This is a genomic window from Salibacterium sp. K-3 (genome assembly GCF_054052005.1).
This window is the reverse complement of the sequence record NZ_JBSVZE010000001.1, coordinates 286,117-401,459: the sequence shown is the minus strand read 5'-3', so window position 1 is coordinate 401,459 and position 115,343 is coordinate 286,117. Positions and strand designations below refer to the sequence as shown.

General features: G+C 42.7%; 88 protein-coding genes (2 of these 88 only partly in view). 14 read left to right on the top strand and 74 right to left on the bottom strand.

Annotated features, from left to right (window positions below):
• The 3 genes in view from ACW9JV_RS01895 to ACW9JV_RS01885 are tightly spaced (at most 57 nt apart) and all read right to left on the bottom strand, a layout consistent with a single transcriptional unit that may run on beyond the window.
• A protein-coding gene (locus tag ACW9JV_RS01895; protein ID WP_457330803.1) for a zinc metalloprotease HtpX crosses the window boundary here: on the bottom strand, positions 1-840 show its 5' portion. The gene continues 15 nt to the left of window position 1, outside the view; 840 of the gene's 855 nt are visible here — the first part of the coding sequence; its start codon is at positions 838-840; its stop codon lies off the left edge, out of view.
• 57 nt (positions 841-897) lie between these two features.
• Entirely contained in the window at positions 898-1,641 is a 744-nt protein-coding gene (locus tag ACW9JV_RS01890; RefSeq protein ID WP_457330801.1) for a zinc ribbon domain-containing protein, read from the bottom strand.
• Positions 1,638-3,071 (bottom strand): zinc ribbon domain-containing protein, encoded by a 1,434-nt coding sequence (locus tag ACW9JV_RS01885; RefSeq protein ID WP_457330799.1) that lies wholly within the window; start codon positions 3,069-3,071, stop codon positions 1,638-1,640. Before ACW9JV_RS01885 ends, ACW9JV_RS01890 begins: the two co-directional genes overlap by 4 nt.
• Positions 3,072-3,460: 389 nt before the next feature.
• On the opposite strand from ACW9JV_RS01885, the gene ACW9JV_RS01880 reads away from it, so the two are divergent.
• The 4 genes from ACW9JV_RS01880 to wecB are packed head-to-tail and all read left to right on the top strand — an operon-like array spanning position 3,461 to position 7,555.
• Complete coding sequence (locus tag ACW9JV_RS01880; RefSeq protein ID WP_457330797.1) at positions 3,461-4,225, top strand: hypothetical protein; 765 nt, start codon at positions 3,461-3,463, stop codon at positions 4,223-4,225.
• Positions 4,222-5,457 (top strand): glycosyltransferase family 2 protein, encoded by a 1,236-nt coding sequence (locus tag ACW9JV_RS01875; RefSeq protein ID WP_457330795.1) that lies wholly within the window; start codon positions 4,222-4,224, stop codon positions 5,455-5,457. Before ACW9JV_RS01880 ends, ACW9JV_RS01875 begins: the two co-directional genes overlap by 4 nt.
• Positions 5,454-6,446, top strand: coding sequence for a hypothetical protein (locus ACW9JV_RS01870; protein WP_457330793.1), 993 nt, complete (start codon positions 5,454-5,456; stop codon positions 6,444-6,446). The genes ACW9JV_RS01875 and ACW9JV_RS01870 overlap by 4 nt, the downstream gene beginning before the upstream one ends.
• A complete protein-coding gene (gene wecB, locus ACW9JV_RS01865; protein ID WP_457330791.1) occupies positions 6,443-7,555 on the top strand; it encodes a non-hydrolyzing UDP-N-acetylglucosamine 2-epimerase in 1,113 nt (370 codons plus the stop codon). The genes ACW9JV_RS01870 and wecB overlap by 4 nt, the downstream gene beginning before the upstream one ends.
• Before the next feature lie 222 nt (positions 7,556-7,777).
• On the opposite strand, the gene ACW9JV_RS01860 is transcribed toward wecB, so the two are convergent.
• The 8 genes from ACW9JV_RS01860 to ACW9JV_RS01825 all read right to left on the bottom strand — a co-directional run bounded on the left by ACW9JV_RS01860 (position 7,778) and on the right by ACW9JV_RS01825 (position 18,294).
• On the bottom strand, positions 7,778-8,638 hold the full coding sequence (locus ACW9JV_RS01860; protein WP_457330789.1) for a metallophosphoesterase: 861 nt from the start codon (positions 8,636-8,638) through the stop codon (positions 7,778-7,780).
• A 334-nt stretch (positions 8,639-8,972) separates the two neighbouring features.
• Positions 8,973-10,628 carry a DUF2334 domain-containing protein gene (locus ACW9JV_RS01855; protein WP_457330788.1) on the bottom strand — a complete coding sequence of 552 codons (1,656 nt, stop codon included), beginning with the start codon at positions 10,626-10,628 and terminating at the stop codon, positions 8,973-8,975.
• A gap of 223 nt (positions 10,629-10,851) precedes the next feature.
• Complete coding sequence (locus tag ACW9JV_RS01850) at positions 10,852-12,867, bottom strand: CAP domain-containing protein (RefSeq protein WP_457330786.1); 2,016 nt, start codon at positions 12,865-12,867, stop codon at positions 10,852-10,854.
• Between the two features lie 307 nt (positions 12,868-13,174).
• Positions 13,175-14,389, bottom strand: a complete 1,215-nt coding sequence (locus ACW9JV_RS01845) for an S-layer homology domain-containing protein (RefSeq protein ID WP_457330784.1) — start codon at positions 14,387-14,389, stop codon at positions 13,175-13,177.
• Positions 14,390-14,590: 201 nt separating this feature from the next.
• Positions 14,591-15,703, bottom strand: a complete 1,113-nt coding sequence (locus tag ACW9JV_RS01840; protein ID WP_457330782.1) for a S1C family serine protease — start codon at positions 15,701-15,703, stop codon at positions 14,591-14,593.
• A gap of 10 nt (positions 15,704-15,713) precedes the next feature.
• Positions 15,714-16,862 (bottom strand): zinc-ribbon domain-containing protein, encoded by a 1,149-nt coding sequence (locus ACW9JV_RS01835; RefSeq protein WP_457330780.1) that lies wholly within the window; start codon positions 16,860-16,862, stop codon positions 15,714-15,716.
• 441 nt (positions 16,863-17,303) lie between these two features.
• Positions 17,304-17,750, bottom strand: coding sequence for a helix-turn-helix domain-containing protein (locus ACW9JV_RS01830; protein WP_457330778.1), 447 nt, complete (start codon positions 17,748-17,750; stop codon positions 17,304-17,306).
• Positions 17,751-17,754: 4 nt separating this feature from the next.
• Positions 17,755-18,294, bottom strand: a complete 540-nt coding sequence (locus ACW9JV_RS01825; RefSeq protein ID WP_457330776.1) for a DUF6932 family protein — start codon at positions 18,292-18,294, stop codon at positions 17,755-17,757.
• 204 nt (positions 18,295-18,498) lie between these two features.
• On the opposite strand from ACW9JV_RS01825, the gene ACW9JV_RS01820 reads away from it, so the two are divergent.
• Positions 18,499-20,709, top strand: coding sequence for a YcdB/YcdC domain-containing protein (locus ACW9JV_RS01820; RefSeq protein ID WP_457330774.1), 2,211 nt, complete (start codon positions 18,499-18,501; stop codon positions 20,707-20,709).
• Positions 20,710-21,382: 673 nt separating this feature from the next.
• Here ACW9JV_RS01820 and ACW9JV_RS01815 read toward each other — a convergent pair.
• Together ACW9JV_RS01815 and ACW9JV_RS01810 are read right to left on the bottom strand one after the other, a co-directional pair.
• Positions 21,383-27,571: a SpaA isopeptide-forming pilin-related protein gene (locus ACW9JV_RS01815; protein WP_457330772.1), complete on the bottom strand. Its 6,189-nt coding sequence runs from the start codon at positions 27,569-27,571 to the stop codon at positions 21,383-21,385.
• 259 nt (positions 27,572-27,830) lie between these two features.
• Positions 27,831-28,985, bottom strand: coding sequence for a helix-turn-helix domain-containing protein (locus tag ACW9JV_RS01810; RefSeq protein WP_457330770.1), 1,155 nt, complete (start codon positions 28,983-28,985; stop codon positions 27,831-27,833).
• Positions 28,986-29,272: 287 nt separating this feature from the next.
• Between ACW9JV_RS01810 and ACW9JV_RS01805 the strand changes: the two genes are divergently transcribed.
• The gene (locus ACW9JV_RS01805; protein WP_457334527.1) at positions 29,273-30,334 is read left to right on the top strand and encodes a response regulator; all 1,062 of its coding nucleotides are present in this window, start codon (positions 29,273-29,275) and stop codon (positions 30,332-30,334) included.
• Positions 30,335-30,352: 18 nt separating this feature from the next.
• Here ACW9JV_RS01805 and ACW9JV_RS01800 read toward each other — a convergent pair whose 3' ends face one another.
• The 18 genes from ACW9JV_RS01800 to ACW9JV_RS01715 form a co-directional block, all read right to left on the bottom strand.
• The gene (locus ACW9JV_RS01800; RefSeq protein ID WP_457330768.1) at positions 30,353-33,400 is read right to left on the bottom strand and encodes an ATP-binding protein; all 3,048 of its coding nucleotides are present in this window, start codon (positions 33,398-33,400) and stop codon (positions 30,353-30,355) included.
• Positions 33,401-33,599: 199 nt separating this feature from the next.
• Entirely contained in the window at positions 33,600-33,818 is a 219-nt protein-coding gene (locus tag ACW9JV_RS01795) for a hypothetical protein (protein ID WP_457330766.1), read from the bottom strand.
• A 207-nt stretch (positions 33,819-34,025) separates the two neighbouring features.
• Entirely contained in the window at positions 34,026-37,352 is a 3,327-nt protein-coding gene (locus ACW9JV_RS01790; protein ID WP_457330764.1) for an S-layer homology domain-containing protein, read from the bottom strand.
• Between the two features lie 289 nt (positions 37,353-37,641).
• Positions 37,642-38,799: a helix-turn-helix domain-containing protein gene (locus ACW9JV_RS01785; RefSeq protein WP_457330762.1), complete on the bottom strand. Its 1,158-nt coding sequence runs from the start codon at positions 38,797-38,799 to the stop codon at positions 37,642-37,644.
• Between the two features lie 534 nt (positions 38,800-39,333).
• Positions 39,334-39,750: a hypothetical protein gene (locus tag ACW9JV_RS01780; RefSeq protein WP_457330760.1), complete on the bottom strand. Its 417-nt coding sequence runs from the start codon at positions 39,748-39,750 to the stop codon at positions 39,334-39,336.
• A complete protein-coding gene (locus ACW9JV_RS01775; protein WP_457330758.1) occupies positions 39,699-39,890 on the bottom strand; it encodes a hypothetical protein in 192 nt (63 codons plus the stop codon). Before ACW9JV_RS01775 ends, ACW9JV_RS01780 begins: the two co-directional genes overlap by 52 nt.
• Entirely contained in the window at positions 39,833-40,291 is a 459-nt protein-coding gene (locus tag ACW9JV_RS01770; RefSeq protein WP_457330756.1) for a PRD domain-containing protein, read from the bottom strand. Before ACW9JV_RS01770 ends, ACW9JV_RS01775 begins: the two co-directional genes overlap by 58 nt.
• A gap of 686 nt (positions 40,292-40,977) precedes the next feature.
• On the bottom strand, positions 40,978-42,948 hold the full coding sequence (locus ACW9JV_RS01765; RefSeq protein ID WP_457330754.1) for a TRAP transporter permease: 1,971 nt from the start codon (positions 42,946-42,948) through the stop codon (positions 40,978-40,980).
• Positions 42,948-43,442, bottom strand: a complete 495-nt coding sequence (locus ACW9JV_RS01760; protein ID WP_457330752.1) for a DUF1850 domain-containing protein — start codon at positions 43,440-43,442, stop codon at positions 42,948-42,950. The genes ACW9JV_RS01765 and ACW9JV_RS01760 overlap by 1 nt, the downstream gene beginning before the upstream one ends.
• Positions 43,414-44,403 (bottom strand): TAXI family TRAP transporter solute-binding subunit, encoded by a 990-nt coding sequence (locus tag ACW9JV_RS01755; protein WP_457330750.1) that lies wholly within the window; start codon positions 44,401-44,403, stop codon positions 43,414-43,416. The genes ACW9JV_RS01760 and ACW9JV_RS01755 overlap by 29 nt, the downstream gene beginning before the upstream one ends.
• Positions 44,404-44,564: 161 nt before the next feature.
• Entirely contained in the window at positions 44,565-45,920 is a 1,356-nt protein-coding gene (locus ACW9JV_RS01750) for a sigma-54-dependent transcriptional regulator (RefSeq protein ID WP_457330748.1), read from the bottom strand.
• Between the two features lie 6 nt (positions 45,921-45,926).
• The gene (locus tag ACW9JV_RS01745) at positions 45,927-47,933 is read right to left on the bottom strand and encodes a transporter substrate-binding domain-containing protein (RefSeq protein WP_457330746.1); all 2,007 of its coding nucleotides are present in this window, start codon (positions 47,931-47,933) and stop codon (positions 45,927-45,929) included.
• Positions 47,934-48,619: 686 nt separating this feature from the next.
• The gene (locus tag ACW9JV_RS01740; RefSeq protein WP_457330744.1) at positions 48,620-48,742 is read right to left on the bottom strand and encodes a hypothetical protein; all 123 of its coding nucleotides are present in this window, start codon (positions 48,740-48,742) and stop codon (positions 48,620-48,622) included.
• Between the two features lie 128 nt (positions 48,743-48,870).
• The gene (locus tag ACW9JV_RS01735; protein ID WP_457330742.1) at positions 48,871-49,311 is read right to left on the bottom strand and encodes a LamG domain-containing protein; all 441 of its coding nucleotides are present in this window, start codon (positions 49,309-49,311) and stop codon (positions 48,871-48,873) included.
• Positions 49,312-49,521: 210 nt separating this feature from the next.
• Positions 49,522-50,265 carry an IclR family transcriptional regulator gene (locus ACW9JV_RS01730; RefSeq protein ID WP_457330740.1) on the bottom strand — a complete coding sequence of 248 codons (744 nt, stop codon included), beginning with the start codon at positions 50,263-50,265 and terminating at the stop codon, positions 49,522-49,524.
• Between the two features lie 83 nt (positions 50,266-50,348).
• On the bottom strand, positions 50,349-52,244 hold the full coding sequence (locus tag ACW9JV_RS01725) for a TRAP transporter permease (protein WP_457330738.1): 1,896 nt from the start codon (positions 52,242-52,244) through the stop codon (positions 50,349-50,351).
• 35 nt (positions 52,245-52,279) lie between these two features.
• Positions 52,280-53,311: a TAXI family TRAP transporter solute-binding subunit gene (locus tag ACW9JV_RS01720; RefSeq protein ID WP_457330736.1), complete on the bottom strand. Its 1,032-nt coding sequence runs from the start codon at positions 53,309-53,311 to the stop codon at positions 52,280-52,282.
• A 78-nt stretch (positions 53,312-53,389) separates the two neighbouring features.
• On the bottom strand, positions 53,390-55,000 hold the full coding sequence (locus tag ACW9JV_RS01715) for an FAD-binding protein (RefSeq protein ID WP_457330734.1): 1,611 nt from the start codon (positions 54,998-55,000) through the stop codon (positions 53,390-53,392).
• A gap of 325 nt (positions 55,001-55,325) precedes the next feature.
• On the opposite strand from ACW9JV_RS01715, the gene ACW9JV_RS01710 reads away from it, so the two are divergent.
• From ACW9JV_RS01710 to ACW9JV_RS01690, 5 genes are all read left to right on the top strand, one after another.
• A complete protein-coding gene (locus ACW9JV_RS01710; RefSeq protein WP_457330732.1) occupies positions 55,326-56,540 on the top strand; it encodes an FAD-dependent monooxygenase in 1,215 nt (404 codons plus the stop codon).
• Entirely contained in the window at positions 56,521-57,465 is a 945-nt protein-coding gene (locus ACW9JV_RS01705; protein WP_457330730.1) for a fumarylacetoacetate hydrolase family protein, read from the top strand. The genes ACW9JV_RS01710 and ACW9JV_RS01705 overlap by 20 nt, the downstream gene beginning before the upstream one ends.
• Positions 57,462-57,965 carry a DinB family protein gene (locus ACW9JV_RS01700; protein ID WP_457330728.1) on the top strand — a complete coding sequence of 168 codons (504 nt, stop codon included), beginning with the start codon at positions 57,462-57,464 and terminating at the stop codon, positions 57,963-57,965. Before ACW9JV_RS01705 ends, ACW9JV_RS01700 begins: the two co-directional genes overlap by 4 nt.
• Positions 57,966-57,977: 12 nt before the next feature.
• Positions 57,978-59,078, top strand: a complete 1,101-nt coding sequence (locus tag ACW9JV_RS01695; protein WP_457330726.1) for a cupin domain-containing protein — start codon at positions 57,978-57,980, stop codon at positions 59,076-59,078.
• Between the two features lie 104 nt (positions 59,079-59,182).
• Complete coding sequence (locus ACW9JV_RS01690; protein WP_457330724.1) at positions 59,183-59,932, top strand: IclR family transcriptional regulator; 750 nt, start codon at positions 59,183-59,185, stop codon at positions 59,930-59,932.
• 754 nt (positions 59,933-60,686) lie between these two features.
• On the opposite strand, the gene ACW9JV_RS01685 is transcribed toward ACW9JV_RS01690, so the two are convergent.
• From ACW9JV_RS01685 to ACW9JV_RS01640, 10 genes are all read right to left on the bottom strand, one after another.
• Positions 60,687-60,839 carry a putative holin-like toxin gene (locus tag ACW9JV_RS01685; RefSeq protein ID WP_457330722.1) on the bottom strand — a complete coding sequence of 51 codons (153 nt, stop codon included), beginning with the start codon at positions 60,837-60,839 and terminating at the stop codon, positions 60,687-60,689.
• 326 nt (positions 60,840-61,165) lie between these two features.
• Entirely contained in the window at positions 61,166-61,582 is a 417-nt protein-coding gene (locus ACW9JV_RS01680; protein WP_457330720.1) for a hypothetical protein, read from the bottom strand.
• Positions 61,583-62,124: 542 nt separating this feature from the next.
• The gene (locus ACW9JV_RS01675; RefSeq protein WP_457330718.1) at positions 62,125-62,961 is read right to left on the bottom strand and encodes a GNAT family N-acetyltransferase; all 837 of its coding nucleotides are present in this window, start codon (positions 62,959-62,961) and stop codon (positions 62,125-62,127) included.
• 48 nt (positions 62,962-63,009) lie between these two features.
• Positions 63,010-63,309, bottom strand: a complete 300-nt coding sequence (locus ACW9JV_RS01670; protein ID WP_457330716.1) for a hypothetical protein — start codon at positions 63,307-63,309, stop codon at positions 63,010-63,012.
• 631 nt (positions 63,310-63,940) lie between these two features.
• The gene (locus ACW9JV_RS01665; RefSeq protein WP_457330714.1) at positions 63,941-64,411 is read right to left on the bottom strand and encodes a hypothetical protein; all 471 of its coding nucleotides are present in this window, start codon (positions 64,409-64,411) and stop codon (positions 63,941-63,943) included.
• Between the two features lie 578 nt (positions 64,412-64,989).
• Positions 64,990-65,457, bottom strand: a complete 468-nt coding sequence (locus ACW9JV_RS01660; protein WP_457330712.1) for a hypothetical protein — start codon at positions 65,455-65,457, stop codon at positions 64,990-64,992.
• 630 nt (positions 65,458-66,087) lie between these two features.
• A complete protein-coding gene (locus ACW9JV_RS01655) occupies positions 66,088-66,300 on the bottom strand; it encodes a hypothetical protein (protein WP_457330710.1) in 213 nt (70 codons plus the stop codon).
• A gap of 284 nt (positions 66,301-66,584) precedes the next feature.
• Positions 66,585-66,866 (bottom strand): NHLP leader peptide family RiPP precursor, encoded by a 282-nt coding sequence (locus ACW9JV_RS01650; protein ID WP_457330708.1) that lies wholly within the window; start codon positions 66,864-66,866, stop codon positions 66,585-66,587.
• Positions 66,867-66,894: 28 nt separating this feature from the next.
• Positions 66,895-68,547 (bottom strand): polyprenyl synthetase family protein, encoded by a 1,653-nt coding sequence (locus tag ACW9JV_RS01645; protein WP_457330706.1) that lies wholly within the window; start codon positions 68,545-68,547, stop codon positions 66,895-66,897.
• Positions 68,548-68,615: 68 nt separating this feature from the next.
• Complete coding sequence (locus ACW9JV_RS01640; RefSeq protein ID WP_457330704.1) at positions 68,616-68,897, bottom strand: NHLP leader peptide family RiPP precursor; 282 nt, start codon at positions 68,895-68,897, stop codon at positions 68,616-68,618.
• A 548-nt stretch (positions 68,898-69,445) separates the two neighbouring features.
• Between ACW9JV_RS01640 and ACW9JV_RS01635 the strand changes: the two genes are divergently transcribed.
• From ACW9JV_RS01635 to ACW9JV_RS01625, 3 genes are all read left to right on the top strand, one after another.
• The gene (locus ACW9JV_RS01635) at positions 69,446-69,727 is read left to right on the top strand and encodes a Nif11-like leader peptide family RiPP precursor (protein WP_457330702.1); all 282 of its coding nucleotides are present in this window, start codon (positions 69,446-69,448) and stop codon (positions 69,725-69,727) included.
• A 112-nt stretch (positions 69,728-69,839) separates the two neighbouring features.
• Positions 69,840-70,193, top strand: coding sequence for a Nif11-like leader peptide family RiPP precursor (locus ACW9JV_RS01630; protein ID WP_457330700.1), 354 nt, complete (start codon positions 69,840-69,842; stop codon positions 70,191-70,193).
• A gap of 100 nt (positions 70,194-70,293) precedes the next feature.
• On the top strand, positions 70,294-70,551 hold the full coding sequence (locus ACW9JV_RS01625) for a hypothetical protein (RefSeq protein ID WP_457330698.1): 258 nt from the start codon (positions 70,294-70,296) through the stop codon (positions 70,549-70,551).
• Between the two features lie 349 nt (positions 70,552-70,900).
• Here ACW9JV_RS01625 and ACW9JV_RS01620 read toward each other — a convergent pair whose 3' ends face one another.
• From ACW9JV_RS01620 to ACW9JV_RS01460, 33 genes are all read right to left on the bottom strand, one after another.
• Positions 70,901-72,259 carry a dicarboxylate/amino acid:cation symporter gene (locus ACW9JV_RS01620; protein ID WP_457330696.1) on the bottom strand — a complete coding sequence of 453 codons (1,359 nt, stop codon included), beginning with the start codon at positions 72,257-72,259 and terminating at the stop codon, positions 70,901-70,903.
• Positions 72,252-73,217, bottom strand: coding sequence for an ABC transporter substrate-binding protein (locus ACW9JV_RS01615; RefSeq protein WP_457330694.1), 966 nt, complete (start codon positions 73,215-73,217; stop codon positions 72,252-72,254). Before ACW9JV_RS01615 ends, ACW9JV_RS01620 begins: the two co-directional genes overlap by 8 nt.
• A 28-nt stretch (positions 73,218-73,245) precedes the next feature.
• Positions 73,246-76,113, bottom strand: a complete 2,868-nt coding sequence (locus ACW9JV_RS01610; protein WP_457330692.1) for an NHLP bacteriocin export ABC transporter permease/ATPase subunit — start codon at positions 76,111-76,113, stop codon at positions 73,246-73,248.
• A gap of 38 nt (positions 76,114-76,151) precedes the next feature.
• Positions 76,152-78,335, bottom strand: coding sequence for an NHLP family bacteriocin export ABC transporter peptidase/permease/ATPase subunit (locus tag ACW9JV_RS01605; protein WP_457330690.1), 2,184 nt, complete (start codon positions 78,333-78,335; stop codon positions 76,152-76,154).
• Positions 78,336-78,359: 24 nt separating this feature from the next.
• Complete coding sequence (locus tag ACW9JV_RS01600) at positions 78,360-79,334, bottom strand: NHLP bacteriocin system secretion protein (RefSeq protein ID WP_457330688.1); 975 nt, start codon at positions 79,332-79,334, stop codon at positions 78,360-78,362.
• Positions 79,335-79,362: 28 nt separating this feature from the next.
• Positions 79,363-80,532 (bottom strand): ABC transporter substrate-binding protein, encoded by a 1,170-nt coding sequence (locus tag ACW9JV_RS01595; RefSeq protein ID WP_457330686.1) that lies wholly within the window; start codon positions 80,530-80,532, stop codon positions 79,363-79,365.
• A gap of 243 nt (positions 80,533-80,775) precedes the next feature.
• A complete protein-coding gene (locus tag ACW9JV_RS01590; protein WP_457330684.1) occupies positions 80,776-81,087 on the bottom strand; it encodes a Nif11-like leader peptide family natural product precursor in 312 nt (103 codons plus the stop codon).
• A gap of 117 nt (positions 81,088-81,204) precedes the next feature.
• Positions 81,205-84,402 carry a type 2 lanthipeptide synthetase LanM gene (gene lanM / locus ACW9JV_RS01585; RefSeq protein WP_457330682.1) on the bottom strand — a complete coding sequence of 1,066 codons (3,198 nt, stop codon included), beginning with the start codon at positions 84,400-84,402 and terminating at the stop codon, positions 81,205-81,207.
• Between the two features lie 29 nt (positions 84,403-84,431).
• Positions 84,432-85,190 (bottom strand): response regulator transcription factor, encoded by a 759-nt coding sequence (locus ACW9JV_RS01580; RefSeq protein WP_457330680.1) that lies wholly within the window; start codon positions 85,188-85,190, stop codon positions 84,432-84,434.
• Between the two features lie 91 nt (positions 85,191-85,281).
• Positions 85,282-86,361, bottom strand: a complete 1,080-nt coding sequence (locus tag ACW9JV_RS01575; protein ID WP_457330678.1) for a TAXI family TRAP transporter solute-binding subunit — start codon at positions 86,359-86,361, stop codon at positions 85,282-85,284.
• A 282-nt stretch (positions 86,362-86,643) separates the two neighbouring features.
• Positions 86,644-86,793, bottom strand: a complete 150-nt coding sequence (locus tag ACW9JV_RS01570) for a hypothetical protein (protein ID WP_457330676.1) — start codon at positions 86,791-86,793, stop codon at positions 86,644-86,646.
• 180 nt (positions 86,794-86,973) lie between these two features.
• A complete protein-coding gene (locus ACW9JV_RS01565) occupies positions 86,974-89,226 on the bottom strand; it encodes a hypothetical protein (RefSeq protein ID WP_457330674.1) in 2,253 nt (750 codons plus the stop codon).
• A 397-nt stretch (positions 89,227-89,623) separates the two neighbouring features.
• Positions 89,624-89,974 carry a hypothetical protein gene (locus ACW9JV_RS01560; RefSeq protein ID WP_457330672.1) on the bottom strand — a complete coding sequence of 117 codons (351 nt, stop codon included), beginning with the start codon at positions 89,972-89,974 and terminating at the stop codon, positions 89,624-89,626.
• Positions 89,975-90,249: 275 nt separating this feature from the next.
• A complete protein-coding gene (locus ACW9JV_RS01555; protein WP_457330670.1) occupies positions 90,250-90,981 on the bottom strand; it encodes a metallophosphoesterase in 732 nt (243 codons plus the stop codon).
• Positions 90,938-91,327, bottom strand: a complete 390-nt coding sequence (locus tag ACW9JV_RS01550; RefSeq protein ID WP_457330668.1) for a metallophosphoesterase family protein — start codon at positions 91,325-91,327, stop codon at positions 90,938-90,940. Before ACW9JV_RS01550 ends, ACW9JV_RS01555 begins: the two co-directional genes overlap by 44 nt.
• Positions 91,328-91,329: 2 nt before the next feature.
• On the bottom strand, positions 91,330-92,715 hold the full coding sequence (locus tag ACW9JV_RS01545) for a fibronectin type III domain-containing protein (RefSeq protein ID WP_457330666.1): 1,386 nt from the start codon (positions 92,713-92,715) through the stop codon (positions 91,330-91,332).
• On the bottom strand, positions 92,609-93,019 hold the full coding sequence (locus tag ACW9JV_RS01540) for a hypothetical protein (protein ID WP_457330664.1): 411 nt from the start codon (positions 93,017-93,019) through the stop codon (positions 92,609-92,611). The genes ACW9JV_RS01545 and ACW9JV_RS01540 overlap by 107 nt, the downstream gene beginning before the upstream one ends.
• Positions 93,020-93,102: 83 nt before the next feature.
• Entirely contained in the window at positions 93,103-93,636 is a 534-nt protein-coding gene (locus tag ACW9JV_RS01535) for a hypothetical protein (protein ID WP_457330662.1), read from the bottom strand.
• 873 nt (positions 93,637-94,509) lie between these two features.
• Positions 94,510-95,658 carry a DegT/DnrJ/EryC1/StrS family aminotransferase gene (locus tag ACW9JV_RS01530; RefSeq protein ID WP_457330660.1) on the bottom strand — a complete coding sequence of 383 codons (1,149 nt, stop codon included), beginning with the start codon at positions 95,656-95,658 and terminating at the stop codon, positions 94,510-94,512.
• A gap of 2 nt (positions 95,659-95,660) precedes the next feature.
• Entirely contained in the window at positions 95,661-96,701 is a 1,041-nt protein-coding gene (locus tag ACW9JV_RS01525) for an NAD-dependent epimerase (RefSeq protein WP_457330658.1), read from the bottom strand.
• Between the two features lie 27 nt (positions 96,702-96,728).
• Positions 96,729-97,337 (bottom strand): sugar transferase, encoded by a 609-nt coding sequence (locus ACW9JV_RS01520; protein ID WP_457330656.1) that lies wholly within the window; start codon positions 97,335-97,337, stop codon positions 96,729-96,731.
• On the bottom strand, positions 97,327-98,196 hold the full coding sequence (locus ACW9JV_RS01515; RefSeq protein ID WP_457330654.1) for a sulfotransferase family protein: 870 nt from the start codon (positions 98,194-98,196) through the stop codon (positions 97,327-97,329). Before ACW9JV_RS01515 ends, ACW9JV_RS01520 begins: the two co-directional genes overlap by 11 nt.
• Positions 98,193-99,338, bottom strand: coding sequence for a glycosyltransferase family 4 protein (locus tag ACW9JV_RS01510; protein ID WP_457330652.1), 1,146 nt, complete (start codon positions 99,336-99,338; stop codon positions 98,193-98,195). Before ACW9JV_RS01510 ends, ACW9JV_RS01515 begins: the two co-directional genes overlap by 4 nt.
• 137 nt (positions 99,339-99,475) lie before the next feature.
• On the bottom strand, positions 99,476-100,489 hold the full coding sequence (gene galE / locus ACW9JV_RS01505) for a UDP-glucose 4-epimerase GalE (RefSeq protein WP_457330650.1): 1,014 nt from the start codon (positions 100,487-100,489) through the stop codon (positions 99,476-99,478).
• 40 nt (positions 100,490-100,529) lie between these two features.
• Positions 100,530-101,744, bottom strand: coding sequence for an oligosaccharide flippase family protein (locus tag ACW9JV_RS01500; protein ID WP_457330648.1), 1,215 nt, complete (start codon positions 101,742-101,744; stop codon positions 100,530-100,532).
• A gap of 185 nt (positions 101,745-101,929) precedes the next feature.
• Complete coding sequence (locus ACW9JV_RS01495) at positions 101,930-103,072, bottom strand: glycosyltransferase (RefSeq protein ID WP_457330646.1); 1,143 nt, start codon at positions 103,070-103,072, stop codon at positions 101,930-101,932.
• Positions 103,069-103,920, bottom strand: coding sequence for a putative capsular polysaccharide synthesis family protein (locus ACW9JV_RS01490; protein WP_457330644.1), 852 nt, complete (start codon positions 103,918-103,920; stop codon positions 103,069-103,071). Before ACW9JV_RS01490 ends, ACW9JV_RS01495 begins: the two co-directional genes overlap by 4 nt.
• Positions 103,921-104,229: 309 nt before the next feature.
• On the bottom strand, positions 104,230-105,480 hold the full coding sequence (locus tag ACW9JV_RS01485) for a hypothetical protein (protein WP_457330642.1): 1,251 nt from the start codon (positions 105,478-105,480) through the stop codon (positions 104,230-104,232).
• A 110-nt stretch (positions 105,481-105,590) separates the two neighbouring features.
• Positions 105,591-107,396, bottom strand: coding sequence for a polysaccharide biosynthesis protein (locus ACW9JV_RS01480; RefSeq protein WP_457330640.1), 1,806 nt, complete (start codon positions 107,394-107,396; stop codon positions 105,591-105,593).
• A gap of 12 nt (positions 107,397-107,408) precedes the next feature.
• Positions 107,409-108,281 carry a Wzz/FepE/Etk N-terminal domain-containing protein gene (locus ACW9JV_RS01475; protein ID WP_457330638.1) on the bottom strand — a complete coding sequence of 291 codons (873 nt, stop codon included), beginning with the start codon at positions 108,279-108,281 and terminating at the stop codon, positions 107,409-107,411.
• Positions 108,282-108,366: 85 nt separating this feature from the next.
• Complete coding sequence (locus ACW9JV_RS01470) at positions 108,367-110,109, bottom strand: tetratricopeptide repeat protein (protein WP_457330636.1); 1,743 nt, start codon at positions 110,107-110,109, stop codon at positions 108,367-108,369.
• Between the two features lie 1,004 nt (positions 110,110-111,113).
• A complete protein-coding gene (locus ACW9JV_RS01465; RefSeq protein ID WP_457330634.1) occupies positions 111,114-112,085 on the bottom strand; it encodes an arabinan endo-1,5-alpha-L-arabinosidase in 972 nt (323 codons plus the stop codon).
• A gap of 912 nt (positions 112,086-112,997) precedes the next feature.
• Positions 112,998-115,343, bottom strand: the 3' portion of a protein-coding gene (locus ACW9JV_RS01460; protein WP_457330632.1) for an S-layer homology domain-containing protein. The gene runs 1,740 nt beyond the window's last position; only the last 2,346 of its 4,086 coding nucleotides appear in the window; the start codon falls outside the window, past its right edge; it ends in the stop codon at positions 112,998-113,000.

Here is a 115,343-nt window from a genome sequence, read left to right as displayed (position 1 = left end):
CTGCAATACCTGGAGCTTTCCAATTCTTTCATCCGGGTCGGGGTGGGAAGCAGCGAGATTTGCCCATAATCCCTTCCCGGTACTTTCATTACCCTCCTGTAAAGCGTCCAGTGTTGTAATTAAACTTTCATTATAACCACATCTGCTGGCGAACTCATCAGCCAGGTATTCATTCCGCCGGCTGGCATGCATGACCAGCATAATGCCCAGCTTCGTCCATACCCACATTAATCCAACGAGAACTAAATCAATGAATATCGTCATAACAACAGTGGATAGGCTTCGACTCATAACGCCTGCTGCAATTCCTATTGCTGTGAACACAATGCGGTAAAAGATGAACAACACGCTCACAATTAAATTCCCAACAGCAATAATCAGGATAAGATCCGTATCTTTACGCGATAAATGTCCGAATTCATGAGCGAGTATGGCCTTAATCTGATCATCTGAATAATCCAGCATTCCTTTTGTCAGACAGACCGTTTTACGCCCTGTGGCAAATGCATTCGGTTCCGGATCCTTGCTAATAAATAATTTTATGTCTTCAGGCAGACCGGGATCTATGGCTTTCGCTTTTTGATATATTTCCTCAAATAAAGGATGGAGACGATCCATATGCTCTCTGCGTTTCAACGGTTTGCAGCCCTGCTGTTTGCGAAGAATCCATTCCCCCATTGGAGAAAGAGCTATGGTTAGTGAAAGCAGATATATAAAGAGGCCGCCGAAAAAACTTTGAAATAGCAGAGTTACCAACAACGTGTTCAAAATCAGATAAATAAAAATGCCTGCATTATTTCTGGCAGTTACGTTCTTTGCGAAATCAACGATATACGTCATTTATTCCACTCCCTGTCTGAATGAAATGGTGCAAACAAAGATAAAACATTCTTCCCTTTAAAAGAACATATTCATTCCGTTCATTTGACTCAGCATTTCCCGGATAATGCTTTCTGCGATGAAATAAGAGACAGCCCCCATAATGCAGAAAGTCCCCAGGGACGCATAGAAAGGATCCAATCCGCGTTCGCTTTTATTCTGGTGATAATAGTTGGTAACCACTGCTGTTCCTGCAGTGCTTAAACTAATCATTAAAAGAATAACGGAAAGAGAAATCACGTTTATCAAAGCTAATAATAAAGATGCAGTTATTAATACAGCGCTGACCGTCATCAAACTTCCGTAAATAGCAATGAGCTTCTGAAAAGAGGTGTTGGAGTGCATTAATTTCAGACCACCAAACATTACACTTAATAGAATCGCAAATAGAATCAAAAGGACAAAAACAGGCTGAAGCACGCCGCCTCCAAAAGATAACTGCACCATTCCCATTGATATTTTACTGATATACGTAAAGGTCGTAAGCGGCAGCAGTAAAATAAATAACAAAAGGGAGACAAGGCCGGATATCCAGTCGCCAGCGGTTACACGACTAGACATATGGATTGGAGCCTGAAGGCTGTTTTTTACAAAACTTATATATTCTTTCCCGAACGATGCTGTAGTATTGCTCCCTCCTACGGCTTCTGCTGCAGCAGCTGTCTCCTCCTGTGCATCCTCTGCCACATACCCTTTTGAACCACAATGAATACAAAAGGCTGCACCTTCTTCCCACGCTTTTCCACATGATGAGCATGTCATACTTCTTCCTCCTCTTCGTATTCAACTGGATTATCCATTGTATTAAAAAAACTGTTTTCTTTCGTAAACTCATCAATTTCCCAGGTATCCGATTCTTCATCATAAACGTAGTACATAGTATAATAATCTGTTTCACTGGAATCGTACTCATTATCATGCCGTTCATAGGTTCTTTCATACTTCATTTCAAAATTTCCAGCCAGGGCGGCTTCTCCTTTATCATTTTCTATATAACGATAGGTTTGGTCATAAGAGAACGAATCTATATCGATACTTTTTACGGTAATGGAATCATTGAAGTCTTCTTTCATATCGCTGATTGCTGCATCAGAAAGGTGCTCCATGTTTTCCATGCTTTCTTCCGCGGCCGCTTTTTCAAAAGCAGGAATGACATCGTAAGCCTGACCCGCAAGCTCTTTTTTTGTGGTTGCATCTATTGGTTCCAGCGTTACCTCCGTCCTTCGTTCCTCCATCGGAACCGGATCGGATTCCATTTTCCCCCACGGGAATTCCGCCTCCATCGATGCAGTGTTGGAACCATCCAATGACACAGGGAAAATTTCCTTCTCCAGAGATTCATCAGTTTCTACAGGGTCTCCATTCACTTTCAAGACGGGTGATACTGATTCTGTCTCCTTCCAAATGTCTTCGGATGTAATGATTGTTTCTCCGCCTTCCAGAACGACATCCTGACTTAATGTCCTTTCTTCTCTATTCATGGTAGACAGTTTTTCCACTTTTTCGAGATTGGCGTATTTTCCTTCATATACTGCGGATACCTCAAAGTTCCCGGGCGGGACAGGTCCATATTCTATATTTTCCGTTTCTCCCTTTATAATGCCGGCAGATTCACCATCTACCAACAGCTCTGCGCCTTCCATATTCGTAGAGATCTCTATGTAATAAGAGGGCATCTGCACTTTATAATTATCAAACCAGGTCCCTTCCTCCTTCATTAAGGAAAACAGGGAGCCATCTGCTTCCATTACAGCCGCTGCTGCCTGGTCTTCTTTCTGAAAATCAGACGCTTCCGATTCCAGTGAGGATATGATCTCTTTGCTTGCAGAGGGGCGTTCTTCCAGATAGGCCAGAATGGACTCGATATCTTCTGTTTTCACCTCCATTTGCTCATCCTCGGCAATAACCATTTCCGTAAGTCTTTCCGCATTCTGCTCCTCCAATGCCTCTTCAAAAGCAGAAACAGTTCTCTCCGGACTGGAAAGCATATGTCCCAGTTGAATGAAAACAACGACGATGATCAATACCCCTGCCGCTGATATGATACTAAGCTGGTACACCTTGGACAGTTCTTTCCACTTTTCTTTCAGTGATTTCTTCTCAAGGGTCTTAGTAGAGAACGGCGTACCACAGGATGGGCAAAACGCCGCTTCCTGTTTAGCCTCCGTTCCACACGACGGACAATACTTCATGCTTTCTCTCCTCCACATAAAATGAGTAAGATATTTGTACTATTTATCTGTTAAATATCTACTATAATTATATCGGAGGTCTTACTTGTTTTTTTACATCTTAGTCCTTTATTAATAGAAAATATTAAAAATTCCATGATTTACATACAAAAGGAGAAACAGAAGTTGTCGAAGCGTGGGGAACCAATATTAGAAATATCGTCTGGAGATATGCTTCCTCCTAAAAAACGGACTGGGTTATTGATTAATGGTAAAATAACACAACTTAAACAAAAGTACTGTTAAAATTCATATTTATACCATTTTTTGGGGTGACAAGTGTTTGCATCACTCGTATACTGAGTAATTGTTAGTAAAAAGTTTAGGTATAAAGAAATGAGGAAGACAATATGAATAAAAATTTTATGATGGGACTGTTAATTCTTTTTATCATTGGAATCGGCTGGGTCATGCACCAGGCGGACCTTCCTTTTAAACGGTTCCTTTATTTTAATACGTTTGTTGTCATTACAGCCATGAGCCTGGTCCGGCGCCGGCTCGTTTACTTTTTGGCTGTTACGCTCGTGCTGGGATTTGGCTTATTTTTGATTGTGCATGCGTTTTTGTCAGCGCAGACGTCCCGATATGATCAAATCGATTACATTTATGTGCACCTTCTGTTTTCGTGCATCATCATTTTTACATGGATTCTGTTCAGTTACAGCAAGTCGATAGGCGATACCAATGAAAAACTTCGTGAACAGATTCAAAAACTCCAGCGCTATACCGAAAATACTAATATACTAACGATCCCTGAATTTCAGGAACAGGCTCGGTGGGTACTTACTTCCGTACGCAGAAACCAGACAGAAGCATGGCTCATTGAACTACAGGTAAGCGGCCTGGGCCGGGATGTTCAGCAGAACCTGCAGGAAACAATGGAATCCATTGCATTGGAAGCTATCAGAAGCCGCTTTGACTTAGTAACGTCCTCCCGGAATCATATTTATATTTTGCTGAAAGATACACACAAAAAAGGGGCGGAAATTGTACTGGAACGTATCAAACAACATTCCCGAAACAGACTGAACCTGGTTGAGCATCCATTCTCCGCATCTATGTCTATCATTGAAAACGAGGCATTCCTTGAAAAGATAGGAGAGGAACAGTTATGACCGCGTTACTCTACTTATCCACTTTGATGTTCTGGCTCCTGCTCTTGTATTATTCTGTCGTCACCATTGCAGGAGTCAAACAGCGGGCGGATTTGAGCGCCGCACCTCCGCTTTCTTCGTACCCAAGCGTCGCTGTACTGATACCGGCTTTTAATGAAGAAGTCGTCATTGCAGATACACTTCGCGCCATGCAGCGGCTTCATTATCCGGGAGAACTCAACATTTATGTGCTCGATGATCAGTCAACGGACGACACCGCAGAAGTGGTACGCCGGTTCACCCGCGTGTTTTCGTCTATTCATCACATTACAGTACCTGCTGGTAACTATAAAGGTAAATCAAGAGTGTTAAACTACGGGCTGCATATTTCCAATTCTGATTACTTTGTTGTGTTCGATGCAGATAACGAACCAGAACCGGATGCCGTCCGTAAACTCGTGGAACAGGCGGAACAGACGGAGAAGGCAGCCGGAGCGGTCGGCTACGTCAAAACGAAAAACATGTACAATAACTGGCTCACCCGGATGATCGGTCTGGAATTCCAGGTATTCCAGCTTCTCATGCAAAGCGGCCGGTGGACATTGTTTAAACTGGGCTCGCTTGCCGGTACCAACATGCTGTTGAAACGTTCGGTGCTGGAGGAAGTTGGAGGATATGATGAGCAGGCCCTTGCCGAAGATGCCGAGCTGACGGTCCGGATTTCCTCATCCGGCTATATGCTTCCGGTCGTGCCCGGATCACGTACGTGGGAGCAGGAGCCCGAGCAGCTGCGTGCATTTATTAAACAAAGAACCCGCTGGCTCACCGGAAATATTTATATCATGGAAAAATCATTTCACGAGCTCACTCACTGGAAAGGCAGGACCTTCTTCCTGTCCATACAGCATGTTCTTACGTATTTAATATTTATCCTGCTGCTTTTGTTTTCCGACATTTTCTTTGTCATGGGGCTGGCCGGCTTCCCGCTTCCTGAGTTCGCAGCTCCTCTGCTTTTAATCTGGTTCATCAGTTACGTCGTATATATTTCACACTTTTTCAGCGCCATTGTCATGGATGAAAATGTTTCGCTGAAAAACGTCGGATATATACTTATTATGTACTTTACGTATGCACAGATTTTCCTTATTCTTTTGACAAGAAGTCTATTTGTTTATCTTTGGGGTCGTATCCGAAACAAAACGATCGCCTGGGACAAAACACAGCGTTATAAAAGCAAAGGGGAGGAGACATGACGAAAAAAAAAGTAACGTTGTGGATTGTGCTGCTTTTTATCACGGCGGCGGGGCTGATCTATGCACTGAAGGATTCAGAAAAGGCAGTTGAAACCGTGGAAAAACACTACACCAATGAGTACGGAATGATTCATGCCTACCCGGATGACCCCGCATCCTCTTATCTTTCAGAAAGTGCCGGTCTCTATATGCAGTATCTCAATCAGACCAGAAACGAAAAAGCTTTCGCCGAGCAGGCTGAGCTTGTATCACAGTATTTTGTCACACAGGACACCGAACAGCAGCACATCAAATGGCGTCTGGAGAACACCACCGTCAACGCCCTCATCGATGATGTCCGTATCATAGACGCCATGGAAACCGCCGCTTCATTATATGAAAAGCCGGAATACCGGGAACTTGCCGATCAATGGACGGATGTGCTGGCAAGTACCCAGCAGCAAAATGGGATTTATGTAGACTACTACGATTGGAAGTGGGATGATGCAGCTTCCCGGATTACACTCAGCTACATCACTCCTGAACTGACTTCCGTCCTTCCCGATACCAGGAAAACGGAACATATACTGACAAATCTGGACCGCTCCGGCGTTTTCTTCCCGAAATATTATGATACCGGCACGAAGTCGTATCACAGGCAGGGTGAAGTCAACATGATCGATCAACTGCTAATTGCCCTGAACCGTCTGCATGCCGGCACCTCTTCTCCTGCCTTCCATGAATGGATCATGGAGGAATGGCAGCAGAACCGCCTGTACGGAAGGTATGACCGGGATACTCTGGAGCCCGCTGTTGAATACGAGGCACTCGCCGTGTACGCATTGTTTGTCATGTACCTGCAGGAATCGAACTCACCGGGTAAAGTGCAGGAAGTGGAAGAAAGAATGCAGGAGCTGAAAAACGAAAGGAAGCCGGACAACCTCCATTTTTTTGATTATATATATGATAAACTGGCCGTCCATTATGAAAAAGAAAGGAAACCGCAATGAATCGTAAAATAAAAGTAATGACTGTTTTTGGTACCAGACCGGAAGCCATTAAAATGGCGCCGGTTGTGCAGGAATTGGAGAGTCATGCCGATTCCTTTGAGACGGTGGTTGCTGTTACAGCCCAACACCGTGAAATGCTGGATCAGGTATTGACTATTTTTGACATTCATCCGGACGTTGACCTGAATATGATGACAGCCGGACAAACACTTTCTCAAATCACAAGCAGAGTCATGGAGGGAATGGACCGTATTTTCAAGGAAACAGAACCGGATATTGTGCTCGTTCACGGTGATACCACCACGTCCATGGCCGCTTCTCTCACCGCTTTCTACAACCATATCCAGGTCGGCCATGTTGAAGCAGGGCTGCGCACAGGCAATAAATATTCTCCTTTCCCGGAGGAAATGAACCGGCAGCTCACCGGAGTGATGGCAGATTTCCACTTTGCCCCTACAGAAATGTCCAGAAATAATCTTCTGCGTGAAAATAAACGTCCGGAACACATTACTGTTACCGGCAATACCGCCATCGATGCTTTACATACAACAGTCGACAGCACGTACGCAAGCTCTGTTCTGAATGAACTAACGGACAAAAGAATCATTCTGATGACAACCCACCGCCGGGAAAACCTGGGAGAGAACATGCACCGCATTTTTCAAGCGGTCCGCCGGCTCGTCGACACACACCCTGATATTCATGTTCTTTTCCCTGTTCACCTGAATCCCGCCATTCAGCAGTTATCAAACGACCTTCTTGGTGATGTGGACCGGATCAGTTTAATTGAACCACTCGACGTCATCGACTTTCACAATTTCGCCGCCCGCGCCCACCTCATTTTGACAGACTCCGGCGGTGTGCAGGAGGAAGCCCCTTCCCTCGGTGTTCCCGTTCTTGTATTACGTGATACCACAGAACGGCCGGAAGGTGTCGAGGCCGGGACCTTAAAGCTCACCGGCACCAGGGAAGAAGATATTTTCGAAAGTGCGCATCAACTGCTGACGGACCAGCATCTGTATGAAAGAATGGCGGCTGCCGCGAATCCATATGGAGACGGCACAGCCTCTCGGCGGATTGCCGAAGAGATTAAGAGATATATGACCTAATATCATAAAAAAGGAGCCTCGGTTTATTACTAATGGGTTCACTTGTGAGGTGCAAAACAGATAATAACAGTAAGAATCACAAACATTTCAGCAATATTATTCGCATGAAATCCACAATTAAAACAAAGAAAAAAGCTTGTACTCTCCAAGCTTTTTTGTCGTTTATTATTTAATTTTGCTTGTCCCATAATCACAACCCGTTAATTGAATAATAACTAAACCTTATTTACTTTTTATTGTAATTTCAACTAGTTCTGGTCTGTTATTTATTCTAAGAGGGATTGGATTGTTCCCTAATCCTCTACTCACAACCATTGTGGAGTTTTCTTTATAAAACAAACCACCATCATACTCTGGAAAAAACCCCTCTGTTGAAACAGTACCTCCAATAAAAGGTAAATGTACCATTCCACCGTGAGTGTCACCAGAAAAGACAACATCTGCTCCCCAATCAGAAAAATTTTCAAAATAAAAAGGTCTGTGCGAGAGTAAGATATTTACTTCGTCTTTATTTGTTTCCCCTAATCGTTCTTCAATTTGAATTTCTCCTGACAAGTGCTCTTTTAATCCGTACAAATTAATTTTTGCACCTTGTCGTGTGATTGTTGTTCGTTCGTCATTTAGGACTGTAACACCAAGATTACTTAATTTTTCTTCGTAATCTTCTTTTGTACCCTCTTTTTGATACTTATTTCTATCCTCGTAATATAAACCTTCTTCATGTTCACCAGTAACATAATATATCGGATAGCCTTTATGTATGTTTTCGAGTAGGTTAATTAAAACATCACCGTTATTTGGTACATCTCTCGCGTTAGTTAACATATCACCTGTTATTACAATCATATCAGGTTTTATTTTGTTGATTTTTTTTGCCAATCTTTGGTTACCATCTCCGAATTCCTTATTGTGCAAATCAGATAACTGTACAATCTTATATCCATCAAATTCTTCTGGTAAATCATCTAAATGAACTTTTTCATTTGTGACAGAAATCCAATTAAGTTGCAAAAAGTAATAAACCAAGGAAAAAATTAAAATTCCTAAAGAAAATGTGATTATTTTTCTACGTTTTTTAGCCATTCTTTCCTCCCGTTGTTGTTAAACTCACTGCTCGTTAGGTGAACAACAAAATTAATATTTCTATTCAACTATTTTACCATTAATCTGAAAATCCTTGAAAAATCACCCAATTCTTTTTGGGTGATTTCATTTAAAGTAAATAATGTATTTCATTGTAAACGAACGGTCTGTTACCCCTGGATGTTGAGCGGGCATGAGTTTTTTACCGTGAAATTTAGTTTGGTCGCAGAAATTGTAAAATGTCCGTTAGAAAGTTAAAGCGTATTGAGCGTATCCAGGATTAAAGTCCGCATAAATATAACTTTTCCCATCCTGAAGTGAACCCGTTAGTTTATTACCGGGGCTCTTTCCGTCGTTTATGCCTTCTTTTCCTTATAAAGATTGCCGCAGCAATGAATAATACGAGAACCGGTACTGTTCCGTATCGAAGCGCGCTGTTTCGGACTAGTTTTTGTTCATACTGACCGGTTACGACTGGCTTGTCGACTTCTATCTTTCCGTTTTTCGAGGTGATCCTGATATCACCTGCGCGAACCGTGTTTTGGCGGTCTTTCAAGTTCAACCAGGCTGCTCCCTCCACGGCTTCAAGGTTCTGCACGATTTTCTTCAAACCTTCAAGACCCAGATACGGATGATAGAAAGCAGACAAATAGGATTTTGTAAGAGTAGACCTCTGTCCTATTTCTTCTTTCATACGCTCAAAGGAAGCCTGCTCCCCTTTCTCGATATATCCCAGTGTTTCTGGATAAACTGTCATTCCATGGAGAAAAGATGGCTGAGATTCATAAGTCGGGGCGTCCTGGCTCTGCCACGTGTTATCTGTTAACTGGAGCTGTCCCACATAGGAACTGAAATGATGGGACACCATCTCATATCCCTGCTGCGACATGGCATAGTGAGGGGCTTCAAACGCCAATGGATATAAGTTGTGGGCAGTCAGCTCCCGGATACCGCTGGTTATAGCGTCTTTTATATACTGCCGTTCAAAGGCCGTCCCATCTTCCTTATACGTGCGGTACGCTTTCTCTGATTCAAAGTCCCTCCGTACCTTTCCTTTTTCCGAAGCGGGCTGGAAAATCGGTCTGTCATGCTTAACATCCCAAAACTCAAAACCTTCTCCAGTCTCTGAATGTCTGTACTGATGCTTATACCCATGCAGAACGATACTTGCCCCGTTATCCTGCATGTATTGCAGGGTTTCAACCAATTGGGGCGAGTCCGTTAAATGAATGGTCTCCCCTTCTTCATTGGTGTACACCGGAATAAGCGCCACTAAATAAGGAATGTTCTTTTCCGCCAGATATTCCGCCTGTTTTCGGAGGACTTCCGGGTCTGAGAGCGGGTCAATGTCTTCCAGTCTCAAGTATTTCATTACATTTTCATGCTGGTCGTCAAAAAACGACGTCAACGACTCACTGACCACCTGTTCTAAAGGCGGGGAAACTGTTTCTCCCGAAAAGTAGTAACGATCCCCGGAGTGCACCGCGACCGGCGATTCCCCGCTCTCCGCCGTGACGGATGCCTTCCCATTCGTTTGGACTTCGTAAACAATCCGTTCTTCCGGCAGAGAGAGGGTTGTCCCCGTCCCGCTTACAGACACACGTTGAATCAATTTCTTCCCCTGCCATTGCAGGAAAGAAAACTGTTTCGTCAATTGATCTGCATTGTGTCCTGCCGCATAGATCTTTCCCTGATAGTTATTCAAAATATGTATCGTTCTTTGAGGCAGCTGCTTTTGAACGCCGCCGTAGTAGACAAGATGACTGTAGGAATCCACCTCTTTTTTCCGCAGATTTTCGTCCGTTGTCCACGTTATATCAGAGCTGAACTGACCAATCAGCGCATCGAGCATTCTCACTTCTTTCATTTGTTCCTGACTGCTGGATGAATACACGAGCAGCACTTCCGGCTCATCACCTTTTTCAGCAGAGACAGGAGATGTTCCAAGAAGAAGCCATACGCTTACCATAAGAACCATCCACTTATACATGTTCCTATCTCCTTTTCCTATTATTGAAATATCTTACTATAAATCAATATTTTTCAGCAATACAAACGAAGCGGCTGCCGCTCCGCTTGCTTCGACTGCCGCATCAGTGATTTATTCCCCCATGACAATCACTTTTGTTGTGCAACGTACAAACACATACGTTTTTACTTGTATAAACAAACAACACCATCCTTCGCAAAGGATGATGTTTCAAATGGAAAGGTTATTCGGCTGGTACGTCAAACTTCATGTAAGCGGCACTATTCACCTTGTTTCCGTCTGACGATTCAACCTGGTCGGTCAGAACCAATGTGTGGCTGCCACTTTCATACGGCTGTGAACCTTGTACTTTTATAGCCTGGTTATTATTCGTTACGGTAACATCTACATGAATCGGCTCTTTTTCTTCATTGAAGATAAAGATGGTATCTTCATTTGCTGTTGAAGGGTCAATTCGGTTGGTCATATGGATGACGAATTCATAATCCGCAGGAACGTTATCTACAGCCTCGTATTGTTTATACCCATCGAAGGATTCAGGGTATTCTGCATCGGGAGCTTGCTGCTGTTCCTCATCTTCTTCGGCATTTTCATCGGTCCCCTCGTTATCCGTTCCTTGTTCTTCGTCACCGCCATCAGCATTGTTGTTTTCATCTTCCTGGTTATTGTTATGATCTCCATCGTTTTGCTGGTCCTGGTTATCTTCATGCTCTCCAGCATCCGTATTCTCGTTGCTTTCATCATCCGACGTGCTATCGTCTTCGGAGGGGTCTTTCCCTTCTACTTCGTCCTCATTGGAAGGCTCTTCTTGATCATCCACTTCGCCGGATTCATCGTTTTCTTCTTCCTGTTCTGTTTCTTCGGGATGTTCTTCATTTCCTTCCCTATCGTTATGGGATGAATGTAAGGTGGCATCCAATTCACCGGCTGGGTTTCGCTCCACATCGATTTCTATTTCATCTTCTCCAGCTAGAACGTCACTGGTAAGTGTACCGGTGTAGCTTCCCTGTTGTGGCGGAAGCGGTGTATATTGAGTAAGTAAACCATTTCGGAGATTATATCGATGAAAGGCCCTATTCCGATCTTCTTTCTGTACCCGAAAGCGGTAATCCTCAACATCCCCGAGGTTGGTATGGACATTGATACGGTTATTCTGTACGCCTACACTCTTAATCTCGGGTTCTTTCACCGTTTGGAAGGTCCATTCTTTCGTTGTCGTTGTTCCTTCCCCGACGAATGCTTCTTTTTCCTCTACAACCTCTACCGAGACAGTGTACGTGGTGTCCGGATCCAGGGGCTGCTTTGGGATGATAATAAGATGGTTCAACCTTCCTGTGGTGTTCTGCTCTTTTTCACTATCCACCATATACGTCTCTACTTCTGTTCCTTCTTCATCATAAAGCACAGCATCCTTCGTCACTAACCGCTCCACGCCATCCCAATTTTTTTGCACGGTAATGGGATATCCGACCGTTTCTGCTACATCATCAAAATGCTGCAGGGGATCCGGCCGTTCTTCACCGTCCCAAGCAAGAGGCACCCCTGTTTGACCGTCAAATGGATAGGTGACGGCGTCAAGGCCGTTCGTGGACAGTGTAGTCTCGGCACTTGATAGATGAGCCACCATGGAGCGGTATTTAGAGCCCTGGATAAGGTTTGTTCCAACGCCGATTTTATCAACGCGAGGATTCAACATGCCCATACGGTGATACGGTGCACTCATAAGTCGGTCAAAACCATGTTCCGCATCGATAATATCTGGAGCTATCACTTCTGTTCCGCTTAAACCGGTTACGTCTTCATGGCCGTAATACGCCATTCGGTCAGCCGGGGCTTTGCCGGTAAAGTAATTCGAGTTGGTATTGGCGTGTGTGTGACCTTCTGAAGCGGTAATATCCGTTTCATTGGTCCCTGCTTTTTCCGTCCACCAGTAGTTGGCCGTTGCTTGGGCGGACAACATTAATTCCTCGTTAAGATCCGCTTCCTCCCAACCATACGCATTCCTTATTTGATTCAACCGCTGCAGAAAGGTATCGGCCTGGTTGAGCTGCCAATCCATGTATGTTTCCCGGAATGGATGAACTTTTTCGGCCGACTGATCCTGCATGTTTTCAATGGCTTCAATCATGTTCTGATGTGCATCTGCCTGATTATTTTCAGCAGCTTCACTTTTAGCATCCTGGATAAGGCTCACGGTTCCCAGCAACATGGCCGCTGATAAGGTTTTTCCCCACTTCATTTGGTTCCCCTCTTTTCGTTTATCGTTTTAAAGTATAATGTAAAGAAATATAGATGTTTATCCTCCCCTAATATCGTTAAAAATTTGAAAATCTTAATCGATTTCGAGTGGTTTATCAGAAGAACCTTTGCCTTTCATCCGAGAGGTCAGCCATGTCGTTTTTCCCCCTGTTTCATCGCATATAGCCCAGCCTGCTCGGTGGTCGATCCCGTATCGGCAAAAGTGAGAGTATGCTGGCGCGGTATCCATAAATCATTATCTATATTAAAACTGATTTAAAAAGAAGGGGCAATGAAGTATCTCTTCATTACGCATCCCCTTCTTTCAGTTCACCTTTGCGAATCATTATTGCCGTTACCCCTTGCATACTTGTTTCTGTAATATTGATAAGGTATTGACTAGATTCTTGGTAATAATCAACTGCATTACTTTTTGTGAAATTATCTGTTATTTCGTGAGCCTCTGTAATGATCTCTAAATAATGTTTTTCAGTTACAGCTGGAATCGCCGCATGTGCTGCTTTAGCCACTATGGGGAAGCCTTCATGGTTTCGATTATCAGCATAGACTATCTTCGCAGTCTTTTGAGTTTGGGCTCCATAACTCGCTGTTATATTCATGTTTTTGTCCGAGTGCTGTAGCATGACGTATTCCGGCATTTTATCCATTGTTGCTGAAAACTTCGTGTCAGCCGCTATGGATTGAAAATCATTATAAAGGGTTTCAATGTCCCGCACATGATTACTATCTAATCCTTCGCCTGTAGAAGCATAATCTGTACCACGTACATTCACTCGTTGAGGTTTATCATTTTCATTAGAGCCATCCGAACCATTGTCCTTGTCCCCTTGATCCTCTTCGTCCTCCTTCTCAGATGGTGGCTCTTCCAATCCTTCCAAATCGGCATATCCTTTCTCCGCCATTCGATACATGAACGTGACCAACTGTGCTCTTGTTAACGAATCATCCGCTCCAAAGCCGTCTATGGTTTGGTTGCCGTTCCTTCCCGTCGAAAGGTCAAGGTCGTATAGGTGTTGAATTGCTTCAGTTTCAGACAAATCTTCTCCGATATAAGCGCTGATAATCCGGGCTATATCACCACGTCTAGCAGGCTGATTACGTTCCCGGTCTGATGCTTGTCCAACGATCGGAAAGTTATACTCTTCCAAGTAATGATAATGCACATCTGACCAGTGTCCTTCGGATGTTGATTCGTCTAACTGTTCACCGGCAAATCGGGTGAGTATTGCCATGAATTGAGCTTGTGTTGCCTTGTCACTGGGACGGAAGGTGTCATCATCGTACCCGAAAATCAACCCTTGGCCTACAGCCCAGTTGATCTCTTTAAACGCCCAGTATTCCTCGCCAATATCCACAAAAGGCTTATTTTCGGAAACATCAACACTGCTTGCGTCTGCTGTTTCCACCATCTGTTCCTGAGAAGAAGCGGCGGTCATAACAGACAGCCCGCTGACCGTTAATGCACCGGCTAACATTAACCTTGTCTTTTTGTACGGCTTCATTTTGTCACAAACCTTTCTTTTTGCTTATACATCTTGATACGTTTTTGCCAGAAGATAATCGTCTAACGTTTTTGAATACGGAAAAAACGTTAATAATACTTTCAGCCATTCATTTTCCCGTTCCTTATCAAGATTTTTAAACACTTGTTTACGTGAAAACAGGGTATCAACCCAACCCCCTTCCCCGACTACAAGGGAAGATTATTCCACTAACTCCCACTGCTTATCCATTATCGTGTACCCGCCATTCTCTGCCGCTACCGTATAGGTCGCCTGATACCACAGGGTTTCTTCTGTATCCTCTTCGGCAAGGGCAAACATAACCTTTACGTTATCTCCTACGACGGTTGTTTTGACATCCTGAATTTCGACAAATCCTAAGTCGGCATTACGTTCCCGGAATTCCTGCAGACTTTCCTCCTGCCTCCAGCTTTCACTGAGGAGACTGTAAGCCGTTTGATAGTCCCCGACATTCAAGCTGTCAAAATAGTGTCCTACCACGTAGATCGCTTCTTCTTGATTGATGGTTTCTTCTGATGGAGCTGCCGGTTCGGCATCTGTTCCCTGCTGCTGTTTCGGAGAGGCGGACCACTGCTCAAGCATAGGCAGTACATCATTGATTGGTATGGAAAACCCGATATCCCCCTCGGTCATTCCGGCAGAATTAATCCCGGCGACCTTACCGCTGTTTCTTTCCACAAGCGGTCCTCCGCTGCTTCCCCCGGCAATGGGCGCGGAAATCTGATAGACGTTGTCATACGTGTATGGGTCAATTTCGAAGTCCCGGTTCACACCGCTGATAATGCCGGTGGTTACCGTGTTTTCGAGGCCTCTCGGACTTCCGACAGCCATAACCTCTTCTCCGACTTCCAAATACCCTTCTTCCACCATCGGCAAGGGCTCCATATCTGTCAGCCCATTCACCCGGACAAGGGCTACGTCGACGTTATTACTTTTTCCAATCACCTGCCCCGTGCGTACTTCGGCGTCGGAAAAACGGACATCCACCGAACTTACCCCTTCTACCACATGGGCATTCGTAACGATATCGCCCTGATTATTATAAAGAAAACCGCTTCCCTGCCCGTACGCTGTTTCAATCATAACGACACGTTTCTGTGTTTCATGAATAATCTCCTGTTCATCCGGCGTTTCTTCAGCTTCTCCGGATGCAGAGGATGATGCAGCGAGCACTGATTCAGCAGAGAGATCTTCTGTTACGCTGTTTTTCATATACAGAAACCCGGCGAGCGTCCCACCGGCGATCAATAGACATACAGTGAGCGACAGGATAAGGTGCGCAGAGCGCGACATATAGACCACCTCACTTCACATACCAGCTGGCATCTGTGACTTCAACGTTCACCGAATCATACGGACCGATATAAAAATCCGTGAACTGCCCGGAACGACCTGGTTCTATATCGTACGGCGAGGCCGTAAGAACCACATCTCCAATATGTTGGCTATTTTCATAGACAGCGAGTTCCACGTTCACATTGGATACGACAGCCGTACCGTTATTCTTCACTTCCCCGTCCAGGTGCAGGTCCCCCTGTTCATCCACGGAAGCTTCCGCCTGCACAACTTCGACCGCATCCGTCTGATTCTTTTGATCTTCGGCGGCCGTTTCGATCAGCTGCTTTTCTTTTTCCTTTTGAGCCGCTTTTTCCACTGCCAGCTGTTCCTGTTCTATTTTAGTCTGCAGCCCTGCCAGTTTTTCATTTTCCGGTATGTAGTTCAGCCCGGCTTCCACTTTCTCCCGGGCTGCACTCAAATTCCCCTGTGTCAGCAGATCGGAAGCGTTGTCAAATGCAATATTCTCAATTTTCGTATGGATCTCGCCGGCAAGCGATGCCGCGCTTTCATTTTCAATGTTTTCAAGTGTAGACAACTTTCCGCCAAGCTCATGAACCGACTCCAATTCTTTGATCTCTTGTTTGGTCTGCTCAAGTACCAGCATCGTTTCCGTTTCCTGCAATGTGCCTGATACCATATCGGAAAATGATTCCGGAAGCTGCTCCGCCTTTTCCTCTAGTGTATTCATCGCCTGTTCCGCCTCTGAAAATTCCAGAGCTTCGATCTGCTTTACGACTCCTGATTGTTCTTCTATCCAGGCAGCTGCTGTTTCCAGCTCTTCCTTATCCTTCTGAAACGCCGTTTCTTCCGGCCTGACAGCAAGCATGTGCTCATTTGCTGACATGGCTTCTTCCAGATTCCCCTCTTTCACCGCTGCCAGCATCTCTTCCTGCTGGCGCAGTACGTCCTGATTCACCGATGTTTCCTTCTCATAGGCCAACATTAAAAAAGCACTGCCACCCAGCAGAAAAATGAATGGCAGCATCCAGCAGAACACTTTCCATTTCCGTGATGCAGCCGCTGCACGACGGCTGTTGGAACCAAGCGCTGATCCGCACTCCCCGCAGTATTTACTTCCTTTCCTGTTCTGTGCACCACACGAGGTACAATACATCCATCTCCCCCCTGTCACCACAACACCTTTCGTTTATATAAGTATATCGTACCATGAAATAAGTTTTGGAAATAGAGGGAGAAGAAAAATGATACAAGAGGCACTCTGCTGTTCTAAAACATCCGCAGCAGTTATTCGTCACAAACCAGGGGTGGATTTCCTTCCCTGGTTTGTGACGAACATGCCCCAATTCCAAGAGGCTAACAAGGATATTCTTCGGTATTGGCTTTTAACCAACCAGCAATATCCGCTAAAGGTCTTTTTCATTATCATGAAATGTATCTTTGTTCTCAAGTAATGTACCGCCATTTATCGATCCTTCAAGTTTTCAAATACATCATGGTGATCTTCGAATGTTTCAGAAAGCATATCGAGCATCTCCGGGTCCACTTCCTTTTCCCCCTTTCGCTTTTTGTTCACGTAACGGTTACACTCCGCCGGCTACATTTTGATAGCCCCATAACCTTGATCAGCATAGACTTCTGTTTTTGATACCATGTTCATCGTTTCCATAACATGTTGAAGCCTTTCTAATGTTGCCCCGTAGTATTCGTTGCGTTCGTCTCTGGATACCTGGGACGGGGATACTCCTAAATGATCCGCTAATTCCTGTTGGCTCCATCCCAGGTAAACACGATACGCAATCAGTATTTTCCCTAACTCATTGAGATTGATAATTGAGTCAAATTCGCCCCTTTTCATCCGTTCATAGAAGGCAACTTCTTCTTTAAGTTGTTCATGAAAAGAAAAAGACGGCTGCATTGCTTTATCCATCTGTTCTTCAGTCAAGCCCATCTGCTTTAACGTTTCCCTTTGTTTCTCAATGAACGATTGATCTTCTTCTAATTTGGTCAATGCTTTTTTATAAGCTGTCTCTGTTTTAATCACATTATCACCCCTTTTTTATTACTTTAACAATGCCTTTTGGCAGGAAAGAATCACGCGTTTTTCGAAAAGCTGCCGGAAATTGCTGGTCATTGCCAAATTCGTCTTTAATCTCCGTCGGTTGATTAAAATGGGGGTACAATTCCACCCGATAATGGTGCCACATAGGAAGCTGTTTCTTGGTGTAACCACGATAAGGCTTGCGGCTGCTGTTGTCCCATGTCCAAATTTTATAAGGATCCAAAGCATTTAGTTTCCTTTCTAAATCACCAGTAGCCAAGTCAATTACATTACATTCAAAGTAACCATCAATATCATTGGGGTGAGCTTTCTGTTCCACAAAAGATCCATCAATATAAATATTGCTTATGCCGACTTGCCAAAGCTGTGCAACCATAATCTCTAATTGATTGATTAATTTTGCTCTCCACTCTACATCCCAGTATTCCTCATTACTCGGACCTTTTACTAAAAGGGAATGTCTCAAATCTTCTATCGTACATTCGTGTTCTCCCTTGGGTAATAAACCATGTTCATTAAAAAACATGCCGCTATTCTCCTTCGTAGTGTATCCAATAATTTAACATTTATGAAAACATAACATTTTTGTTATTATATTATATCATGCATGGTATCCTCTGTAAGCTGAAATAGTTGTATCATCTACACCATTCGACAAAAATCGGCGCGTGACAGGTTATGGAAAACTTTGGTACGATGATTTTAGGTTTAATTTATGGGAGGGTTTTGAATGAATTCCAGAAAATTAGGGGTTATTTCATTGTCCGCAGCCTTGGCGGTCAGTGCTTATGCTTCCGGCGTTTCTGCCGAAGAAGCGGGCGCCGGTCAAGAAAAGGCTGCGGATGAGCAGATGGTGGAGATAAGTTCTGCCGACGTCGAATTCACGAAGGAAGATTTGATCCAACGTTTCAATGAATTGTTTCCTTCCAGATTTGATTCGCTTGAGAACAGCGATTTCCGCATGAGCCATCTTCGCGGACCTGGAAGTGAGGAGGACGTCCTGACCCATCACTTACGTTTTGATAAGGAAACCGCAGATGGTAAACGGGTTTACGGCAGTGTACGGTTTATCGGGGAAGAGCTGCAGCTGCAGAGTTTTAACTATCAGCCCGGCAATGTTCAGGATGCGCTGTATCCAGCCGAGGTGACACAAGAAGAAGCAGAGAGCGTGGCCCGGGAATTTGTGAATAATACCGCATCCGGGGAGTATACGTTAAGTGAACAACAGCGTCCAGCTATAGCTGTGGGCAATCAAACGCTGACGGAGCCTGTAGAATATCAATTTACTTTCCAGCGTATGAAAAATGGTATCCCGGTACAAAATCAGGCGGTTCACGCAGCAGTATTAGGAAACGGCGAGCTGTCCAGTTACAGCAATAGTACATACCAGCAGGAGTCTGCTTCCTATGAAGAAAAGGAAGATATCCTGGAGAAAGAAGAAGCAGAAGCATCCATCAAAGAGAACCTGGACCTGCGCCTGCAGTATGCGGTTCAGCATGATTATCAAACGAATGAGGAGAATGTCAGTCTGATGTATGTTCCTTCTCCTACGATCCAGGGAGTTCACGCAAAAAGCGGGGAATGGAGCGTGAACAACTCCTTTGTTTCCGAACTGCCGGAAGAGGAGCAGCTGAATCGTCTCCGCGAAGAACCTCTTGAAGAAGAGACAGAGCCTGTGTCGCGCGACGATGTGAAACAAATGGCCAAAGATTTAATAACCGTTTCAGATGACGCTGAATTAAATATCCAGTCGATCCAGGAGACAGAACGAAACGGCGTCGACGTATTTTCTCTCCATTATATGATACGGCGCGGTAACTCCGGCCACGGTACTAACTTTGTTGTGGAAAAAGAGACCGGTGATATTGTCGATTTCCGAAACGTTGATTACAGTGAGCGCTCGCCGGAGGAGAACTTAACAAAGGAAGAAGCGTTGGAAGCCGCAGTGGAAGCGGCAGAAACCTACGGCAGCTCCTTTATTCACGAGTTCGCGTATCCCGTTGACAATGGAATGTCAAACACTGGAAGAGAAGGAACGTACCGCTTTTCTTTTCCACAGGCGAAAAACGGCCTTCCTGTACAGGGCAACGCGTTGAACATCACGGTTTCCGCGGAAGATGGGGAACTCGTTTCATTCAACAATCGGGGCAATGGGGATATTACGAGCTGGCCGGACCCTGAAGATGCAGTGGATAAAGAGACAGCCTTGGAAGACTATAAGAATGAGCTGAATGCAGAGTTGTCCTATGCCTCCTATGCCGATCCGGGGGAAGCCGATACGTATCATCTCCTCTATCAGCCTTCGTATCAATCGAACGGTCTTTATTATGATGCGGCAGCCGGAGAATGGACGGAACCACAGCTCACTCAAAATGGATCGACCGAAGACGTCATCACGGATCACTGGGCAGCAGACCAAATCAATTATATGGTACAGTCCGGCATTCTCTCTGCCGATGAGGAAGAAGAGCTGAAGCCGAATGAAGCTGTGTCTAAAGGCACCGCCCTGGAAATGCTGATGAAGTCCATGGAAAACTTCTATCCGGCGAGTCCAAATGAAGAACAAACAGCAACATTTGAAAATATCCAGCCGGATCACCCTTCCTTCCAGGTGGTGGAGCAGGCCGTCGAGTCAGGTGTTATCGATGCGGAAAACAGCACCTTCCCCGTTGACGAAACCTTGACCCGCGAAGAGCTTGCCGTCTGGATTGTCCGGGTGCTGGAGCTGGAACAAGCCGCACAGCACAAGGACATTTATAACCTTCCATTTGAAGATGCGAACGAGATCTCGGAGGAATATGCCGGGCACGTCGCTCTTGCCCATGCCGAGGGTATCCTGCAGGGAAGCGATAATCAATTCAACCCTGACGATGACGTGACCCTGGCTCATTTAGCGGTCACCTGCTTCCGCCTCGCGGAGAAACAAGCGAATAACCAGTAATCAAAAAGCTGTCCCCGGAAAAGAAACCCCGGGGACAGCTTTTTAGATATAAGATTCATCCTATGTCACCAATAGAAATAATCATGAACACTTTACCCTCTATGGAAGGGTTATGGACTTTTTGCGCGGGGAACTGTCCATAACTTTTATGTTATAGGCAGTTTAATGCAGCGGAAGCGGAAAAGTATCCAATATATCTAAATACCAGACACCTTCCGGTCCAAGCCGACAGCAAGTGTCCAATAAACCAGGATACTGGACAACTTGGGAACTGATTTTGCTTATAAAAGCTCTCCCAAGACTTGCAATATTCGCCTTCTGTTCTTTCCTGTCTAATCGAGCAGGAGGGGATAACTAATCCCCTCCTCTCCCACCACCGAGCGTACGGACCCGTACTCGAGGGTTTCATTTAATTCCAACGATGGTGATGATTTCTGTTCCATAGACTCTTTAACCCTTGGCCGGCCCAGTAGTGGTCATCAAGGGGTTGATGTCGGATGGGGCTTGCCGCTATCCGCCAGTAGGCTTTCCAGGAATTAACCCATCCCAATTTACGAAGCATCCTCATCTTTGTCTTCCCTTTCTTCCATTCCTTCCACCGATTCTTCTTCTGAATAACAGAATAGGCCGCCTACGTTACAAACGTAACAGGCAGCCTATCCCTATTTTCCTTTTATGCTTTTTTCCTTCTGCGGATAAACAGTCCTGCGATCACAGCAATCACACCAAGGAAACCATAATTGAAGATTGCAGTAGACGTATCAGGCAGTGTCTGCCCTTCACCTTTGCTGTCTTCCACGCGTCCATCTGCACTTTCATCATTCCCGGAGTTGGATGGTGATTCTTCATCTTCCGGCCCGGATGATGCCTCATCCGATGATGCTGGTGTATTCACTGCGGTTACATTCACCGCTTCCTCTTGATTTTCTTTGATATCGAACATTACAGGACTGTCATCACGTTCATAACCTTCGGGAGCTTTCGTCTCGACAAATTCGTACGTACCAGGTTCCAGCTCATTCACAAAGATTTTGCCGGAGTCATTTGTGGTCAGCCCTTCCTCGATCGTCGTTCCGTCTGCGTTACGCAGGGTGAACTCCGCACCACTTAGCAGTTTATCGGCGTCGGTATCATCCACTTTCGTTAAGGCCACGGATCCTTCCGATGAAGGTGCAGGGCTTTCCTCTGTTTTTTCATTTTCCACGGTGACCTGTACGAGTCCGGTTTCTCCGGCTTCGATGGTAAAGGCAGCCGGTTCGGATGTCGGTTCATACCCGTCCGGGGCTTGGGTTTCAACAAACTGGTAGCTTGCCGGTTCCAGATCGGTGACCGTAATCGTTCCATCTTCCCCGGTGGTCAGTCCTTCCTGAACAAGCGTTCCGTCAGCCTCTTCAAGGGTGAAGACCGCTCCTTCCAACACCTCATCTGCGTTTCCGGCAGCTGTCTTCGTTAACTGAACCGCTCCAGGCTTGGCTTCGTTCTCCGCTGTCAGCGTAACCATTTCTTCCTGATTTTCTTCGATGGTGAAATCCATCGGATCTTCGTTTAACTGATAACCGTCCGGAGCCTGCTGCTCTACAAATTGATAGTCGCCTGGCTCAAGTCCGGACACCGTAATTTCTCCATTTTCATCCGTTGTGAGATTTTCTTCGACGATGTCACCATCTGCTTCTTCCAGATCAAATACCGCTCCCCGCAGGCGTTTTTCTTCATCACTGGAATCAACTTTAGTTAACGTCGCGGTGCCAGCCATTTGCTCATTTTCTATCGTAATGGTTGTTTCTTCATCCTCTTCAATGTCAAAAGACACCGGTTCTTCATCCAACAGATATCCATCAGGTGCTTCGGTTTCGACAAACTGATAGCTGCCAGGCTCCAGATCCGATACTTCGATCTCTCCCTCTTCATTGGAAGTCAGATCGTCTTCCACTACATCTCCGTCTGCTTCCTGCAGTTCAAACACAGCGCCTTCCAGTGCTTCTTCTGTATCATTGGCTGCTGTTTTTGTTAAGACTACAGAACCTTCTTCATCATTAGACGGAGATGATGGGGATGAATCAGGCAGAGGCTGGTTTTCAACCGTTACAACAACAGCTTCTTCCTGTCCTTCTTCAATTTCAAACGGTACAGCATCCATATTCCTCCAGTAGTCATATGGCGCCTCGGTTTCAACAAACTGATACTCTCCCGGAGCAAGATTATTCACCGCGAATCGGCCGTCTTCCCCTGTCGTCAGGCCTTCCTGGAGGGTTTCGCCGTCTGTTGTCTGCAATTCAAACACAGCACCTTCCAGAAGATTATCCGGGTTGTTCTCCTCCGTTTTTACGAGCTGTACAGATCCCGGATACAGCTTGTTCTCTGCCTGAACCGTTTCCTGCTTCACCGCATCTTCCGTTTTATACTGGTCAATCGTGAAAGGTACTGGTTCTTCCCTTGGTTGATAACTCTTCGGTGCTTCGGTTTCGACAAACTGATAATCTCCCGCATACAGGTTATCAACGACGATCTGACCATTTTCATCGGTCTCAAGATCTTCTCTTATTGTTTCACCATCAGTGGTTTCAAGATCAAACACCGCTCCCTGCAAGGCACGGTCCGGGTTGTCTTCATCCACTTTCGTTAATTGCACCGATCCCTGTATCAAGCTGTTCTCTATCGTTACCGTCAGGGTCTCTGCCTGGCTCTTCTCGATAGTGAAAGGTACCGGTTCTTCATCGAGTTGATAGTTTTCCGGTGCCTGCGTTTCAACGAACTGATAATCACCGGGACGGAGGTCGTTTACGGTTACCGTGCCGTTTTCATCCGTCGCCACATTTTCACGGACGGTGGTGCCGCCCTGAGTCTCTACGTTGAAAACAGCACCCTGCAGCGTTTTATCCGGATTGTCTTTATCTACTTTATTCAGATCCACAGATCCCGGGGTCAACTCATTTTCTGCCGTTATCTGCTTTGCTTCTTCCTGACCTCTTTCAATTTCAAAGGTGACCGGCTCATCCAACGGCTCGTAGTGCTCCGGGGCCTTTGTTTCTTCAAATTGGTAGCTTCCCGGGGCAAGGTCTTCCACGATAATCTGTCCATTTTCATTCGTCGTCCGGGTCACACCTTCTCCTACCGGGGTGCCGTCAGAGTGCTGAAGCACAAACTTCGCACCCTGGAGCACTTCCCCGGTGTCTGTGTCTGCCTTCGTTATGACGACAGAACCAGGAGCCAAATTATTATGGGCTGTGACGGTGGTGTGGTAGACATCACTTTCTGACGGACTTTTTTCTATGTCAAATGGTATTGGATTTGTATTCAGCTCATAATCATCGGGAGCCTCGGTTTCGACGAATTGATACCTTCCCGGAGCGAGATTATCAACGTTGATTTCACCATTCTCATCCGTGGTCAAGTTCTCTTCCATTACTTCCCAGGATCCATCAGATGTTTCTTCCTGAAGCTCAAACACAGCATCCGGAAGGGGAGTTGATTCCACCCCATCGAGTTTTTTAAGCGTCACCGACCCTGGAATCAATTCGTTTTCAACGGTAATCGATTCATGATCGGCATCTGCCTCTGTTGCACTTCGTTCAATGGTAAATGCTTCTGATTCCATGCCGTTTTGATAGTTTGCTGGAGCGTTGGTTTCCACAAATTTGTACGTGCCGGGCCGGAGATCATCCACTTGAATTTTGCCCTCTCCGTCGTCGCCGGTGGTCAGACCTTCTTCCACGACTTCCCCTGTGCTAGCATTCTGCAGTTCAAATACTGCTCCATCCAGAAGCTTGCTGTTATCTTCCTTTGCTGTTTTCGTCAATTCCACAGATCCCGGGATCAGTTCATTGGTAACGACTTTTGATTCTGGCGATTCATCCACCTCTACACTGATCGGATCTTCGATAGACTGATAGTCGGCCGGCGCCTGATCTTCCCGGAGCTGGTAATCTCCCAGAAGTAAATCTTCAAATACAATCTCTCCGTCAGCATTGGTCGTGCCGGATTGAATTTCAACACCGCTGCCTTGATCAATCAGTGTAAACTCCGCGTTTTCCAGCACTTCACCGGTTTTTGCATCTTGTTTCGTAACGGTCAGGTCTGCGAGTTCACCTGTTCCTGATCCCATTCCGGTAGTTCGTCGTACCTCAAAACTATCTTCAGACGCCCACGATTCTTCTGTGATATTGTTACCATCAAATGAAATGTCATTTCCTACAGGATCTCCTGGTGCTGCTTGAATGAATGATTGATACTCCACAATATATGGTTCATTGATTTGATTATTAAATGTCAGCTTAAATCCTGAATCGCTGCTGAAGTCCGTGGTATAAGCAGAGGAGTCCAATTCGTCTGCTTTTGTTACACTTCCGTCTTCCGATACATCCGTCTTATACACATGAACCGAATCTTCCAGCATCATCTGGTTGTCACTTGGTGTATCTTCAATGGAAGCTTTATCAATCTGGGACTGGGCAAAGTTCACATCCACTTGCCAGTTCACTATTTTCCCATCCTGCTCTCCGCTTTTATCTGTATAGCTGCCGCCGTGCGGGATCGATACTTCAGCGTCCAGATTAAATGATTCAGTACCGCCTTCATTCACCGAGGCTGTATTGTTGTACGAGTCTTCTACCAGGTCCAGCCCGTCCAGACTTGTTTGATAAGTGACCAGGTAGGATGTTGAAATATCACCGAAATCAATCTCAAAACCAGGGTTGCCGTTCCCATCTGTAATACCTGTATTTACGGTGTAATTGGCAGGATCCACTTCATCGCCCTGCACCACATCATCCGGATCTTCACCTGGTTCGATTTCATACACCGAAATGGAGCTTTCCACCAGCTGTTGGTTGCCCTGGATATAGTCCTCCACCACTACATCCGATAGGTCCTGCAGGTTGTAGTTGACTCCGACATTCCAGGTGATCTCTTTATCCACCGCGTTGTAGGAACCATTCTTAAATCCGTTCATTTGAGTGTAACTGTCCGGCTCAAACGTGGAAGTCGCCGATTTATTATATTCTTGTCCGGAGCTGTCTTCCCATGACATCGCTGCATCATTTTGAAAGTAGTCATTCGACCATGTCATATCAGCGTAATCAAACGATGTCGTATATGTGATGGAGTGCTCCGAATCAATAGGCTGTAAAAAGTTTATCGTAAAATTGTCTCCGCCTGTATTGACCACTTCATAATCGACACCTTTTACCAAGCCCGTGCTGCTTGTAAAGTTTCCTTCATCCAGCGTCAGTCCGCCGCTGGTGAATGTGTCGTCGATTTGGAGATTGTTCATCTCATACCCGTCACGATTCAGGGTGATGGTCCAATCCACTGTTTTGTTTTGATAATCCGCATTGCTGTTGCTTTTGTGCACAATACCCTGCCCGAAGTTCTGCTGGGCGGAAGCTTCCTCACCACCGGCGTAGACGTTGTTTACAACCGTGCCGTTGTCATTAAACACACGATCAACAGCCTCCGTTTGATAGGACAGCTTATACGCGCCATTTATTTCATTGTTAAATTGCAGCGTATACCCATGGCCGTCACTGTCATAGGTGACATTATATTGGGAGGGGTCCACCGTGCCGTTTTCTGAAGCATTCCCATTTTTATCTATGGTCATCTCCTGAACTTCAATATCTTCCACGATTTCAAAAGGATTAGCCGCACCGTCTACGAAGAAGTTATCTTCGATTACAGCTTCACTACTGGAAATCGTTCGTTGGTTATAGTTGTACATAGTTTCCCATTCGATAATCTGCGCGGCATTGTCATATGATGCCGTCCGCTTATCAAGCGGGTCTCCCCGCTCCACAGATATACTTGCTTCCGCGGATCCTTCCGTGCTGTCTCCTGATTTTAATGACGCATTATTTGTGAATTCAGTTTTGCTTTGGTCTGTCAGATTCGTTTCATAATCCACCTGGTACGCCTTATTGATTTCACTGCCGAAATCCACCGACAGCCCGGTTCCGCTTGTATCAACGGTATAATTCCCTTCCGGCACAGCAGATCCGGTGTCCACTGTTCCATCCATCTTCACATCCAGATAGTACACGTCGACCGAACCTTCGACGAATTCCATTCCTTCGTCCAGTGTGTCTTCAAATACGGGATCATTGATCGTCTCCAGAGTCTTGTTAAATTGAGCACTCCAGTCTGCATTTTGTGCATTATAATTTCGTTCCGGTGTTCCCGTTTTACTCATCCCGGGATCACCACCACTGAAATTTACAGGTATTTCTATAGAGTCTCCGCCTTCTATCGGCGTCACGGTGACTTTCATCCCCGACTCAATATCCGTTTCTTCACTGATTGTCGTTAAAACCTGAAGCTCCCCGCTGACGTTTGAATAATTCTCAATATAGTCCGTGAATTCAACCGTAGCCGCACCACTTTTATCAACAGAGAAATACCCTACCAGTTCACCGTTTCCATCCGTCATTTCAGAGCCTTCTACCGGATCGTACACGTCAAATTCTTCCGGAAGCGTGAAGTTGAATGTGGCACCTTCTTTATAACCATGCCCGTTTTCAAGAGCCCAGTCATAATTCAACTCCATGATCGTGTCTGTATCCACGCTGTCACCTGAATATGCAAGGTCCGCGTTATCCAGAATGTTCTCTGATATTTCACCCGAGGGATCATTGTTATAGACGCTCTCCGTAACCGTTTGATCCTGATAGACATCATTGGTCACTGTGTCGTCATTGTATACATCATTAGTCACTGTGTCGTTATCATTGTATACATCATCGGTTACAGACGTTTCATCCGTAGCGCCTGTATCTTCAGCCATAACAGAAGGGGTAACCCCCGCCCCGCTTCCTATTAACTGAAAAATTAAGATAAAAATAACAGCTGAGATATTAAATTTTCTTGCCAAATTGGTTCCTCCTTATGCTTGATACTCGTATTATTTCACTACCATTTTTGTTTAAGAAAAACAAAAATTAGGTATAGTACCAGAGACTTCTTTCATCGAACCCCCTGCTCTTTCGTGAAAGTGCACACATGACTTACTCATTGTCTTAATGATAAATTATCCTGTATGGTAAATTAGTTAAAAAAATGGAATAATAGAACAATAATATATATGTATCTATAATACATATATAAGCGCCGCAATAAAACTTCTTCCAATTTTAAGAGAGCGGAGGGCTTTGCCTGCGGTATTGAAACGGGGTCTGTCCGGTTACTCGTTTGAACACTTTTGTGAAATACGTCTGGTCGTTGAAAGACAGACAAGCAGCAATCTCGGATAGGGACATATCAGAATAAAGAATCAACCTTTTGGCTTCCTGAACCTTCTGGTCTAATATATAACGCTTCAAAGAAACCCCGTATTCCTGTTTGAACATCGTTGAAACATAGTTGGACGTAATACCCATGTAATCCGCTATCATCTGCACCTCAATCGTGTTGTAAATGTGGCTCTGAATAAAGTCACGGATTTGCCGGACAAAAGGGCTGAATGAGCTATTCCTTTCTTTTTGAACCAGCACATAAAAAGAATCCAGAATTTTGGCATTCAGGGTGTTCAATTCCTTGAGGTTTGAGGCTTCTTCTATTTCAAACAAAAAAGTATAACTCATCTTCATAACCCGGGGCACGGAGCCCCCTGATTCAATTAATGTCCTCGTCAATACCGCACAGATAATAATCAATTTATTCCTTAAATGTCTTTCTGGATTGCTGGACCCTAATTCCATATCTGCCTGGGTTTCAATTTCTCTCATTACTTCAAAGCTCCCGGGGTCTGCATGTCGGAAATAGTCCAAAAACTCTTTTTCGAGAAGGTAAGGGTAATGAATATAGTCTGCACCTGATTCATTCATTTCGTTGGTCACCCAATCCACGCCTTGCTCGTTCCCGGGATAGTAGTAAAAATAGTGCCGGACCATGCTGTTCAACAACGTTCTAACGTAATGATGTTCCGAAATAAATGGTTTGGGATTGCTCGAACCGGATTCTTTCGATTTGAACGTCACCAAACATTTTCCCGGCACCGAGTCTCCTCCTTGATAGGGCCCGACAACTATAAAACCCTGTAATGTAGGTATCCATAGGGAAAAATAAGTGGAATTCGTTTCCTCATCATAAAGATAACACTCCACCGATTCTGTATTACTGTACAGAAATAGGAAGGAAGATGCGCCTGCCTCTTCTGATTCCATCCAAAACTGCCGGGAAGTATATGTACAAAAATCTTTGGAATAAAAACCCACTGAAATGGCTGTCGCACCCTCAAGTATTCGATTCAGTTCTTCAATTTTGGATTGATTCGCACCGGATATCATTCATATATCACTCCTATCCTGCTATTGATTTCAAATATAATAGTTAGACGCAGCAAGAAATGAGTGTACTTAATCAGGAGCTGCTGATTAAGTTCTTATCGCTACAAGGCCACAATCCGACCCATTATAACAATAGCTTTATTTTCTTCGCCTATACATTGTATATAAGCAGGCTGAACAAATTCTGAACAAGAATAAAAGCCAAACCTATCAGAAAAGTCAAAAAAAAGTTATAATATTAGTGTCAACTCCACATTGGAGAAAGGGGGATATTGAACTTGAAAGTCATGCTGGTTGATGACGAACCTCATGTCCTTCATTATTTCGAGAAGCTGCTGGAAGAAAACAAGGAAGTGGAGGTAGTTGGAAAATATTTCAATCCGTATCAAGCTGTAGAGGAAGCGTTAAGACATCAACCTGAGGCTGCATTTCTCGATATAGAAATGCCTGAATTGCGGGGAATAGAACTTGCTGAGAAAATCCAGGACGCCTCTCCTGAAACACACATCGTTTTTGTAACAGCATACAACGAATATGCCGTAGACGCCTTTGAACTGAACGCTGTGGATTACGTGGTAAAACCAATCCAGCGGGAACGATTAAACAAAACCATCCACCGGCTTCAGCAGTTGGAGCCATACAAGGCTTCCGGCAAATCCGGCGGGTCTTTCGTCTGTTGTTTAAAATCCTTACAATTCAAAAGATCGGAAGTAGAACATCCAACTCCTGAAATAAATTGGAGAACATTAAAAGCCAAAGAATTATTTATGCTGTTGCTGCATCATAGACAGAAACCGATTCGAAAAGATGTGATCATAGAGACACTGTGGCCGGATAACGATATGGAAAAAGGGATGGCATTGCTTTATTCCACCGTTTACCAGGTTCGAAAGACCTTAAAAACAAGTGGAATAGATATTACAATTAAAAACCATGAAGAGAGTTACATACTTGATCTGAACGGCACAAAAGTGGATGTCGATGAATGGGAGAAAGGGGTGTCGGCATTACCTCCTATATCCGATAATACCCTTTGCGAATACCAGAAATACTTCGACATGTATCATGGAGATTATTTCGAAGAAACAGATTATATCTGGATGGAAGCAGAAAGAGAAAGATTACGAGCTCTATGGCTGAGTCTTGGGACAACAATTACGGATTTCTTAATCAGCAAAGGTGACTACACTTCTGCTATCACTATGTATCATACGATACAAAAACGCTACCCTTTTATGGAAGACGGTTATTACAAACTGATGCATTTATATGATGAAATTGGTGACAGGTACTCTTCAGAACAACAATACTTAAAACTCAAAGAAATGGCAGCCGGGGACTTGGAATAAGTCACTGACTGCCGTTTTTTATTTCAGTATTTGAAAAGTCACTGTCGTCCCTTTACCCGGAGTGCTTTCAATTTCCAATCCTTTACCGAAAAGTTTTTTTAGCCTTTGATTTGTGTTTGTTATGCCGACACTCTGCCGGCTCGAATTCCTGTCGAGCATTTGCTGCACAGTTTGGTCATCCATTCCCACGCCGTCATCCATAACAGATATTTCGTAATGGTTCTTACGTTCCACCGCTTTTATACAAATCGTACCCCCGCTCACTCTTTGCAGCACCCCATGTCTGACAGCATTTTCGGTGAGAGTCTGGATGGACAGCGGGGGAACATTGATGTTCAAATCATCTTCAATATCCCATTTATCTTGCAACCTTTCTCCAAACCTCTCTTTTTCAATATACAAATACGACCTTATCAATTTAAGTTCTTCATCGAGCGGAATGAGAGATTCCGTATTATGCACGTGAAAACTTCTTTGGAGATAGTTTCCAAACTCATGGAGCAGTTTAACCATTCTGTCGGTATCCACTTCACTTAAAGAGACAATGGTGTTTAGTGTATTAAATAAAAAATGTGGTTGTATTTGCGCCTGAAGCCAGGCAGCCTCCACACGCAATTGTTCTTTAATGGACTGTTTCAGCTTGATCAGCGCATCCACACGAGCTTTCAATTCTTTAGCGTCTACAGGTTTTGCGATATAGTCATTTGCACCTGCGTCAAATCCGGTATACACATCTTCCCTCTGGTTTCGCGCCGTAAGAAGCAAAATAGGCAACTCCGACATTTTAAACTGTCTGCGGATCCTTTTTGTCAGTTCATACCCTGACATGCGGGGCATCATCACGTCCGTAATGATTAAATCCCATTCTCCCGTATCAATCATTTCCAATGCTTCCCGTCCGCTTTTGGCCGCCGTGACATCGTAATCAGCCGTGAGCATCGTTTTTAATATTTTTAAGTTAACCGGATCATCTTCTACGGCTAAGATTTTTCCTTTGTTTTCTTTTTGGTCCTCTTCGTTTTCCTTGACGGGAGATAACGAGGGTTGGAGCGATTCCATGTCCTCTTCCGTCGTCACAGCGATTTCCTGACTGTCTCTTCTTTCATCTGGAACGTTCTCAGCCAGTGGAAGAGTGAACGTGAAAACAGAACCTTTTCCGACAGAGGAGCGTACAGCGAGGTCCCCCCCGTGCAATTCGACAAGTTGTTTACAAACTGTAAGTCCTAATCCAAGGCCGCCTTCCGCCGGATCAGCATCCACTTGTTCATAGGCCTGGAAGATGTATTTCTGTAAGTCGTCACTCATGCCAACACCTGTGTCTGTAATGGAAATGGCTGCTTTGCCATTGTGGTGGCCGGCCTCGATGACGATAGACCCTTTTTCTGTAAACTTCACCGCATTATGCAGAAGATTAAATATAATTTGTACCAGCCGATTCTCATCTGCCTCTACCATGGGAAAAGATTCCGGAATATTTACAGATAACTGAAGATCTTTTCCCGCCGTCATAAAACGAATCATGTCGATGACACCAACTGCTACGGGATGAAGGTTTATTTCTTCCTTATAAAGCTGGATTCTCTGCTCTTGCAGCCGGGTCACGTCCAGAAGATCATTCAGGGTATAGGCCATCCGTCTGCCAACATTAACAAGTAACTCCAGATTCTCTTTGCTCTTTTTTGTTAAAGGTTCTTTATCGTCCTCCAACATCGTCTGGGCAATATTGATTACCCCGTGAAGAGGATTGCGCAATTCATGAGAGGTGTTTGCCAGGAATTCATCTTTTTTCTTATCCGCTTGTTCCAGCTCTTCCACAAGCTCTACCACTTGCTGGTTCTGCCTGTAAAATCGCTTGAACCAAAAAACGGCAAAACCGAGGAACGCACAAAGGTAATCAAACGGATAAAACGGTATGTCTATCCCTGAAACTTCTTTAATAAGCCCCCACAAAATACCGGACGTCGTACCTATAACAACGACTGCAATAAAAATGGATTCATCTTTATAATGAAAGTAATCCTTCAAAGCTAACGGCACGACACCAATAAAGGATACAAAATAAAGAACAAAGAACAGGCTGTTCAGCTGTGTTAAATACTCAAGCGGGAGAATAAAAATAAGCAGCGTACAAAACCCGTATAACATCGTAAACCAGCGGAAGCGTTTGTGTCCCTGCGAATTTTTCAATAGGTTCCGCATAATCTGCACAAGGAAATATGCCGCTCCAAGGTAAATAAATTCTTGAAACTTAAATGACCATTCATAATTAAAAGGAAGCCACTCCATAAAACCACTGTTGTAGGTAAGCAGCTCATCTACAGCTGGAAACAGAAAGCCCACCGCAAAGAAAAGCATGATTTTCTTCCGCGAAATAAAAAGATAGATAAGCAGACTATAAATACTATGCAGGATCAGGATAACGACTAAGCTGATTAATAATACATGTTCAAAGTTTCTATCTTCCGAGACTTTCTCCGAAGCACCAATGGTCACCGGACTGCTCACTGCAACACCGCCCGGGGTGTCAAAATTGGAAACCTGCAGCATAATGTCGATTTCCTGTTTTTCAGCGGGAAACGTAACGGTGTAGGGATTTCCCCTTCCGCGGTGTTGATCTGCTTTTTTCGCTACCTGACCCGAGTGCTCTTTTAGATCCCCATTTACATACATAGCGGAAGCCGTATTCGTCGACGGAATACTTATAGAAAGTGATTGGCTCGAATCAGTGGTTTTATCAACGAGCACCTTTAAATAATAGGTTCCAAATGTAACAGAAGAATCCTCGTTTGCTTCCATTGATGTATGTTCGTTATGTATTTCTGAATCCAAAGGAAGCTCTTGAGGACTTTCTGTTAACATTCCAGGAAAAAATATCCACCCGCCATCAAAAGAGACAGGGGGATCATTCTCTAAATCACGTTCCCGTAGATCTAATACACCGCCTTTTGCTGCAGGTTGTTCAGAGGGGATATGATACATAAACCATGCTATACGAAGTCCTGTTAAAACGAGCATAATTACGATCAATATGATAATACTTTTTGATTTGCTTTTGGTTGATGTCAAGGCTCTCGAACTCCTTTAGACGGTCCGTTAAGCACTAGGGGAGAGGTGATATCCCTCAGCTGGAATGCAGGTATTACACATTACTCAAGAAAGAATGTCTGTTTTGAATAAGCATATCACAATCCCAAGTACACACCAAAAAATGATCTTTTCATACTGTTTTTAGTAAACTAAATTTTTAGCTGCGAGGAGGATAGTTTCAAAGATGCAGAATCCGCAGGTTGGCTGTAGTTAGTCTGAGGTTAAATGCGAGATAACCAATGCTTTGTTTTTCATATCTCTTTAACATCCCGAAGTCATTTAAAAAATTAAGCTGTTCAGCCCACTCTATGGTTGAACGTTGAATTTCTACAGCATATGAACGTATACCCGTTTCAAATACTTGTTCGATTTCAGGTATTTTTTTAACGTTCATCATCAACACATCTCCTTATTACGATAAATATGTTTTTATTTCCAATAAACAAATTATTGTAAGTCCATAGTTAAAAAAAGAACAGAGAGAGTCATCATTGAATCGACTCTCTCTGTCCTTTTTGGATTACACAACCCTTGACAGCCTTATCCTAAGAAACCATTAGAGTGCTTTTTTTGACATGGTGAGTACTCATTAAAATTCTTAGCTTTACATGTTGTTTCGAATTAAATCAATTAAATCTTGATCAAAGTTTATTTCTTTTGATTCACCTCTTTGAGTTTGCTCGCCATTAGTGAGTACCGGAGTTAGCTCTATATTTGTTCCAATTATATCGCTTGCACTGATAAGTGGAACGGTGTCTAGTATTCCAACAACACCTGTCAGGATACTAGTGAGTGGACCGTCATTAAATGTATAACTTGCGGTACCCTCTTTATAATTAATATCACCTTCAGCGCTGTCGTTTACAATAATTGGGTCAGGATTTAGAAAGCCTGGATTAAGCCCTAAGCCTTCTAGAACACTGTCACCAACAAGATCCATTACACCAAGCACTCCCCCACTAGTTTCCATTTCAATTTTCAATTCAACATCGGATCCAAGGGTGTTTTCGCCATTCGCCAAATCAATGCCTACTGTTCCTCCACCATTTATTAGATCAGTAATGAATTGCTCATTTATTTGCTTCTCTATCGCAGGTGCAGCAACTAAATTGGAAGGAATATTGAAGGCAGATGCCTCCGCGCTGATATCTCCATACGTTACAGTTGTGGTATAATCACCCGCAGTCACGTCACTGTATACGCTGGTTGTTGTACTGAAGCTGTCGTCGGCTGTAACAGTAGCTGTGGTTGCCAGACTTCCAACGCTGTTACCATTAGAACCGGTGAAGCTGATATCCACTTGTTCTTCGGCAGGAATGTTGTACGTACTACCGGTAACTGTTACTTCATCGTTGTCAAACGATGCAGTAACATCACTGATAGATGACTGCTGACCATCGTCTGACGCTCCATCAATGGTAACCGTTGTAATCTCTCCCGCTGGTGTATCACCTGACGCCGCTACGCGCACCTCATAGTCTCCCGCTGGCAGATCACTGATTTCAGTTTGACTTTCCGGTACCGCGGTCCATGTTCCAGCGTCGGCTGCTTTATATTCCTGCGTGTCGTTAACACCAGTGATCGTTCCATCTGCTGCTCCTTCAGCGCTTACCGCTGTCGTTTCTACACCACTTGGTGCTTCCGGAGCCGGTGTGTTGCCATCGTCGCCGGTGTTGAAGCTGGTACTGTTCTGCGCTTCCCCGTACACGTTCGACGTTACCGTCGCTGTGTAGTCTCCCGGCTCGAAACCGCTGATATCAATGTCTTCCGCACTGTAGGCATTGTCGTAAACGTCGGCTGTTACCGCGCTGCCTGCTTGATCTCCTGACGCGTTGGTGAAGACGATATCGACAGTTTCTCCGTCGGCCATGTTCGTCGTCGAACCGCTGACGCTGACCGCCTCATTGTTGTCACTTAGCTCTGCGCTGACCTCGCCGATCGTGTCATCCGTGTTCTCTTCAACGACCGTGTCCACGATATCCTGGACTTCCTCCTGCGTTAAGTCCTCACCGTTCTCCGGCTGCGCGTCGCTGACCGCGTCGTTCACTTCGTCCACGTTTTCTTCCGTGACACCGTCTACGTTGGCATCATCGTATGTGCCCTCGTCCGCGTTGCCGTTATTGATGGTTTCCAGGGCATCTTCCTGCAGGAAGTCATTCACTGCTTCTTGGATTTCCTCAACGGTCAATGCGTCTCCTGCCGGCTCGACACTGCTGACTGCTTCTTTTACATCAGCCAGATTATCTTCTGTGACACCTTCTGCACCGACCGTTTCATAATCGCTTACGTCACCATCGCCGTTTTGGATGGCTTCCAGGGAAGATTGAACAAGATCATCCACAATGTCCTGGATTTCCTCCTGCGTTAAGTCCTCACCGTTCTCCGGCTGCGCGTCGCTGACCGCGTCGTTCACTTCGTCCACGTTTTCTTCCGTGACACCGTCTACGTTGGCATCATCGTATGTGCCCTCGTCCGCGTTGCCGTTATTGATGGTTTCCAGGGCATCTTCCTGCAGGAAATCATTCACTGCTTCTTGGATTTCCTCAACGGTCAATGCGTCTCCTGCCGGCTCGACATTGCTGACTGCTTCTTTTACATCAGCCAGATTATCTTCTGTGACACCTTCTGCACCGACCGTTTCATAATCGCTTACGTCACCATCGCCGTTTTGGATGGCTTCCAGGGAAGATTGAACAAGATCATCCACGATATCTTGAATATCCTGTGGTGTCAGTGGATCTTCCGAATCGTCACTAGTGACGGCATCGTTCACTTCATCCACATTGTCTTCCGTGACGCCGTCCGTGCCAATTGTTTCATAATCCGTTACGTCACCATTACCATTGCGGATAGCTTCCAAGGAAGATTGAACAAGATCATCCACAATGTCCTGGATTTCCTCCTGCGTTAAGTCCTCACCGTTCTCCGGCTGCGCGTCGCTGACCGCGTCGTTCACTTCGTCCACGTTTTCTTCCGTGACACCGTCTATACCGGCTTCATCGTACGTACCCTCATCTGCGTTGCCGTTATTGATTTCTTCCAGAGCGGATGAATCGTTATCACTGCCGCCGGAGCCTCCGCTGTCATTGTTGTCATCATCGTCGTCATCACTGCCGCCGGAGCCTCCGCCGGAGCTTCCACCGTCATTATCACTTTCGTCTGAATTGTCGTCACTATCATCATCGCTGCCACCGGAATTTCCATCACTATCGTTGTCATCGGAGCTGTCGTCATTATCGTCGTCACTGTTGTCACCGGTGCTTCCATCTCCGCCGCCGATTTCCTCATCGTTCAAAGCACGGTCCAGAAATGTCGCGAATTGAGCGCGTGTGACCGTTTCTTTTGGACGGAACATATTATCTTCTGTCGAAGTAATACCGTAGTCCGCTAAAATTTGAATATTCTCCTGATGGCTTGCATTAGCTTCGTCTATGTCTGCTACTTCTGCGTCCGAGCCTGACATCTCCACGAGGTCAAACGCACGGACAAGAATGGTAGCCATCTGTTCACGTGTCAGGTCCATTCCTGCCGCGAACATCGTGCCGTCTTCGCGCCCCTGGAGAAATCCTGCATCCGTTACGGCTTCTGCATAAGGTGTGTGGTAACTTTCATTTATAAGGTCATCATAACTTGAAGCTGCATCTTCATTGACATTGAGGTCAAATGCTTTTACAAGAAGTTCTGCCACCTGACCGCGGTTTATGTCTTCCCCTGGAGCGAACGTTTCGTCTGGATACCCGTTGATAATCCCTTCATCCGTCAGGTTCTGGATAGCCTGCGAAGCCCAGTAATCATTGGATACATCACTGAAAGATTCAGCTGCATCCGCCTGCTGTACATCGGCAGGTACTGTTGCTGCGGCAGATGCTACAACTGCAGCAGATACAGATGATGCCAGAAATCTGCGGTACGACTTTGGTTGGTACGCCATATTGAATAATTCCTCCTCTAAGATATTGCATTCTACCTTAATTTTGATAAAATGCTTTTTTCATACACTAATTGTCCCTAAAAAACTACTCTATTCCTCAGCGATCGAAATCGAGTCATTGGAATACAGGAGAATGAATATGAAACTCACAAAATAGTTGGACAATTAGTGCTATGAATTTGATTACATTTTCAATTTAATAGTAAAATAAAGAAAAGTATGGTATTTTTGTTTTTTATAAGGAAAAATGTCATATTAAATGACATTTTCCATAGATAATTCGAAGAGTTTAGGAGTAAAGGGGGAATTGTTTTTGATATTGAAGAGGTGTGATTCCAGTGAACTTTTTAAAGACTTTGCTAAAATACGTTTGGTCATTAAAACATAACAACGTGGCAATATCTGATAAGGTTTTGTCCGTATAGGCTATTAAGCGTTTGGCCTCTTCCACTTTGCATTCCAGAATGTAGTGTTTCAGCGTGATACGGCATTCTTTCTTAAATTCCGTGGAAAGATACCCTCTTGATAGCTGCATATGTTCAACAACTGCCGCTACATCAAGCGGTTCTCTCAAGTTTCTGTGAACAAAATCACGAATCTCTTGAATATATGGACTGTACTGTTTTTTTCGTTCTCTTTCTACAAGGTAGTAAAAAGAATCAATGATTTTTCTGTGCAGATCATTCAGATCATGTATGGTTTCCGCCTTTTCAATAGAACGCATAAATCCATTGGAGATCGTCAATGCTTCGGAAGGTGTTACCCCGGATTCAATCAGGACTCTCGTGAATACGGTAGTGACAACCATCAGTTTATTTTTCAAGTGGCGCACTGGGTTTTCTGAACCGAACGTCAAGTCCATTTCTTTTTCGATTTCTTTTAACATATCAAAACTTTCAGGGGAGGACTGCTTGAAGTATTCAAGAAACTGCTGTTCCTTCTGATATGGATAGTATAGAGCGTCGGTATCACCGGGAACCATATCTTCTGTCATCCAATCCTTCTCATGTAGAGCACCCGGATAATAATAAAAATAATAGCGGAGAAAACTATGAGACATCATTTGAATGCTGTCGTGTTTTGTTATCGTCGTAATGCAGTGGACATAACTGTTTGGATTGTCACAAAGACACAGAGGAGATTTCTTCTGGATGACATCAGTCGTTTTATACGGACCTACCAGTAGAAAGCCCTGCAGGATAGATATCCAGGTTGAAAGATAATAACAATCATTTTCTACGTCATACAGCACGTTCTCTTCTGTTTCGACATGCTCATAGATAAAGTTAAAAATGAAGAAAGAGTCATCATTTTCTTTATTTTCTATATATGGAAAAGATACAACACTAAAATTTTCACAATAAAAACCAGCAGGAATGTCACTTATATCCGTTATTGTATTTACCAGTTCCCGTAATTTGGTTTCCACTTCTGTCGTCATCTTCATTGCTGCATCACTCCCAGCTGCATCTAGATTTTCAGTATAAAAACCAAACGTTTGCTGTATATGTCGTTCTATTCTATAATGTTTAGAAATTTTGTGTCTGCTAAATATGATAAAATCACCAAAAATAGAACAATAATTCCATCATGGTATTTTTAATACATTTAAGGAAATTCATTAGATGAAGTGGTTTATGAGGTATCCTGTTCAGACAGCGTGAGGTAACTTCGAATGTTACAAAAAAAAGCGTTTTGCTGTTAATCCCTGTCTCCCAGAAATACTATCCACACAGGACTAAAGAAAAGAAAAAAGAGGCTCCATCCCACTCCACGAGCACCGAAATCTCTTATCACCTTATTGTCTGCTGCCCCAGATCAATCTCTATTCACGCCGTTGATTATACCGATGATGACTGACTTATCGAGGTGTCCCGGGCTTTCGACGGGCATGACCTCACAAAAAAACGGGCCGCGACCGATTACACAAAGTAATCGATCCCGGCCCGCTTTATCCTCGTCTTCTTCAAGAAGTGTGCGGTTACGAATAGGAGATGGATCTCCCGGTCATTTCTTCATAATCTTTTTTCATGATTTCCCACGATGTTTGGATGTCTTCATTCAGCCCGAACAGGCCGCTCCGGCCTACAATGTAAATATCGGGACCTGCGGCATCAATTTTCTTAAATGATTTACGGTTTGATGAGCCGTCCATTTCAATGACGAAGTGATAATCATTTTCTTTGCGTAAGTGTCTTAAATCAACAATTTTTTCTAACGTACTGTCGATAAACCGCTGCCCCGCAAATCCTGGATCAATAGTCATGATCGTTATTTTGTCGACCATATCAATATAAGGATAAATAGCATCAATGGAAGTTTCAGGGTTTAACACGACACTTGCTTTTAAGCCGGCAGACCGTCCAACACTTCTGCATGCATGCAGATCCATTCGCATTTGATATCAATCAGCTGCTGCCCCCATTGGCTTGGATTGGTAACCATAAGATGGCCGAAAACCGGTAAGTCGCTTGTTTTTCTCACCTCTTCGATAAACCAGGGGGATAATGTAATATTAGGAACATAGTGACCGTCCATAATATCAATGTGATAGTCACGTTCACTACTATTCCTGCCACGCCTGCCCATGGATTGGACATGGATGGGAGCATTAATACACCGCCAAAGATGGTACCGTGGCATCCGCACCCAGTGACATCGTTACGGCTCGATTGATAAAGAAAATACACCTCAATGTCCGGAAGGGATTGATGTAAGTACCGTTCCATATGATGAACGGTCATTTCAGCGACTTCATTTAAATCCTCATCCTTCTTCATCATCTCTGTTTTTTCCTGATCAATCTGCTTCGAAAATGGGAAGTCCGGACTTTTTCTCGATCGGCTTAACAATATATACAAGTGAGAAAAAATATTGATGTTGTAAGGGTAAGGTATGGTGATATTCAGATTCTTTTCAATGTTTCGCAGCTGATCCAATATAAAATTACTTTCCTGTTTTCATGTTGTTTCCGAATCACGGCTTATAACCACGCTGCCTTTCTCTAATAAACTGTAAAAAGAAAAAAAAAGACCCCGTCGCTCGTGGGAACGAGCAACGAAGTCTCTTATCTCAAAGTATGATTATTATATCACAGTACCGTCTGTCGGAGCAGAACGATCGGCCGGTTTTTGAAAAAGTGTTCCATTTTATCAAGCAAAAAGTATTAACTCTAATCCAGCAGTTGCACAATAGGCAGATAAAGGTTTACGCCAGCGGTCTTTGTGTTATAATTTAAGTATCGATGTATGTGGATTCAGAAACCGCATAGAATAAAAAAGAGTCGCAGGTGCAGGTACATACACCTGCGGTCCTGTACAACAGCCGCTTTAAGAGCGGAGGACTTTGGGTACGTCCTTTAGAAATAGACCGCACACCTTCACAAAGGGCGGTCTATTTCTTTTGGGAACTTTTACGCCTTCGGGAGGTTTTGGTACAAACAATGAAATATTCATTCGTATCGTTTGAATATTAAGAATATTTCGGCTTTTTTACCTCTACACCTAAAATGAGTACTAATATACAAACGAGCCGGGACAGTGGCTGCCCGGCCCGTTTATGGCTACTATCGATTCGAACCGAAATGGACCATTCTGGGGTTGAGCTGAACACTGTGTATTTTTAATTAAATAGCTTTTACCGTGTTCACCCCGTGTTTCTTCGCAAGGAACCATTGGATTCCACATGCTAGAATCAGCAGGATTAGCGCAACTGCGTCATAGATCAAATTTGGCGTCATCATCAGAATAGCGCTTCCCGCAAAGAGAAGGCGTAAAATAACAGGAATTTTTGTCATCAAAAATCCTTCTGCTGCAACTCCGAGCATAACTACTCCAATAACAGCAGAAAGCGTGACTATCACACCTTCTCCAAGTGTGGTGTTTGTCAGTAGTAACGAATCGTTATAGACAAATAGATATGGAACGATAAAACCGGCAATAGCAAGTTTCATCGAAGTGAAGCCGGTTCGCATTTGATTCCCGCCGGAAATTCCCGCAGCAGCAAATGAAGCCAGGGCTACAGGAGGGGTAATATTAGCAAAAATCCCAAAGTAAAACACAAAAAGGTGAGCCACTAAAGCTTCAATCCCCAATTCCACTAAGGCGGGAGCCGCCATAGTTGACGTAATAATATAGGTAGGGATGCTTGGGAGACCCATTCCAAGTACAATACAGGCTACCATTGTAAACATTAGTGTGAGCAACAGGTTTTCGCCGCCAAGCGTTACAATTCCATTGGCCAAACTTATTCCGAAACCAGTTAAAGTAGCAATACCTACAATAATACCTACAGCGGCACAGGCAACTGCTACAGCTATAGCTGTCCGCGCTCCATTTTCCAGAGCCTCGTAAATATCTTTAAAGGACATACGTGTCGTCTTTCGAATCATAGAAACAAGCACGGTAACAAGAATAGTCAAAAAGGCGGAGAAAATAATAGTACGCCCGCTGAAAAACAGCATATACAATAAAAATAGTAATGGAATCATTAAATGTCCACGTTCTGCCATCACTTTTTTCACCGCTGGCAAATTATCTTTTGATATGCCTTGAAGACCCTCTTTAGACGCACGCAGATGAATTTGAGTAATGACTCCAAGATAAAAGAGCAGGGCTGGCAATAAAGCAGCTAATGTAATTTGGCTGTAAGGAATCCCTAAGATTTCAGCCATGATAAAAGCAGCAGCTCCCATAATCGGTGGTAGAATCTGCCCGCCCACCGAGGCTGAAGCTTCCACAGCTCCGGCAAAGTTTTTCTTATAGCCAATTTTCTTCATTAAAGGAATTGTAAAGGAACCTGTCGTAACGACATTGGCTACTGCCGCTCCATTAATACTTCCTAAAAATCCACTTGCTATAACAGAAACTTTAGCAGGGCCGCCTTTTGTCTGACCGGCCACTGCAAGGGCTAAATCGTTAAAAAACTGCCCCATGCCCGACTTTTGCAGGAAAGCTCCAAATAAAATGAAAAGGAAGATATAAGTGGCTGATACACCAATCGCTGTACTATAAACGCCTTCCGTCGTATGATACATAAAACCAACGATTTCATCCCAGCCGTATCCTCTATGTCGAAAAAGTCCACTCATCTCACGCCCAAACATTCCATAAAGCAAAAACAGAATAGCCAATAATGGCAACCCCCAGCCGGTGACACGCCGGGCCGCTTCCAAAACGAGCAGTACCAGGATGGCTCCAAAAATTAAATCCAGAGAATTCGGTATACCACCGCGGTCAATGATCCCCTCATATTCCATAAAAACATAAACAGTCGTACTCAGAGCCATCAGAGCAAACAAGGCATCATACCAGTGCAGCAGGTATCGTTTGGAATGCTTTAATGGTGGATAAAGCAAAAATACCAGAATAAGAATAACCGCAACATGCAAAGAACGGTGTTGCAAAGTTACTGGTGTGCCAAAGTATGATGTATATAAATGATATAGTGAAAGAAATACCGCTATCAGGGAGACCACCCATGCTAACCCTTTATTATCAAATACACGAAACCGCGATTCATTATCATACTTCTCAAGCACTTCTTTTTGTTGTTCCTCTGTATATTCTTCTGTTTCCCGTGATGAATGCAATCCCATCACCTCTTTTCTATTAGAATTTTAAGCGGTGCATGGTGGGGCAGGTCGCTGGTTTCCGCCACAACTTCTTGATTGACTTTCACTTCATACGCCGCCTTATGAGAATGAATCCAGTTTACCGAGTTATGACATTCCTCCATGTTTTTGGCAACAAAGGTCCCATCCTTTTGTTCTACATCTTCATATTTATGCTCAACTCCTGCACCGAAGGATTCAAACCGGGTCTCTTCTAACATGAAATCACAGGATTCCTCCACCCGGAATATATCAGTCCACGGAGTCTGTTCTACAGAATGAATCCAGGAAAGGGCTACTTCATCCCCTGTTTGTATTGGTATTTTTATAAAGGACTCCCCTTCCCTTTCATGCTGTATAACTAATTGCCTCTCTTCACTCTCACATGCAGCAACTATCCCCATCGCGGTCAAAATAATAATAAAAGCTAATATTATTATTTCCTTTTTATTATTCTTCCAAAGCATCCTGTTCCTCATAATACTGCTCAGCCCCTGGGTGAAGTGGTACTGGCATACCCTCCGTTACACTTTCTAAATCAATATCTTGTGCTGCATTGTGTGCATCTTGGATCGTGCCTATATTATTAAACATGGTTTCAGTTAATTCATAAACTTCCTCTTCACTTAAACTTTCATTGACCAGCATGACATTCATGATCGTTGCTGTTTGAATATCTTCGCCGGTTTCATACACATCCTTTTCAATGGTGCCTTCTCCGAAGAATGCATACTCTTCCTGCAGTTGACTAAGGGCCTCGCCTTCAATAGGTACAATCTTCACATCTTCCTGCGTCGACAAATCAATAACAGTAGAATTAGGGAGACCACTTGTAACAAAGGCTGCATCAATCATATTATTTTGCATCTGATCAATCGCTTCACTGTAGGAAAGAAAATCTTCATTTATATCGTCATAACTCATTCCATGAGCTTCCAACACCATCTGAGCATTCAACTCTACACCAGAATTCGGTGCTCCCACTCCTACATCCATGCCTTCCAGGTCTTCCATACTTTCAATACCGGAATCTTCTGTTGTTACTACCTGGACATAGTTTGGATATAGGGAAGCCATCCCACGTAATCCTTCTTTCGCCTCTTCGTCTTCAAACGCCCCTGTGCCTTCATAGGCCTGGGATACAGCATCAGACATTGTTATCGCTAATTCAGCCCGGTCTTCTTCCAATAGATTAATATTTTCAACCGAAGCTCCTGTCGACTGCACAGAAGAATCGGTATTAAGTTCACTTTCATAGAGGTTGGACAATGCTCCTCCTATTGGATAATACACACCCGATGTTCCTCCTGTGGCAACTGTCAAGAACATATCTTCCTCCACCGCGGACTCTCCGTTTCCTTCTGCACCTCCGCTTTCTTCGTTTCCGCAGGCTCCGAGTACCAATACAGAAGCCCCTAACATCGTTAATAATTTTTTCATAATAAAATCCCCCTTACAAAAATGTGTATCTCTTATCTATAGCAAATGCAAAAAATATGCCAACTTTTTAACCCTCATTTGACAACGTTCACTGTAAACGCATTCATTTTTGAAATGCAAATAAGCGGCAACTTTTGCCGGTAGGGAAAAAGTTGCCGCATCTATTCTGCTAAACGATACAATTTTATTTTATCCCGCAATCCGCGTTCACTTATACCCAGCGCTTCTGCCGTTTTTTTCCGATGGCCGTTAAATTCCGCCAGTGTTCGTTTAATGTGCTCTTTTTCCACTTTCTTCAAGCTTTCTCCTGCATTCCCGGAAACATTGACTTCCGTTTTTTCTCCATCTACCGCCGCAAGGGCACGGGGAAGATCGTCTGAATCAATGTATGCTCCTTCCGCAATAACCATGGAAGATTCAATAATATTACGTAATTCTCTAATATTTCCTGGAAAAGAATACATTTCTAAAAGTTGCTTGGCCTTCTTTGTCACCCCCTGAATGGAAGTATTTAACTCCTTATTCAGTACCTGAATGAAATAGCTTGCAAGTAATGGTATATCATCTTTTCGTTCTCGTAATGGAGGGAGGTGCAGTTCTATCACATTCAGTCGGAAGTACAAATCTTCCCGGAATCGTCCCCCTTCCACCTCTTTTTTTAGATCTTTATTTGTTGCTGCGATCACACGGACATTGAGACGAATAGTGCGGTTAGACCCTAATCGAACGATTTCTTTCGTCTGCAGTACTCGCAGTAGTTTAACCTGAACCTGCAGGGACATATCCCCTATTTCATCAAGAAATATTGTGCCTCCTTCCGCCTCTTCAAACTTCCCTTCTTTTGAGTGGTCCGCTCCCGTGAAAGCCCCCTTCTCATGGCCAAACAGTTCACTTTCAAGTAACTGTTCCGGGATCGCAGCACAGTTTACCACTTCAAAATGTTCACGCTGCCTGGCCCCGGAAAAATGAAGCGAACGTGCTACGAGTTCTTTACCTGTACCGCTTTCCCCTGTAATTAATACATTTGTATTGACCTGTTTTACCTTATCTATCATTTTAAACACGTGATGCATCGCTTCACTTCTTGCCAGAAACCCTTCCTGACTATATTTTTTTTCCAATTCATTCGATAAGTAATCAACCTGGCGATGAAGCTTCACATATTGAAAGGAACGTTCCAGTACAGACTGAAGTTCATCGATGTTTAACGGTTTGGTTAAATAAGAATAGGCTCCTTCCTGAAGGGCTTCCACAGAAGAAGGAATACTCCCGTATGCCGTTATCATGATAATAACAATATTTGCATCAAATGCTTTTATACGTTTTAACGCATCAATTCCGTTTTCTCGGCCGATTTTTAAATCCAGAAGACAAAGATCAATGTCATGTTCTTCTAAAATGTGGAATCCGTCTACAACGTTAGTTGCGCTCTTGACTTGATAATTATCTTCAAGAGCGAACTCAAGAGACTTACAAATGGAAGGCTCATCATCGATAATTAAAACAGAACCCTTCATCCACTATCACTCCAATTCTGTCTTTGGCTGGTATTCCGGGAAAATCAATTTGATACTGGTTCCTTTCTCAGGCTTACTCCACACTTCAAAAGTTCCCTGATTTTCCTCTACATGCTGTTTTGCTATGGCAAGCCCAAGTCCGGTTCCACCAGTTTTCGTCGTATAAAAAGGCTCAAATACCTGCCGCTGCACTTCTTCACTCATGCCCGGGCCGTTATCCTGAATCCCCATGCATATATTCCCATTCTGCCTGTCATTTCTCAATACTACTTGCTTTTCCATTTCTGATGGTTGATCCGCCAATGCATCCACTCCATTAATGATCAAATTGATCACTGCCTGCTTCAACTGTTGGCGATCTGCCAAAATCCAGAGTTCCTTTTCTAACTGGACTTTAATCGAAACACTTTTATTAGCTGCTGTCCGTTCAAATAACAACTGACAACTTTCAAGCAGTGCGGATGTATCAAGAATTTCCTGCTGCACAGGCCGCGACTTACTGTAATCCATTAAGCCTTCTATTAGCTGGTTAATCCGCTCCATTTCCTGCGGAACGAGAGTTGATATATTTGCCCGAAAAGATTCACTGTGAAACTTAACCGGTATCAGATCAGTGAATGTTTTGATAGAAGTCAACGGATTGCGGATCTCGTGCGCAATACCTGCGACCACACGGCTCAACGCTTGATTCTTTTCATTTTCAAAGGCTTGGTTCCGCACCTGGATTTCTTCACTGATATCCTCAAATGTGAACATTACTCCCACGATGTCTTGTTCAAAGCTATATAACGGATAGATGTAGGCTCGGAGACGAAGGCGGATGCCATCAAAACGAGTCCAGGTGCTTTCTTCACCTAGAAACTGTTCCCCATTGTGAAGCACCCGTTCCCATTTATCTTTCAAAAAATAATACAAAAACTCTTCTTTTTTATATATATGACCAACTATAGATTCTTCCGTATTCAGCATAAATGCTGCTTTAGGGTTAAATGAAGTTATCGCACCACCCCTTCCAATGGTAATCATTCCGCGCGGACTGGACTGAAGAACTTGTTTCTGGAATTCATTGCTGTTTTTGGTTGCCTCAATCTGCTTCTGTAACGAAAAGTTGGTTTCATTGAGACGTTTCGTTTGTCGATCTATTTCCTGCTGCAACCTTCGATTGATTCGCACAACAATGAAGGTTACAACTGCCGTAACGATGATTGCCGCACCTATAATCTGAACAGCGAACCATATATTCTGCTGCGACTCATCCTCTTCCGGAAACCATTTCTGAAAGATTTCCTGGTATGTTCCATCATTGTGAATATCCTGCATCCCATTATTTAATTGACGAAGCGTTTGATAATCTTCTGAAGAGGTTGCAAACGAAAACTCAATTGGCACAAGATAATTATCCACCAATGTGAAACGGTCCGCTTCACCGTATTGTTCCAATAGTTCCTGCGTTGAAGTCACTTCTCCTGCCAAGGCATCAGCGCGCCCCCTTATCATTAGTTCTAACGCTTGAACCAAGCTACTTGTTTCATTGAATTGAATACTTCGGATGTTCTGCAGAAAAACACGTTCTACGCTGTCTATTTTAACGGACACTGTATGATTGGAAAGATCAGCTACACTTTCTATCCCGGTGGATTCATCTGGGACAAATAAACCAGCGGAACTGGAATAATAGGGTTTGCTGAATTCCATCGTTTCCGCCCGCTGTTCCGAATAGCTGAGACCAATCAAGATATCCACCTCCCCTGATTTCAAGGCTGAAACTGCATTACGTTCTCTCATAGGAAGGTATGTAACCTGAAGTGGGGTTCTTGCTTCTATCTCCTCCAGGATTTCCACAGCGAACCCGGCTGCCTCTCCGTCTTCCTGATAATGAAAAGGCGGCAGCTCTGGATCATATGCCACAACTAATTCTCTTTCCTCTTCCGCTTCCACTTTCTGATCACTAAAGGCAGTCCATGAGTAAACTAAGGTGCCTATCAATATAATAATGATTATATAATTTCTCATCGAAACAGCCCCGCTTCATTATTAAGTAAGCATCAAGTAAGCCCCGTTCAACGCATCAAGGTGAAAAGGATCGTCAGAAACTGTACTCCGGTTAGAGTGTCATGACATCTATTTAAAAACTGGAATTGAACCGGCCACATCACATCTTCCGGCCAGTGCTGTTCTTCTCGAAAATCTTCATATTTTTCTACTTCTAATGCAGGTATCGTTTCTTCCATATGTTCTCGGTGTTATGGCTATTATGTTAAATCAACCAGTCAAACAAGGGATGGCAAAAGCATCTTTAGTATTAGGTATTGTTACAATAGGTTTAAAATTCTTTTTTGGCTCTTCATATTCGGTGTTGGCAGTGCCTAACCATAAAAAGTTGTTCCAAGCGTCGCACTTGTGACCTTTGTGAACAGTTTTTTTATAGGCTGGCTTGAGTACGACATTTAATTTGTATCACCTATGCAATTTTTTTACCATCAAATGCGCCGCATTTCACCACTTTCTGAAGGAGTTTACGAAGCATCGGAACGCGCCATGCGTCCGGAAGGCCGCGGACGTCATTGGTTTCCGGCTGTACCTCTATTGGTACCGGATGTATTTTCTCGTTGTAAATCCCCTTGAGCCATATTCTTCACTCCTTTATCCGTGATACGTAAACGTAATCACTATATCATATATTTAATAATATATTATTTTTAGCATACCAAAGCATCCAGATCATCTTCCGAGCGGACTTTGTAGCTGATGATTTCGAGCACCGGCAGGCTGATGACTGTATGATCCGATTTCACCATATCCGCTTTGCTCGGGTTGAGCATTACGCTGCCACTACCGGTTCAGCTGAATCCCATATCTTTATATGCTGATAACGATAATCGCAGTTATCTGACATCACGGTTTTTTTAAAAATGTTTCCTACTTTTTCATAGCAAACACATCCTCACCTTCATGCTTTTGACCCACCTCTGAACAACAAGGACGCTTTCTTCCACAAAGACAGATTATCTATACTGCCTTGATAGCCACTTCCAATTTGGAACATTCCTCTCGAAGGATCAGAATTTATATGATCGTTGTCGACTGTTCCTCCGTTATGAGAAACACCATCAACGTAAAAAGATACCTGATCACCATCTTTAACTACAGCGACATGAGTCCATTCATTTGGCTGTACGGTGCGTAAAGCTCCGTCTATACGCTGCCATCCACCTCCATTGGCTTTATTATATATTTTATCACGTAAAAGGGAAGGTTTTTGAGATCCAGGTAAATAAATCAAAGGCAGTTGAGGGCAGGGGCTTATTGTAAGACAGTCTGCCTGTTTCCGAGTCTTTAAAATCTCTATCAGGAACGGCAGGGGCATCATCTTCTTGTTTCTGTAATTCAAACGTATCGATCCGCTCGTTATCTGTCGAGTATATTTTTCCCTTAAATCATTTCCATCTATATCGATGGAAGTAAATACTTGTTTGTCTTCATCATATAGGACATCAACATGGACCGAAGGGTTGGCGATTAATATTTTTATTCCAACCCGTTTTATTATTAATACAATGTCAAAAGGTTATTTATCATGAACTTTTGGCACTGTTTGTTTTTATGAAAGAATATTTGATATTTCTTTAGCGGTTTTCCTCGTTTTTTCAATTAGTTCCAGAATTTCTTGTTCAGTGATTTGAAATGAAGGGAACAGAATACCAATGCTTAAAGTGAATGTTGTATTTACCGGAACAGCAATCCCTGAAACCCCGTAAAGAGTTTCATTAGCCATGTATAAATAACCGGTTTCATTAACTATATTAATTTTCTTTTTTAAGTCTTCCATTTCCTCGTACGAACGTTTAGTTTCTAAGCTCTTTAAGATAAGTTGCTGCTCTTTTTCAGGTAAAGCGCTTATCAATGTGCGACCAAGGATACCATAATCTGGTTCTCTGATTTTACCTATTTTCGAACTTATTTTAAGGCCTTCATCGTTTTCTCTTTTATCCAAATAAATTAGTTTATCTTCTTTTAAAGTGGCAAGTAAAATCGTATGGCCCGTTTTCTTAAATAAGTCGACTAAATGATCTGCTACTTCTCTTTGAATAGCGACTTCAGTTGAAGCAATGGAACCTAGTTCATAAAATTTTGTCGATAATCGGTATTTCCCAGTACTTTCATTGTATCTAAGATAATCCATTTCAAGCATAGTTTTTAATATACGGTAAAGTGTAGCTCTGGATAGACCTGTTTTTTCATTAAATTCATTGATAGAGAGTTCTGAATCTTCTAATGAATAACAATTAAGAACATGGAATGCTCTTTCAATACTTCGATTTGCTTTTACATTTAATTCTTTCATAGGACTCCCTTTAATTTTATAATTATATTTACTTCCTTTAAGAGTATAAAACTTTCTTGTAGAAAGTAACATCGATCAAAAGATCATCCATTTTTATAATCTATATTTACTGAATGGAGAATCTCTTGTTGTTTTGCTTTTTTTAACTGAAAAAATAATACCGGTAAAAAGAAGACTAAAGAAATCGTTGCTGTAATATAATCAGGTATCACAAGTAAGACAGCTGCTGTAAAAATTAGCAACCTTTCAATAAAGTTAGTTTTAACTACCAGCCACCCAGTTGTAGCAATGGATAGCAGTCCAACTCCAAATATAGCTGGTATGGCAGCAGTGAGTATTTCTCCGAAATTTCCTTCGCCAAGTAAATGTGAGTTATATACAAACATAAAAGGAATGATATATCCAGATAGGCCAAGCCGCCAAGCACTTATACTGGTTTTCATCGCTTTACTCGCAGCTATTCCTGAAGCAGTAAACGCTGATAGAGCTACAGGTGGAGTAATAAAGGAAAGAATCGCAAAATACAAAATAAACAAATGAGCTGCAATTAGAGGTACTCCCAGTTCTACTAAAGCTTTTGCTCCAAGAACTGCTGTAATAATATAAGCTGCTGTCGTTGGAAGACCCATACCAAGTATGAGACAGGCCAACATCATTAATAAAAGTGCTGGTATCAGCATACCACTTGCCAAATCAATAAGGCTTTGCGAGAAGCGTATACCCAGGCCTGTTGCTCCAAAAATCCCTATCATTATTCCTGCTGTTGCACATGCAGTACTTACAGGAATCAGCATTTGAGCACCTCTTTGTAATGAGTGAAAAATGCGATGGATTGGAAATTTTCCCTCTTTAACTATACTTTGTGTGATTAATATAATAAATGTGGAGGCAATTGTAAAAAGTGCTGAACGTGATGGACTCCATTCTAATCCGAGAATACATATGATCAACACAATTAATGGGACAAATAAGTAAAACCCATTTTTTAGTAATTCAATAGCGTTAGGCAATTCAGATTTATTTTTCTTTTCTAGCCCTGCTTTACGAGCCTCAAAATAAACACCAGTGGAAAGCGCCACATAAAATAACATAGCTGGAATTAAAGCAGCAAGTATAATTTCGGCATAGCTAAGCCCGGTCATATCAGCCATAACAAAAGCAACAGCTCCCATTACTGGAGGCATTATCTGCCCTCCGGTTGAAGATACTGCTTCTATTCCTCCAGCAATATAATTTGGATAACCCATTTTTTTCATTAATGGAATCGTGAATGTACCTGTCGTTGCTACATTACTTACTGAACTTCCTGAGATTGACCCCATTAATCCACTGGATAAAACAGCGGTTTGGGCAGGGCCGCCGCGAAAACGTCCTGCGGCAGCATAGGCAAGATTTATAAAAAATTTCCCAGCTCCAGTTTCTTCAAGAAGAACACCAAATAATATAAATAAAGCTACAAAAGTTGAGGCTACAGCTAATGGCGTACCAAAAATCCCCTCTGTTGTCCACACTAGCTGTTCAGAAAGTCTGGAAGGCGAGACACCAGTATGATAGAGAATACTAGGTAAATAGGGGCCTAGAAATGAATAACCAATTAATAAGGAGGCGATGATGACCATCGCCCAGCCTAGTACCAATTTAGTAGCTATTAAAATAAGAATTATCAAAGACCATGCCTGCCCCTCTTCAAAGGAAGTCGGTCCCATAGTCCCTCTGGACATTTGGGCGTCAGGAGTAAGACCAGGCAAAGTCATAATAGCTAATATTATAGTAGAAATCAAAAGAAAAATATTGAACCAACTCATTCTGGTACTTTTACTTTTAAATGAATACAGAAGAAAGACAAGCAGTAATATTAAGAACAAATGGATGCCACGTTGCATCATGGCAGTGAAGCTCCCCATAACGCCCGTGTACAAATGGAATATAGATAGGGCAATTGCTATTAAGAATGTAATACGTGTAACTATTCGAGACAACTGTACCGCCCCCCAAATATAACGGTGTTATTAATTTATTCTGCCTCAGGAGGAATTAATTCATTAGGAATCTCTACACCTTGCTCTTCATAATATTCTACTGCGCCGGAATGAAGTGGTACTGTCATACCATCAAGCGCTGTATCAAAACTAGTATCTGCTTCCACTGCAGCATGTGATTCAATCCAAGGTTCTTGATTATCCCAGAGAATTTCCAGCATTTCTTTGATCTGATTATTGTTTAATTGCCCGTCATTCATAGTCATGTAAATAATACGATTTATTGGTGTAGGTACTGCTTCATCTTGACCAGGATAAGTTTCTGCAGGGACGTTTGCCTTTGTGAAATAAGGGTTTTCTTCATAAAATTCTTCATTATCTACAGGAAGTAATTTTATTTCTTCTGCATTACTTAAATCCAACAAAGTAGAAGATTTTAATGGGTTGGTAATAATCATTGCATCCAAAGTTCCGTCTTGTAATCCTTCAGCCATTTCACCGTCACTTAAAAATTCTTCAGTGATATCATCATATGTGATTCCGTAGGTTCCTAATATTTTATTAGCTGTATTTTCTCCCCCACTTCCGGGTGCACCTACACCGATTCTACCTCCTTCTAATTCATCAATAGAATTTATACCACTATCGGCTCTTGTAATTGCCAAAGCCCACTGATTAATGCTTGCAAAAAGTGTTCGAAGATCTTCCACCTGATTTCCTTCGTATAGATCTTCTCCATTATAAGCATAATCCGCTAAATCAGTACTGCCAATACCAATTCCTTGTTCACCATCTACTAATTGTCTAATATTGTCTACAGATCCACCAGTCGAAATAGCAGACGCTGATAAATTATCCGAGTTATCTGTTATTACTTTTGCCATAGCTGTTCCCATCGGATATAAAGCTCCACCTGAACCTGCAGTGCCTATATTAAATTCTACTGATTGACTTTCTTGTGCAGAGCTATCATTTGAATTATCTTCACCAGATGAACCGCTTTCACTTTGGCAAGCACCTATTACAATTACTAACAATAACAATGTAAAAATGTGTTTTCTTAACATGCTTATTCTCCCCTTCAACAAACTATTTAATATTTGCATAGAGATAGAAACGTACTCTATCTCTAATACATCACTGAATTATATTTCTACCTGGAAGTCTAAATTAGAAATATCCTGTTTCAGACTTACATAAGAAGGTTTTCCTTCTTGTTTTTTAAAGGGATAATCATTTCGAATAAAGCTTCCTCTTGTTTCTTTCCTGTTTAAAGAAACCTGGATAAAGGCTGCGGCAAGTAAGCACAAATTCTTAGACTCGCTTACGGGTACTCTATGCTCGAGAGGTATGGAGTAAATATCAATAGAATTCACATATTTATATAAATCATTTATCTTCTCCAAAGCTTGAAGTAGTCGTTTTTCATCTTTCGTAATTAATATTTGATCCATCATACAGCGTGCACGTTGTTTAATTTCGGGTAGTACATTAGAGTCGAAAGAGATTATGTCATTTGGCTTTTCAGTCTCTTCTTTCCATTTTGCAGAATTGTTTTTTTGATATTTTGCTGCTGCTTTTCCTGCTCTGGAACCAAAAACAAGACCGTCCATAACTCCAGTTCCCATTAATCGTTCCGCTCCTTGAAAACCACCAGCTACTTCTCCAGCAGCAAATAACCATGGTATAGTCGTTCTTCCTTCATTATCAATCTGTACTCCCCCCAACATTTGATGACAGCCGATAGTCATTTCCGCATTTTCTTTTAATAAATCCAGTCCTCTGCTTTTTAATTTTTCATAGCTTTTTGGCATTTTTTTATAAATTTCTTCTTCTAAATGTTTTCCGTTCCAATATACTCCTTTATTTTCAGTGACTTTTCCCGCTAATATCTGTTCTTGTATCCACTGACAAGCTTGAGATATGAGTTTTCCTTGTAATTCAGCTGGTTTTAAATCCTTAGAATGATTTGAAAAATCAGGTTCAAATTTTTCTCCTTCTGAATTAAACAAGTAGCCCTTTGTAAATATAGAACTAACTATATAAAACCCATTAATTGGATGAACGAGCAGTGGTAAGAAATGCAAGAATTCAAGATTTGTAATTTTTGCTCCCATACTAAGTGCAAATCCAACACCATCCCCAGTTGAGCCGCTAGGATTAGTGCTTACAGAAAATAACTGACCAGTCCCCCCGGTAGCTAAGATAAGACTGGTGAAACCTATATTTAATTCAGTTGAAGTTCCTTTGCTCCGAAGCAATACATGTCCTAATTTATGACTATCTGTGGATTCAACATCATATAAGATGGCGTTTTCAATAATATTAACGCCATTTTTAATTGCTTCATTTTTCAATATGTTTAATAAATTTTCTCCAAAATGACCTATACCTTTTTTTAGGCGTGGAGCTCGGTGACTTGGATACGTTTGTGAATCGTTTTCCATTGGCACTCCAAGTGATTGAAGATATTGATATTCTTCTCTGGAGCTTTCAACAAACGTATTAACCAGCTCTTTATTATTTATTTCTTGCCCAAAGTTCAACAGATCCGAAATGAATAATTGATGATCATTTTTAGTTTCACTCACTGCTAGCACAGTGAGCTCAATTAGGTGATCAAGGTAAGCGGTTTCACTACCGACACCAATCTTTCCTTTTGTGATAAGTGTTACATTAGATTGTTCTTCGCTAGCTTTAATAGCAGATCTTAACCCACTAACTCCTCCACCTACTACTAAAACATCTATATTCATAGAAACAACCACCTCTTTTTGTTCATCTAATGAACATTAAATTCTATTAATGAACTTTATTGTGTGTAATCTTAATGAATAAACTTCAGTGGGTCAAGTTATTTTTAAGTTAAAAAGGTTTTGCATAGAAAAACAACAAATACTATTTTACAGACTTTTTCTAATAAATATATTTTATCTAAAGGGCAAAAACAATGACATAATTAATACTCCACATAAATCACTATTTAATAAAATGTTCACCATATATTGACTATTTATTGAAAGCGTTATAATATATTATGTATAAAAAGTTCCCTATATATATAAAGGAGGTTAACTTATAATGCAACAGGAAAAAGAACTTGTCATTGTTGGAGGAGGAATAGGCGGCCTGGCAACTGCTCTTGGTGCGGCGGAATCAGAAAGAACAGTTCAGGTATTGGAGCAGGCCTCGGAATTTGGAGAAATAGGTGCCGGGATTCAACTGGCACCTAATGCTATGGCAGTGCTTGATCGTTTTAAACTGCTCGATGAAATTGATAAGTACGCCGTTTATCCAAATCGACTGGTGGTGCGGGATGCGGTGACCGGAGAGGAGTTATCCGTACTGGATCTGGGAGAATCGTTTGTCCAACAGTACAACTATCCTTATATAGTTATGCACCGATCTGATCTGCACAAAGTGTTACTGGACGCATGTCGGGCAAATAACAACATTGAATTAACGACGAACGCACAAGTGCAGGAGATTGACATTTCAAAAGAACATGTGAAGGTAGTAGACCAGAATGATCATACCATCCTGTCGAATTACGTTATTGGGGCCGACGGGCTTTGGTCTACCACGAGACAATATGTTGAAGACGATGAAGCGGTGTGCGCGGAATATGTGGCGTACCGGGGAACGATTCCAGTAGCTGAAGTTGAAAATGAGGCCAATCTGGAAGACGTCATCATGTGGATCGGTCCGAATGTTCATTTAGTACAGTATCCAATAAGACGGAAGGAATTGTACAATCAGGTAGCTGTCTTCAAGAGTGACCACTACACCCCGCATTCTGACAACTGGGGAACAGCGGATGAACTCGAGGAACGGTTCGGATATTGCTGTGCAAAAGTAAAAAGGGGTATTGAGTTTATTAATAAAGAAAGACGCTGGCCAATGTTTGACCGTCTTCCAATTACTAATTGGCAGAACGGGCGATTGATGCTTCTCGGAGATGCTGCTCACCCGATGTTGCAATATATCGCGCAGGGTGCCTGCCAGGCCCTGGAAGATGCCCACTATTTTGCGGATATGCTTGCCGACCCCGAAAACACGACGATGGAAGAAGTGTTTGACGCTGTTCAGAAGGAGCGGCAGCCGCGTACCGCCAAAGTACAAGAGATTGCAAGATCATGGGGCGTGATTATACATGCGGAGGACGTCACCACACGAAACTTAAGAGATTACATCTTTAAGAATCGAAAAGCTGAAGACACAACGTATACAGACTGGTTATACAATTATTTTGTGAAAGAAAGCCGGGAGGGTCAGGATGAAACTAGTAACGTTTAAGGCACATGGAGAAACCAAAGCAGGGGTGATCGAAGAGTCCGTAGTGATTGATGTTCACAAGAGCTATAGGCAGCACCTGTTGGAAAAAGGAACCGTCAGAGCATTGGAACGGGCGCAGGCCTTGGCGCCAAATGACGTCAAAGGGATTCTGGAAGGTGGGGAAGATTCACATGAATGCCTTCGGGAAGCAGTTTCCTTTGCCAAAAAAAATCCTCATTCCGGAGGAGAACAATTAATCTATGAAAGATCTGAAGTATCACTTCAGGCTCCGCTGAGTAATCCACAGAAAATACTCTGTGTAGGCCTGAATTACCAGGATCACATTTTAGAAATGGGGCGGGATATGCCGGAATATCCTGTAACATTTGCTAAGTTTGCCAACACTATTATCGGACCGGAAGATAATATTCCGAAATATTCATTTTCAGAGAAATTGGACTATGAGGCGGAATTTGCGATTGTTATTGGAAAACAAGCGAAAAATGTAAGAGAAGCAGAAGCTCTGCAGTACGCAGGTGGGTACACGATTGCCAATGATATAACGTACCGGGATCTGCAGAAGAGAACCTTGCAGTGGCTGCAGGGCAAATCGGTGGACGGAACCGCACCCCTCGGTCCATGGATCGTAACACCGGATGAACTGAAAGATCCTGACAATCTTGAGATTTCCTTGACGGTCAATGGGGAAGAACGGCAGCATTCCAACACAGAGAATCTTGTCTTCGATGCGGCCAAACTGATTGCTTTTTATTCTGAATTATTGACGCTCGAACCCGGGGATATCATTTTATCCGGTACACCAGGAGGCGTAGGTGCCGCCGGAGATCCACAGACGTTTCTGCAGGAAGGCGATACCGTGGAGATCAGGGTTGATGGCATAGGATTACTTAAGAATACGGTACAAAACGCAGGAAAAGGACAGTGATAGTCTTGGCCTCGATAGAAGAATACAATAAAGACATTGCGGGGAAACTCCAGTATTTTATAAACATCGGAAAAGACGTGGAGGAGAAGACCGCGAGCTGGCGGCCTAGTGAAAACGAGTGGTCCGTCCAGGAAGTACTAGCCCACGTCGAAGAATTTCCTTTGTTTTTTACCGATGAACTAATCGGGATGGTAAAATACGGTCAGAAAGAGTGGGGTCGGGGGCTGGATCATTTCGGACGCTTGGCTGCGGTAGATAAGGCTAACACTCGTTCTCTACCGGAGATCGTAGAAGGTATACGACAGACACAGCATATCACAGCAGAACGTCTCCAATCGCTGAAGAATGAAGATCTGCAGAAGGTGGTTTCACACCGCAATCCAAAGTTTGGCGAGAAACCTATGGAATTTCTAGTGACCCACTTTTTAATCGAACATCTGGACACTCATCAGAATCAAGTGCAGCGGGTCCTGCGCCAATATGAACAAAATCATGCATAAAGGCGGGATATCATGGCAGGAGCTAATCCTTTTTTTGAAAGCGAGGAAGTAAAAGCATTCAATAATAAGATCCAGAAGGATGATCTGGGGCCTCTCTGGAACGCGATTCCGGAACTTGTGTCTCCAGAACCAAAACGAATAACGGAACCGTATTTGTGGAAATGGAAAACCGTCAAGGATCATTTGATGGAAGCGGCAGAAATTTTCACACCAGATCGCGGCGGCGAACGGCGGGCGATCTATTTTCAGAACCCGGGACTCAAAGATCGGGAACCGTGGGGGTGGGGCTCCACTACCCAGAATATGTACGCTGCGGTTCAGTTGATTCAGCCTGGTGAAACAGCACCATCCCACCGCCACACACAAAGTGCCCTTCGCTTTGTTATTTCCGGGACCGGTGCATTTTCAACGGTGCAGGGCGAAAAGATGTACATGGAGGAAGGCGATTTTGTAGTTACGCCGCAATGGCTGTGGCATGGCCATGGCCATGAAGGAAAAGAACCGATGATCTGGATGGATGTACTTGACATTCCGTTTATCTTCGCTACTGGTGGTTCCTTCTTCGAGGGTCATCCTGACGGTCTGGAAACCCCTTCTAGGCCAGATAACTATTCGGCGCAAAGGTATGAAGGCGGCCTCGTTCGACCGAAAGCGGATCGTACACCGTCCAAAGCTCCGGTAGGAACATACAAGTGGGAACATACAGAACGGGCCCTTGACGGTTTAAGCCGATTTGAAGAAGACCCGGCTGACGGGTATACCGTTGAATTTATCAACCCATCTAACGGGAAAACGGCCAATGCCAATATTGCGGCCTGGGTGCAGCGACTGCCGAAAGGATTTCACGGGCAGGCCCACCGTCATACTAACACGTCGATTCTCTATGTTCATGGAGGGTCCGGTTATACAGTTATTGAGGGGCAGAAATTTTCCTGGGAAACCGGTGATTTTCTGGCTATTCCAAGTTGGATGTGGCATGAACACGTAAATATAGGAGATACCAATGCTCATCTTTTTTCGGTTCATGATCTCCCCATTATGGAGACCTTCAACCTACAAAGAGAAGAAAAAGGTGCGGTCCAGGAGATTACGAATGAATTCGAACCGAAATAATACAGCCATCCCATGACATTTTGCGTCATGGGTTTTCTGTTTATCGCACTTTTACGCTGCAGCTATTATAATAGAAGAAAAAGAAGAGAAGGAAGGGATAGGGCATGGTGGAACAAACTTCAAAAAAAACGAATATGATTCAATCTCTTCAGGTCGGTACCTCGATTCTGCAGATACTCAGTGATTACAACCGTCCGATGAAATTCTCCGAAATCTTGGAAGCTTCGGGTATCACAAAAAGTAATCTCTATAAGTATGTAAACACCCTTCAGGAAGCTGGCCTGCTTTATAAAAACGAGCATACAAATAAATTTTATTTCGGCCCTGCATTGATCGAATTCGGTATGAAAGCTGTAAATACGGATAACATGATTGAGCAGATGACTCCGCTGCTGGAAGAGCTCCAGGAATATTACGGGGAAACAGTATTGCTAACCCGCTGGACGATGAAAGGACCGATGATCGTAAAAATTATTAACGGTGCTCATGTTTTGAACATTGGAGCGCAGATGGGCAGTGTACTACCTGTTTTTTCGGCTTCCGGAAAAGCGTATGCTGCTTTTTCAGATGGAGAAATAGGTCGATGGAAAGTGGAACAGTACAAAGATTTCACCACGGAAGAGAAAGAGCAGCTGGAAGAGGAACTCGAAACTGTGAAACAACAAACCTATTCGTTTGCCGAGGAAGCGCTGGCTCCGTCAACCGCTTCGCTGGCAGTACCGATTTTGGATTTCAACCATAACATTATTGCAACATTTACTGTTGTTGGTTTTTCAGAACGATTTAATCATGTACCGCTTGAAAGGATTCTTGAAAAGCGCCGGGCAGCATCAAAGCTGTATGGTGGTATCTGAGATGGAAAACGGGTGCCTGTAACATCGCGGTCCATAACAAGATTATTCGTGCTGCATATCCATCTCACCATAATACCGGTAGAATAAAACCGGCTGATATGGGGAAACACAGATTCTGTTAAGGGCTACTCGATTTCTGTATCCGATAAGAAAGAAACATGACTATTAAGCTTGGCGATCGTTTCTTCCATTTGTTCCGTGTACCGTCCTGTATCGGCGGCCTAAGAGGCCAACGGGACCTTCTTGTTTCCATTCCTTTCGGAGATCGTCAAAGGATTTCATTTTTCCTCCTGCCTCATCTTTCCTCCTGCCTCATCTCATAATAATAAGTTAGTGTTTCGAAATCTTTCTCTACCTTGAAGTGATTGTTCTGGCCAATATAGGAGTAAGCCAAACCGATTGCTTTCGGGGCTGCCTGTTCATCTATAGCCACGTATATTGTCCAAAAAGAAGTTAAAGATAAGAAAACGAAACCCGGCCCCACGAGAAAAGACTCGTTGGGCGGATAATAACTTTTTCGGGATCTCCAAGGCCTGAATGATTATCTGGATAAGCATCCTTTGATACACGTTTACGTTTGTGCTTCCTGTGGTATAATTGATGTAAACATGTATACTTTTTGGGAAGCAGCATAGAACTAAAAGGAACCGCAGGTGCTGGAACACCTACGGTCCTGCACAACAGCCGCTTTAAGAGCGGAGGGCTTTGGGTAAGTCCATTTAAAATAGACCGCACACCTTAGCCGAGGGGCGGTCTATTTCTTTTGCGACATGATCAACACGATTAATGTGCCAAACATCACCATTAACGATAATGTCTGATACATATCCATAGGCATCACCTCCCATCCGGGAGAATAGCCGACCGCCCATAGAAGCCTTCTGTTGTACAAGTTGTATTTTATCATAAACCCTCTCGTCTGCGGAGATTTTCTTTATATGCCCTACTAATAACAAAATCAGTTATGTAAATAAAGTATCTCGGAACGGATGCCCATTTTTCATATCATGTTCATTGTATCCATTACATGATCACGGATTTTCTCACGCTCAGCAAGAAACCATCACTGTTACTCATTCTGCCGCATCACAGAATGTCCCGGCAGTGATTTTTCTCTTTTTTCCCAGGTTGCATTTTAGGAGAAATAAAAGGAGAACTACTTTGTGTTTATTATTATAAATTTTTGCTAGATTTAAAAAAAAGAGCCCCATCTATAAAGATGAGGCTGTGACATTATTTAGATGTCAGCTCGATGAAGATTCCATATTCATAATTACCACTAATTGCACTACTGCTTATCCGAAGTACATTACCGGTGGCTTGGTCATCTTCAATGATGTAAGAATCCCCATTTGCTGTTACGGTGTAACCAAAATCTGATTGAAGAGCGTCCCCAAGATTCTGCCTGACTGTTTCTCGTGTGGACTCGTCAGACACTTCATAATCTCTTGTCAAATTTAACCCATCGATCACGCCATCTGTAAATGTAACAAAAATTTCAATGTCGGATTCCCTATAGGCTTTCAAATACCCTGCCCCTGACTCCATGGAATCAAAATCATCGGCGTCGAGCTGATCGATATTATCCGCATCATCTCCCGGGGTTAAATGATTGAGGACAAACTCCTGCGTCTCGGATATCGTTTCCACCGTTTCGCCATTCCCATCTTATACCTTCTTTAAGAACAGGCTTTCGATCGGGCCTTCACCATGCAGGCGGCTTTCACCGCACACAGCGATCCATCAGCAATTCTCTTTTTTTATTTCCCTATTTATACATCGATGATAAAGGACAGACGTTAAAATGAGGTAAAAAAAATAAATTTGTTTCCTTTTCCAAAAGAAATTATATCCATAATAAAAAAACTGCCTTCTTCACTTTTACAGTAAAAGTGACAGTACATGATATACTTATTAGATCATTCGGTGGTTAAAGAATTTCCATCTTTATCAACCAAATCACCGCCAGTGTAGATTACTGGTTCCGCATTATAACCGTATCCTGATATGGAATTTCCACTAATAGTAAAAGTATCATATAAACACGCATAATTTTTTAGAAGCAGTGTAAAATGAAAAAAGGCACCCTCCGTCTGCGAGGGTGTAACTGCTAATTGAGAGTTAATACGTTTGGAAGTTTCTATACGAAATTTCGACATAAACGAACAAATGTTGGACGGTGACAGGCACCTTTACAATTTCTTCACTGCGCGGTTCATCATGACTTTTTGTGTTACTTCTCCCAAAAATCCTCTGTCCACAATGGTTTCCAGTTTTTTATTTTTGTGTTCCACGTTTAATGTCAAAAACATAAGTCCCCTGTGCTGCATATCAGCAAGAACATATGAAAAGAACCAGTGGGAAATCGATAAATGCCGGTAGCTCGGTAATACAACATAACGGGCAATACTTGCTGTATGAGGATCCTGATTTTCCACGGATAACAGCCAGCCGATAACTTTGTTCTTCTTCAGTAACAGATAACTTGTCTGTTGGCACAGCGAGGAAAGGGGCGGACAGGGCTGCTGCCATTGTGCCGACAAGGAAGATACCTTTTCCACCAGTGTCCAAAAATTGCGAGATGTTAAATCACGGCAAGGCTGGATAAAAAGATCATCCACTTTTGACTCTATTAGGCGGTCTATGTTTTTCGTCTTGATCATAAACTGCGTCTGGCTTTTCCTAGTCGTCCATTCCATTCTGGAAGTCGTGCGCTCCATGAGGCCTTCATCCGGGTGAAAACTAATCAGATTCGCTGCCCCTCTCTTTCGCGAAAATTTCTCTACCACTTGGAGCATCGATTGCAACACTATTTCATCAGAATAAGAGGTAGATTCCACATGGACATAAAACAAAACCAGGTTTCTGTCTTTATGCTCGGCCGCCACGACACAAACCGGTTCGTGATGGGCGAATAAACCGTAAGCATGGATACGTTCCTCGCCAATCAGGCGGCGGATAGAATCAGGAAGAACAGAGACAAATGGAGATATCGTATGAGGTGTGATCTCTTGCCCTACTAATTTCATCATCATCCTCCAACAGAAAGAGACAAGGAATTTCCTTGTCTCTCCATTTTAAAATTTTGAATACGCTATGGTTGTTTCTGCAATGGTAGTATTTTGTAATTCATTCCCATGAAAAGTCAATTCAAAACCATCGCCACTATCCACATTGTCGGGAACCACAATATCAAATGTGAGCGTCCCATCTCCTTCGGTAGTACTTATCAAGTTATTGGTAGCATCACCGTCAATGAACTTATCATCGATTTGATATTTTTCATCAATTGAAGCTTCATCCGTGACAGAAATATCATACTTTATTTCCAGCCCCGAAACTAAATTACCCTGTAAATCCTTTGCCGTTACTGTCACTTCACTGGTTTTCCCTTCAGCCAATTCCGGTTCAATATCAACATCAAGTGCAACAATGTCTTCGCTATTCTCGCTTTCATCTTTCTCTATCTTTCCGACTTATAACGAGCATTCACCATGCAGGCGGCTTTCACCGCACACGGCGATCCATCAGCGATCGCTTATCTCTATTTATTTCCCTGACTGTACCTTAACAGGCGGAGGTTAAAATGAGGTTAAATGATAAAAATCGTATAAAAATAAGGCATTATCAGGCGCTAACGTACATAAGCCACGAAATGTAAAAACGCATTAAGTTAATTCGTTTTTACTTCATTAAGAGTATTATGAATATTTTTAATAGCTTTAGCAGGAACGTCGCCTACAATTGTGTCCGAGGGCACATCTCTAGTAACAACAGCACCAGCAGCGACTATGCTTCTTTTCCCGATTGTAACCCAGGGAGAATTACAGAACGTGCCCCAATCCAGACAAAATCTTCGATTGTAATAGATTTCCCAAAAGCTGGGCGGCGATTATTCTCTCAGGCACCTAACTCAAAAAGCCCTGCCGAGAAGTATTCTCAGCAGGGTTTCCGATGGTGATCACTACGCGATATCAGTATCCCTTTTCCATAAATGGCAGGCCAAGACTAGTTGAGCGCAGATGCTTCTTGAATCCTCAGGCGCCAGGAGCCGTCCTGCTGCTTGAAGACCATCATTTCGATAGCCGCGCCGTTCACGTTAATTTCCAGGTGGACCAAGTCTCCGGCTTGAGGATCTCCATCATAGATTAACACCATGTCCTCATTCTGATTTTCTTCTATCGATTCGATCCGAAAGGGACCACTCTGGGAGGTGAGCTGAAAATCTTTAGCATAAATATACTCATCTTCCACACTTACAGTAATAGTGGAAGCCGTTTCGTCCTCGGTTATTTGATAATTTTCCTCTAAATGTAAGGAAGTTTCCTCCAACGGACTCCCATCACTTACACCTTCGAGGTTATACACGCCTTCCTCCGTTATGGTTTGATTCTTCGTCCAAGTGAGCTGTGAAGATTCGCCTCCGTTATCGTCATATTTTGTTACGTTCACTTTGTTATAATCTTCCACATCTTCCACGAAAACCGGTCCCCCCAATACCATTACGTCCTTGTCCTTTTCAATAGAGAACCTATTGATCCGCATTTCATTGTCGCTATTCCCGTCTTATACTGCTCCCGCAGCTTTCATTCCGGGCCTTCACCATGCAGGCGGCTTTCACCGCACACGGCGATCCGTCAGCGATTTTCTCTTTTTTATTTCCCTGACCGAACCATAACAAACAGAGGTTAAAATGAGATAAAAAAACAATAAAATATGCCAGTGCGAATTTCCTTTCCTGATAAAAATTCCTTTTTGTTCAGGATGCATAACATCTTCACCCAAAAAGATAAGGTGTTCCATTTACGAATTTGACTTATGGAAAAATGAAAGAAGCCTAGGCACACACTTAAAGGAATAACATTCATTCAATATAACGGGTGGTGACAGGCACCATCTTTGTATAGGATGATTCCAGTCATGAACGATGTAAGGGGAAGGTGGGGGGAGCCAATTCCAATGGTGGACAGTAGCGTGGAATAAAAAAATAACCACGGCGCATGACCGTGGTTATCTGCCGAATATGCCTCATTGTCTAGTATCTCCGTACCGACTGTTTATCCGGTTATCGACAGCATCTCGTTACTCCTCATCTTCATTTTCCAGCCCTCTTCAGTTTTTACTAAAAAGTATTCTATATTGACCTCTCCATCTTTTAATAGAATAGTTGCTTTATCGCCGACCACTGGTTCTTTTTCGAAGTGAAAAGTATTGGTAGTACCGGAGCCTTCAATCTTATTAACAAGAATGGTGCTTTCCTCTTCAATCATTTCGTAAGAAGGAGCAGTGGAGCTTTCCGATGAACCTTCCTGCTCAATAAAAAGATTGGTGAAGCTTACCTTTTGTTCTTCTTCGTTGATCTCAAAATCTTTACCTGGTTGAAAAAGGTGGTAAGCATGATCCGGTGAGCCATCTGGTTCATCTGCATGATAAATAACGTAACTGCCTCTTTGACTGCCTCTTTCCGTCTCCGATAATGGATTAACAGTTCCTTCTACCTGATCGAAAGGATTATACTCTATCACCCCGTTCTCTCCTTCATCATTGTGAATGGTAATAGAATCTCCGATAACCATGCCGAATACGCTTTCCGACAATGAAAATTCATTAAAATCGCTATTCCTGTCTTATACTACTTTATTAGCTTTCGAACAGGCCTTCACCATGCAGGCGGCTTTCACCGCACACGGCGATCCGCCAGCAATTCTCTCTATTTTATTTCCCTAACTGAACGATAACAAGGAGAGGTTAAAATGAAGTAAAACAGTTGAAATTTTCGGGGCTTTTAAGCCAACCCTTTTAATATAAGGTTATTTGTTGGTATCTATTTGCAAGGCCGGTGAGGTAAAGGACGACATTCGGCAGGTACACGAAATGGTTTGACTGGTAAGGCGCTCCTCCGGCCTCCGATGATTCGAGGAAAACGATAAAAGGTCGCAACGATACGGAGCCCGGCGATCTCTCTCAGGATCTGCCGATTTTTTCACGCCGTCACCTCTCAAAACAGTGGTATATATATGAAAAATTAAATACTTTCAACCGTATGGAAACTGGTGCCTTTGCTAGTGAACAAGGAGTTTTCCCCTTAATACAGGGTTCCCCTTTGTTTCATAGAAATGGAGCGGGTTGTTATATTTATCAAACGGAAACCAATCTTATGAACGCCCCCGGTAGCAGGCGCCGCAAAATTCCATACCTTGTACCGCTACTCGTGTCATACAATGCTTACATAACGTTAGATCTCCACCAGGACCTTCTATCCCTCCCGCTATCTCTTCTAATTCCATCTCCTCTAATTCACCTGAGTTATCATCAGAAAAATCTTTTTCTTTCGACTCGTTCCCTTGTTTGTGTTTTTTCTTTTTCATATATCCCTCACCTCTTCTGCCTCCAACATACTGTCTGTAAACTTTCTGTATATTGCCTATAACATTACTAAAAAGAATTAAAAAGTAATTAAAGTAGACTTAAAGTCCACTTAAAATTTAACAAAATGAGGGTTTCCATCGTCCTCCACTTCCCTTTAAAAGTAACCGTCAAATCATTTTATGTTAGGATGGTCCTGATAATCGGGCAACAACTGACAGCCTCGATCCATAACAAAGCTGACGATCAGAACCTATCGTCAGCCCAGAAAGCGCTCCTTTTATACTTACCATTGGCCGTTAACAGGAGGTTGAACAAACCCTCCGGCCACCTCTTCCAATTCGTCTTCATCCAACGTGCCCGTGGACAGTGGATCCGGAAGCACAAACGTAGCATCAGCCCCTTCGTTTTCCACAAAACGCACCATCATGCCTTCGGGGACATCCATTCCCGAAGCTTCTTTAATGGCTTTATTAGGATCGGTTAAACAAAGGCGGCGAAACGCTTCATCTGCTGCCGCCTTTTTATACACTTGCTGCAAAACTGCTTCTGTATTTTCTCCCTTCATATATGTCGCTCCCTTCATAAATCATGCTTCATTCATCACCAGTTTCGTCGCTTTTCATCATCAAGGGCTTCCCCGTCAATTGATGTTTAAAGTACGTCCGCGGCATATGCCGGGCAGTTACTTCGTGCAATGGCCGTAAATCTGTCTGAGCAATAGACAACAATTTGTGCACTTTATTGTTTAATGCCGTACCCGTTTCATGTTTTTCACAGCCGTTGTCACGAACCAGGTTCCATAGAGATCTGGTTCGTGCAATCAAGCTTTTCAGGTATGAGGGGTCAACCTGCTGCAACACGGTTTGCGCCAACTCATGCGCTTCTGCGCTGACAGCTTGACCTGAGACGTGTTTTTGTTCATGACGATGCAACACGCAGCGAAACCCTTCCGTTAACACAAAATAACGGGCGCTCTGATGGAGCCATGTTTCCAAACCTGCTTGATCCTCATGATGGTACTGCAATAATGCCGTTTCTATCACCATCTGAGGCTGTGTTCCCAGGTCCGGATAGTATAAACAATGCTGCCGGGGTTCATAGTGAAACACCGGATGCCGCCACGGTCGACAATGGCCGGGAAATGATACCAATGCTGAACAAAGTCGTTCGATTTCCTGCATCATTGCTGCAATACCGGAGCTGAAATCATCTTCCCCCGTGCATTCGTCTTGCGTAGGCCACAGCAGCTGTGAACCGCCGTATATTGCGGTGGTTCGATCGATAAAATTTAGCCAGTTTCGTTTTAAAGCGGTGGGACCGTTCGTTTTCCTTAACGCATCGTGAATGTTCGTTTGCAGCATTTCCAATTGCTGTACCACCCGCTCAATCACGCCGGTTTGATAAAAAAGATGCCGGATTTCCCCTAACGACTCAGGCAATGCTTTGTTTAAACGCTTAAAGGTATCGAGCTGTTGTGCGGAGGCATGCTCGTAAAAGACAACGGTGGGGTAGGCTGCCTTATTCGTTTGCACATCAAGGCTGGTATGCTTGCCGAACACATCGTTCAAATCATTAATCAATTGCAGATGCTGCGTGGTCCATTCCGCAACTTGTTGGTATTTTTCATAATCTTTTGCGCTGCACTCGTTGTGTATGGCCGCCAATTCCACGAGCAGCTGCATATTGGAAGATTTCTCTTTATTTATCTCCAATACATCAGTGGCAGCGACCGAATCAGGCGGCATGGTCAAGTCGTTATGCTGGCCTTTGACAGCGAGCAGTGATAAACGGTTCAGCAGACGAAAGTAGTGCATCGCTTTTTGCGGCGATGTTTCTTTTTCCATCGCTTCACGTAAAAACTCAAGACTTAGCAGTAAATACGTGAGCCCAGTATTGATAACAACCGGGGCATCCGCTTGATTATATCCGCCTTGCTGCAAATCCCCATCCTGCACATCGTCGATTAAATCAGCTGAAGCAAAATAACAGAAATAAAAAGCTCCGAGATCCACCAGTTGATCATTCATGTGCCCGTTACGGTGATGGGCAGCCAGCTGATAAAACAAAATAAAAATATCATGGTGGATGATGCCTGCGTGCGGATGGTCATCTTGATAGTAATAATCAGTCAGCCATCTCTGTTGATCTGCGGAAAACTTATGCCCTTTGATTTTCGTATCGAGACGATCAAAAAGCTGTTCCATAAACAAACGGAAAGAGTATGTTTGTGTTGTCGGTGCTGACATGGCCTCCCCCTTTTATTCCGTGACGTCCACCATGTGATTGCATGATTTACCAAACCATTTTCCCCAGTTTACCAATATCCTTTCTCTGGTTTACCAATATGCCCACCGGCAACCTTTTCCAATTCATCTTCTTCCAACTGACCCGTGAACGGTGGGTCCGGGAGCACAAACGTAGCATCGGCCCCTTCGTTCTCCACAAAACGCACGGACATGCCTTCGGGTATATCCATTCCCGACGCATCTTTGATAGCTTTATGCGGATCGGTTAAACAAAGGTGGCGAAACGTTTCATCTGCTGCCGCCTTTTCATTTACTTGTTTCAAAGCTGCTTCTGTTTTTTCTCCATTCATACCTGTCCCTCCCTTCATAAAATCGCATGATTACACAGTTTTCTGATCGCAGGTTATATAGTAACAAGCTTTTTTAAATAGTAGTTAAAGTACAGTTAAAATGAAGTTAAAGTTTTCATTGTTCGATAGTGGCACGTAAAGCCCCGGGGTTTTATATACTTTTTAACTTCACTTTAACCAGACTTTAAAATAACAGGCTATGATTTATATAGATTGAAAGTATAGGAGTGTTTTTATGAGCCGGCACCACGTAGAGGAATTGTAAATGTATTAAAAGAAGAGAAGGCTTTAGCCGAACAGCTCCAGGAAAGAATCACTCATAACAACAGGCAGGCGAAGGAGAGGATGCCAAAGTATCGTTTGCTTCATCTGAACATGGCTTTGACGAATGTGAATTTAGTCAAACGAAATTTACTTAATCGTACGTTCAATCAATTATCATCGTTTTTGAATATACCCCTAGATATTCCTCTATGACCATTGTTTGAATATAGCCTTGAAGTTAGCCTTTGGGACAATAATAAGAATGTAAAAAGGAAGGGATATTTATGAGCCGTGACCACGTACAGGATTTTGTAAACACATTAAAAGAAAACAAAACGTTAGCCGGACAGCTGCAGGAGAAAATCAACTACAACCGCAAGCAGGCGCAAGTTGATACCATCCTTCAGTTTGCAGGGGAACTGAACTTTTCTTTCAGCCAAGACGATTGGAGAACATTCCAACAAGAATTGTCTCAATCCGGGGAACTAAGGGAAGAACAGTTGGACTCCGTAGCAGGAGGAGGTGCTAAATCCTCGCATCTATGTCCTGATTTTGATTTTGTTTAAGAAAGTTAGTTTAGAACCGTATGGGAGTTGGTCCATTCCTGCGGATGCCTTCCCAGCGAGGGTGTTCGAAGGGCGTGAACAATAATTTGAATAGGAAAAGGAAGGGTTATTTATGAGCCGTGACCGCGTAGAAGAATTTGTAAATAAATTAAAAGAAGACAAAACGTTAGCCGGGCGGCTGCAGGAGAGAATCAGCCATAACAGCAAGCAGGCGCAAGTTGACACCATCCTTCAGTTCGCCGGGGAACTGAACTTTTCTTTCACTAAAGAGGATTGGAAAACCTTTCAGCAGGAAAATATACAGGAAATGAACCAATCCGGAGAATTAAATGAAGAACAGATGGAGGCCGTTGCAGGAGGAAGGGATACAACATATGGTAAACCTGGAGTTTTTGAAGAATGTAAAAAGCATCCGGCATCGTATTATACTGATCATGATAACACTGAATTTTACCAATGCAATTAAAATCAAGTAAAGAAAGTGTTCTTACAGGGGATTACTCCTACCTCTTTCATTTATTGAACCATTCCTCCGGAGGCCTTCATTTTGAGAAAGTTCGGCGCGCTTGAACAATAATCTGTTCGCTGAGGAATTGAACTTTCCTTTCAGCAAAGATGATTGGGAAACGTTTCAGCAGGAAACCTTACAGGAAATGACCCAGTCCAGTGAACTCAGGGAAAACCAGGTAGAAGCGGTAGCCGGAGGACACGGAGGACATAGCGTCAGTCAATCATACAGCACTTCCGATACTGACTTTGTTGAATGTGGCGATAAGAATATTTCATATGGTGCAAATGGTATTGACTTTGTTCCTTGCGGCTGAGAAAACAAGACCCTTTTCACTAGAAGCTGATGACGGGGCGCCTCCCGCTTACTTTAATACTGCTTTTTTTATAATATATAAAAAAGCAAAATAAGGAGTCTGGGACAAAAGGGCATCATCTTGGTGAATAACCGAATGTTCCACTTTCCAGAATAAGAAGCTAAAATATAGCGTAGTCAAAACACGAAGACTCCAGTGGGAACAGCACGAGTCTCGATACCCCGAAGGAAGGGGTTTTCTTCCGAGGAGGATCGAGCCGTGCCCACGGAAAGCGAAATGTTTTGACGAAGCGTTGTAGGATGCAAAACAAAAATTCCGAACGATTCACTTAAGAATCGTTCGGAATTTTTCATTGATTTAATAATTTTGTCCCATCCTCTTCTTTTTGCTCTATTCCTGACGAGGCTTCTATCTTGCTGTAATAAAGCTCCTCTTGGGCCTGGCTCTCAAAATCCGGCTTGGAACGGCCGGTTTTGGCGATAATCATGGTTGCGATACTCGATAAGTGAACATTGATAACCGTTAACACAGGGTCAATGATGGGATTAACCGATAACAATAAAATAACTGCCGCCTCGGTAGGTATGCCTAACGGGGCGAGGACAAGAGCAATCATAGAGGTAGCAATTACGCTGGGGGTTCCCGCCCCGGCCAAGGCCGCTACAATCGCACCAAAGTATATAATCAGCCACGTATTTCCTGTGAGAGGCATGTCATATAGCTGCAGTATAAACATAGACCCCAGTGTAAATACCAGCAACATGCTGAAACGGCAGACGATGATACTTAATGGAACAACCAAATGGATAGAATGGCGGTCGACATGCAGCGCCTTTTCTAATGATTCAAAAATAAACGGCATCGTCGCATAACTGTTTCTCGTACCAAGCGCCACTAAAAGCGGTTTTTTTAAACCTGAACCAACCGTACGTAAAGAAAGGCTGCTGTAGCGGGATATAAATATACTGCTTATAAGGATAATCAATACTGCAGCGATGTGGATATAAAGGACATACGATAACATCGCCTGCAATATCTCAGCCCCCGTCTGCGCTACCACGGACGACATGAAAGAAATCAAAGCGAAGGGAAGGAAATACAATGTCCAGGCTACCATCTTTTCCATCGCTTTAAACATGACTTCGGTTATGGAGATAAACTGTTCTGTGGAGGAGCTGGGTATGAGTCCCACAGCTATACCGAATATCATGGAGAATAGTAAGATTTGCAGCGTGGATTCTTCCAGTAACGCGGAAAAAATATTGCTGGGGATTAATAATTCCACGAAAGAAAACAGATTATCCACTTCCCTTGTTTCCACTTGCTCTCCGCTATCCGCTTCTTCTTGATACAACATTTCACCAAGTACACTGCGCGTGTCTTCCCCCGTATCCGCACCCGGCATTCCAATGGCGGCTGTTCCCAGACCCATTCCGCATGTTAATAAAAATCCGGCTATAAATACAACGATGATACGTTTCACATAAAGGGAAGCTTTTCCTGATAAAATAAGGCGTCCTATACTTGAAATAATAGCAAAAATAATTAACGGAATAATGCACATCTGTAAAAAAGATAAATATACCGTCCCTACAGGTTCAATGGCCTCGCTAACGCGGGGCAGGTACACCCCGATAACCACACCTAAGATCATACTAATGAAAATCAGCCAAGGTTTTTTTAAATAACGGATTAATGTCTTAATCATCACCTGCCGCCCCCGTTACAATGCCATACTCTTTCAGCCGTTCTTCAATATAAGACTGTCTTAACTCTAAATACAAATCAATCCAGTCCCTGAGTTGGTCCTTTTCTCCAGCTACTGCGATGCCCAGAGGGTCGACTAAGTCTTCCATCACCGAAAATTGGACATCAATCGCTTTATCAGGATTATCTTCCAAGAAAGTGTTTATTTCATGTTCATCATAAAGGGCTGCGAGCACTTCTCCTTCATAAACACTCTCTAATATATCCGTTTCCGCTTTAACTGTGGCATCCGGAAACAGAGATTGAGCCTGATCCATAAATACGGTTCCTTCTTGAGCTGCAATGGTTACATTTTCATTGCTCTGCAGAGTCGCCAGCGTACTTTCGGCCTGATGTTCCAACTGCGAATACTGAAGACGGTTCACTAATAATGCATGATTTAAACGCACGTAAGGCTCTGTATATTGAACGCGCTGCGCCCTATTAAGGGTTACACTTAATTTAGATAAACCAATATCAGCCTCCCCCTCTGCTACTTGGTTAACGACGCTGTCAAATGTTTGAGCGGTGCGTTTAAACTCCACTTCCACTCCCAAGTGAGCGGCAATGTCACTCGCGATATCCACATCCAGCCCGGCCAGTTCCCCGTTTTCATCTTTGTAAAAAAAAGGCTTTCGTCCCCGCTCGTACATACTGACCGTTAACACCCCTTTGTCGTGTAGTTCCTGGAACTGGGGCAGGGCATGGATTCGATCTTCTTTATCCATTTCTCCTGCTTGTATGGACACGTTCTTCATATCCGCTTCGGCTGATTCCTCGGGAGATTCCGACTGATCACAGCCGGACAAAAAGAGGACAGCTAAAAGCACCATCATTCCACCAGCCTTATTGTATCCAGACCCGTAACGGATCATGGAACAGTAAACAAAGTCCAGCCATCGAACGATACATGGCATCATGGACCCTTCCCCCCTTCCGCGTTAAAATTTATGCTAACTGCCGTCTGACCATCTCTTTGAACAATCCATCCTTTTCTATTAATTGCTCATACGTCCCTGTTTCTACTAATTGCCCATGCTCTAAAACAAAAATACGATCAGCATTGGCAATCGTACTCAACCGGTGAGCTATAACAATGCGGGTCGCCCGTAATTTTTCCAGACTATCCATGACGAGTTTCTGGGTATGATTATCCAAAGCACTCGTAGCCTCATCAAAAAAAACCAGTTTAGGATTATTAATCAGCGCCCGGGCTATTAGCAGCCGCTGCCGCTGACCACCTGACAAGCTGCCTCCACCTTCTCCTACAACCGTGTGCATCCCCATTGGCATCTCTTTAATATCTTTTTCAAACCCTGCCATGCGGGCAGCTTTCCAAGCGTCTTCCAGACTTCTATTGGTGGCTCCAATGATGTTTTCGAGCACACTTCCAGACATAAGCTTGCTATCTTGCAGGACGACACCTAATTGCTGCCGTACTTCTCTTACATCCACATGACCTAAATCCTTGTCGTCATAAAATATAGAACCGGATTCAGGTTGCTCAAAGCCTAAAAGTAAACGTAAAAGAGTGGACTTCCCACTTCCTGACGGCCCCACAATGGCTGCAAATTCCTCAGGCTGCACACGAAGTTGAATATCTTTCAGCAGCATGGCCATGTTTTTATCATATCGAAAAGAAACATGCGCCAATTCAATCGATCCTACTAATTCTCCCGGACTCTCTTTATTCTCATCCACTTCTGGTTCTGCTTTTAATATCGGTTTGGCCCGTTCTAACATTGGAAAGATTTCAAGGACGGGCATCAGCAGCGTAGACATCGAAACCATAGACATCATCACTGCCGAAAAAGCAGCGTTAAACCCTAAAAACATACCCGCGGATAATGTGCTTGTATTTATCATCATATAAAACAGAACCATCGAACTAACAAGAGGAAGCACAGACATAATAACCTCTACGTAGTTCTGAATGCTTCGTATTTTAATGGAGTTATTACGCTGTTTCGTAAAGGGCCGCGCCCATAAGCTGAAAGCTTTTTTCTCCGCCACACTGGTTTTTAACTTACTTACCCCCTGAAACACCTGTAAAAGCAGTCCGCTAATCTCCCCTTTTGCTTCAAGCAAATGGCGCGAATACTGAACTTGCATGTAACCAAGGACACTTATCATAAGAACTGCCAGTATAACGATCGTCAGACCCGTCACCGCTAATGCTGCACTATAATAAAACATTAATGCCGCGTTGAATAAAATCGTCATCATAGAAAGGAGCGTGATCATAGAAACCTGTGTCAGGATTTGGCGAATTTGACTGATGGTCAGCGCTCGTTCCGCCAGGTCTCCAGCTAGAAAATCACGAAAAAATGGAGCAGGCAGGCTGAGAATTCTGTCCCATACCGCACTCTGTATGGCTGTTTCCGCTTTCCCTTCCAATCGCAACAAGGCAAAACCCTGGGAAATTTGAAAAGCAAATTGAACGATTGCTGTTACTAATAAAATGAAAAAGAGATGAACAAGCACGTTTTCCTGCGCTCGTGGAATGACGTTATCAAACAAATATCCTGTCGTAAAAGGGATAAACAGACTTAATGCCCCGAAACCGCACGCAAAAACAACTAAAAGCACGATATCCATTTTCCAAATGCTCACCGAGCTTTGTTTGAATAAATCTTTGATTCCAAGCGAGCGATTGGGAAAAGGACGATAAATGTACAGGGCCTTGGGATCTAACGTTCGAGCCTCTTTGGCATTTACCATTCGTCGTTCGCCGGTTGCTGTATTGATTTTTTCATAGGTTCCCGGCCGTTTCGGAAGAAGCGCCACCAATTGACTACTCTCCCCTTCGTAGGCGATCATAGGCCCATGATCGCCTTTCCACCATCCATGTTCCAACATAACTTCGCGAGTGCGAAGCCGGGAAGCTTTCAATATATCTTTTAACAATGGCGCAGACGTATGATAATTTTTCATGGCCGATGGCGTATGAATCTCCACATTTAATGATTTGCCAATATATCGACAGACCGTTAAAGCGGGAGGTTCACCTGATGGCGCCGCCTTTTCTCCATCTACTTTTTCCAGCACGGAAACCATATTATACAAGGAATCCGTAACGAACCGTTGATCAGCATGCCGCCTTTGTTCCAAGCGCTCAAACTGCTGAGTCTGTTTTTCTTTTCTTAATGATTCATCAGCCCATGCCATCCATGTATGAAACTGTTCCAAACTATGCCAGATTTCCTTTGTTTGGATTAAGTGCCTTGTTGTGGCTTGTTCGATTTCCGTACGCTGCCAAGTATGCATCCACGTCTCCTTTGTAAGGGGCAGCCAGGACTCTCCTGCCATAACCCACCGATCATCTCCAACGAAAGATGCGATACCATCCACAGGCCTTACCCAGATTACATACTTCGAAGAGACAATGTTTGTGTTTTCTTCCACTTCTTTCTTTTCTTCTATGTCTACTGTTGTATAAGGAAAACGAGAAGGAACCGTTTGAGAGAGTTGTTTCATCCACCATTCAATCGCTTCCGACATATGGTCAATATCTACCGGGGATTCCTCTAACACGTCCTTTTGTATTTCAATAAGTTCTGTTTCTTCCGTGCCAAAGGCATATACCGCCGTTGTGGCTGTGTCATCCATAGAGGGCAGCTTAAAAATAAAACTCCCCCGGCCGAACGCCCCCACATAACGATCACCATCCGCCCCGTTCTTTGTTTTTCCAACATAGACATCCATTTCTCCAGCAAGAATCACCCATACACTCTGATCCTTTTCCAGTTCTACAGGCTTTCTCGAACGAACAGGAATATTGTGACCCATCTGCCGATATTGTTCTTCCTCAAACATGCTGCCTCCCCCCTTTTTCGTTCGACATTGTTTCACAGTTATTGAGAAGCCACCAAATCCATATAAGGCCCCTCTTCTGCTTTGAGCTGTTCATGTTTTCCCTGCTGAATGATACTCCCGGATTCAAGAACAATAATTTGATCACAATCCCGAATCGTGCTTAGACGGTGGGCTACGATCACGCATGTACAGCCTCGGCCGCGTATATTTTCCATCACTCTAAACTCTGTTTGAGGGTCAAGCGCACTGGTCGCCTCATCAAAAATTAAAATGGACGGGTTCTCTACCAGCGCTCTGGCAATCTCCAAACGCTGCTTTTGACCGCCGCTGAAATTTCTTCCATCTTCCTCCATCCAGTGTTCATATCCTTCCCGCTTATCCATGATATCTTCATGAATGCAGGCATCTTTAGCTGCCTGCACCACAGCTGCTTCAGAAATGGTATCATCCCACAGTGTTATGTTATCTTTAATCGTCCCTTCAAACATGTGAATGTCTTGATCCACAATAGACATGGACAGCGCCATCACGTAAGCAGATATCTCTGAGCGCGGCTGCCCATCAAAACGTATGCGGCCGGCCCATGGTCGATGTAACCCGGTCATTAACTTAGATAGTGTGCTTTTTCCGCTGCCTGACATCCCTACAAGAGCTATCCGTTCTCCTGGCTGTATTTGAAGGGAAAATTGGGAAATGAATGGAGACTCCAAAATACTATATCCAAAGGACACCTCCTCCAATTCAACAGATCCGGTCAGTTTTGACCGGCCGGACGACTCCACTGAGTTTTCTGGAAGGTGTTCTTCTTCCTCATGGGCAAGTACATCATCAATACGGGACATATATCCTTTCGCATCCTGTATTTCCCCCATCATCTGAACAATTTCGTTCACTGGGTTAAAGAAACTTTTGGCTAACGTTTGAAAAGCAACAAGAGCTCCTATCGTTATTTGTCCGTTTAATATGAACCAACCGCCTATCAATAACACAATAATGTTGGTGAGGGTGTTAATTAACATCGGGACAGAAGACACCAATTGTCCAAAGATCCCAAGCGTTTGGGTTGCATTTATCACCTTTGCCTGATGGCCCGACCATTTGGAAAAAAAGTCAGATTCCGTCCCAGAAGCCTTAATCGATTCAATCAGGGACAATCCTGACATCGTCACTCCCATAAAATTACCCTGATCCTGCCCCATTTTTTGAGAAAGAGTGGTTCTTTTTTCTGATACAATTCGTAAAAATAAAACATTTAACAATGTCAGTACTACTACGATGCCGGCAAGATACACATTATAAAAAATCATAAGACCAAGATAAAAGACCACTGTCATACTATTAATGACATTGACGGCGAGCTTCCCCGTTAATAAATTGGCAATTTTATCGTTAAGCTCCACTCTCGAAGCCAAATCCCCGGCGTAGCGCTGTTGGAAAAAATACATCGGTAAACGAAGCAGATGCCACATGAATTTGGAAGATTCAGCCAGTGCCATTTTATTTTCCATCCGCATTAAGTAGTATTGTTGAATCCAGGTGAGCGAGCCACGCAATAAAGCTGTCAGCCCCATACCAAACAGCAAGGGAAATAACCAATGATCCATACTTCCCAGTAATACTTCATCCACAAATATTTGAGAAAAAACGGGAACCAGCAAACCAGGAATAATTAAAGCAAGCCCGGCAAGAATGATGAACAGCATCCCTGATTTATGATATTGGAGCCGATTGGAAGCGAGTTTTAAAAAGGAACGATCCTCCCCCTTTTTTTCAAAGTCGGAGGTAGGTTCAAATGTGAGGACAATTCCCGTAAAACCTTCGTCAAATTCTTCTTCACTGATGACGCGGCGTCCATTCACCGGATCATTCAGATACACCTTGTTTTTTTTGAAACCTTCTACAACAAGAAAATGATTAAAATTCCAATGCACAATAAAAGGTGGTTTCATATATTTTAGTTCTTCTGGTTCCTTGCGATAAGCCTTTGTATCCAAGTGATACTTGCGTGCCGCTTTTAATAAATTAGCTGCTTTGCTTCCATCTCTTGAGACTCCGCAGTCCAGGCGTAACTGTTCTAATGGGATCCAACTGCCGTAGTACGCAAGAATCATCGCCAAGGACGCAGCCCCGCATTCCACCGCCTCCATTTGGAGGACGGTAGGAATCTTCACCTTTTTTTGAAATTTCTTTTCCGGATTGTCCGTTTTAGGTGGTGTACTCATAGCAAAAAACGACTCCATCTCTAATTATTGTTGAAGAAAAAACGTCTGAATCGGGGAAGTTTCACTGATGACTACTTCTCCCGAACTAAGAGTACCATTGTTCATTTGGAAAGGCGGGCCATTTGAAATGGACCAGCTGTAACCGCTTGGATTATCACCTGACGGAACTAAATCCACCCTCACTTCCACCATCACTTCTTCCCCGCTTAACCGCTGTACTAAAGATTCGTTATTCAATACCTGCATCATGCCTTCATTGGTGGCTGGATAAGAACCTACTTCATTAATTCTTCCTTCTAAATAACCATATGTTTCTTTATCGATACCAGAGGGAGTGATTCTAACCTCCATGCCCGGATTCAATCGCGGAGCTTCGGTGGCAGGCACATAAAACACGCCTTCTAAATTAACAATATCTTCTCCTTCTGGTTCAATCATTACCGCAGATGTTCCAGCTGCGACGTAGTCCCACGATTCTATTAACACTTCTGTTACTCTCCCGGAATACGGGCTGATCACTCGAGATTCGGATAACAGTTCATCTGTTTGGCTGTCCCGCTCCGCCTTTAATCGAGCGATTTCTGATCCCAATTCCTGTCTTTTTTCAGCTGTCCCTCCTTCTTCCAACAACTGTTCTTCTAATTCACTTAACTCCTGGGCCGTTTGACGAACGTTTGACCTTGCTTCCGGGGCTTCCACTCTGGCAACCACATCTCCCTCTTCAATACGATCTCCAGGAGAAACACTGACATCCGTGATTTGTCCGCCATTTGGAGTATTTACTATTTGTAAGCCGTCAGAGGAAACCAGAACTCCCTCTCCATGCAGCTGGGTTGCTATTGAACCTTGGAAAGACCAGATAATGGCAACCGCAATAATAACTAAAATACCAATAAGTCCAACCCAGCCTTTAGAATTTGTCACTTTCACTAAAGAATCAAGTTGCTCAGGAGAAGATAAGCGATCAAGCGAGGATTTTCGAAATATATTATTGCTCATGCTCTGCTCCTCCTTATTCGCTTCCCTTTTAACGATTCGTCAAGTACTCAAAACCTTCTTCTTGGACTCGTTTCAAAATAACCTGATCCCCCATGTTCTCCCCTTGTTCATTAAAGCGGTGGACCCCTGTTACCGTCTCCACTTCCTCCAGCGCATGCAGCGCTTGCGTAACGTCAACTCGTGAAATCTCTTCCTTATTTTTAAACACTTGTTGCAACGCTTCTTTTAAAATATGTATGGTGGAATAACCTTGAGCGGCGTATTGATTTGGTTCTGTGCCATATTGTTGTTCGAAGGTTTCTATAAATTTTTGTACCACTTCCCGCTCCCTTTTCTTATTAAAGGTGGAACCGACAATAATTTCTTCTTCTGGTTCAAAAAGTTGCTCAGCCGTCGCGGTATCCAAAGTATTTCCAGCTAGAATAGAGACCTCCAGGCCATATTCGCGAATCATCTCGATCACCTGATGGCTTGGTTCTGCATTATCGGCAATCATTACGGCATCCGTTTGGACGTCCTCCCATTTTTCAAATAGCTGTTCCCGATATAATTTATTTCCTAAAAAGGACGTCCGATCCACCACGGAAAGCCCTTCTGCTGCAGCGTACGTTTCAAATGCATTCGCCAAGTCCTGACCATAATCATGATTGCCATAATAAATAACCACGCGCTCGTACCTTTGAGAGGCGCCATATTCAGCAAGGTTCTGCGCAATCCGGTCATCACTTGGGATGGCACGGAATACGCTGTTTGAGCTGTCGTTAATAAGCTCAGGAGAAGTAGACGCCGGGGTAATCATGGGCATATGAGCCTGCTCGTAAATTTCGGAGGCGGGAATAGAAACATAAGAATTCCTGTGTCCGATAACAGCAAGCATATCGGAATCCCCTGCAAACGATTGGGCAATTTCCATCCCCCGTGTTACCTCGGCTTCATCATCTCTTTTTTCTATTTGCAAACGATGCCCCTCTATACCCCCGCTATCATTTATTTCCTTCACCGCTAAATCCAGGCCTTCTTCAAACTGATCTCCCTGGCTTTCAAATGGCCAGGCTGCTCCAATCGTTATTTCTTCCTCTCCGGAGGAAAAATCGTTTGTCTCCGCCCCTGTTTCTTCTGTTGGAGCGCAGGCAGATAAGAGAAAAAGAATAACAACTACCCCCACAGTTTTGAAAGAAACAGCTACTGTTGTCAGCACTTCTTACCCCTCCTACGCCTTCTGCCTATTAATCCGGCCCCGGCACGGACCTCTGTTCCGTTATTTCTACGAAGAAGGGGATTGTGGCGGGGGCTGTGAGCCTCCATTCCGTTAAATGGTCCCAGGCCGCCTTTTTCAATCCGGTAATGAGAAAATAGCGGCACAAATGTCCGCTTACGCCTTGATAAAGAGGGAAACTGGATGAAATAACGGAATGGAAGTCTGCCTCCTCTTCCTTCCTCTTCAAATTCTTGGTGCCCTGCTTCTCGGTTCTCTGTATTTCTCTTCGGGCCGCGGAGAAACAGGGGATTGAGCAGGTGCTTCTGCCGCGCCGGCCGATATCGACTTCAGCTGTTCTAAACTTAATTCGTCCGACATCTCTTTGTCTTCTTTTTTGTAGGACTCTAAATCTTTCTCCGTCCGCTCATATCCTTGTTCCTTTGCAAAATCAACCAATTCTTTTTGTCCTTTACTGGCGGCTTCCTGAAAACTTTGCCATAATTCCTCTTCCTTTTTCACTTTTTCCATAAATAATTGCAGGTCATCATTTGCCATCGTTATACCCTCCTTTTACTTTAAGTCTACAGATAAAAATTAAAATCCAGTTAAAGTTTAGATAAAAAAACAGTGGATTTTTCTTTATCATTCCAATACATCAAGGGCTGCCATCCATTACGTCAGCAGACTGTGTATGCGATCCGGCGCTATGTTACGCAGCAGCATATACCCAATCCCCGACGTTCCCTGGAAGAAAGAAGGATTAAAACCGGACCCTTGATCCTTGCCATTTAAAAGATAGTGTCCCAGTTGATCTTTGCGTTCAATCATCCACGTTGCCCGCTTACGAGCTGCCTCAAGCTGTTTCTCCCCGTATCCATGTAAATAAGCTTCTAATAACAGATCAATGCGCCCCGCGTTTCCGCAACAAACATGGTCAGAACCATGAACCGGACAATCATGAGTAAACGTTAACGCCCGCTGGATGTCCCGTTGATGCATTGGGTCAGTGACTCTTTTTTGTAAACGGGCTAAGCCAATCCCCGGGGCTCCGCTGCACCAACCACCCATAAACGCTTCCTGCTCCTTGGACAATTCTTTATTTCTGCGATAATCCGGCCAATTATTTTTACGATCGTTATATTGCATATTTTCATAATCCACTGCTTCATAAGCAGCCTTATATAATGATGGTCCTCCATCTATTTCATACCACTGTAACAAGGCTTTGGCATACCCGGCAGCTCCGTGCCCCATTCCAGTCAGAGGTTTTTGCTCCACACCTGAATGCCACATTTTATGTCCACTCTCTATGTTGGAACGTTGCTCTAATAAGTGATTCGACAGTCTTCTGGCTAAGGGAAAAAAGGAAGTTCTATTGGTGCGTTCATGTAACTCGGAAAGAACACTTAATAACCCGGCGGAACCTCCAATTATATCCAGGCCATGATCTGACTGGACACGTTCCTCCGTAATGTTCTCTGCCATATACAAAGCGTCTTCGAGATAACTCGAATCTTCCAGGTACTCACTAATAAGCATCAAACTTTTAATGATACCAGCCAAACCTTTGCCTAATCCTAAAGACATACGCTTCCACACATAGGCAAAATCAGGAGAGCGCAGGTTTTTTCGGAAATCACCAAGCGCGCAAGCGACATCGTCTTTTAGATGTTCCTCATTGTTCATCCGATACAAAGCAGCCATAAACAAACTTAGCCCGATTTTACCGTCATATAAAAAAGCAGACATGGGGCTTAAACCAAGTTTATCCGCCTTCATATCGTATTGCTTCACGATCCAGGTTACTTCTGTTTGGTCCCTTTCTCCCGTAATACGCCGCTCCCAAATATCCTTATAAATACGTTCTGCTTCTTTCAAAAAGAAGAAATCACTTCCTGTTTTTTGGCGTTCAGGGTGAAAATCAACAGCTCCCGTTAATGGAGAATCGTCCTCATGAGAGGTCTCCAAAATCAATGATAAAGAGGTGCGGATTAATTCCACCTGTGTTCGCCGGTCCTGCTCATTCATGCGATAGATAAGACCCCGTGAACGTTCTAATGCCGTTTCCATAAAAAACGTGGGATCTAACTCCACTGCTCCATCCTGCAGCGCTGACGATTCAGCTTTTCCATAAAAAATAGGGGTATCTCTTCTTTCTAATGCCTGTCGTTCAGATTGGAATATCTCCCAGACCCTAGCTGTTTCTTCAGCGGAGCTATACAAGCTGAAGCCCGTTCCTAACCGTTCTATTTCCAGTGAAAACCATAGGCCATTTTTTAAAAAATCCGGGTGTGTGGTATGCCGCTGCACATCCACGTAGATTTGCGTCCCCCGGATTAAGTACCTGAAATAACAATCATGAAAAACAGACAGGGGCGAATGATCTCCAAGCAGCTCTGTTTTCCTATACTGTAAACAATCATATATCCACTCAAAGCCCTCCACAATGTAATCTTCGTAGAGCAAGGGATCTATTTTTTCATCGCCATCATACAAACGGTGATTTTTGTTTTCCTCACTTGTTAAGGAACTCCAGTCCGCAGGTTCTCCCTTGTGATCCTTGGACCAAAACGGTAAGAACCCGGAGTAAAGCACAGAGTCTGTCATCATATGCTGCACTTTCGTGTCAGCTGTATCATGGCCGGGTTTGTGATCAAAAGGTCTCGCCCGGGGCAGCACTAATGTTTCCAGGTCAACTAAAACAGGATGTTCCCCGCAGGCAATCATATTTTCACAATGAAAATCATTACCACCAAAAGTGTAAACCAATCCCATAAGAATTCCTGTACGGAAGTAAAAAGTCTCCGCCCGCTGACGATGACCGAGCGGCTGTTGTTTCACGTGCTCCACCCAGCCGTGATCTCCCTTATTTAAAAGTTTTGGTGTCTTCATCGTACAAGGAAGCCCCTGCCGGCAAACCCACGTCAATAAGTATTCCCACGCCTTATCCACATGAAGACCGCGGGGTTTATAAATAAGTTTTTGTTCATTATTAAATTGAAGAAGATAAACGGTCTTCCCCTCGTTATGAGCATCGGACAAGTTACCATCTATTTGTTTAATGCCTGTTTTCACAGGATCAAAGCCGAACGTATCAAGAATGTCGGCAGCATCTTCCTGAACATTTGCCAGTAACTCCAGCAAGTTGAGCTTCCAATTAGTAATCGTCCGTATCATAAGCCTTGTCATAACTGGATATTCTATAAGTATATGTTTCCATTGTTTTTCAGCCATGTCCTGATTGAACTCTTGGGCATATTTATAACGCTGCTCTGCCGTTGGAGGAATAATCATTGTCATGGGATAATGCTTGGAAACGTAATGGTTGAAGCGTTGCTCCAACGTTTTTAATAACAAAGAAAATAATGACTGAAACAACGCCATTATCATATTTGACTCAGCCGTTTCCGTAAAAGTGATATAAATCGTATCCCGTTCCTCTACGAATTTCTGACGAGCGAAATCAAGGAAAGGCAATAGACTCGTTGCAAACAAATGAACCTTTTCTTCTTTAAATCTTGTCATCCATTGATTCTGTTCCATAGCTCGCTGGTACGTTAATTCCTCATACTCGTATTGATCTAGGACCTCAAACAATTCTGATACATCTTCGGTCCAAGCCGGCAAAGGCTTCACAGGCTTCCATTCGACTTCTGTCAACTTAGCTTTCACTTGCTCAGGTTCAAGCTGCTCTGCCTCTAAACGTCTTAAAAACGTCCTGTCTCCCCCTGCTTTTTCTTTCCACACTTGGAATCTTGTCTCTGCAAGATCCTCATCTTTTGAAAACAGTAGATCCATAGAATGTATACGTTCCTGTAAGAAAGCAGATTGTGCCGCTATGTGTCTTTGCTGCTCCATGCTGAGCCGCATATACACCGCCCCCCCTGCCGAACTTCGTTCTATAGTTGTTCATTTAGTATATTTTCATCTTTGTCTTCTAGTTCTACTTCAAATTTATAGCCCAGTCCCCTCACCGTATGGATATACTTTGGGCGGGGCGGATGCTCTTCCACTTTTTTTCGTAACGTGCTGATATGAACAGGAACCGTACGATGGTCATCCAAACCATCCGCGCCCCAAACCATTTCATATAATTGGTCTGGTTGGAATACCCTTCTGGGATTACGTACAAGCAACGATAGTAATTTGAATTCCTTGGAGGATAATGAAATCAATTCTGCACCGACATGAACCGTACACTTTTGAAGATCTACTGTTAAATCCCCAAATGTCCTTTTATTATGAGCGGATTCACTATGGTTGTCAGCGTTGTTAGCCTGTTGAATTTTGTGCAAATGGCTTCGACGCAGATGTGCTTTAATACGGGCTATCAATTCGCCGGTTCCGAATGGTTTAGCAATATAATCATCACCGCCGGCACTCAATCCTATAATTTTATCTGTCTCTGCGCATTTTTCACTTAAAAAAAGGATAGGGACTTCCGTTTTTTTTCGAATTTCCTGGCAAACCACCACACCATCCACATCGGGAAGTTCAGCTTCCATTATAATGAGGTCAGGCTGCTCTCGACGCACTGCAGCAGTCGTATTCTCCCCTCGAAACAAACTACAGATGGTGAAATTACTATTTATTAAGTGGTTGCGCAAAACCGTATGAACGTTTTCGTCCCCATCAATAATCAGCATTTTCATTGTCATCTCCAGCCCCCTCCCTGATGTGCACCCTATAAGTGATTCTACTTCCTAATGACCGGTAGATTCCTATGGAGAAACGTTAACTAACTCCTTTTTAGTCCTCATCCAAAAGGCCTTCTTCTTCAAAGTACCGCTTTGCCCCTGGATGGATGGGCATTTCTCCTCTTACCGAATTGGTCATATTTTCTCTCGTCATATATTGCGCCTGCGGATGATCCATGCTGTCTGCATTTTCATAAAGCTGTTTGGTTATTTCATAACCGGTTTCTTCGTCGATAAGCTCCGTGGACCCAACAAGAATCGCATCATCCTGCAGTGTGTTTATAGGTTTATCAATGAAATCATACGACTCTGCCGGGATGTCATAGCGGTCGTCAATATCAAATCCTCTATCTGAACCTTCATTGATCCGTTCATGTAAAGCATCCACGCTTTCTTCCTCCATAGGAAGCAAAACGAGATCGTGTTCGGCAGACAGTTCGGTAATAGATTCGGAAGGTTCCCCGAGTAATGCCACCAATACATCAATATCGCCATCGAGCAGACTGGAAAACGATTCTCCAAAGCCCTGTTTGCTAATCTCGTAATCGTCTTCTTCCAATCCATGATCGGAGAGAAGACTTTTGCCCACTTCGTTCGTCGTACTCTTAGGAGGTCCAAGATTAATGGTTTTTCCCTCCAAATCCCTCATGGATGTTATCCCGGTTCCTTCAGTCGTTACGATATGCCAGATTTCCGGGTACAAATAACCAAGAAACCCGAAGTTATCAACCGGTTTATCAAAATCACCACTATCCCCCTGGACGGTACCATTTCCTAATGCATTTAGAGCCGTTACGTCAACGGTCATCCCGAGCGCCAACTCTCCGTCCCTGATCCCTTCCATATTGGCGATGGAAGCATCCGTCGAAACGGCTTCCACATTAAAGCCCTCGAGTTCCACATTCTCATTTAGGACACCAGCAATTTCGTTTCCAAGATTCAGATAAGTTCCGCCTTCCGAGCCTGTTCCTAAACGCAGGGGTTCAGCTTCCTCCTTTGTTTTCCCGGTTTCTTCTGTACCTTCCGCACTCGTCTCCTCATTGTTCCCGCTGCCTGTTTCATCCCCGCACGCTGCCAGCAGTATGCTGACAAAAAGTAACATTGCAGACAATAATACTATCTTTTTATTCATAATAACCTCCTTGACTATGTAACATTTATGGGATGATATTTCTGTTGACATCATTACCTTTTTTAATGTCCATTGTTAAATATAGTGAATGGATCTCAACTAATTTTTTATAGTAACAAGAAAAGGTTAAAATGAAGTAAAATAGCGAAAAATTTCGATCTCAATACTCCAGTTCGACAATAAATCAAAAAGCAACCCTGCCGAGAAGTATTCTCAGCAGGGTTTCCGATGGTGATCACTACGCGATATCAGTATCCCTTTTCCATAAATAGCAGGCCAAGACTAGTTGAGCGCAGATGCTTCTTGAATCTTCAGGCGCCAGGAGCCGTCCTGCTGCTTGAAGACCATCATTTCGACAGCCGCGCCGTTCACGTCAATTTCCAGGGGGACCAAGTCCCCGGCTTGAGGATCTCCATCATAGATTAACACCATGTCCTCATTCTGATTTTACTGTTACGTCCTTGTCCTTTTCAATAGAGAAGGCCGGGACGCATCCTGACACATCACAGAATCTCCCGGCCGTTCAAAATCGACTAAAATGCTACCTCACCACTCGACTAAACCCTGGAGGGACAGGCACTACATTATGCTCTTCCATAAGGACAGCATCTATCACTTCTCAAGTCCGCATTGGCCAAGATTACAATCAAGGGTGATTTCTACTTCATCCGATACTTCGGAATAAAAGGTTCCGTCGGTTGCATACATGACGGCTGTATACGGCACATCTTCATCAAGATCATTAATATCCAGTGAAATTCTGCCACGGTTAATAGTAGTTTCCGTGGTCATAGAAGCCCCTCCCGTTTCTTTTGTTAAGGATTCACCTCCTAAATCAGCACTTTTTTTGTAGTAAAGTTCATAGCGGTCCGCCGGGTGATTAGTGGCATTTGAAATGGGATCAAAGTCTATATAAGTTTGGTCGTCATATTTCGTTAAGTTCTCCACTTTAAACTCTTGGAATTGATGATGTCTATCAATATAGTCATGGATGGCACCCTGTAATTCTGAAACCGTGTCATAGCTTGCATCTTTAAGGATCGCATCCGCAATGATGGTTTTTTCTTCAGAATCTAATCCTTCATATTCTGATAGATTTAAATTTAACGCGTCCTCCTGATTCGTTAACTGATTTATTACTTCTTCAGTATCAGAAGCATTATTTATCGCGTTTAGGGAGTTTATGACATTATCCAATACGGATTGAACATCGCCGGCATTATCTACCGGTGTTTCAGAAATATTCTCCAGATATAGGTCCGCATGTTCTGTGATGAAATCACTGGCATCAAGGATCTCTGGATCACCCACCAGTTCCGCTAATTCATTTACGGTCTGTTCTAAGTCGCTTGCATTATCTGTATTGTTAATGTCGCTTATCGCCTCCTCCATCTTTTTATTCTTATTGACTTCATTCAATATCGTTTGGATATCACTAGGTGTCTTTACGGGATCATCTTTTATGGCAAGTACGTAAGACTCGGCATAAGCAGACTGAAAGCTATTGTAATCAAGGATATCTGGATCGTTAATCTTTTCTGCTAAAGCATATATTTCAACTTCCAAATCATCCTTATTGGCTTCATTTACATCCGCTATCCTATCATTTATCACTTGCTGGTCATTTACTGTTTCTAAGATGGTTTGAACATCTTTCGCTGATTCTGCTTCCTCATTGTTTAATGCTTCTTCATATAAGGCTGCATTGTCTTGAAGATACGTTGTCATGTCCAATATGTCGGGGTCGTTCACCATTTGTGCCAACGAGTCAACGGCATCCTCCAGATTTTCACTGCTTGCTTCATTCACATTTTTCACTGCTTCTTCGTAGGTCTGTTCTTCATTTACATTCTTCAACATGGCCTCTACTTCTTCGGCTGTGGTTGCTTCTTCTTCGTTTAACGCGTCAACATAAGCAGCTGCATTATCCGGTTCAATATAAGTGGTGTCAAGCACTTCTTCGTCGTCTACTAGATTCGCATAAACCTCTAAGGCTACTTCTATATTTCCCGTGCCGGCTTCATTGACAGCTTTCAGCGCTTCTTCCAGTTCCCGCTCTTTATTCACCGACTCCAGTAAGGACTGCAGAGCTTCCGCTGTAGCAACATGTTCATTATCCAGCGCCTCCATGTAGGCTTCGGTGTACTCCGGAAAATAACTGTCCCTATCCAACACTGAGGCATCGTCCACCTCTGCAGCTAAGTTATTTACGTTTTCTTCTAAATTTGTTTTTATGGATTGATTCACTGCTCGAATAAGGACAGCCTTCGACGCGGCTCCACCCGACACTTTTCCTTTCGAAGATTCAGCGATGTGCTCCACTTCCCCGGGGCCGTTTACCGCCACATCCGTATCAGCTTCCAGCTCTTCAATCTTGCTGTCAGCTTCTAAAGTAAGATTGCTTTGCTCTACTTCATCGGCTACATGAACGTTTTTAAAAGCGCCTTTTAATACAACGTCAGAACTTGAGATAACTACTTCTTGTGTAGTGCCTTCATTTTCAAACCGCGTGCCATCGTCATCCTGGATATTCACCTTATGGAGCGTACCTTCATTGATAAAAGTGGAGGCAGCAACGTTTTCCACATTTGTTGTTCCTGTCACTTCAATGTTGGAGCCTACGTGAACATCCGCATTCGGAAGATTGACATTCAAATCACCCTGGATTTGAGACGCAGAGGAACTAAACATTTCCAACACGCCTTCTTCATCTGAAGTAAAGGCCAGGTCCCCTGTCACGGAATAACCATGAAAATCAATGGATAATATACGCGGAATGTTCAGTGTCGTTTCACTAGCAATATTGTCATGTAAAACAATAACTCCCACGTTTTCATTCTCTACAGCTTGCTTAAATTCTTCCACACTTTCCACGGTTCTGGTTCTATCACTATTCCCGCCTTATTCCACTCCTGTGGTTTTCGAACGAGCCTTCACCATGCAGGCGGCTTTCACCGCACACGGCGATCCGTCAGCAATTCTCTCTATTTTATTTCCCTGACTGAACGATAACAAGGTGAGGTTAAAATGAGGTTAAACAGTATGAAATTTTTCACTTTGCTTCATCCCCAAAAGACATCTTTTCTTGTCGATTTTGTATAACGAACCTTACCCATACAGGCGGCTCTCACCACACACAGCGGTTCCTCAATAATTCTTTATTTCATTTAATCCGATAGATTTCTATGTATGATTTCGTGAGAGTTTAAAAAGAGAGCTCAACCTCTGTTGAGCTCTCTGCGTCATTCTTCAAAAATAGATGTTATTTCTTCATCACGTTTATATAAACTCCATACTCATATTCACCACTGTTAGCACTTCCACTTACATTCATAACTACACCAGTGGTGTCAGTGTTTTCAATGGTATAAGTACCATCACTACCTGAATAGTCATAGCCGTATTCTGAGTGAAGATGATTAAGAATGTCCTGCATGATGCCTGCCTGTACTTTTTCATCCTCAATTTCGTAATCTCTTACTACATCGAAACCTTCTATCTTTCCATCCGAGATTTTTGCAAACACCTCCTTTTCTGATTCCACGTATGCTAAATAATGGGATGGTTCCATTGTCGTGGAATCAAAATCAAACTCTGCTTCCAGCTGATCCATGACATCAGTACTTTCACCAGGATAGAAATTTTCAAAAACAAACTGTTGAAAATCTGAGATCGTTTCTACCGTTTCACTATTCCCGCCTTATCCCTTTTCTTTTTACGGGGTTCGAACGAGCCTTCACCATGCAGGCGGCTTTCACCGCACACGGCGATCCGTCAGCGATTCTCTTTTTTTTATTTCCCTGCGTGAACCATATCAAAGTAAGGTTAAAATGAAGTAAAACAGCTGAAATGTGTATATTTTATCGTAGTTACTCGTCATTTTTGGTTTTATGGTGTTGTTATGGTTTCCGGATCTGCACCATTTATATACTCGATTTCTTGTATGTTGTCTGCCCCTTTTAACTCAGAATTATCTCCATCAATAATCACTTTCGCTGCTTCTGTTTCTTTAAAATCGATGACCGCACCATCTTTTTCGGGTTTTATCGTTATCGTTGCACCCTTTAACCCGGCACCATGAAATTCTGCGTAGTTTCCAGTAAATACAATTCCATTCTTTACTTCGAAATCGGCATCAAATGTAAGCGACACACTCGGTTTATGAACCAACAACCTATCTGTTTCGGTATCTTTGAAATTGTATGATCTATCAGGAGCGGCAGCATCATCTTCTTCTCCCTGTTTTTGTAATTCGAAAGTGTCGATTTGTTCATTATCTATCGAGTATACTTCTCCGTGTAGCTTGTTGCCATCTATTTCGATAGAGGTAAATACCTGCTTATCCTCATCATATAAGACATCCGTATAATCATAGTTCTGAGCCGGATAAAATTTAGGGCCGGCGGATCCGCCAATGATGTACTGGGATCCTGATCCATCTGTTTGTACCTGCCCGTCCTCCATCAAATGCGATTTCATGTACGCATGGTCGTGTCCAGTTAACACTAAGTCTACACCAAGTTCTTCAAGTACCGGAGCAAACGTATCTGCCGTAGCATCTGTTCCAGTCAGAGGATTACTGGAATATGGAGAACGATGGAACATAGCAATATTCCACAATGTATCGGAGTTCTCCACCTCCCTGTCGCAGCCATTCCTGCTGCTCTTCCATGTCCTGCACACCAAACTCTGAGTTCAACATGATAAAGTTAGCATTTTCGTATTCAAAGGAATAAACGAATTGTTTTTTCCCTTCAGGTCCATTTTCAGGGTAAGGGAACAAGGTATTGAATGTATTTTCACCATCCCCGTATACTTCATGATTCCCGAGTACTGACATGAAAGGAATAGTCGTTGATAAATCCTGGGACGCATCTAAAAAGTAATCCCATTGATTGGTGTTACTTCCGTCCTCCACAATGTCGCCACCGTGGAGAGCAAACTTTGTATCAGGAAACTTTTCCATGCCTAATGAATATAATTCTCTCCAGATCTCAAAACCCTCTTTATTTGTGACTGGGTGTCAGTAAAGAACAAAAAGTTAAATGGATGATCAGCGCTGGCTTCTGTAGTAAAAGTACTTTCCTCACTCCAGCCATCGTTTGTACCATCGCCCACCCGGTATTGATACGTAGTGCCAGGGGTTAATCCTGCTGCCTGCGCCCGGTGAATCGTCATTTCTCCTGTATCATCGGAAAATAATTCACTTTCTCCTTCAAAACGCTGGACAGCGCTGCTTTCGAATCCAGAATTTTCTCCTTCAGGAACCACTTCTACAACAGATTCTTGATACACTGTTCCCGTACGCCACGTAAAATGCTGGGTTGTTTCAGGATCCTCCGTCCACGTCAAAACAATATTCTCCGGTTTTCGGCTGCCTAACTGAGGAAGGATTTCGATAGACTCGACCTGGCTCACAAGTTCTCCTTTACTAGCCTGGATATCAAGTGGAATCTGTGAAAGGGTCAGAAAATCCGTGGTCATTTCTCCGTTTACATCTGTTGTCCCAAAAAGTGAATTCCACTCCACTTCCTGCACGTCGTCTGCCGGTACATGGTAATATCGCTGCTCTCCATTCGGCATGAAGATGCGATAGTAATGAAAGCCTTCGTAGGAATAATTTGCGAACGGCAAATACGTTCCGGTCTCGACCTCTTGATACTTATCCCCAGCTACTCCGCTGTCTCCTTTATATATATGTGTAGGATTGATGACTTTAAGCAGCTTGGCGTCATTTGTGATTTCAATTTCCGCCCCTTCCACTGGGTTTCCTTCCTGATCCTCCACCACGATTTCACTCGTCGTATTTACCGATTTTCCCTCTATGGACAAGACCAATGGCTGGGCAATGCCCGCACGAAATGGCTCAGCAAAAAAGGGTGCCGTTCTATTGGACGAATCTGCATAAGAAAAGGAACCCTGGGAGAGTTCAAGTGCAGCTTCGCCGGAAGTATCAATTCCTAATTGAAATGTCACCGCAGCCAACACTTCGTTTTCATCTGTTTCTATATCATCCAGATTATCCCAGTTTAATTGGATCTCACCGTTGTCCGGGTTCACTTCGTTTACAGTTGTCTTATCTCTAAACTTCTCTGAGATATTTACCTGAATGCCATCTGTTTCTTCAATTCCATCTTTTAACGTCAGTAATTCCGGATCATAGGACAATTGCATCTCTGCTCCATCTAAAGAATCCAAATGACTCATTGTCAATTGAACATCAAATGTGGACCCGGCATATGCCTGTTCAGGACCTTCCCATTGAAACGAAGGTCCCCCGGAGGAAATCTGAAAATCCCAGGTATGAAATTGATGGTTTTCCCTCTTTATCGAATACTTCGATATACGCCTCATGTAAACCATCTGATAATGGTGATGCCGGTGTATACGATATTTTTCCCGTTGACGAATCATAGGAGGGGGTGACGTTTTCCCCATCGATCGTCATGACGATATTATCCGGATCTATTCCGGATCCCCCTTGATTATCTCCAGCAACAGCACTGATTTCCGGCTGATTGGAAGTCGCAGGTTCTTCATTCGGTTGAAAATTTTCTATAGTCGGATTGGTTACATCGTCATCAAAATCATCATAGACGGCTTGGATATTGTCCACATAAATCGAACCTGCTGTTTTCGCATCGTCATCCGTTGCCATATACCTTACAGCCAAATCTAAACGAAAAGGCGCTTCCCAGTCCGATGGTATATCCGTCTCTACGTATTTCCACCCTTTCCATGTCACTCCGTTTGGATAAGCAGACGTATAGTTAATATTAAAATTTTGCCCATTTGCATCATATAACTGCTGCCGCAGCCAATGCTTGTTGCCGTCCCCATAAATCCCATACCTATTTTCTCTGGATTGTCTGGAATTTCTATCATGCTATCCTTAGAAGCGTAGACACCAGACGTTCCCTGTGTTCCAATAAAATCATAATCCAATTGAAGGGCACTGCTGCCAAATCGGACGGTATCATTTGTCAGCAGCGCATCAACAGAATTATATCTTGCACCGGTCGCTTTCCAGGTACCAATTCCATCTTCAAAGTCTTCCAACACAATATAAGGCTCTGTTTCTTCGTTATTTGATGGCTCTGTTTCCTGTTCTTGCTGATCCGGCGCAGCTTCATTTTCCTGTGGAGCTTCCAATAGATTTAAGTCAGAAGCGCTTGCCGCTGTATTTGTTGTAATCGCGGCAGCCGGGGATAATAATGTAAAAATCAGCGCGATGGATAAAAAGGTATGTAACGTTTTTCTCCTTCCATTGCTCATTTCACCCGATTCTCCTTTTTTATGTGCTCCAACACAATGTGATATGGGGCTGTATCAGAAAGTACAGCCCTTTTCCTGTGAGAAAGAAAATGTAACCGAGGCAGAAGCGGAAGGCGGCGACGCCTGCGGGAAGAGCAGCAGCCGAAGATCCCATCAAACGGCGGTTTTACCGTTTGATGTAGCTGAGGCGCTGCCCGCGGCAAGCGTCCGCCTGCAGCGGATGCCTCGGCATGTAACGGGCTTTTGATACAGCTCCGGCAACTCTATTTCCTTACTCTGACTCTGCTACAAGATAATGTCCCCTTCGATTGACATGCCATCAAAACTGATATCTGATCCTTCCAGCTCTGAAGCATCTACATCACCTTTTACGGTTATGCCGGAGAAAGTCAACGATCCTGAAGCTGATCCGGTAATGATAAGGTTTCCTTCCACTGCTGCGTTTTCTAGGCTGTCCACGTCTGCTGTCAATTTAACCCGAACATTCGAATCATACGTCCCTCCAAATTCATTTGGTGAAACCTCGATGGTGTCTTCGCCATTCCCGTCTTATACCGCTCTCCGCGGTTTTCGTACCGGGCCTACACCGCACAGGCGACTTTCACTGCATACGGCGTTCTGTCAGCAATTCTCTATCTTGCATTTATTTCCCTACCTTTATTCAAACACGATAGTATTAATCCTGCGTGGCGGTATTATTAATTAAATGTTATAAAATTTTAAAAATTGTAAACTTAAAACAAAATATGATTGGTACGATGCTTGTTTTCTATGTTCACCCATCATCATAAAAATGCTCCCCTTCAAGGTGAAACAGATTTTGTACCTCATCTGGTTCGCCTTGAAGGGGAGCACATTAGGAGTAAGCACACTCTAAGCCTTCAACGCAGCAAGCATTTTCTGTATGACTCGTTCTTGATCTTCTGCCTCCATATTCGAACCAGATGGCAGACACATGCCGTATTCAAACAGTTTATCAGAAACACTGTCATCCTCCTGAAAGGGATAATACCTGTATTCTTCAAACAACGGCTGACGATGCAGCGGCTTCCACACGGGACGGGCTTCAATGTTATCCTCTGCCAATGCTTGAATGATGGCTGTACGGTCTATTCCGGTTTTGTCAGGATCCACAGTAAGTGCCGTGAGCCAGCGATTGCTGTGTGTGCCGGGGAGTTCAGGCATAAAATCTATTCCATCTATCTCTCCGAGAGCTTCCTGATAACGGGTGAACACGTTGCGGCGCTGCTGGACCCGCAGGTCAATCGCTTCGAGCTGCGCGCGACCGATGCCGGCAACGATGTTACTCATCCGGTAGTTGAAGCCAACTTCGCTGTGCTGATAATGGAGTGCCGGATCCCGGGCCTGGGTCGACAAAAACCGGGCTTTCTGAATCATTGCCTCATCATTGCTTGTCAGCATCCCACCGCCGGATGTCGTAATGATTTTATTGCCGTTAAAAGAAAAAATACCGAACGTGCCGAAAGAACCGCTTTTGCGTCCATCATATTCGGAACCGAGGGATTCTGCGGCATCTTCAATCATTGGGACATCATACGTCTCGCAGAGATCAGCCAGTTCTTTCATTTTCGCACTCTGCCCGTACAAATTCACGACAATAACGGCTTTTGGTAGATGACCTGTTTTGTCCGCATCACGCAACGCCCGTTCCAATGCTTCCGGTGCCATATTCCAGGTATCCGGCTCGGAATCGATTAAAACCGGTTCTGCTTTTTCGTACAAAATAGGGTTAGCGCTCGCCACAAACGTCAACGAGGAACAAAACAACGTATCTCCCTGCTGCACATCCAACAACCGCAGTGCCAGATGAATCGCAGCCGTACCAGAACTGACAGCAGCCGCATGATCCACTCCGACATAGTCCGCGAGCTCCTGTTCAAATGCACCAACATGATTGCCAAGCGGAGCGATCCAGTTTAAATCAAAGGCTTCTTTTATGTAATCCTGCTCGTTTCCTGTCATATGGGGTGACGATAAAAATATCCGTTTCGTTGAACTCAATATTAGTCACCTCCAATCTTGGATGAGAGTGGAAGGCTGATGTTGTAATACGTTGTATACCAATCTACAAACTGTTTTAATCCTTCATCCAAACTTGTTTTAGGAGCAAATCCTACAGCGCCATGGAGCGGGTCAATATCTGCATACGTCGCTTCTACATCTCCAGGCTGCATAGGTAAAAACTCTTTTTCAGCTTCCACGCCAAGATGCTTCTCCAGTGTGCCGATAAAATCCATCAACGTTACCGGCTCGTTATTTCCGATATTATAAACACGATAAGGAGCATAACTACTTGCGGGTGAAGGATTCAACCTGTCCCAGTCTGGATCTGATTCCGGAACATGATCCAAGAGGCGGGTGACTCCTTCCACAATGTCATCAATATAGGTGAAATCACGCTGCATCTCCCCATGATTGTATACTTGAATAGGGTCACCATTAACAATTTTATTAGCAAATTTAAAATAAGCCATATCTGGTCTTCCCCACGGCCCATAAACGGTAAAAAAGCGAAGACCGGTCGTAGGAAGATCATACAAATGGCTGTACGTATGCGCAAGCAGTTCATTGGACTTTTTCGTTGCTGCATACAAACTGACTGGATGGTCAACACTATCCTCCGTTGAAAAGGGCATCTTTACATTTGCACCGTAAACAGAGCTGGAAGAAGCATAAATAAGATGCTCTACTTCAAAATGTCTGCAGCATTCTAGTATATTGGTAAAACCAACAACATTTGATTGAATATAGACATGGGGGTTTTCAAGACTGTAACGAACGCCAGCCTGTGCTGAAAGATGAACTACCTTTTCTACACTATGGTTCTCAAATACATAAGTAACTTTCTCATATTCAGCCAATTCTATATCATAAAATGTGAATTTATCATAAGTTGTTAAACGTTCCAGACGTGTATTTTTTAATTCTACGTCGTAATAATCATTTCGATTATCAACCCCAACAACATAATACCCTTCGTCTAGTAATTTCTCCGCTGTGAAAGCACCAATAAACCCTGCCGCACCTGTAACTAGAATTGCCATAATAGCGCTCCCTTTTTACTTCCTTTGTTATGTGGTTATAGTCTGTATTATATATCTTAAATCTTTCATTAAAGAATAATTATAAATATATTCTTTATTTAATTGTACTTTGTGCGGATATATAACTTCTCTATTATAATATTCAGGATCGTTTTGTTCAGCTAGGAGTTCCTCTTCATTTCGATAATACAATGTAGCCGGGCCTGTAATGCCGGGCCGGATATTCAAAATAATCCGGTTTTCTCCATCTAACAAATCAGCATATCCAGGTACATCCGGACGGGGACCGACAAAACTCATTTCTCCTTTTAATACATTCCATAGCTGAGGAAGTTCATCCAGCTTCCACTTGCGAAAAATCCGTCCCGACTTTGTGATACGCATATCACTGCTTGTTGTAACGGTGGATTTTTCCGATTCAGCCGGTTTCATTGTTTTTATTTTAACAACCTTGAAGACAGCACCATTTTTCCCGACTCTATTCTGCTTAAAAAAACCGCCGCTTTTAGTTTCTATAGCAGCTGTCAGATAACAAAGAACGATGATCCATGATGTCATAATTAAACCAAGTAAAGAAAAGGTAATATCAAAGCATCGCTTCATTACTTTCTCACTTAAAGATAAATCAGACTTCATATTGGTGCTGCTCCATCATAGGTTGGACTATGGCATTAATGTTTGCCAATAAATCTTTTTCCTCTAAGGTATTCACACCACGACCAACGCTTTTCGTACTTATATCTTGCGTAATCTGCTCCAGCTTATCATCCGAAACGTCTATATTTAAGAAAGAACAGATGTTTTTCATATTTTGCACAGGTTCAGCTACAAAATCTTCATAATAAATGGTGTGATATTGAGAAGAAGGGATGAAATTCTTAAAAGCACTTGTAGCTTTTTCTACGCTTGCTTTCCACTGATAGGCACAAACTTCCTCCAAGGATTTATTCTTTAACTGCTCACTTAACCCTGTGAATTGAGGTCCCCATGAAGCTAACCTGTTCTCTTGTGATGCCAGCTTATACAGCCTGTTTAAAAAATACTTAAATCCGTAGTAAGGCAAGTCACTTTTGGGCACAAACCTCATCTTTTCGCCGATATATTCCGTATCCAATGGTGCTTCCCATCGCTTTTTCGCCGACTCCACGACGTCTCTACCGTCACGGACAATGTGAAGATATTTAGCTTCGGGCACGACACGTTGAACATATTCTACTCTTAACGAATTGGCACACGTTTTTTCTACCAAGTAGTCAGCATTGGTCTCTTCTGCCATTTCATCGAATTTCTGACGTATGTAGGTTTGGACTTTAGGTTTAGCCATATCGGAAGTGAATTCATCTGTCTTATTCCTTACGTTGTGATGGCGCCATATGTAATTTATTTCATCACAAGGCCACGTTTGGACACCAGAAATTTGAGTTAACGTGTCCCGCAACATGTTGGTCCCCGACCGTCCGGCACCAATAATGATGACTGGTTGATATTGCTTCAACTCATGCTCCCCCCCTCTTCTATTACGCCTAGACTCCTGTATAAATTTAAATACTTTTCCGTGATCACTTTAATATCAAAATGTTCTTCTACATATCGTCTGCCTGCTTCACCCATCTCATTTCGCAGCTTCTCCGAATGAAGAAGCTTTTCTAAACTATTAACAATACTGGCGCTATCTTTTATCGGTACTAAAAAGCCGGATTCATCTGGAATTACAGCTTCTTTGCAACCAGGGGAGTCTGTAGTGATAACTGGCACAGAACTAGCAGCTGCTTCCAGAATAACACGCGGCACACCTTCTCGATAACAAGATGGCAAAACAAAGATATCTGTTTCCTGTAACGTTTCCGGTACATTTATAAATCCTAAAAATGAGATGTTACCCTTGTCGGTCTCTTTTTTTATATACTCTTCGTCAACACCATCAGGATGAGAAGGATCAAACTCACCCGCTAACTGTATATTTACACTAGGATGTCTTTTCACAATTTCATTTGCTGCATCAATATATTCTTTTATACCTTTGGACCATAACAAGCGGGCTACCATCAAGACATTAATAGCGGAGTTATCTTTCTCAAAATCAACTCTTTTATACTTTTTTAAATTAACTCCAGAACTAATAATTAATTCTGATTTCTCCTCTTCAATCAAACCGTTTTCTAAAAATAAATCACGATCATCTGTATTTTGGAAAATTGTCTTATCGGATAATGAAAGGCACCTTTTATAAGCGATCCTTGTTAATTTATTTAAGAAACCACGTTGTTCAAAAGAGTTACCGAGACCAGTCAGTGTGTTTACAACAACTGGTTTTTTATTAAACAATAAAGCAAGATTGCCGTAAATTATCGGTTTGGCGTGAAAGTGGTGGACAAGGTCGGGTTTATACTTTCGATATAGCCGGATAAGCTGCAGGAGAGTTCTAAAATCTTTTACCGGAGACAGTCCACCACGTTTAACATGAAGTTTTTTTACGTTTGCCCCGATTTGTTGTAAACGAGCTGCATACGAATCTTCAGTCGTAGCGATAACTACTCGCCAGCCTAATTCTATGAAATGTTTTATGAGCAGTTCTCTAGAATTAGTCAGAGCAAATCCTCGGTTTGCTATAAACATAACAGTTTTAATTTGCACCATGATTAACCTCAAACCCTTTATATTAGATTCCTATAATTTCGATTATCCCTTCACTCTTTAAGGCGAATTACGCATAACCAAAAACGCCGTACATTGCTAACTATTCAACGTGAAGATTACTTGAAATTTTGCTCCACTTACTCATATCCATTAGGATTTTTCAATTTCCAATTCCAGGTATCCAGACACATTTGATATAAATTTTTTTTACTTTCCCATCCAAGTTCCTTTTCTGCTTTTTCAGGGTTTGCATAACAAATAGAAATATCACCAGATCTACGTTCCACTATTTCATAAGGAATTTTACCGCCAAAGACCTCCTCAAATGCTGTGATAACTTCCAATACACTATATCCTTTTCCTGTTCCTAGATTATAAACTTCTAAGCCGTGTGTATTTAATGACTTTTCTAATGCTTTTAGATGACCTTCAGCCAGATCTTCCACATGAATATAGTCTCGCACTCCCGTGCCATCTATTGTTGGATAGTCACCACCAAAAACGTGTACTTTACTTAATTGGCCTGATGCTACCTGCGTAATATATGGTAAAAGGTTGTTTGGAATTCCATTAGGTGCTTCCCCAATAAGGCCACTTGAATGCGCTCCAATTGGATTGAAATAACGGAGAATTGAAATACTCCATTCTTCATCATAAAAGTATAAATCTCGAAGGATATCTTCAATAACTATTTTTGTTCTACCGTATGGATTTATTGCTTCGATTTTAGCATTTTCATTGATAGGAACCTCTTCTGGAAGTCCGTAAACAGTAGCAGAAGAACTAAAAATTAAATTTTTTATATTATGTTGTTTCATTACATCTAATAAAATTAAACTGCCATTAATATTATTATAAAAATAAGATAATGGGAATTTTGTAGATTCACCAACTGATTTCAAGCTGGCAAAATGAATAACGGCTTCTATATCATCATGTTGTTCAAATATCTGTTTTACTTTTTTTTTATCTAATAAATCAACATCATAACTGGTGATCTTTTTATCTGCTAGGGCTTCAACCCGTTCAATTGCTATTGATGAGCTGTTGGAAAAGTTATCAATAATTATTACTTGAAAATTATTTTCCAATAACTTCAAGGAAGTGTGACTACCAATATATCCTGCACCGCCTGTTATTAGAATACTCACCTAAATCTCTCCTTCAATAAACGGTTCATATTAATAGTCCTCATATTACTTTAAATACCTTCACGTTGAAACGTCTTGAAACTATTAAATAGCCTATAACATTGGTAAAAACCAAAGTAACCATACTTGCAAACGCAGCACCATCAATTCCGTATTCAGGGATTAAAATGAAATTCAATGCAATATTAATTGCGAATGCAGCAATATTAGCGTACATTTGAAATCGTGGCTCCCCTGTCATTGCAAGCATCACCCAAACACCACCTACCGCTATGTTAATAAACTGCCCAATACTCCTTAAAGTTAGAGAAACATCCCCTTGAGTAAATGCTTCACCGAACACCCCTAAAAATATATCTTTTCCTAATAATATTATCATAGTAGTCAGCAATGAGATTACAGCCAATATTCTAGTGGCTTTTATGTATAACCCTTTCATTTCAACAAACTTTTGTTCATGAAATAATGTTGAAATTTTGGGGGCAAAAACAGTGTTAAAAATAATTAAAAGTACCGAAGCTGTATTCGATATTTGTACGGTTATTTGATATATGCCCACACTCATATCTGAAGCCATTAATCCTAACATTATAACATCTGCTTTATTTATTAACCCTCCTAACATAGTTCCCACTACTAATGTAAGAGAGTACATTAAATAAGAACTGTCAAAAATAATCTTCCCAAAATACCGCTTATACCTATGGTAATAAAAAATATTTGAAACAATAAAAGAAATATATAGACTGATGATTATAATATATATGTTCGGGTCAAATACATAGAATAGTATTAAAGCCAAAAGAATTCTTAATATCATAGCCACTGGGCCATTAATATAATAGAACTCTTTAATTTTTCCTTCGGCTTTATAAATACCAAAAAAAAGTCTTTCAACTGAAAACAGCCAAATCATTGGTAACATGGCCTTAATATATGGCGTGTCTATAATTACCCACATTATGCATACAATAAGGAGTGAAGTTATTAAATTGACCAAAAAACTCAAGCTAATATGTTTATTACCATCTTTAGGCATATAATACATTAAACCTTGATCTAGTCCAGCTTTAGCTATGAACATTAGAACTGTAATTATTGTATATGCATATGTAAATTGCCCAAAGATTTCAGCACCATATAACCTGGTGCATACAAAAGAAAATAATAAAGTAAATATAATAAATGATCCTCTGCCAAAAAATGACTCCAATAACTTGACAAAGAATTCGTTCTTAATTAATCTCTTATTCATAAAACTACCTTCCATTGCACTTGAGAAATCTTTTGGACATGTTATTGAATAGATACCTCTCCCGAGAAAGATATTATAATTAACTTACACATGCCCTCACTGCTATCCTTTGGGGTTGCACACACCCCAAAGGGCTACTTAATTCAGAATCCCAAAATAAATAGATTTCACTACAAGTTCATGTATTATTTAATTTTTTTATCACGGTTATTGCATAAATTAAAATAAAGTTCTTCGTGTTTTTTGGTGATGTTAAAAATATCAAACTTATCTATTACCCGTTTTCTAGCTTTAGTTATGATTTGATTGTACGTCTCCCTCGGCATCTTTAGAGAATCGTTGATTGCACCCGCTAAAAGATTAGGATCATTTACAGGGACTACACTACCATAGTCTCCCACAATGTTACCTGAATCGCCAGCATTAGTGACTATACAATAAGTTCCGCTTGACATTGCCTCTCCAATAACGTTCGGGAACCCTTCTCCTGAAGACGAAGAAATAAATAAATCAGCCATTGCCATGAGATCAGGAATGTTTTCTCTTCTGCCAAGTAATTGTACATTTTCATAAACATTATAATATTTAATTAAACTCACCAGTTCTTGATTACTATAATCAATATTTTTTCCAACCAGTAAGATAATAAAGTTGTCTCTTAATGTTTTCAATTCACTAATGGCATGCAATAAGTTGTTGTAATCCTTAAGCGGATGCCATCTCCCCACATGTAGCAGAACATTCATATCATTTTTTAAGGAGAATTCTTCCTTCGTTCTTCTAATATCTTTATTTAATGAAAACATGGTGGTATCAAAACCATTAGGTATCACTAAATTATTATGGGATGCATAACCTATTTCTAAATGCTTGCTTTTAACTATTTCTCCGCAAGAAATGACTTTGTCTACTTGATTCGAAAATAGTGCGCCTAATTTTGCTAAATATATAGTCCGCCGTTTGTTGTTTTCACTGGACAAATCACTATGATGGAGTCCCCACACCACTTTTGTCCTTAAAACTTTTCCAAGTACTAATGAGAAAAGATTTGCGTGATACATCCACCCATGAATAATGTCGTTTCCTTTACATAATTTTAAGGCTTTAAATAATTTTTTCGGATGAAAAAACTTATGAAGGTTTAATTCATGAACTTTAATTGATAAATCATTTTCTATTTTTTCACCAATCACTCCTTTATCCTTCATTGATATAACTTGAATTATAAAGTTATCGTTATTAATGTTTCGTAATACCTTATATAACATCTCCTCTGCTCCGCCACCGTGCAATCCTGTAATTAAAAATGTTATTTTTATTCTTGTCATAATTCCTTCTCTTCTTCATTTTCAGATCCTTGCCATTTTGATTTGAATTCTTCAATCTCTGATGAAGTGTAAAAATGTTTCATGTACTTTGAAGTATATAACGTTTGGATATAATCGTTAGATAAATTCAAATTTGAACGGAATTGTTTATATAGAAGCGAATACCACTTTTTTTCACCTCTGTTTGTTTCGTTAAAGGAAAAGTTATCTATTTCTAAAAATTGCTGAATTTCACTTTGGAGCTGATCAATATTTTCTAATTTCAAAAGTAAAATTTTAAAATGCTTGTTCTCAAAAAAGCCAATCCCTTTTTCTTTATCATAAGGTATACTATAAGGATCGATTCCGACAGCTTTTTTAAATTCCTCATCAAACCATCTAATTCCATAATCATGATTAAACTTTTCTAAAAATAACTCTCTCAATGCGTTTGTTCCTACGTATTTCTCATTTCTATTATCAAGATATTTTCCAGCCTCAAAAATAGGAATATGTATATCTTGAAAATACATCGATATGTTTCTGGAAATCGGTTCTCTGAATAAAGTTATTATTTTCGTTTTTTTTCTTCTTAACTTGAAAACTCTTTTTTTTATTAACCCTGTAAATCTTTTTCGAAGTCGTGTTTTTATAGGAAGGTGGTATTTTACTGAACGAAAGTTCTTAAACATCTCGAATGTCATAGGTGAATGAAAAGAGTGTATATGCTCAACTTCATATTCACTAGCTTCTAAAGCTGTTTCTATGCTAGACGAACCAACTTTCCCCATTTGATAAACAATAACAACATTATTCTTTATATAATAATTAAAGATTTTAAGTATAAATTTTTTCATTCTAGCAATCATATAACAACCTCTATTACGATATTTTACAAAGTAGAAAAATACCATTCAGTCCAATTTCTTCTAAATTCAACTCCCATTCTTTGCGTATATTCTTTAAATCAAATTGCGCAATTCTTGTTAGGAAGATATCTACTACTTTTCATGGTATTAATTGTTCGGTTCCAATTCAAAAATTCTTTGTGTTGGTCTCAGCCTAGAGAAGCCCACGATTACTTTATTTTCGTTTAAGACCTTTATTCCTCTACACCAACCTAAGGCTTTAAAAGATTTAAGTGCACTTTTTTCACCAAAAAATCCTCATTTACTCATTTAATTTGTATGCCTGTAATACTTTGTTTTAGGTTTTAATATGATGGTCAATACGACACTTAACACCAATCCAATGATTAGTACTACAATGATATTTCTAATATAGATAAACTCAGTAGCCAGGGAATTGCGATGTATATAGAAACACCAGTAAATTCCAGCATAAGCGCCAAAAGCTTTCAATATATTATTATTCGAATTGATTATTTTATTAAACATGATTATTCCTACATTAAACAAAATTATCACTAAAATTAAGAAAGGAAAACCACCTATAGAAATAGCTTCTCCCCAAATATTGTATGCCATTCCGTGGTTTGCGTTAGGAAACAAATTGGGCTGGAACATATCGTTAAATGATTTTGTTTCAGCATTATAAAACGTTGGTAATATAGTTACTTCATAAAAAATGTTCTTTAGACTAGTGAAACCTGTGGTAAAATCTGTAACCATTATTTCATTTAAGATCGATTGAATTCCCAATGGCTCCATCCCACTAAACCCTTGAATGATATGTTCTTTATCAAATATATTTCTTAATGCTGCCAAAAATCCTTCCCGCTTGAATGACCCATAAAAAATCTTTCCCATAAAAATTAAATAACCAAATATCAATATGAGAAACAACTTTTTAAAATGTTTCACAAATAATATTGATTTTGGATTTTTATTGAAAGCTAAAGCTATTACAGCAATTACTGCAAGGGCTAAAGGACTCCGGGAACCAATAATGAAGGTGAATACTAACACTGTTAGTGACAAGATGAAAACAACTCGTCTTCTTTCGATATAGCTCAACACCAAAGCTGCACCAGCAGAATATCGGAGTATTAGATAATCTCGACCTAATAGTGGGAGCAAGATATTTTTAGATTCCAGCAAGGCATCGTTTAAATTAATAATAATATAAGCTGTTAATACTAATGCAATCGAAATAAGTACTCTTGATATATAACCTGTTCCTTCTACATGCGAATATTTTAAAACCGCTGTATCTTTCTGGTTATAACTTAAATAATCGCAAGCCATTGCCGTTAACCAGATACTAGATTGAACTAATAAGAACACAATATACACTTTTTCATCTAAATCAACTTTTATTCCCCCTGGGTATCTTACGAAACCTAAAAAGCCAGGTATAAAATAAATTAGTGAAGAAAAAAAGGCGATTGTGTGAAAATCTACTTTCCTCTTTTTGAACAAAAAATACATGGATTGAAAAAAAGATATTATTATATACGCTAACTGCAATAAAACCAATCACTTTCTTATAATTGAAATAGCTTTCATATGTATATCAAAATCTCTTATATATTTATCAAGGGTTAAATCAAAGCAGAGCCAATCACAAAATTCATTATTCACTTTACTAGTGTTAGTTTATTTGTGTGAGAATTAGCCATTTCTAATATTTGGTCCCGTAGCGTTTCATTTAATTTTATATCATCAAAAATTACTTCTATGTTTTTTACCTCAACTTTAGTTGTCTTTCCTACATATATTTTCGGGTAAATCTGCTCCGGATACACTTCATCGTCCTTCAGCAGTTCTTCATACATCTTCTCCCCGGGACGCATACCGGTATATTCAATACCTATGTCGTCAACGTCATAACCAGATAATTTAATCAGATTTTCAGCAAGATCAACAATCTTCACCGGTTCTCCCATATCGAGAACAAAGACTTCACCGCCTTTGGCAAGGGCGCCGGCCTGAATGACAAGCCTGGAGGCTTCCGAAATTGTCATGAAGTATCGTACCATATCGGGATGGGTGACCGTAACTGGTCCGCCGTTCTGGATCTGTTTCTTGAACAGCGGGATGACACTGCCACGGCTGCCAAGCACATTGCCGAACCGAACCGAGACAAAGCGGGTCGTGCTTTCTGCATTCATATGCTGAACCACCATTTCGGCCAGGCGTTTGGTGGCGCCCATCACGCTCGTTGGGTTGACGGCTTTATCCGTGGAGACCATGACGAACGTACTGCTCTCGTATTCCGATGCGGCTTCTGCGACATTTTTTGTGCCAAGTACGTTGTTTTTCACTGCTTCTTCCGGGTTCTTCTCCATGAGCGGTACGTGCTTATGGGCGGCGGCATGAAAGACAACGTCGGGAATATGAGAGGCAAAAACGTTCTGCATTTTTTCTTTATCCTTTATGTCCGACACTTCCGTGATCAGCTGAATGTCCAGATTCCGCCGCTGAAGTTCCATATGAATGTCATAGACACCGTTCTCGGAATGATCGAGCAGAATCATCGCTTCCGGATGGAAGCCGCTGATCTGACGGCAGATTTCAGAACCGATCGAACCAGCGGCTCCGGTGACAAGGATTGTCCGGTTCGTGATGGAATCCGAAATGTTGTCAATGTCGAGCTCGACCGGATCACGGCCGAGGAGGTCTTCGACTTCCACGTCGCGGAACTCGCTGACGGATACTTTCCCGCTTAACAGATCTTCAATCATCGGAAGAATCTGAATCCGCACGCCCGTTTTCTGGCATTCTTCATAAATACGCTTCAGCTCCTGCCGTGTTAACGAAGGGATGGCAATGACAATATGTTCGACTTCGAGTTTTGCTGCGATTCGTTCAATATCATGAACGGACCCTTCCACCGGAACTCCCATGATTTCGAGGCCGTGTTTTGTTTTATCGTCATCCACGAAGCCTACCGGTGTCAATTCACTTCCTCCGCCCTGCATCATCTGCCGGGCCACCATCGTGCCTGCACTTCCCGATCCGACAATCAACGTCCGCTTCTGGTGTTTCTGAGACTTCAAGAAGTGGTCGCGGTACATGCGCCAGGTAAAACGTGAGCCGCCGATCATCAGAATATGAAGCATCCAGGTAATGAGAAGGGTTCGTTTATGAATGACATCAAAAAAGAGCTGCTGCATGATAGCAGTCACAATGATAGACAGCGTGACGGCTTTAAAGATTTCTTTCAGTTCGTTGATGCTCGCGTACTGCCACACACGCTTGTACAATTTGAACCAGTGCCCAAACGTGTGGTGAGCGACAATTAAGGTTGCCGAACTGGCAAAAATGATAGCTGAATCGATAAAGCGAGTTTCGTATAACAGATAAGCACCGATAAACACGGCCATCGTTACAATAACGGTGTCAATCGCCATTAACAGAATTAGTCGTTTCCCGTACGTCATCCTCATCCCCCCTTATCTGCCGTTCAGGTATGCCTGCTTATGCCTGCGGCGGATCGGATTTTTCTTGAAAAATTCGATTACAAAAGCAAGGCCCACGCCTGTCATTCCCCCGATGACAAACGCAATCGCCGTATTCAACAATGGACGCGGTGAATCTGGTTCTTCCGGCAGCACCGCCTCTTCAAACACTGCTGGTCCTTTCAAGTTCTGCAGCTGCAGCTTTTGGTCCTGCAGTTTCTGTTCCAGGTTGTCCAGCTGATTCTCATCTCTTTCGATATAATCAATCATCCGGCTGCGTGCCAGTGCTGTTTCGGCTCCTGTTAAATCCTGGTTCTCTTCAATATCCTGCAGTGCCTGTTGGTTCCGCTCCAGGCTGTTCGTGGTTTGGTCGTAATTCTCCTGGGTAATATTGTTCTTCTCCAGAATGACCTGCTGCTCTTTTTCAAACTCCGGCTGGGCCTGGTTGATGAACTGGGCTGCAATCCCATTTGCGATGTCCTGCGCCCGCTGCGAGTCACTGTTGTTCACTGTAATCTCGAGCATCTTCGCTTCTGCATTCAGCGCTTCCACAGATACAACTTCCCGAAGATCACCCGGACGGTCGTGGTTCAGCTCCTGGTTATTCATGACCGTGCCCAGTACATCGTTGCTCAGGATCACCTGCTGGGCACTGTTTGTATTGGCGTACATCTCACTACTGTAATTCCCGAGATAGAGCTTCGTCGTAGAGCTGTAACTCGGGGTGAGAAACTGTGAGCCAATAAAAGCAATCACAGCCAGTACAACCGGCAGTAAAATAATGAAAAACTTGTATCTACAAAGTATTCCCAAGATCTCCGTAAGGCTTATTTCATCCTCATTCTGCGGCGGGTTTTCATTGTTCATCATGTTCCTCCATTTATCTCTCTAGGTTATCAATAATTCCATTTTTCTCTACTTTATCACAATTTTCGACAAGTCGACAGACCGCTTAGAAGATTTGCTGATAGGCTTCGAAGTAGGCTGCGGCTTGTTCATTCCGTGAAATTAGATTATTCAGTTTCGTTTGTGCTTTCTGGGTTTCCCCCTGTTTTTCTAAAGCATGAATAACAAGAGCCTGTGAACGCAAATACAATTCTTCATTGTCTTTATTCACATTTTGCAGCACATTGATCCCTTTTTGATATTTCGTCTGAACCATGTAAGCCTGTCCTGTTAAAAAGATGGAGGACTGATTTAATTCTAAATCTTTGTAACCCGGCTGTGGATTATCCCGGAATTCAAACATAGTCGATTGATAACGTTCATATGCACCAGCTGCCTGTGCGGCCACTTCTGCTGCCTTGTCCTTTTCTCCATTCTGCGAAAGGGAGGCTGCTTCTTCAGATGTCAAATGAATTATTCGCTCATATATATCAATATTGAACGGATCGTATTCCAGTGCCTGTTCGTAACGTTCCATGGCTTCTTCAATACGGCCGAACGATGCATAGATGTTCCCGCTCTGCAACCAGGCATTGCTATTTAGCGGTTCCACATCTGTAAACTGGTTGTTCAACTCTAATAGGAGATCACCTTTCTGCAGTTCAACAGCAACACTAGCCTGATCGATGATATAACTCAATTCATTCGGATTCCATGCTCTCGCGTCTGTTAGAGTTTCCAATATTTCTTCGTTTCCATTGAGCTGGGCGGCTGCCTGGGCTTTTCTTTCTGCGATATCAAACCGAAACGCATAAACAGAGGACAGAACTACGAGCACCGCAGCCAAACCAGAAGCACCAATGGCAACAGAACGACGGTCGATTGTAAAGGCCGGCAATTCAGGGGCAGCTGGCACAGCTATTGCCAACAACAGCATAAACAGCAGCCAAACTGTTGCAAACGAAAAGTCAAAGTCTATCATGCCATGTCCCAGAAGCATGAGAAGTGCTGTGAGAGCAGCTGGTATTGCCGGATGTGCAGTCTTTCGAAATGTCCTAACACTGTTTACAGCGTATACTGCCAGTACAACAGTTCCAACGATGAGTCCGATAACACCTATATTCAGCAGCTGCTCCAACAGAACACTATGTACTTCATTACTTATATAAGGCTCTGTCTGATAACTGTGATAGAGTACGCTCCAACCATCACCACCCCATCCAAACAATGGGGCATCCTTTAACATACGAAACGCATCAAAAAAGAAAGTAAATCGTCCGTCTTCAAAAATAGTTTCATAACCAATATCCCGTAAACGATGACGTATTCCTTCGGGCAGTTGGCTGTACAATATACCTTGTTTCACAAAATCAAGTACCAATGCTGCACCAGCTAACACTGCAATACCAGGAAGGAGGTAAGCCTGCCACTTTTTTGATGGTGCAGATGGCATTTTTCTGTCCAGAATCCTGCAAGTCCCCATAACCAAAAGAGCCGAAATTCCACCAGCAACAAGAAGCATAAAAAGTTGGGAAAAGCTTCCAGCATTCTCTTGTGACCCCATGATATAAAAGACAAGACCTCCGGCAAATGCCCATATTGTAGAAACGATATATTTCACCTGTTCACGCATTCGCAGGAAACACAGACCGACCAACCATATAATAGGAAACAGAATCATAGCCCCGCGTGACAATGAAAAGAACAACGTTGTGGCATATAAAACTAATGGGAGACTTAAAAGGAGCATCAGCCATAAAGAGGTCTTCTTCAGCACAATGTACATCAGATGAAACAAAAGCAGTGCCATCGTGATGGCCGCATATGTATTCGGGTACTGAAACACACTCGAATACCGTCCGTTTAATACCGCGTCATTATATTCCAGCCATCCCCATGAAGAAAGAAACGGAAGAAACGCTATGTATATCCCGAATATTAAAAGCAGCACCAGCATGCCTTTTTCTGTACCTGGTGCATTATTCTTTACAGTGACGAGAATAACAAAAAACATGGCAAACAGCGTCCATTGAATAAACTGGTCAAACGCCCCCTGCACCGTCACCGCATTAGTGAAGGAAATTAAATAACACAGAGGAATTAAAAATACACCAGAATACAGATAAGAAGGCATTGTTTCTTCTTTTTTTAAAAAAGTATAGTTCATATAGATGATGAAGATAACAGCCATTCCTACGTGCCAAGTATAAATTTCTTTCTCATAAAAGAGTCCCTGCTGAAATGATGAAAATAAAAATCCTGATCCTATTAGTAAAAAAACGATCCAATGTACCATGATAGACGTTACCTCCTGTTGTTATAGACAACATATTCCTTCGAAATTATATCATGGAATTTTATAGAGTAATAGGGAAAAAGTTTGGTGATCCAACCGTTTAAGTAAATCATTCCTGCACAAAAGAAAAACCAGTGAACTCTTACTTATTTTCTTCCATATATCACTTGTACGATTGTCGAAATCATTTATACGAATACTAAGCTTGTGTTTTTCAATAAATAACTCTAAATACCTTTGAAGGAAGGACCCATGTCCATGACCGCCATCTCTCCATCTCCACCTTCGCGTTCCTTTCCCCGTGCCCGGATGGTCCATGGTAAAATGCATATACACGCAACTCCCACCCTTTCTTGTTTGTGGTCATTCAAGGATAAAGGAGCTTGCTTGTTTTCTATGCGTGAAGTTGTTTCAAAATCCCAACATTTATTGTAGAGCCGTAAAAAATACCTAACACCTTATAAGGTGTTAGGCCAGGGTTTCCATATCTTTTCGGAGTGTCATATGATTAGTTACGATTATTCTTTTTCTCTTGCAACAGGCCAGCCATCTTCCGTCCAAGCCAATTCACGTATCTGCATGCGGGCCGTACCATTATCATCGCCATCATAATAGTGATGAATCAGATAATACGTATCGTTTTCTTCTTTATAGTACACATCCTGTCCCCCGGGACCTATTTGGTTATCTTCCGTGCCCAGAATAATTGTACCACCGTTTTGAATATCCCCCTCTCCTTTCAGAGGAACCCCTTCCTTATCTTCATAGGGGCCTGTTATTGAATCTGAACGCCCTACAGCGATTTTATAGGTACTATCTGTTCCTGAGCAGCACGTATCCCAGGACGTAAAAAGATAGTAGTAACCATTTCGTTCAATAATGTTTGGCGCTTCCACAGCATTTACATCGTAATTGCGGTCCTGCAGCGAGTGCATTTCTCCTTCAAGAGTCTTCATGTCGTCACTCAGCTTCTGCAGCTTGATTCCTTCCCAGTGAGAGCCAAACGTTAACCACCACTGTCCATCTGCATCCTGAACAGGAGAACCATCAATCGCATTAAAGTCATCTTCATCCGGAGTTGTCTCCACGACGATACCGTGATCTTCCCAGCTTCCAACATCATCCGGGGTATCCGTACTTGCTACCCCAATAGCAGATTTGTTGGTTCCGAATTGAGAAGCCGCGTAGTACAGGTAGAGCTTGCCATCTTTTTTAGTCACAGTCGGGGCCCAAAGGTGACCAGGCGCCGAATCTTCGTCCCAGTCATAATTCATCACCCAATCCGGTACAGCAATTTCATCCATGGACTCCCAATCACCAGCTAACGTATCCTCCGATTTTCGAACATAAATACCACCGGGGTTTTCCGCACTACGAGCAATGCCAGTGGAAAAAGCATAATACGTGCCCTCGTATTCCATTAACGCTGGATCGTGGGCGGGGTCATCAATACCTTGTTCCGCATCATACTCCCCGATATCACCTGTCATATCAAGTTTTGTTCCCGAAATGCTATTCTCGTCTTATACCTTGCACGCAAAGGATTTCGATCGAGCCTTCACTGTGCAGGCGGCTTTCACCGCACACAGCGATCAATCAATGATAACGCTTACGACTTTCATCATTAAAAAAAATCAGAAAAATAGTATAACATTTTATGACATGCTGACATGTTATAAAAAACATTGAAAATGTTAAAACTTGTTCTTACAAGTCTGTATAAAAAGAACCGGCCATTTCAGAAATGGCCGGTTTTCAATTACAGGGAAATAAATCGTAAGAGAAATCACTGACTGGGTTTCTTCGCTCCTGCTGGTATTATCCTCTTGCCCTGTTACCAGAACAATGCAAACGGCCAGCGATCGTCACTACTACAAACCCGCTGCCACTTTAGCAGGGTCCTCAGTGCTGCCTCACCTCAACCTCTAAAGCTTCAAACGTTCCGTTCTGTCTATCCCTTTGTTTGATGACCGTAGGCCCCCACTATTCAAGGCAGAGAACGACTGGTGTAACAGCTACGAATTGTGCCAGCCGCCACCGTATTCTTTCACATACAGGGATGAATACCAACCTGCTAGCGTCTTTACCTGGTATTCATTACCTCTTCTTGGATCGTCATGGGTTCACGTCATTAGCCATAGTCAACTTTGAAGGAGCCCCGCTTCTCTTTCCAAGAGTACGTCTTCACCTGACTTCACCCTTTCTGCCACGGCAGGGCATCATCGGATGCAGGAGGATCAGGCACCTGCGCGAGTAAGCTGTTTCGCAGGAAAAGGACTTTCACCTTTCACATCAACAGAACAGTTAAAGAAAAACCCGAGGAGTGCAAAGCACTTAACACTCGGGGATTTCTTCCCTTTTTTCACTAGATTACTAGTTTATAAAGGAACGTTTCGTTTAATTTAATTAGCAGAGTTTACAGAATCAATTTCTGCTTGAATATCAGCCACAGTACTGTCAGTAGTAATGTTATTTCCAGGATCGATTGCTGCTTCATACTCAGCAATCAAGTCGCTGTTGTAATTGCTGAATAGATCGTTTTGCAGAGCATCATCCAATTCAACTTGGTCGCTGGCGTTAGCAACTGCATCTACAGCAGCTTGCTCTTCATCAGATTGAACAACTGTAACAGTAATGTTATTTGTTGTATCAGTTACTTCACCAGCATAAACATCAAAAGTGATTGTTTCAGTTGAGCCAATTGTTGCATCTGCAGCGACATCACCAGAAGCATCAATTACGTCTGATGTGGTGTCTTCACTCAATTCTAAAGATACATCAGAGTCATTAACGATTTCTTCAGCCCTTGTTGATACGTTAGAACCTTGCTCAGCATCCCAAGATGTGTTTTCTTCAAGTGCGTATACTGCATCTGTAACTGTTGCTTCATTTGTTGCAGTTTCAGCAACGTCTTGCACAGCTTGGTCTTCTGCGTTACTTGCATCAAGAGATCCATTTACAGTGATGTTGCTGGCATCAAGGTTTCCAGTAGAACCAGAGATAGTAGCTTCGCCTTCAATAGTTACGCTTGAAGTGGCTGCGAATTCAACATTGTCAAATGTTGCACTAGCGTCAGCGGCTATTGTTACATCGCCCTCAATGGTAGTGTTGAAGGAAGCATTTTGACCGTTAACTGTAACATCACCAGTGATGGTGTTTTCTACAGAAGTGAAGTTGTCTCCATCTACTGTGAGATTTCCATCGATAGTGAAGTCTGTAAGAGTAACACCATCTTGTGTGACATTAACGTTGCTTGTTACTTCATCGTTCTGACTTCCACTTACACCCTCGACAGTGATACCTTCGAAGTCTTGTACCAAGCCGTTAATGAATTCACTGCTGTAACTTTCTTCTTCTAGAGTGACAGCTTCAAGACCAATTGCTTCACCAGCATTGTTTGTTGTAACTGCTACATTTAAGCCTTCAAGTTCGTCAGCATTATCACCAGTACTAGCTCCACCATCAAGGAAAGTGTCTAACGCTGAACCAGCTGGAATGTCGTAGGTTTCGTCACCGACATCAATTTGGTTTGCGGTAGTGTTAATATAAGTTACTTCACCATCAGTTTCAGCTCCACCGCTTCCGCCGTTGCCGCTGGATTCATTTGTTCTTACAACGGCATCAACAAAGGTGCTTCCACCTGCTGCAAGGATAAGGGATACGTCGTCGCCGTTTTCAATGTCACGAAGACTTTCAACGGAGTAATCATCCGAATCGGAGTCTGTTACATCGTAAACCTCAGCGTCGGATTCAAGTTGATACTCTGTGCCATCGACAGTGATGGTGTTATTACCAACTTCAACGTTCTCTACGGTGCCTTCAACGTGACGGTTGACACTGCTGTCATCCGTTTCTTTGATGTCGGTAACTTGATTGTTGTCATCGTTCACTTCAAGAACGACTGGTGTACCTTCTGTGAGGTTATCGATGTCCGCATTATCCATGTCGGAGCTTTCCAGGTCGTTCACATCGTACGTTTCTCTCTCTCCGTTAACAAGAGCTTCGACACGTGCTACTTCATCATCACTATTAACATCTACGCGAGTAAGCACAGCACTGTAATCGGTAGTGTTAGCTACATCAAGGTCGGATGTTTCGATGTGAGTAACATAACCATCTTCATCGTAGTAAACCGTACCTTCGTTGATGTCGTTACCATTGTCTTGAACTTCGCTCCAGTCCATCGTTGTTACGTCGTCTGCATCTGGATAAGTGTCATTAGAATCGACGTTCACAACCTGGGTGCTGCTTTGAAGACGGTAGGACTCGCCATTCTCAGCCTCTACGAAATCATCATCCGTTTCAACTGTTTCGGTGAAAGTTTCACCGTTGTTGAAGAATTTAAGTCCTGCAACATCTTCAGAGTCGTTAGTGTCTATACCCATGAGAAGAGCTTCATCCGCACTGATGGATTTCACTACTTCTTCTCCACCGTTTCCATCGGTTGCAACGATGTCAAAAGCGAAGTCTTCATCTCCACTGTCAGCATTCCTCAGCTGGAATTCATCAATTTCGAAACTATTACTAGCTTCCTCAGGAAGATCTTGATCTACTTCGTACTCAACCTCACCGTCAGCTGTTTGAACAACGATTTCATCAAGGCTGGTAATTTCGAAATCATAGAGATTTTCATTACCCTCTCTGTTAACTAAGGAGAGTTCTACCCGATCGTTTCCGCGGTTATCTTGATAAGCAACGATGGAATCCGTAGTATAAGAAGTTTCGTACTGCTCTTGCAGGTCACCTTC

Excerpts from the sequence above, each read along its gene's own strand:
- ACW9JV_RS01880 (WP_457330797.1), top strand. The coding sequence starts at position 3,461 with ATGAATAAAAATTTTATGATGGGACTGTTAATTCTTTTTATCATTGGA.
- ACW9JV_RS01675 (WP_457330718.1), bottom strand. The coding sequence starts at position 62,961 with ATGAAATTAGTAGGGCAAGAGATCACACCTCATACGATATCTCCATTT.
- ACW9JV_RS01590 (WP_457330684.1), bottom strand. The coding sequence starts at position 81,087 with ATGGCAAATGATGACCTGCAATTATTTATGGAAAAAGTGAAAAAGGAA.
- ACW9JV_RS01825 (WP_457330776.1), bottom strand. The coding sequence starts at position 18,294 with ATGTTTTTTAATGAACATGGTTTATTACCCAAGGGAGAACACGAATGT.
- ACW9JV_RS01500 (WP_457330648.1), bottom strand. The coding sequence starts at position 101,744 with ATGAATAAGAGATTAATTAAGAACGAATTCTTTGTCAAGTTATTGGAG.
- ACW9JV_RS01695 (WP_457330726.1), top strand. The coding sequence starts at position 57,978 with ATGGCAGGAGCTAATCCTTTTTTTGAAAGCGAGGAAGTAAAAGCATTC.
- ACW9JV_RS01630 (WP_457330700.1), top strand. The coding sequence starts at position 69,840 with ATGAGCCGTGACCGCGTAGAAGAATTTGTAAATAAATTAAAAGAAGAC.
- ACW9JV_RS01795 (WP_457330766.1), bottom strand. The coding sequence starts at position 33,818 with ATGATGAACGTTAAAAAAATACCTGAAATCGAACAAGTATTTGAAACG.
- ACW9JV_RS01730 (WP_457330740.1), bottom strand. The coding sequence starts at position 50,265 with ATGAAAGAATTAAATGTAAAAGCAAATCGAAGTATTGAAAGAGCATTC.
- ACW9JV_RS01575 (WP_457330678.1), bottom strand. The coding sequence starts at position 86,361 with ATGAATAAAAAGATAGTATTATTGTCTGCAATGTTACTTTTTGTCAGC.
- ACW9JV_RS01780 (WP_457330760.1), bottom strand. The coding sequence starts at position 39,750 with ATGCGAATGGATCTGCATGCATGCAGAAGTGTTGGACGGTCTGCCGGC.
- ACW9JV_RS01495 (WP_457330646.1), bottom strand. The coding sequence starts at position 103,072 with ATGACAAGAATAAAAATAACATTTTTAATTACAGGATTGCACGGTGGC.
- ACW9JV_RS01690 (WP_457330724.1), top strand. The coding sequence starts at position 59,183 with ATGGTGGAACAAACTTCAAAAAAAACGAATATGATTCAATCTCTTCAG.
- lanM (WP_457330682.1), bottom strand. The coding sequence starts at position 84,402 with ATGCGGCTCAGCATGGAGCAGCAAAGACACATAGCGGCACAATCTGCT.
- ACW9JV_RS01785 (WP_457330762.1), bottom strand. The coding sequence starts at position 38,799 with ATGAAGATGACGACAGAAGTGGAAACCAAATTACGGGAACTGGTAAAT.
- ACW9JV_RS01850 (WP_457330786.1), bottom strand. The coding sequence starts at position 12,867 with ATGAAGTGGGGAAAAACCTTATCAGCGGCCATGTTGCTGGGAACCGTG.
- ACW9JV_RS01685 (WP_457330722.1), bottom strand. The coding sequence starts at position 60,839 with ATGATAAAATACAACTTGTACAACAGAAGGCTTCTATGGGCGGTCGGC.
- ACW9JV_RS01745 (WP_457330746.1), bottom strand. The coding sequence starts at position 47,933 with ATGAGAAATTATATAATCATTATTATATTGATAGGCACCTTAGTTTAC.
- ACW9JV_RS01620 (WP_457330696.1), bottom strand. The coding sequence starts at position 72,259 with ATGATTAAGACATTAATCCGTTATTTAAAAAAACCTTGGCTGATTTTC.
- ACW9JV_RS01475 (WP_457330638.1), bottom strand. The coding sequence starts at position 108,281 with ATGAACAATGAAAACCCGCCGCAGAATGAGGATGAAATAAGCCTTACG.
- ACW9JV_RS01600 (WP_457330688.1), bottom strand. The coding sequence starts at position 79,334 with ATGAGCAATAATATATTTCGAAAATCCTCGCTTGATCGCTTATCTTCT.
- ACW9JV_RS01540 (WP_457330664.1), bottom strand. The coding sequence starts at position 93,019 with ATGGCAACGGATGACGATGCGAAAACAGCAGGTTCGATTTATGTGGAC.
- ACW9JV_RS01855 (WP_457330788.1), bottom strand. The coding sequence starts at position 10,628 with ATGTATAAGTGGATGGTTCTTATGGTAAGCGTATGGCTTCTTCTTGGA.
- ACW9JV_RS01750 (WP_457330748.1), bottom strand. The coding sequence starts at position 45,920 with ATGAAGGGTTCTGTTTTAATTATCGATGATGAGCCTTCCATTTGTAAG.
- ACW9JV_RS01755 (WP_457330750.1), bottom strand. The coding sequence starts at position 44,403 with ATGAAAAAATTATTAACGATGTTAGGGGCTTCTGTATTGGTACTCGGA.
- ACW9JV_RS01885 (WP_457330799.1), bottom strand. The coding sequence starts at position 3,071 with ATGAAGTATTGTCCGTCGTGTGGAACGGAGGCTAAACAGGAAGCGGCG.
- ACW9JV_RS01610 (WP_457330692.1), bottom strand. The coding sequence starts at position 76,113 with ATGTTTGAGGAAGAACAATATCGGCAGATGGGTCACAATATTCCTGTT.
- ACW9JV_RS01525 (WP_457330658.1), bottom strand. The coding sequence starts at position 96,701 with ATGGCAATTCTAGTTACAGGTGCGGCAGGGTTTATTGGTGCTTTCACA.
- ACW9JV_RS01775 (WP_457330758.1), bottom strand. The coding sequence starts at position 39,890 with ATGGACGGTCACTATGTTCCTAATATTACATTATCCCCCTGGTTTATC.
- ACW9JV_RS01790 (WP_457330764.1), bottom strand. The coding sequence starts at position 37,352 with ATGGCGTACCAACCAAAGTCGTACCGCAGATTTCTGGCATCATCTGTA.
- ACW9JV_RS01715 (WP_457330734.1), bottom strand. The coding sequence starts at position 55,000 with ATGAATATAGATGTTTTAGTAGTAGGTGGAGGAGTTAGTGGGTTAAGA.
- ACW9JV_RS01615 (WP_457330694.1), bottom strand. The coding sequence starts at position 73,217 with ATGATGCCATGTATCGTTCGATGGCTGGACTTTGTTTACTGTTCCATG.
- ACW9JV_RS01760 (WP_457330752.1), bottom strand. The coding sequence starts at position 43,442 with ATGAGGAACAGGATGCTTTGGAAGAATAATAAAAAGGAAATAATAATA.
- ACW9JV_RS01810 (WP_457330770.1), bottom strand. The coding sequence starts at position 28,985 with ATGATATCCGGTGCGAATCAATCCAAAATTGAAGAACTGAATCGAATA.
- ACW9JV_RS01640 (WP_457330704.1), bottom strand. The coding sequence starts at position 68,897 with ATGAATGGAGAAAAAACAGAAGCAGCTTTGAAACAAGTAAATGAAAAG.
- ACW9JV_RS01845 (WP_457330784.1), bottom strand. The coding sequence starts at position 14,389 with ATGAAGCCGTACAAAAAGACAAGGTTAATGTTAGCCGGTGCATTAACG.
- ACW9JV_RS01490 (WP_457330644.1), bottom strand. The coding sequence starts at position 103,920 with ATGATTGCTAGAATGAAAAAATTTATACTTAAAATCTTTAATTATTAT.
- ACW9JV_RS01835 (WP_457330780.1), bottom strand. The coding sequence starts at position 16,862 with ATGTATTGTACCTCGTGTGGTGCACAGAACAGGAAAGGAAGTAAATAC.
- ACW9JV_RS01520 (WP_457330656.1), bottom strand. The coding sequence starts at position 97,337 with ATGAAGTCTGATTTATCTTTAAGTGAGAAAGTAATGAAGCGATGCTTT.
- wecB (WP_457330791.1), top strand. The coding sequence starts at position 6,443 with ATGAATCGTAAAATAAAAGTAATGACTGTTTTTGGTACCAGACCGGAA.
- ACW9JV_RS01720 (WP_457330736.1), bottom strand. The coding sequence starts at position 53,311 with ATGTTAAGAAAACACATTTTTACATTGTTATTGTTAGTAATTGTAATA.
- ACW9JV_RS01510 (WP_457330652.1), bottom strand. The coding sequence starts at position 99,338 with ATGGTGCAAATTAAAACTGTTATGTTTATAGCAAACCGAGGATTTGCT.
- ACW9JV_RS01560 (WP_457330672.1), bottom strand. The coding sequence starts at position 89,974 with ATGGATCAGCTGGAAGCAGAGTTTGATTTTGATTCCACGACAATGGAA.
- ACW9JV_RS01890 (WP_457330801.1), bottom strand. The coding sequence starts at position 1,641 with ATGACATGCTCATCATGTGGAAAAGCGTGGGAAGAAGGTGCAGCCTTT.
- ACW9JV_RS01860 (WP_457330789.1), bottom strand. The coding sequence starts at position 8,638 with ATGGCTAAAAAACGTAGAAAAATAATCACATTTTCTTTAGGAATTTTA.
- ACW9JV_RS01740 (WP_457330744.1), bottom strand. The coding sequence starts at position 48,742 with ATGCTCAACCCGAGCAAAGCGGATATGGTGAAATCGGATCATACAGTC.
- ACW9JV_RS01535 (WP_457330662.1), bottom strand. The coding sequence starts at position 93,636 with ATGAGCAATGGAAGGAGAAAAACGTTACATACCTTTTTATCCATCGCG.
- ACW9JV_RS01480 (WP_457330640.1), bottom strand. The coding sequence starts at position 107,396 with ATGACGTACGGGAAACGACTAATTCTGTTAATGGCGATTGACACCGTT.
- ACW9JV_RS01870 (WP_457330793.1), top strand. The coding sequence starts at position 5,454 with ATGACGAAAAAAAAAGTAACGTTGTGGATTGTGCTGCTTTTTATCACG.
- ACW9JV_RS01840 (WP_457330782.1), bottom strand. The coding sequence starts at position 15,703 with ATGTCGCGCTCTGCGCACCTTATCCTGTCGCTCACTGTATGTCTATTG.
- ACW9JV_RS01875 (WP_457330795.1), top strand. The coding sequence starts at position 4,222 with ATGACCGCGTTACTCTACTTATCCACTTTGATGTTCTGGCTCCTGCTC.
- ACW9JV_RS01820 (WP_457330774.1), top strand. The coding sequence starts at position 18,499 with ATGAATTCCAGAAAATTAGGGGTTATTTCATTGTCCGCAGCCTTGGCG.
- ACW9JV_RS01710 (WP_457330732.1), top strand. The coding sequence starts at position 55,326 with ATGCAACAGGAAAAAGAACTTGTCATTGTTGGAGGAGGAATAGGCGGC.
- ACW9JV_RS01805 (WP_457334527.1), top strand. The coding sequence starts at position 29,273 with ATGCTGGTTGATGACGAACCTCATGTCCTTCATTATTTCGAGAAGCTG.
- ACW9JV_RS01650 (WP_457330708.1), bottom strand. The coding sequence starts at position 66,866 with ATGAAGGGAGAAAATACAGAAGCAGTTTTGCAGCAAGTGTATAAAAAG.
- ACW9JV_RS01545 (WP_457330666.1), bottom strand. The coding sequence starts at position 92,715 with ATGAGGCGTATATCGAAGTATTCGATAAAGAGGGAAAACCATCAATTT.
- ACW9JV_RS01465 (WP_457330634.1), bottom strand. The coding sequence starts at position 112,085 with ATGACAGGTGATATCGGGGAGTATGATGCGGAACAAGGTATTGATGAC.
- ACW9JV_RS01705 (WP_457330730.1), top strand. The coding sequence starts at position 56,521 with ATGAAACTAGTAACGTTTAAGGCACATGGAGAAACCAAAGCAGGGGTG.
- ACW9JV_RS01765 (WP_457330754.1), bottom strand. The coding sequence starts at position 42,948 with ATGGGATTGCATTCATCACGGGAAACAGAAGAATATACAGAGGAACAA.
- ACW9JV_RS01550 (WP_457330668.1), bottom strand. The coding sequence starts at position 91,327 with ATGGAAAAGTTTCCTGATACAAAGTTTGCTCTCCACGGTGGCGACATT.
- ACW9JV_RS01580 (WP_457330680.1), bottom strand. The coding sequence starts at position 85,190 with ATGACAATGAAAATGCTGATTATTGATGGGGACGAAAACGTTCATACG.
- ACW9JV_RS01470 (WP_457330636.1), bottom strand. The coding sequence starts at position 110,109 with ATGGCACTGCTTTTGTTTCATCTGATGTACATTGTGCTGAAGAAGACC.
- ACW9JV_RS01655 (WP_457330710.1), bottom strand. The coding sequence starts at position 66,300 with ATGAAAAAGAAAAAACACAAACAAGGGAACGAGTCGAAAGAAAAAGAT.
- ACW9JV_RS01605 (WP_457330690.1), bottom strand. The coding sequence starts at position 78,335 with ATGAGTACACCACCTAAAACGGACAATCCGGAAAAGAAATTTCAAAAA.
- ACW9JV_RS01645 (WP_457330706.1), bottom strand. The coding sequence starts at position 68,547 with ATGTCAGCACCGACAACACAAACATACTCTTTCCGTTTGTTTATGGAA.
- ACW9JV_RS01570 (WP_457330676.1), bottom strand. The coding sequence starts at position 86,793 with ATGGTGTTAATCTATGATGGAGATCCTCAAGCCGGGGACTTGGTCCCC.
- ACW9JV_RS01635 (WP_457330702.1), top strand. The coding sequence starts at position 69,446 with ATGAGCCGTGACCACGTACAGGATTTTGTAAACACATTAAAAGAAAAC.